Source organism: Phytohabitans sp. LZ39, assembly GCF_059359075.1.
In genome coordinates this window covers 1-115,343 of record NZ_JCADBM010000012.1, presented here as the reverse complement: position 1 = coordinate 115,343, position 115,343 = coordinate 1, and the positions used below count along the sequence as shown (strand labels likewise).

Here is a 115,343-nt window from a genome sequence, read left to right as displayed (position 1 = left end):
GCCGGGCGGGCGGCGAACCAGTCGCGCAGCCTGCTCCCGGCGACCGCCACAAGAAGTAGGAACAGCACGCCCATCACCACGATGTTGCCGAGCGACTGGAGGGTGAACGCCGCCGCGCCGTACAACGGGTTGCCGCTCTCCGCGGCGTCCCGGAACATCTGCCGGAAGAGGCTGAACGGGCGGCCGACGAGAAACCCGCCGATCAGCACGCCCATGAACACCATCGGCGCGTTGGGAAAGCGCCGGGCGACGCGCGCGAACGGGTCGGGCACGACGCCGAGCGCCGCGAGGCCCAGGTAGAACATCGCGAGGCCGATCAGCCCGAATACCACCATCGACTGGACGCTGCGCGGCGACAGGACGCCGGCCGTGCTCTGCGCGGTCGAGAACTGCGGCATCGACGTGCCCACGAGTCCGACGATCGCGCCGTACGTGGCGGAGACCGCGATCATCCCGACGGCGAGCCATCCGAGGGGCTTGAGCGACCGCCCGACGCGGCTCCATCGGCTGCCACCGCCCAGCATCGGCGCCATCGCGCCGAAGGCCGCGATGTTGCAGGCCGTGAACGTACCGGCCAGCCCGGAGACGAACGCGAACGCGATCCCCGCCGCCATGCCCGCGATCGGCGTCTCCTTGGCGTCGTGGCCGAGCAGCGTGTTCGCGACGTTGTCGCCGATCGTCGAGTCGACGAACTCCGCCGACCACACCACCGTCAGCAGGAAGCCGGCGAGGCTGGCCAACAGCACGATCAGCCCGCGACGCCGGGGAAAGTGCCCGTTGACGAACGTGGACGTCGCCCGCGGCCGGAGGCCAGGCAGGTCGTCGCGGGTCGACCGCCCGCCGCGGGCAATGCCGGTCTGCGCCATCGCGATCCCCCAGGAGGTAGCGGACGTGCACCGGCCGGCGCACGCTGCCACCAGCATGCTGGCGGCACGGCGCGCGGGCGTTCTTCGAAAGTGCGCACTGCGGCGCGCGCTCCGCGCCCAGATACCTCCAAAACCGACCGCACGGTCCGCAATTTCGAAGAACAGGCCGGCGGGGATCCGTCACTAGCGTCGGCACGGAAGTGTGTCAGCCACTACAGGATGGAGAACCTCATGGCGGGTCTTCAGACCGCTTCCGCTCCCGGGATCGTCGGTTGGATCAAGAGGCACCATCGCGCGACCCTCAACATTTATCTCTTCGTCGTGATAGCGCACTGGTCAGAGCATCTCGTGCAGGCGTACCAGATCTGGGTGCTCGGACGGCCGCGACCGCAGGCGCGCGGCGTGTTCGGCCAGGTCTTCCCGTGGCTCGTCACGTCGGAGTGGCTGCACTACGGGTACGCGATCGTGATGCTCGCCGGCCTCTTCCTGCTCCGGCCGGGATTCGTGGGACGGGCGAAGGTCTGGTGGACCATCGCGCTGGTCATCCAGTTCTGGCACCACATCGAGCACCTGCTGCTGCTCATCCAGGCCCAGGCGAGCGTGACCTTCTTCGGCGCCGCCCAGCCGACCAGCGTCCTCCAGCTCGTCATCACCCGGGTCGAGCTGCACCTGTTCTACAACTCGATCGTGTTCATCCCGATGATGATCGCGATGTACTACCACCTCCGCCCCAACAGGGCCGAGCTGGACGCGATGTCGTGCAGCTGCGTGGCGAGATCCAAGCCGCAACGGGTCGGCTCGCCGGCGCCGTCCGTGGCGTAGCGCATGCTCCGCCGTGCCTCGGCGCTTCTGGTCCTCACCCTGGGCGTCGCCGTGTTCGGGTTGCCGCCCGCCGGCGCCGCCCAGGGTGGGTTGACCGCGAGCACCCCGGCCGCCCAGGCGGCCCTCGCGGCGGCACCGGCCGCCGTCGAGCTGACGTTCTCCGCCGTCCCGGCCGCCGCCGACTCGCACGTCGCGGTCGTCGACGAGAGCGGCGCCAAGGTCGACACGGGCGAGCTGGCCCTGGTGGCCGCGGGCACGCTCCGGCGGCCGGTGTCGATCGGCGCCGCCGGCGACTACACGGTGGCCTACCACGTGGAGTTCGAGGGCGGTGGCGAAGCGAAGGGCATCTTGCGCTTCAGCGTCGGCACGGGCGCACCGCCGCCCGCTTCGGACCGGGCCGTCGAGGTGGCGACCGCCGCCGTGAGCGACACGCACGGGCACGGGGTCGACCCGATCGGCGCGACGCTGCTGGTCATCGACGGGCTCGTGGTGCTGGTCGTGGTGGGACTGCTGTACCTCCGGCGACCGGTGCGGCTGCCCCCGGCCTGAGCCACAGTCCCGAAATTCACTCACGTTGCACGTGCATTTTCACGAGCCGAGACGGCTTATCAACTATCGCCAATCCGACGCGCGAATCGCGATTAGTGCATGTCGATCTGATGACATGCACTGCGCGTTGCCACGTGGCGCACGCTGAGCTATGGTCATCACCCAGAAGACGGTTTCGCCGCATCTGCTTCATACCGCAGCGGCCGTCCGGTAGCCGCCGCCACCCGACGTTGAGACATGCCGGAAACCTCGCCGCAGCCTGAGATCCGCCTGACACAGGGCTTGTCGAGCCCACATCAAAAATTCGGAATGAATGCGGGATTCGTGGGAGTCTCGCACATAACTCTGTGCCACGGGGGAGGCAGAAGTGGACGAAGTCATCGAGAAGGCGGTGCACCGGGTCATCAAGATTATGCACGAAAATCTCAGCGAGCAAATCACCGTTGAGGACATGGCCCGGACCGCGATGTTCAGCAAGTTCCATTTCACGCGCATTTTCCAACGGGTAACCGGAATTTCGCCGGGCCGATTCCTGTCCGCGCTGCGCATCCAGCGGGCCAAGCAGCTGCTGCTGGCCACCTCGTTGAACGTCGCCGACATCAGCCACGAGGTGGGCTACGCCAGCGTCGGCACCTTCAGCACCCGGTTCAGCGCGAGCGTCGGTGTCTCGCCGATACGGTTTCGCCAGCTCGGCGGCCACTTGCCGGGGCTGCCGGAGGAGCCGCGGCGCGAGCCGGCCGCGCCGACCACCCTGATCCGCGGCGACATCTTCGCGCAGCACACGGACGAGCCGGGCCTGATCTTCGTCGGGCTCTTCCCCGGCCGGATCCCGCAGAGCCTCCCGGTCGCCTGCACCGTCCTGACCGGGCCGGGCGAGTTCGTCCTGGAAAACCCACCGCCGGGCACCTGGTACGTGCTGGCGCACGCGGTGAGCTCCGAAAACGAGTTCACCACACATCCGGCGTTCTCCGGTGAGCAGGACGTCTCCGTCGGCAACCACGGTCCGCTCGTCATCGGTCCCGGGCACGGGGTCCGCTCCGCCGACGTGCGGCTCACCCCGGTACGCCCGACCGATCCGCCGGTCCTGATGGCGATGCTCAAGGGGGCACCGGGTACGCCCGGCTGACGGCGTCAGCCCGCGATGCCCAGTCGGGCGGCGACGTGCGTGCGCACCCTCTCCCGCCACACCTCGTAGTTCGGCTCCGATGACGAGTCCGCTCCGGTGACGGCGACGACGTCGGCGAGCTCGGACGCCGCCGCGATCGACATGCCGGCCATGACGCCCACCGCGACCTCGGTGTGCTCGGGCTCGAACCCGGAGAAGGCCCGCGCCTTGGCCGCGAAGACCGCGCCCTGGGCCAGATGCGGCCGGTGTTCGCCGGCGGCCCGGCACAGCACGCCGAGGCCGCCGGCGTCACTGCCACCGGCGAACGCCGCGGCGAGGCCGACGCCGCTCCACAGGTCCGCCTGCCGGTCGGCGGCGAACGCGCCGACCGCCGCGGCCACATCCGGCGCCTGTCCACCGTGGATGAACCAGAGCGCCCGGCCGATGCCCTGGTCGACCGCGCGCGGGAAGTAGTCGGCGCGGCCGTCCCAGGCGTACGCGGGGAGTCGCTTCTGCCGGGTCACCCAGCGGTCGCGGTCGAAGTAGGCACGGTCGAAGCCGTAGCCGTCCACCGCCAGCCAGCTCATCGTCGGGTAGTACGGCGTGCCGGTCAGGTCGGGCAGGACGTTGCGCCAGAGCGGCCGGGGCAGCCGGGCCATGGCGAAGCCGATCCCGATGTAGGTGAGGAACGTGTGCGGCACGGCGGGGCCGCGGAGCAGGTCGCGGGCCCGGTGGCCGCGCCCGGCCGCCATGGCGTCCCGCACGGTCAGCGCCATCGTCGCCCCTTCGTAGGCGAATCCGCGCATCTCCGCTTCGACGAGTTCCAAGCGGCGTTCCAGCTCCCATTGGCCGCGTACTTCGATGCCCCATTCAAAGCCGCAGACGACTGCCTGGGGAATGGCCTCGAGTCGTACGGTCGCCGCCGTCTGCCGTACCGGAAAACCCAGCCCCGAAAAGCTGACGTGGTCGAACGACGGAGTCAACACCAACCTGCGAAGTGAACCGAGTGCCGATGGCATTTGGGCGCCTCTCCCCTCCATGTCGTCCCTCCCATGGTGGTGGCGCCCGGCCGACGGTTTCTTCTCTCTAAGTGCGCTCCTTGGAAAGATTCCAGTCGAGGCTCCCTTGCGCACGCAGGGAGACGATCGCCCACCGCCACCCTCGGGACGATGGTGCTGCCGCGAATTTGATTTATCCCGATTCTTCGACGAATCGCGCACGTCCTGCGGCACAAGTCACCGGCGAGAAGGAGGCGATGTCGTGCAACCGGGCGACAACGACAGAGTAAGGGCGAAGACGCTCACGATAGAGGCGTTCGCCGACACCATCATTCCGGGAGAGAAACGGTCACCGGAGGACCGGGCGGTGGCGGGCGCGGCGGCGGGCGGCGGCGCCGTGGCGGCGGGTGCGATGGAGCTGCTGGAGCAGCCCGGCGGTGGCCTGGCCCCGACGCTGGAGGCGCTGGCGCTGGGGCTCAACGCCCACGCCGAGCAGTACGCGGACGAGCAGGGCGTGACGCTCGACGGCGACGTGCCGGCGTTCGTGGCGCTGCCGTTCGCGCACCGGACCGCGCTCGTCCAGCGCCTCACCGCACCGGACCATCCGGAGAAGCCGATGTGGGTCGGGCTGGCCTTGTTCAGCAACATGGCCTTCGACAGCGCGGCCCACATGAATACCGTCGAGGCCTTCGCGTCCACTCATCCCGGACTAATCGCGATTGGCTATTTCCGGCCGAACGCCGAGGGCCTTTTCGAATTCGACGAGTTCTCCTACGGCCGGCCCCTGTCCCCCATCCATCCCCACACCACACCGATGGGCGATCCAGCATGACGACAATCGAAAAGACCGACGTTCTCGTGATCGGCAGTGGCTTCGGCGGCGCGATCGCGGCCTACCACCTCGCCGCGGGCGGCGCCCGGGTCGTGGTCCTCGAGCGCGGTCCCTGGCTCACCGCCGACGAGTTCGACCACGACTTCAAGCTCGGCTCGTCGTACACCCGGGTCTTCGACTTCGTCGTGGGCGACGGGATGAGCGTGCTCGGCGGCAACTGCGTCGGCGGCGGCAGCGTCGTCTACTTCGCGACGATGCCCCGGGCGCCGAGGTTCGTCTTCGAGCGGATGGGCAGCATCGGCCGCCGCATGTGGCCGGCGTCGATCGACCGGGACAGCCTCGACCCGTGGTACGACCGGGTCGTCGAGGCCCTGCCGGTCACCCAGCAGACCTGGGAGAAGGTGCCGTACGCCGGCGGCCTCTGGGCGGCGGCCTGCGCGCACGCCGGGCGTACCGCCAACCCGGTGCCGTCGGCCGTCGACGTCGACATGTGCACCAACTGCAACTGGATGATGGCCGGGTGCAGGTTCGACGCCAAGCGCTCGCTCCTGCTCAACTACCTGCCCGCGGCACTCGCGCACGGCGCCGAGATCCGCCCGATGCACGAGGTGCAGCACCTGACCCGCACCGATGACGGCGGCTACCGGGTGCACTACCGGATCGTCGACGACGAGGACTACCGGGTGCTGCACGCCAGCGGTGCGATCGACGCGAAGATCGTGGTGGTCGCCGCCGGCGCCGGCGCGACGCCGGTGATCCTGAAGCGCTCGGAGTCGACGCTCGGCCCGATGCCACCGGCGGTGGGCCGGTACTTCTCCGGCAACGGGGAGCGGCTCAACACCGCGATCCTCGACGAGGACCGGGTGCGCGAGGTGCTCGGCCTGACCCGGGCGGACGGGCTGGCCTACGCCGCCAACCAGATCGGCCGCGGCCCGACCGTGGCCAGCTGGGACAAGCTCGACGGCAGCCTCCCGGAGTACGAGCGCTTCTCGCTCGAGCAGCTGTACTTCCCGCCGGGGCTGGGCACGATCCTCGCCCAGGTGCCGGGCGCGCCCGGCCCGAGCTGGTTCGGCGTGGAGAAGAAGGAGATGCTGCGCCGCTGGCAGTCCTGGCTGACGATCTTCATCATGTCCGAGGACGACAACGAGGGCGTCTTCGGTCCGCTGCCGGAGACCGGCAACGCGCTGCGGCTCTCGCAGCAGATGCTCGGCCATGGCCCGCTGCGCTACCGGCCGACCGAAAACACCCGGCGCGGGTGGGCCCTGGCCGACGCGGAGGTCAAGGACATCCTGGAACGGGACGGGCTGGCTCGCGTGGCGCCGTGGACCAACGACCTCGTCGGCGCGTACACGGTCCATCCCCTCGCGTCCTGCCGGATCGGCGACGACCCGGCCACCTCGGCGCTGGACGACCGGCACGAGCTGCGCGGCCATCCCGGCATCTTCGTCACCGACGGCTCCGCGGTGCCGGGCGGGCTGACGGTCAACCCGGCGCTGACCATCGCGGCCCTGGCGGAACGGGCCATGCCCGCGATCGTGCGGGCGGCACAGGAACGCGGCGTGGCGGTGCGTTACGGCGCGCCCTCCCCCGACGGCGAGACCGCGGGCCGCCGAGCCGTGGTGCCCACGGCGTGACGGGCTGGCGCCGGCGTGGCCAGGAGCGCCGGCGCCACCCGATTCATCCGGGCGTGCCGAGGAACCTGTCTTGATCGGCGATTGCCGCTATGGAGAGTGGGATGCAATACTATCCGGGCGCGCATCTCAATCCGGCCCAATTCCGACACGTCGCCCGCGTGGACCGGCTCGCGCCCACTTCACGATTGCGCTTCGTGGTCGGTTGACTATCCTCCGCATTGCTAACAGGGCGGGACTCCGCTAGCCTCGACGCAGGCAAGACAAGTGCCTGGTCGGGATGCGGAGCGGGGTCGCAGAAAATGCGACTCACGTCATTTATCAAACAGAAGTCAGCACCTTTCACGGTGCCTTCCTGATACTCCAAACTCCGACCTCGCCAGCGGGGGGACGACTTCCGCGGGAATCGAATACGCAAAGCCGTACGGCATTCTCGGTCGATGGAGGTATCGTGGCGGACTCAATCGAGCAAGCCGTTAGGCGCGCCATCGCAACAATGCGGGAAAATCTCGGCGAGCAGCTTACCGTCGACGATATGGCGCGCTCGGCGATGTTTAGCAAGTTTCATTTCACGCGCATCTTCCAGCGCGCCACGGGGATATCCCCCGGTCGTTTTCTGTCCGCCCTGCGACTACAGCGGGCAAAGGACCTTCTGGTGTCGACCTCGTTGAATGTCGCCGACATCAGCATGCGGGTCGGCTACAACAGCGTCGGCACCTTCAGCTCGCGGTTCACCAGGAGCGTCGGCATGTCGCCGACCACCTACCGCAAGCTGTCCGGGTTTGCCCACCAGATCCCCACCGACCCGCGCTTCGGCATGGCGAAGGCCGCCAGCGCCCAGGTGTACGGCAGTATCTCCCTCCCGCCCGGCGAGGCGCCCGGCCTGGTGTTCGCCGGCCTGTTTCCCACCCGGGTGCCGGAGGGCCTGCCGGTGCGGTGCTCCATCCTGCCCAGACCGGGCCTGTACGAGTTCGACGACGTGCCGCCCGGCACCTGGTACCTGCTGGCGCAGTCGGTCGCCGGCGACTTCGACGAGCCGGGCGCCGCCGCCGACAGTGCCGAGCGGCTCGTCTCCGTCGCCAGCCACGGGCCGCTGACCGTACACAAGGACGGCGTCATCCGCGCCGACCTGCGGCTCCAACCCGCGCAGGCACTCGACCCGCCGGTGCTGCTGGCCCTGCTCGACGCCCGCAAGCTGGCCCTGTCGAGGTCGTCCGGCGACGAGACGCATCCGGTGCCGTCGATCGCCGCGGCGCGTTTCACGCACGTCCACGCTGGCCGCACCGCGGCCTAGCGGCCGCAACAATGAAGAGGACGTTGTCCGCTTGTCGCTCGTACCGTGGTTGAGAGGACGCCGCCGCCACGGCGACGCGCTCCCGGTGAGCTATGGCGGGGGGAGTCCATGCGCATCTCCGATCTGAGCAAGCACACCGGCGTGCCCGTGGCCACGATCAAGTTCTACCTCCGCGAGCGCCTCCTCCCGCCGGGCACGCCGACCGGCCGAAACCAGGCGGAGTACGGCGAGGAGCACGTGCGGCGGCTGCGGCTGATCCGGGCTTTCACCGTCATCGGGCAGCTCGACCTCTCCACCGTCCGCGAGCTGCTGACCGCCATCGAAGACGAGGAGCTGCCCCTGCCGGGGCTGTACGACGTCGTCAACCAGGCGGTCTTCCCCTCCGAGCCGGCGGCTCGCGAGACCGGCGCCAGGCGGCGGGCCCGGGCCGACGTCGACCGGTTCATCGGAGAGCTCGGCTGGCGGGTCGGCCCCGGCGCGGCCGGCCGCGACCGGCTCGCCCACGTGCTGGCGACGTTGCAGCAGCTCGGCTGCGAGTTCGGCGCCGACTTCTTCACGGAGTACGCGATCGCGGCCGAGCGGCTGGCGGTCGAGGAGCTCGACCTGCTCCCGCCGGACGGCGAGGAGGCCGACCGGGCGGCAGCGGTAGTGCGGACGATCCTGCTCGACGTCGCGCTGTCCGCGCTGCGCCGGATGGCCCAGGAGCACCACCTCGCGCTGCGCTTCGCGCCGGTCACCCGCCCGTGACCAAAGCTCCTCCCAAGCAGCCGGAGCCGCTTGGGAGGAGCGTTGGGCACGGGCGACCCGGTTACCGGGCGGCGGCCGCGAACTGGCCCGGTGCGCGTCCCGGTCCGGCCGGGCCGCGGTAGGCCTGCGCGATGTCCAGCCACCGCTCGGCGTCCGGCCCGGTGGCGGTGAGCCCGAGGTCGGCGTGGTGCCGGCGCCGGGTCACCAGCATGCAGAAGTCGGCCGCCGGGCCGGTGATCCGCTGCACCGCGTCGGGCGGGCCGAAGGCCCACAGCTTTCCGGAGGGCGCGGTCAGCTCGAACCGGAACTGCACGTCGGGAGCCTTGAGGCCACGAGCCAGGTAGCCGAAGTCCCAGGTGCGCACCGCGAACGCCACGACGTGCCCGATCCGGTCGGTGAACTCCCGCCGCACGCCGAGCGCGTCCGCGACGTCCTGTCCGTGCCCGATGAGCTCCATCATGCCGGCGGCCGCGAGGACGGCGACCGGCAGCGGGCGGACCAGCCAGGGCACCATGTGGTCGAGCGGGAGGGCGCTGAGCGCCTGCCCCGCCCGCGCACGCTCGGCTCGCCAGCTGGCGAGCAGCGCGTCCGGCGGCTGCGCGAGGAAGCCGGCGAGAGCTCCCTCGACGTTCTTGTCGAAGTCTGGGCTCAGCTGGGAGGCCATGGCCGTGAACCGCTCCGGGTCGGCGGCCGCCAGCCCGGCCATGCGAAACGTCGCGGCGAGGTGGGCGATCTGGTGGGCGATCGTCCAACCCGCGGCCGGTGTGGGCAGTGCCCATCCGGCAGCGTCGAGGCCGGCCACCAGGCGGTCGAGATCGTCGCCCTCGGCGGCCAGGTCGGAGATCACGTTAGGCTGCTCTGTCACACGTCTGCCCTCTCACTCGACGGGTGCGTGTCCACGTTGGACTTCGTGATTCCTTCGAGCATGCGCGCGGCACGGAGCGCCGTCATCTCTGTCGTTGCCTTATGCCACAGGCATTTCAGGAGAAGAAACCCGCCCGCCGCGCCGATAGCATCGGTGCCGGCGGGGGATGTCTGTCCAAGGAGGACATGGTGAGCTCCGTGCGCGCCATCCGCGGCGCGATCCAGGTCGACCGCGATGATCCGGCCGCGATCGATGCCGGCACCCGCCTTCTCGTGGCCGAGGTCATCGGCCGCAACGGGCTGGCGGCCGGCGACATCATCAGCGTCCTCTTCACGATGACGCCGGACCTCGTCAGCCGCTTCCCCGCCGCGGCGGCCCGCGGCCTCGGCCTCGCCGACGTGCCGCTGCTGTGCGCCGTGGAGATCGCCGTCCCGGGCGCCATGCGGCGGGTGATCCGGCTCCTGGCACACGTACACACCGATCGTTCACCATCCGATGTGGAGCATGTCTATCTTCGCGGTGCCACCCGGTTGCGTCCGGACCTCCAAGGGCCTCCGGGCGTGGGGCACCGCTCGTAGCGGGCGTTCCGCCCGGTTGAAAGGGGCACACAGTGGTCGTCGTCATGGCATCGGATGCCAAGCCCTCGGACATCCAGGCCGTCGTTGCCCTCGTGGAGTCGGCAGGCGGCGAGGCGTTCGTCAGCCGGGGCATCAGTCGCGTCATCATCGGTCTCGTCGGTGACGTGGAGCAGTTCGCCCGGCTCAACATCCGCGGCATGCGTGGCGTCCGCGACGTCACCCGGATCTCGGCCGGCTACAAGCTGGTCAGCCGCGAACACCATCCGGCCCGCTCCGCCGTGCGGGTGGGCGGCGTGCCGATCGGCCCTGACACGGTCACGCTGATCGCCGGCCCGTGCGCCGTGGAGACGCCCGACCAGACGCTCGCCGCGGCCCGGATGGCCCAGCGCGCCGGCGCCGTCCTGCTGCGCGGCGGTGCCTTCAAGCCGCGCACCTCGCCCTACGCGTTCCAGGGTCTGGGTGAGCGGGGCCTGCGGATCCTGGCCGACGTGCGCGCGGAGACCGGCCTCCCGTTCGTGACCGAGGTGCTCGACGCCGACCAGGTCGACATGGTCGCCCAGTACGCCGACATGCTCCAGGTTGGCGCCCGCAACATGCAAAACTTCGCGCTGCTCCAGGCGCTGGGCGCCGTGGGTAAGCCGGTGCTGCTCAAGCGCGGCCTGTCCGCGACCATCGAGGAGTGGCTGATGGCCGCCGAGTACATCGCGCAGCGCGGCAACCTCGACGTCGTCCTCTGCGAGCGCGGCATCCGGACCTTCGAGACCGCCACCCGCAACACGCTCGACATCTCGGCCGTACCGGTGGCGCAGAGCCTCTCGCACCTGCCGGTCATCGTCGACCCGTCACACTCCGGCGGCCGCCGGGACCTGGTGCTCCCACTCAGCCGCGCGGCGGTCGTCGCCGGTGCGGACGGCCTCGTGGTCGACGTGCACCCCGAGCCGAGCGTGGCGCTGTGCGACGGGCCGCAGGCGCTGATCGCGGACGACCTCGCGGTGCTGGCGCGCGACCTGCGCGACCTGACCGGCTTCATGGGCCGCCAGCTCCCCGAGCCGGCCACCGTCCCGGTCGGCTGAGCCACTGCTGTCGATCAGGGAGCTGGTGGGCGTCCACCAAACTCCCTGATCGACCCGAAGCCACCGTGGCGGCTTCATGCGCGGTCAGGCGTGCAGCTCGCCACCGTTGACGTGCAAGCACTGGCCGGTGATGGCGCTGGCCTGACTCGAGGCCAGGAAGACCACCGCGTTCGCGACCTCGGCCGCCTCCGGGAGGCGGCGCAGGTCCAGCGTGGCGGCGGCCTCGTCGTAGACCTCCTGCTCGGTCACCCCGCGCTCCCCCGCCAGGTAGGCGAAGTAGCCCCGCAGTGGCTCGGACCAGACGTAGTTCGGCATCACCGTGTTGACCCGGACGCCGGACGGACCGAGCTCCGTCGACAGGCTCTGCGCCAGCGACAGCAGGCCGCTCTTCGACAGCTTGTACGCGCCGAACCTCGGCTTCGACTGCCGCACCACCATCGCGTTGGTCACGACGATCGCGCCCTTGCGGGCGATCAGCGTGGGCGCCAACCGCTGGGTGATGCGCAGCGCGCCGAAGACGTCCAGCTCCAGGCTCGCCTTCATCGCCGCGGGATCGATCGCGACCAGCTCCTCGAAGGTCGGGACCGCGAAGGCGTTGAACAGCAACGCGTCCACGCCGCCGAAGTTGTCCTCCGCGGCCTTCGCCAGCGCGTCGACCGCCGAGTCGTCGGTCAGGTCGGTCGGCACCGGCAGCGCGCGCCGGCCCAGGGCCTCGACCTCCTTCGCGACGTCGGCGAGCACCGGCTCGCTGCGCGCGGCCAGCACCACGTCGGCACCGGCGCGGGCGCAGGCCAACGCGATGGCCCGGCCCAGCCCTGGGCCGACGCCGGCGACGACCGCTACCTTGTCCTGCAACATCGTGCCTCCTCAGGTGGTCGTGAGATCGTCGCGCGCCGCGCGCAGGTGTGCGAACGACGCCAGGTCGGGCACGGTCCAGCCGTCGAGGTCGTACTCGCTCATGCATTCCTCGACGAACCGCTTGTACCCGTCGATCTGGCCGGAGGCGAGCTGGGCGAAGAACAGCTCGACCCGGGTGTTCTCGTGGTTGCCGGAGTAGTTGCGCTCATAGAGCTCGTGCCGGCCGCCGAACTCGGTGCCGACCGCGTCCCAGAGCAGTTTCATCAGCTTGACCCGCTCGACGGCGTCGCTGCCGTTCGAGCCGCGCAGGTAGGTGTCCAAGTAGGACCGGATCTCCGGGTTCTTGAAGTCCTCCGCGCTGGAGTTGATGTAGATGAGCCCGCTCGCCACGTCCTGCATGATGATCTCGCGGATGCGGGGGTAGCCGACCTGCATGAACCACCGGTAAGCCTGGCCGTACTGCGGGTTCGGCAGCACCGCGCCGTTGACCCAGGGCACCGGGTTGCGCGCGGCCGCGTCCGAGAGCGCCCAGAAGAGGTTGCGCCAGGCGAGCACCTCGCCGAGCCGGCTCTGCACGCCACGGAAGTCCTTGGTGCCGGTCAGCTCCAGCGCCTTGGCCAGCAGGCCGGCGATGAACTCGAGCTTGACCGCCAGCCGGGTCATGCCGTGAAACGTGAACCGCTCGGTGAAGCCGGAGCGCCCGGCGAACATCTGCACCTTGCCGAGGTCGCCGTAGACGAAGACGTTCTCCCACGGGATCTCGACCTTGTCGAGGATGAGCACGGTGTCGTTCTCGTCGAGCCGGGACGAGAGCGGGTAGTCGAACGGGCTGCCCATCACCGCGGCAGTCGCCGAGTACGACGGCCGGCAGATCAGCTTCATCCCGCGGGCGCCCATGGGCACGGTGGCGATCAGCGCGAACTCCCGCTTCTTCACCGGCATGCCGTGGTGGGCGATGAAGTTGTAGTGGGTCAGCGCCGATCCGGTCGCGACCACCTTGGCGCCGCTCACGACGAGCCCCGCGTCCGTCTCGCGTTCGACGTGCACGTACACGTCGGCGACCTCGTCGGGCGGCCGGTTGCGGTCGACCGGTGGGTGGACGACCGCGTGGTTCCAGAACTGGACCTGCTCCTGTGACCGGCGGTACCAGGCCCGCGCGTTGCCCGCGTACTCGCCGTAGAAGTCGGCGTTGGCGCCCAACGTGCCGAGGAACGACGCCTTGTAGTCCGGGCTGCGCCCCATCCAGCCGTAGCTCATCCGGGCCCACGCCGCGATCGCGCGCTGGTCGGCCACGAGGTCGCTCGCGCTGTACGGCGTGGTGAAGAACCGGTGGGTGAAGCCCTCGCCACCGCTGTCGACCGGCGCGGTCAGCACCTCCTTCTGCGCCGGGTCGTGCAGCGCGTCGTAGAGCCGCGCGGTCATCCGCACCGCGTTGGCGAACGCCGGGTGCGTGGTGACGTCCTTGACCCGGTCGCCGTAGAGGTAGATCTCCCGGTCGTCGCGCAGGCTGTCGATGTACTCCGCGCCGGTGAACGGCCGGGTCATCGCAGCTGACCCACGTGCGGCAGGACGGCGTCGGCGAACTCGCCACGGGCCAGGGCGGCGGTGACCGTCTCCAGGTCGTCTGCCATGTAGCGGTCGCGGTCGAGCGTCGGCACCATCGAGCGCACGTGGTCGTAGGTCGCGCGGGCCGCCGGGCTGAGGTCGCCGTAGCGGCCCGAGATGTCGACGGCCTGCGCGGCGGCCAGGTACTCCAGCGCCAGGATGGTGTCGTTGTTGCGCAGCACCCGGCGCGCGTTGCGGGCGGCGATCAGGCCCATGCTGACCACGTCCTGGTTGTCCCCATTGGACGGTACGCTCTGCGTGCTCGCCGGCCCGATGGTGCGGTTTTCCGCGATCAGCGCGGTCGCGGGGTACTGCGCGCCGGCGAAGCCGCTGTTGAGCCCCGGGTCGCCGGCGACGAGGAACTCGGGCAGGCCGTAGCTCAGGTGGCGGTTGAGCAGCCGGTTGGACTGGCGCTCGGAGAGCACGCCGAGCTGGGTCAGCGCGATCGTGACGAAGTCCATCACGGACGCGACCGGCTGCCCGTGGAAGTTGGCGCCGTGGAAGATCTCCTGGCCTTCGAAGAAGAGCGGGTTGTCGTTGGCCGAGTTGAGCTCGATGTGGATTTTGTTGGTGGCGTGCGCGAGCGTGTCGCGCACCGAGCCGAGGATCTGCGGGATCGCCCGCAGCGAGTACGCCTTCTGGAGGTACACGTTCGTGCGGGTGACGTCCTTGCCCTCCTCCTTGGTGGCCGCCACCTGCTTGCGCAGGTCACTGTGCTCCACAGTGGAGAGACTGCCGCGCATCAGCGCGCGGAGGTTCGCGGCGGTGTCGATCTGGCCCTGGTGCGGCCGCGCGATGTCGTGCCCCTCGGGCAGGAACGGGCTCGTCGAGCCCCGCAGCGCCTCGACCACCAGCGCGGTGACGATCTCCGCCTGGCGTACCTGGATCAGCGCCTGGTCCACCACGAGCGCGCCGACGCCGGTCATCGCCGACGTGCCGTTGATCAGGGCGAGGCCCTCCTTGAAACGCAGCTCCAGCGGCTCGATCCCGTGCCGGCGCAGCACGGTCGCGGTCGGCACCTTGCTGGTGCCGCTCAGCACGTACCCCTCACCGATCACAGTGGACGCCACGTGCGAGAGCGGGGCCAGGTCGCCGCTCGCGCCGAGCGAGCCGATCTCCGGGATCGCCGGCGTGATGCCCAGGTTGAGGTAGAGCGCGAGCCGCTCCAGCACGTCGGGGCGGACCGCGGAGTGGCCCTTGGCGAGCGCGTTGAGGCGGGCAGCCACGATCGCGCGCGACTCGCGGCGGCTGAAGAGCGGCCCGACGCCGGCGCTGTGGCTGCGCACGAGGTTGGTCTGGAGCTCGACCTCCTTGGCGGGGTCGACAAGCATGTAGATCATCTCGCCGTAGCCGGTGGTCACCCCGTACACCGGGATGTCCTGGCGGACGATGTCCTCGAACATCGCGCGGCTCTTGGCGGCCCGCGCGAGCGCCGCGGGTGCCACCTCGCAGGGCCGGTCGTCGTCGGCGATCCGGCGAACACCCGGGATGTCCAGGGTCTCGCCGTCCAGCAGGACGGTGGTCTCGGTCGTGGTCACTTTCCCTCACCTCATCGAAGCCGTGGTGCCTGATGGACCTGTGCGTCGGCGACCGCTGCGGCCAAGGCGCGCAGCGACGGGTTGGCGTAGAAGTCGCGGATCGGCACGTCGACGCCGAACCGTTCGGACACGTGGTGGAGCAGGACCGGGATCTGCGCGGAACGACCGCCGGCCGCGAAGAAGCGGTCGTCGAGGCCCGGCGGCGGGCCGCCGACCACCCGCGCCCACAGGGACGCGAGGGCCTGCGCGGTGCCGGTCAGCGGCGCCGCCGCGCCGGCCGTCGCCACCGGGGCGAGCTCGGGCAGGCGGCGCCGGTCGACCTTGCCGCCGGCGTTGCGCGGGAGCCGGCCGTGCACGGTGCGGAACACGACCGGCACCACCTTGCCCAGACGCTCGCGCAGGTGCGCCCGCCATACCTCGGACGCGCCCTCGCCGCGGCGGACCGGCACGACGTACACGTCCAGCCGGTTGACGAGCCCGTCCGGCCCGCGCACCGGCACCGCGCCGCACTCTCGCACCGACGGGTGGGCCTGGAGCGCCGCCTCGACCTCGCCCAGCTCGAGCCGGACGCCGTACACCTTGATCTGGAAGTCCCGGCGGCCCCGGTACTCGAGCGCGCCGTCCCAGCGCCAGCGGCCGAGGTCGCCGGTCCGGTAGCACCGGACCCCCGGCAGCCCGCGCACCGGGGCGAACGCCGCCGCCGTGCCCTCGACACCGAGGTAGCCGGCCGCCACGAACGGGCTGCGGATCACGATCTCGCCGGTCACGCCGGCCGGGCAGGGACGGTCCTCCTCGTCGAGCACCAGCACCTGGCGGCCCGGGATCGCCCGGCCGATCGGCGTGGTGCCCTCGACGGTCGAGTCGACCGGATGCCACGTCGCCGCGATCGTCTCCGTTGGACCGTAGATATTGGACAGTGCCGCGCCGGGCAGCTCGGCGCGAAGCTGCTCGACAAGCGCGCCGGGCAGCGCCTCACCCATCAGCAGCAGGTGGCGCAGCTCCCGCATCGGCTCGCCGGTGCGGCCGCCGAGCGCGCGCAGCAGCTCCCGCGCGAAGCTGGGCACGGTTTGCAGGTGGGTGACCTCCTCCGCGGCCATCCAGTCGAGAAGCTTCTCCGCGTGGAGCCGGATGGCCGGCGTGGGCAGGCACAGTGTGCCGCCGGCGACGAGGGTGGCGAACACCTCGCAGAGCGCCGGGTCGTGGTCGGCCGCCACCCACTGCGCGACACGGGCGTCCCGGCCCATCTCGAACCGGGTGCCGAGCCAGCTCACGAACTGGCCGAACGCCGAGTGCGGCTGGGCGATGCCCTTGGGCCGGCCGGTGGATCCCGACGTGTACGCGACGTACGCGGTCGCGCCGGGGTCGCCCGGCGGCAGCGGCCCGGCCTCGACGAGCGTGGCGACGTCGTAGGCCGGGGTGTCGAGGTCGGTGCGGGCCCAGCGGGCCACCTCGTCGTCGTCGGGATCGCCGGAGACCAGCAAGCAGGCCGGTTTCAGGTCGGCGAGGATCGCCCGGCCGCGCCCGCCGAGGTCGCCGGTCCCGAGCCAGCAGACGTGTGCGCCCGCGGCCAGCACGCCGAGCAGCGCCGCGGTCTGGTCGGGGCCGGACGGGACGCGGACCACCACCGGTTGGCCGGACGCGCCCCGCGCGACGAGACCCGCCGCGATCTCCTCGGCCCGCCGCCACAGGCCCGCGTAGCTCAGGCCGCCGCCTTCCCAGACCACGGCCGGCCGGTCCGGGGCCCGCCGGGCGATCCGCCGGACCAGCTCGTGCACCGGTACGCCCGCGGGTGGCCCCGCGGCGATCCGGTCGCCGGTACGGAGCGCGGTGGCGGCCCGCGCCGGGTCGTCCAGCGGCAGCTCGGCCAGCGGCGACTCGGGGTCGGCCACGCCGGCGGTGAGCGCCGTCAGCAGCTGGTCGGCGATCCGCTCCACCGACCCCTCGTCGAACAGCTCGGCGCGGTACGCGAGCGTGCCGGTCACCGCCGGTACGGTCCGTACCCGCAGTTCGAGGTCGGCGACCGTCGCGGTCGGGTCGACCTCCTGGCGGGTCGCGGTGGCGTGCGCGACCCGCAGACCGGCCGGATCGTCGTCGAGGTGCGCGACGAGCACGTCGACGAGCGGGACCGTGCGCGGGTCGCGGGGCGCGCCGAGCGTCTCGACAAGGCGGCTGAACGGCAGGTGCCGGTGGTCGCCGAGGGCATCGAGACGCCCGGCCACCTGCGCGACGAGCTCCCGGAACGTAGGGGTGGCGGCGAGGTCGGCGTCGACGAGCGCGAGGTTGTCGAGCGGGCCGACAAGCCCGGTGGGCGTGTCGGCGCCCCGGGTGCTGACCGGCGTCGCCACCGCGATCCGGGACTCGCCGCTGTAGCGGGCCAGCACCGCCAGGACCGCGGCGAGGACCACGGCCAGCGGCCGGGTGCCGGCGGCGTCGGCAAGCCCGCGGATCCGGTCGGCGAGCTCGACGCCCCAGTCGAAGGGAACCACACCGGCCCGCCAGTCGGCGGCGGCGCCACGGTCGCGGTCGGTCGGCAGCTCGACCGGCGCCGGTGCGCTCGCCTTGCGCCACCACCGCTCGGCGCGGCGGGCGGCGGCCTCGACCCCGCGGGCCGGCCGAGCGTGGTCGGACCAGCGCGGTGCGGGCGCGGCGAACACGCGATCGGCGGGCTCGCCGCCCAGCGCCGCGGCGTAGAGCTGGCCCAGTTCGTCGACGAGCGTCCACATCGACCGCTCGTCGGCGACGATCCGGTGCACGACGAGCACCAGGAGGTGCCGCAGCGGGGCCAACCGGGCCAGCGACAGCCGGGCTAGCGGGCCGCTGTCGAGGGCGAACGGAGCCGCCGCCTGGTCGGCGACGAACCGCTCCACCGCCTGCTCACCGTGGCGCCCGACGATCGACACGTCCACGATGGAGAGATCGGGGACGGCCGCGTCGAAGACCGGCGTTCCGACCGCGTCGAAGCGGGTGCGCAAGACCTCGTGCCGGTCGGCGAGCGCGCTCCAGGCGGCCCGCAGCGCGGCGACCTCCAGCGGACCGGAGATCCGGTACGCGCGGGTGTGGTGGAAGGCCGGCGACGCGGGCGTCAGGCGGTCGAGAAACCAGAGGCCGTACTGGACGTCCGTGGACATTCGTACCCCTTAGCCCGCGGCGGAGAGGAGATCCTTGGCCCGGCTGGTGTCCTCCCAGGTGAACGCGGGCAGTTCCCGGCCGAAGTGGCCGTACGCCGCCGTGTCCTGGAAGATCGGGCGCATGAGGTCGAGGTCGCGGATGATCGCCGCCGGCCGCAGGTCGAAGACGTCGGTGACCGCCGCGCCGATGCGCTCCGGCGCCACCGTCTCCGTGCCGAAGGTGTCGATCGACAGGCTGACCGGCTCGGCGACGCCGATCGCGTAGGCGACCTGGACCTCGCAGCGTTCGGCGAGGCCTGCCGCCACGATGTTCTTCGCCACCCAGCGCATCGCGTACGCACCTGAACGGTCCACTTTGGACGGGTCCTTGCCGGAGAAGGCTCCCCCGCCGTGCCGCGCGTACCCGCCGTACGTGTCGACGATGATCTTCCGGCCGGTGAGCCCGGCGTCGCCCATCGGTCCACCGATCTCGAAGCGCCCGGTCGGGTTTACCAGCAACCGGAACGAGGCCGTGTCGAGGTCGAGCGCCGCCAGCTCGGGCAGCACGACCTTCTCCCGCACGTCGGGGGTGAGCAGCGACTCCAGCGAGATGTCCGCGGCGTGCTGGGCGGACACGACGACGGTGTCGACGCGCAGCGGGCGCCGGCCGTCGTACTCCACCGTCACCTGCGTCTTGCCGTCCGGCCGCAGGTACGGGATCGTGCCGTCCTTGCGCACGGCGGTGAGCCGCCGCGCCAGCCGGTGTGCCAGTGCGATGGGCAGCGGCATCAGCTCGGGCGTCTCGGTGCACGCGAAGCCGAACATCATGCCCTGGTCGCCCGCGCCCTGCGCGGCGCCGGCCTGGTCGACACCGCGCGCGATGTCGGGCGACTGCGCCCCGATCGAGATGCTGACGCCGCAGGAGGCTCCGTCGAAGCCCTTGCGCGACGAGTCGTACCCGATGCCGAGCACGGTCTCCCGCACGATCGCCGGGATGTCGGTGTACGCGGCGGTCGTCACCTCGCCGGCGACGTGTACCTGGCCGGTGGTGATGAGCGTCTCGACCGCCACCCGGCTCCGCGGGTCCTGGGCCAGCAGGGCGTCGAGGATCCCGTCGCTGATCTGGTCGGCGATCTTGTCGGGATGACCTTCGGTCACCGACTCGGACGTGAACATGTGGCGTCCCATGAAGTCTCCCAGGTCACTTGATGGCGAGCGGGTTGATCGGCGAGCCGGCGGCCCTGGTGATCTTGAGTGGCGGCGCCGCGAAGAAGAACTCCCACCGCCCGTCGGCCCGGCAGTCCTCGGTGAGCTCCTCGAAGTCGAGGATCTCGCCGAGCGTCATGCCCATGTCGCGGATCAGCACCATGTGCACGGCGAGGAACGCGCCGGGGTCCTCGCCCGGCAGCGCCTCGACCGCCCAGTTGTCGGCGCACACCGCGGCGACGTCCCGGTCGCGCAGCCACTGGCAGCTGGCCAGCCCGAGACCCGGCTCGCCGGCCATGAATCCGGCTTCCTGGCCCTGCTCCAGAAACTTGCGCCGCCACCCGGTGCGGACGAGCAGGATGTCGCCCGCGCCGACGGACACGCCGCCCTGCGCGGCGATTGCCGCGTCGAGGTCGTCCGGCGTGATCACCTCGCCGGCCTCGAGCCACGGGACGCCGCGCACAGCCGGGATGTCGAGCAGCACGCCGCGGCCGGCGATTCCCTTGCCCTGCTTGTCGATCCCGCATCGCGCCGCGCCCTTGACCGTCAGCTCGTCGGCCGGATGTCCGTTGTACAACAGGCCGTCGTAGAAGACGTGCGCCAACGCGTCCCACTGCGACGACGCCTGTATCGGCATGAACAGGTAGCCGTCGGCGTAGCGGAAGCCGCCGGGAAACACCTGCTCGGCACCCGTCTCTGACATCAGGTGCACGGGGTTGATGCGAAACCGGCCGTTCTGCGGCCCCGTGCCGTCGAGGTCGATGCCGAGGTCGAATATCCGTCCCTTGTGGATCAGCCGACCGGCGGCGGCGAGCCGCTCGGGCGTGATGAGGTTGACCGTGCCGCGTTCGTCGTCGTCGCCCCAGCGGCCCCAGTTGCGCAGCCGCTCACCGACCACCCGGAAGTCGGTCACCGTCAGCCCCGCACGATACGGGCGAACTCCCGCACGTCGCCGACGAACAGGTCGGGCTCCTCCAGGGCCGCGAAGTGCCCGCCACGGTCGAACTCCGACCAATGCGCCAGCGTCGGGAAGTCGCGCTCGACGAAGCGGCGGATCGGCAGGAACACGCCCTCGGGAAACACCGCGACGCCGAGCGGCTGGCGGATCGGGGCGTACCGGATGGTGCTCGTCGAGATCGGCAGGTAGTCGACGGTCTCGTAGTAGAACTGCGCGGACGAGCCGGCCGTGCCGGTGAACCAGAAGATCGAGGCGATCGTGAGGATCTTGTCGCGGTCGACCGCGTCCTCGGGCGCCTTCCCGGTGTCGGCCCAGTCCTTGAACTTCTCGACGATCCACGCGAGCTGCCCGACCGGCGAGTCGGTCAGCGCGTACGCCACCGTGTGCGGCCGGGTCGCCTGGAGCTTCATCGAGCCGGCGAGCACGTCGAGGAATCGCTTCGAGCGGGCCAGCCGCCAGCGGTCCTCGTCGTCGAGCGCGTCCGAGCCGTCCGCCGCCGGAGTGGTCACCAGCGTGTTGAGGTGCAGGCCGAGCACGTGGTCGGCGTCGACCTGGGCCAGCGCGTACGAGATGCCGGCACCGAAGTCGCCGCCCTGCGCGATGTACCGTTCGTAGCCGAGCCGCCGCATCAGCTCGGCCCAGGCGCGGGCGACCCGGAGGTTGTTCCATCCGGGCGCCGGCAAAGGTCCGGAGAAGCCGAATCCCGGCATCGACGGGATGACCAGGTGGAACGCGTCGGCGGCGTCGCCGCCGTGCGCGACCGGATCGGTCAGCGGGCCGATCACGTCGAGGAACTCGGTCACCGAGCCCGGCCAGCCGTGCGTGACGATCATCGGCACGGCGTCCGGGTGCGGCGAGCGCACGTGCAGGAAGTGCACCGTCGCGCCGTCGATGGTGGTGACGAACTGCGGCACCGCGTTGATCCGCCGCTCGGCGGCCCGCCAGTCGAACTCGTCGCGCCAGTAGGCGGCGAGCTCGCGCAGATAGTCGGTCGGTACGCCCCGGTCCCACCCCGCGTCGAAGAGCGCCGGCCATCGCGTGCCGCTCAGCCGGCGACGCAGGTCCGCCACGTCCTCCTGAGGGATTTCTACACGGAACCGTTCCATTGGGTGAATTCCCTTCGCCGTCTGGGGACGCGACAGATGCGGAGACAAAAGTCAATATCCCTGCGCCAGCTAGAAGAGCGCACCTTTCAGATTGCGCCGGTCGCCGATATCGCTGCGCGATCGAGAAACGCACGGGGGAAGATGCGCGCCACCACCGGTGGTGCCAGGGTCAGGTGGGCGTCCGCCGTGACTTCCGGCGCACAGTTCGCGCGCTAAAACAGCCCCTTCGAGGAGGACCGATGTCGATCACCGATGCTCCGCCCCGCGCCGATCTCGTGCGCAGGGCCGCGGAGCTGGTGCCCCTGCTGGCCCAACACGCCCAGTGGGGCGAGGAAAACCGCCGCCTGCACGACGACGTCGTGGCGGCCCTGGGCGACTCCGGCATCCTGCGGATGCGGGTGCCCGAGGAGTTCGGCGGCTACGAGGCCGACACGCGCAGCGTCGTCGAGGTCATCGCCGAACTGGCCCGCGGCGACGGCTCGACCGCGTGGACCGTCGCGGTCTGGCACATCAGCAGCTGGATCACCGGCCTCTTTCCTGACGCCGTGCGCCAGGAGGTCTTCGGCGACCCGTCGACGCGGATCAGCGGCATCCTCAGCCCGACCGCGATGGCCGTGCCCGTCGACGGCGGCTACGTGCTCAACGGCAAGTGGGCGTTCAACACCGGCGCTACGCAGAGCCAGTGGAACGCCAACGCGGCGGTGCTCGCGACCCCCGACGGCGGTCACGAGCCGATCCTGACCCTGATCCCGATGTCCGACCTGATGGTCGTCGACGACTGGCACACCTCGGGCCTGCGCGGCTCGGGCAGCGTCTCGACGGTGGCGAAGGACGTGTTCCTGCCCAAGGAGCGGGTCCTGCCGATGGTGCCGATCATCATGGGCCAGCACCCGCTTCAGCAGCACCCGACGGCGACCATGTGGCGCGGCCCGTTCATGCCGGTGGCCTGCGCGACCGTCGGCGCCACGGCGTACGGGCTGGCCAAGGCCGGCAAGGAGGCGTTCTTCGAGCGGCTGCCCGGTCGCAAGATCACCTACACCGACTACGCCGACCAGAGCCAGGCGCCGCTGACCCACCTTCAGGTCGCCAGCGCGCAGATCAAGCTCGACCAGGCCGAGTTCCACGCGCTGCGGGCCGCCGACCGCGTCGACAGCAAGGGCAAGGCGGGCGCGGAGTGGACGCTGGAGGAGCGCGCCAGGGCCCGGCTCGACCTCGGCGCGACCTGCCAGGCGGCCAAGGAGGCCGTCGACGTGCTCAACACCGCCAGCGGCGGCTCCTCCATCTACAAGGACGTGCCGATCCAGCGGATCGAACGCGACGTGCAGACGGTCAACCTGCACGCGATCATGCACCCGAACACCAACCTCGAGCTCTACGGCCGGATCCTCTGCGGCCTCGGGCCCAATACGCAGTACCTGTAGAAAAAGATGGCGGCGGGGCCCGCGTGGGGCCCCGCCGCGCTTTTCCGATGTCGAGGTTAATAGCGCAATAGCGGAGAACGCATTCGGCGAATTCACCGACATCATATGCGTGGGGGTCGCCGCATTCACCGGCCGGCCCGAATCGACACCCATCACATTACATCGGGAGGGACTCCCATGCCGATCGACCAAACCCGCGCGTTGAGCGTCGCCGAGATCGAGAACCAGGTCGCGTCGATCTGGCGGGACGTGCTCGACGTGCCGCCCGGCGAGGACGGCGCCACCTTCTTCGAGCTCAACGGGCAGTCAATCTCAGCGGTCCGGATCGTGGCCCGTGTGCAGGAGGAGATCGGCGTCCAGGTGGACCTCGGCGATCTCTTCGAGGACCCCAACCTGGCCACGTTCACCCGCGACATCGTCGCGAAGGCTCAGACGCTGGGGAGGTAGCCGAGATGGTCGACTTCGTCCGTGTGCAGCCCGACGCCCCGCTCGACGACGTGGTCGAGGTGCTGGAGCGCGACGGCTGCATCATCATCGAGAACTTCGTCGACGACGCCACGTTCGAGGGCCTCTGGGCCGACCTCGGCCCGTTGCTCGACGGCACGCGCTACAGCAAGAGCGGCTACGACGGCCACCAGACCCGGCGGGTCTCGTCGCTGTTTCGCCGCACCACCCACCTGACGCCGGTCTTCCTCCAGCCGCTCTACCTCGGCGCGGCGCGGCGGATCATGGAGAAGCCGGTACACATGTGGGTCGGTCAGGCCCGCATCGAGATGACGCCCAACATCCAGATCAGCGCGACGCAGGCTATCCAGATCGATCCCGGCCAGGGCCGCCAGCCGCTGCACCGGGACGACTCACTGCACCTGCGCCGGCACCCCGGGCCGACCTCGCGGGTGCAGCTCATGCTCGCACTCAGCGAGTTCACCGCCGAAAACGGTGCCACGCTGGTGATCCCGGGCAGCCACCACTGGGACGACGAGCGCGCGCCCCGGTACGCGGAGGCGATCCCCGCCGCGATGCCCGCGAAGTCCGGGCTGCTCTGGCTCGGCGGCGTCTACCACGGCGGCGGCGGCAACGTCTCCGACAAGCCGCGCACGAGCCTCACGGTCTCGTACGACCTGGGCAACCTGCGCCAGGAGGAAAACCAGTTCCTCGCCGTGCCGCGCGACGTCGTGCGCACGCTGCCCGAGGAGGTGCAGCGGCTCCTCGGCTACGACCGGTGCCCGCCCGGCGTGGGCTGGTACGAGATGGAAGACCCCCACATCCTGCTCACCGACCCGCACGCCGAACCGGCGCTGCGGGAGACCCCGGTGCGGGCCTGACCCGCAGAGAAAGGTGTCAGCATGACCATTTCCGACACGAGCGTCCAGCCGGAGCAGATGGCGGCCGTCGCCGAGGTGCCGGGGCGCATCATCGCCGCCTGGGCCGACAACGACGCCACCGCGTTCGCCAAGGTGTTCACCGACGACGCCACGATGATCCTGCCGGGCGGCGTCTTCGTCGAGGGCCGCGACGGCATCGAGGCCTTCATGGCGCGCGGGTACGCCGGCCCCTACAAGGGCACCAAGGTGCACGGCGAGCCGATCTCCGTGAAGTTCCTGGGCGCCGAGGCGTGCGTGCTCATCACCAAGGGCGGCGTGCTGGCGCCCGGCGAGACCGAGGTGTCGCCGGAGCGCGCCATCCGGGCAATGTGGATCCTGGCCAAGAAGGCCGGCGAATGGCGAGTCACCGCTTACCAGAACACCCCGATCGGCACCAACTAGACGATCCCTGGCCGCCCGGCGCATGTGCGGCCGGGCGGCCGGTCGCGCACGGAGGGACCGACCGCATGACCGACATCCTGCCCGACGACCCCCGTTACGCGGCCCTGGTCGAGGGTTACAACCACCGGTTCACCGGCCAACCTGACGCCGTCCGGCAGGTCCGGACGACCGACGAGGTGGTCGCCGCCGTCCAAGAGGCCGTCACCGGCGAGCGACGGGTGGCCGTACGCAGCGGCGGACACTGCTTCGAAGACTTCTTCGCCGCGCCCGACGTCCGGCTGCTGATCGACATGTCCAAAATGGACGCGATCGCCTACGACCCGGCACGGCGGGCGGTGATGGTGGAGGCCGGCACGACACTCGGCGCGCTGTACCCCGCGCTGCACGACCGCTGGGGCGTCACCATCCCCGGCGGCACCTGCTTCGAGGTCGGCGTCGGCGGCCACATCACCGGCGGTGGCTACGGCCACCTCTCCCGCCGCGACGGCCTCGTCGTCGACCACCTGTACGCGGTGGAGATGGTCGTCGTCGACGACGGCGGCCGAGCCCGCGCGGTCGTCGCGACACGGGATCCCGACGACCCGCACCACGACCTCTGGTGGGCCAACACCGGCGGGGGTGGCGGCAGCTTCGGTGTGGTCACCCGGTTCTGGCTGCGCAGCCCCGGCACCGAGGGCGACGACCCCGCCCGGCTCCTGCCCGCCGCGCCCCGCCGGATCCGCCGGCGGGACGTGCTGTGGTCGTGGGATGCGATGGACGAGACCACGCTGCCCCGGCTGCTCGCCAACTACTGCGGCTGGCTGGAGCGCAACAGCGCGGTCGGCGCGCCCGCGACCCAGCTGTGGAGCAACCTCATCGTCATGCACCGCTCGGCCGACATGGTCGCGCTGACCGCGGTGGTCGACGACGCCGTCAGCGGCGCGTCGGGCCTGCTCGCCGACCAGTTCGACGCGATCGTCGACGGCACCGGCCTGACCCCGCACACGGACGCGGAAGACGTCGTCGACTGGATGGCGAGCTGGATGCCTTCCTACAGCTGGCCCAGCGATCCGCGGGGGCGCTACAAGAACAAGGCCGGGTACCTCCGCGCGGGCTACACCGACAAGCAGCTGGCCACGCTCTACCGCTACCTCGCCGACCCCGACTACGCCAACCCGGCGGCGGGCATCGTGCTCACCGCGTTCGGCGGTCAGGTCAACGCGGTGGCGCCCGACGCGACCGCCGCGGCCCAGCGCGACAGCGTGGTGAAGGCTTCGTACAGCGCCGGCGCCTGGCAGTCGCCCGGTGACGACGCGGCGAACATCGCGTGGGTGCGGGCGATGTACCGGGACGTCTACGCCGAGACGGGCGGTGTGCCGGTGGCCGGCGAGGTGAGCGACGGCTCGTACATCAGCTATCCAGACGTCGACCTCGCCGATCCAGAGTGGAACACCTCCGGCGTGCCCTGGCACACCCTCTACTTCAAGGACAACTATCCCCGGCTCCAGCGGGTCAAGCTCCGCTACGACCCGCGCGACGTGTTCCGGCACGCGCTGTCGGTGCGGCTGCCCGACTGAGCCGTCCACAGAGGAGGAACGCGACGTGTCCATTTTGGACGACAAGGGCTACGAGGAAGCCACCCAGGTGTTCAACCTCCACGGCCGCCCACACCCGGCCGCGGCGCGGACGGTCCGCACCGTCGAGGACGTCCGTGCCGCGATCGCGTACGCCCGGTCGCACCACATGACCGTGCGGGTGCACAGCACCGGTCACGGCGCGGCGGCCGCGCGGCCGATGGACGGGGCGTTCCTGTTGCGCACGGAGCTCGCCGGCGGCGTGGAGATCGATCCGGTCGCCCGTACCGCCCGCGTCCCGGCCGGCACCCGGTGGGGCGACGTGGTCGACGCGGCCGCACCGCACGGCCTGGCCGCGCCGCACGGCTCGTCGGCCGACGTGGGCGTGGTGGGTTACCTGCTGCGCGGCGGCGTCAGCGTCTACGGCCGGGAGACCGGGCTCGCGGTCAACAGCGTGACCGCGGTCGAGCTGGTCACCGCCGACGGCGAGCTGCGCCGGGTCGACGCGGCCAACGACCCGGAGCTGTTCTGGGCCGTGCGCGGCGGCGGTGGCGGCTTCGGCGTGGTGGTCGCGGTCGAGCTGCGCCTGTCGCCGGCCCGGCCGGTGGTCACCGGCTCGGCGTACTGGCCGGCGCGGCACGCCGAAGCGCTCCTCGACCGCTGGACCCGCTGGGCCAACGCCGCACCGTGGGCGGTGACCAGCGCGTTCCAGGTGCTCAACCTGCCCGACGTACCGATCGTGCCGCCCGAGCTCAAGAGCGGGACGATGATTGGCGTGGCGGCGACCGAGGTGGGCGAGGCGACGGGCGGGCTCGCCGACCTGCTCACCCAGCTCCGCGCGGTGGCCGAGCCGGTGGTCGACGTGTGGATGCCGTGCACGGCGGCGGAGGTGGTGCGCGCCCAGCTCGGCCCCGACGAGCCGCTGCCCATCGTCGGCGACCACATGCTCCTCGGCGCCCTCGACGCACGCGGGCAGGCCACCTTCCTCGACTTGACCACCTCGGGTTCGCCGCTGGTCACGGCGGAGCTGCGGCAGCTCGGCGGCGCGCTGGCCGTGCCACACCCGGACGGCGGGGCGCTCGACCACTACGCGGCCGACTACTCGTACCTCGGCAACGCGATCCCCGACAGCCCGGAGGCGGCCGCGGTGATCGAGAAACACTGCGCGGTGATCCGTTCGGCACTCGCACCCTGGGACACCGGCCGCACAGCGCCAACCTTCGTGGAGAGCTGGCGCCAACCCCAACGCCACCTAGCTCCGTCCGATGTGGACCGTGCCGACCACGTCCGCGCTCGCGTCGACCCGACCGGCATCTTCCGCGGCGACGCCAGCCCCGGCTCGACAGCCCTCTGAAGAGGGGCTATCTGTCCAGACCGCTGCTCCCGCGGCCTCACCCGTCCGCCGCTGGTCGCGCTCACTTCTGCGCGCCACCGGCTGGTGGTCGACGTTTGTCCACAATGCCCGCTGCGGGATCGGCAATCTGGGAAAGCAACAGGGGTTTCGTTGCCGCGAGTAACCACCGCGGCGGTGTGCGCGAGGCGAGATTCCAGATCTAGGAGAGTTAGGGCGCTATTTCAACCCCAAGTCTCCTAGATCTCGACGTCCCGACCCCACCACGGACCGCGGGCAGGGCCTGCGGCGAGCGTCAGCGAGGATCGTGGAGGACGTGCCCGCCAGCCAATGATCATGGCTTGCCTCGCAGCGGGTTCGCAGCTGCCGCGGACCTACGCCATGTGGGCTTGCGGCGCGGAGCTGGCAGCGGAGGCCGGGGGTCTCGGCGAGCCCTGGCGAGCCGCCGGCCGCAGCGGTCTCCGGCGGGAGCAGCGGTCCGCAGCTGACACGCACCCGGGAAACCTGGTCGAGGGAACCTCAACGGTGGCCGTGGGAAGCCTTCCGGTCCGCCCGCGTCGCGGGCGGACCGGAAAGCGGTGGTCTACGCGGTGCCTGTGGTGGGTACGGCCTCGGCTTGCGGCGTTTCGGCCGGCTGCTGGCCGCGCTTGCCGCGGACCGTCAGGGCGACCAGCACGATCAGGCCGAGGATGAGGAGCGCGTCGGCCCAGGCGACCACGTTCATCGCGGTGGTGAACGCCTCGCCGGCGGTGTCGGCGAGGTTGTCGGCCGCCGCGGGTGGCAGGGAGTCAGCCGCCGCCGTGGCCGAGGCGACGTTTTCCCGGGCGACCTCCGCCACCGGGGGTGGCACGTCGTTGAGGGGTGCGTCGGCCATCTGGTTGCGGTACACGGCGGCGCCGACACTGCCGAGCAGCGCGAGGCCGAGCGTGGAGCCGAACACGTTGCTGGTCTCGGACAGCGACGCGGCCGAGCCGGCCTTCTCCGGCGGGACGGAGCCGACCACCATCCCGGTGCCCGAGGTGAACAACGGACCCGTGCCGAGCGCGACGATCGCGACCAGGACGACGATCGCGACAAGCCAGCCGGAACTGCCCGCCTGGGTGAGGAGCAGCATCGACACGACCGAGATCGTCAGGCCGATCATGATCGCGGTGGCCGGCTTGAGGGCCTTCATCAGCATCGGCGTGATCCCGGTGCCGATCGCGATGCCCAGGCCCGTCGGTGCCTGCCAGAGGCCGGACGCCGCCGGCGACAGGCCCTCGACGCTCTGGATGTACTGCGTGCTCATCAGGCTGATGCCGGCCAGCGCGGCGGACGCGAACATCATCGTGACCAGCACGCCGCTGAACGAGGCGTTGCGGAACATGCTCAGGTCGATCAGCGGATGCTCCAGCCGCGACTGGCGGCGTAGGAAGATCGCGCCGATCACCAGGCCCACCGCGATCGCGCCGGCCGCCAGGGCCGGGTTGTCGGAGTCACCGGCCGCGAATTCCTTCACCCCATACACGATCGGCAGGATCGAGGCCAGCGAAAGCACCACACTGAGCAGGTCGAACCTGCCCGCGTTGGGGTCGCGGTACTCCGGCAGCAGGACGAAGCCGGTGGCCAGCAGCACGATCATGAACGGCACGCCGAGCAGGAAGACCGAACCCCACCAGAAGTGGTCGACCATCACGCCACCGACGATCGGGCCGAGCGCGGTGCCGCCGAAAAGGCAGGCCGCCCAGACCGAGATCGCGATGCCGCGCTGCTTCTCGTTGCGGAACATGTTGGTGATCAACGCGAGCGTCGACGGCGACAGGGTCGCGCCCGCGACGCCGAGCAGCGCCCGCGCGATGATCAGCGTGGTGCCGGAGTTCGCGTACGCGGCGAGGATCGACGCGAGCGTGAACGCGGTGGCGCCGATCATGAGCAGCCGGCGCCGCCCGATGCGGTCGCCCAGCGTGCCCATGGTGAGCAGGAAGCCGGCCAGCAGGAAGCCGTAGATGTCTATGATCCACAGCTGCTCGACGCCGGAGACTCCCAGGTCGGCGCTGAGGTGCGGAAGTGCCAGGAACAGCGCGCCGATGTCCATCGCCACCAGCATCGCGGGCAACGCCAGCACCGCCAGCCCGATCCATTCCTTGCGCCCCGCCAGGTCCGCGGGCGGCGCAGACGCGGAGTTGTCCATGTCGTCAGTCCCTTCTCGGCATTAAGCCCTTCAACTGGGGGTCGGAGCCGGCCGCTGGATTTCGACATCCATCCACGACTTCCTTCGTGCGCAGTTCACCGCGCGTGCCCGGCCGGAGCACGCCGGGAGATGAACCGCCCGCCGGGCGGCGGACACCCTATTGGCGACCCCCGCCGCCCGCCCGGAGGACCGTCACATGAGGCTGGACCACGCGCGCACCGTCATCGATGTCTGGCTACCCAGCTACCCCGCCGTGCCCGACTATCTGGGTGGTATCCGGGCGCTGGCGGCGAGCTTCCACGAGGCGCACCCCGACTACGAGGTCCGGGTCCGGGAGTCCAGCTACAAGACCCTGCCCGCGGATGTCGACGCGGCGGCGCGCCGCGGTGAGGCGCCCGCCCTGGTGCAGTACTTCCACACCTCGACGCAGCTGGCCCGCGACATGCGCGGCCCGGGCGGCGCGCCGCTGATCCGTCCACTTGAGACCGCGCTGGACGGGCGTACCAGGGTGCTGGGCGAACCGGTCGTCACGGGCGACGTGATCGCGCCGGCGCGCGGCTACTACTCGGCCGGCGGCACGCTGCTCGCCGCTCCCCCGCTGGTCTCGACCACGCTGCTCTACGCCAACACCGACCTGCTGGCCGCCGCCGGGGTGACCGAACTGCCGACCACCTGGGCCGAGCTGACCGCCGCCGGCAAGGCGGTCCTGGCACACACCGGCCGGGCGGCGATCACCTGGCCCAACCACGGCTGGATCTTCCAGCAGGCGGTGGCGCAGCAGGGTGGTCTGCTCGCCGACCACGCCAACGGGCGGGAGGGCCGCGCCGAGCGGGTGGACCTCGCGGCGCCCGAGCTCGTGGCGTTCGCCGAGTGGTGGCGCGGCCTGCACCAGGACGGGATCTACCACTACATCGGCGGCCAGGCGTACGGCGACAACACCGGCCGGGCCTGGGAAGAGAACTTCGTCGCGTTCGCCGAGCAGCGGGTCGCGTTCGTGCTCAGCTCGTCGGTCGAGGCCGAGTGGCTGATCCAGGCCGGCCGCGACCGCGGCTTCGGAGTCGCCGTCGGCCGGATGCCGCACAACGGCGAGGTCCGCTACGCCGGCAACATCGTCGGCGGCGACGCCATCTGGCTCACCGACAGCCCGGACCCGGCGGTACAGGACGGGGCGCTCGCGTTCCTCCAGCACCTGCTCGCGCCGCACGCGGCCGCGGAACGGCACAAGGCCACCTGGTTCATCCCGGTGACCACCACCGCGATCGACCTGCTGCACGGCGAGGGCTGGTTCGACGAGCGGCCGCACCAGCGGGTGGCGATCGACCAGTTGCTGGCCACCGACGGCTCGCCGGCCGCGCGGGGTGCGCTGCTCGGCGAGTTTCCGCGCATCCAGGGCGTGATGACCCAGGCGATGGAGGACGTCCTCGTGCGTGGCGTGGAACCGCTGCGCAGCTTCACGAACGCCTCCGCGGACGCCCAACGCCTGCTCGACGAGTACAACGCCGACTGCCTGGGCGAGCGGCCGGGGCCACCCGGCCCGCGCCGGTTCGTCGTGGATTGACACCCGCATCCAACCCATGAGGAGCGCAGCATGACCACCTCGCACGACCTTCCGCTCTCCCTGCAACAGGAGTTCCTGTTGCTGTTCGACACCGGTGACGCCACTGGCCCTTTCGGACCGCACTACCTGATCGGCGAAGGCTGGCGGGTACACGGGCGGGTCGACGTCGACGCGCTCGGCCGGGCGCTGGCGGACGTGGTCGGGCGGCACGAGGCCCTGCGCACCTCGGTGCTGCGTGGCGGTGAGCACGGGCAGCGGGTGCTCGACCCCGCGCCGCCCGCGGTCGAGGTGCGGGATCTGTCCGGTGTGGACCCGGCCGACCGGGACCGCCGGGCCGAGGAGCTGATCAACGAGATCGAGGCCGGCACGCTCGCCGTGCACGACCTGCCGCTGCTGCGCGTCACGCTGGGCCGCTTCGACGAGACGGACTCCGTGCTGATCCTCACCACCCACCACTCGGCCGCCGACGCCTGGTCGATGCAGGTGATCCTCCGCGATCTGGCGCACTGCTACGCCGAGCGGGCGGCCGGCCGGGAGCCCGCACCGTCCACCGCGCCGCAGTACCGCGAGTACATCGCCACCCAGCACGCGGAGGCGGAAAGCCCGCGGCTCGAGGCGGCCCGCGCGTACTGGCGGGACAAGCTCGCCGGCGCCCGGATCATGGTGATCCCGGTAGACCGGACCCCGGACCCGGACACGACGCCGACCACCACGTGGCAGCGCTTCGTGACGGACGCCCAACTGCGTTCGGCGACCACCGCGCTCGCGGCCGACACGCACACCTCGCCGTTCATGGTGCTGCTCGCGGCGTTCTACGTGATGGCGAGCCGCTGGACCGGCAGCGACGACGTGACCGTGCCGACGTTCACGCCGGGCCGGGGACACGGCCGGTTCCAGGAGACGGTCGGCTCGTTCTTCAACTTCGTGCCGCTGCGCACCGACCTGTCCGGCGCCGCCACCTTCCGCGACGTCGTCGCGCGTACCCGGGCCACCTGCCTCGGCGCGTACTCGCACGAGGTACCGCTGCTGCACGTGCTGCAAGAGGCGCCCGAGCTGATGGCGTCGGTCGCGCCCGGCGTCGCGCCGTGTCTCTTCCAGGTCATCCAGCCGCCGTTCGTGATGGAGCGGGAGCGGGTCGGCGACCTCGAGTACACGGCGATCTGGCGCCGGGTCATCTCCCAGCCGGTCGGCTCGGACATGCCCGACGGGATGCTGTGGTCGCTGCACCTCGGGCCGTCCGACGACATCGTCGGCGCGCTCGGGTTCAGCGCCCATCTCTTCGAGCAGAAGACCGTCGACGTGTTCGTCGAGCGCTACCTGACGCTGCTGTCGACGCTGCTGTCCCGGCCGGACGCGCAGCTGTCCACTGTGGATGTGGGGTGGTGACCGTGCCGGCGAAGGTTGGCGACCGCGTGGTCGTCCTCGGTGCGAGCCTCGGGGCGCTGCTCGCCGCGAAGCCGCTGTCCGCCGCGTTCGGCGAGGTGCTCCTGGTCGACCGCGACGAGGTGGTCGACAACCCGACGTACCGCCGGGGCGTGCCGCACGGCCGGCACGCGCACGGCCTCGTCGCCAAGGGGCAGCAGATCTTCGAGCGGCAGTTTCCCGGCCTGATGGACGACCTCGTGCGGGCCGGTGTCAAGCCGGGCGACTTCAACGGCGACATCCAGTGGATCTTCGGCGGGCGGCGGCTCAAGCCGTCGACGTCGGGGCTGCTCTCGGTGCCCGCGACCCGGCCGGTGCTGGAGTACCACCTGCGCAAGCGCGTGCAGGCGATCCCCAACGTGCGGTTCATGCAGAGCCGCGACATCCTGCGCCTGGTCACCACCGGCGAGGGCGCCACGGTGACCGGCGCGCTGGTCCAGGAGCAGACGCCCGGCAGCACCCCCGAGGTGATCGAGGCCGATCTCGTCATCGACGCCACCGGGCGGGGCTCGCGTACCCCGGCGTGGCTGGCGGAGCTGGGCTACGAACGGCCCGCCGAAGACCGCGTGAAGATCGACCTCGCCTACACGACCCGGCACTACCAGGCGCCGTACGACCCGTTCGGCAGCGACCTGGCGATCATCCCGGCGGCCACCCCGTCGCACCCGCGCGGCGCGTTCTTCTACCGCCTGCCGGGCGACGACAACCGGCTGGAGCTGTCGCTCACCGGCATCCTCGGCGACCACCCGCCGACCGATCCGGAGGGCTTCCTGGAGTTCGTACGCTCGATCCCGGTGCCCGAGATCGCCAAGGTGCTCGCCGACTGCGAGCCGCTCGACGACCCGGTGATGTTCCGCTACCCGGCCAGCGTCCGCCGCCGCTACGAGCGCCTGACCCGCTTTCCGGCGCGCTACCTCGTGCTCGGCGACGCGGTGTGCAGCTTCAACCCGATCTACGCGCAGGGCATGACCGTGGCCGCGGCCGAGTCGCTGGTGCTGGGCGACCTGCTGGGGCGCGGCACGATCCCGGACTGGCGGGAGTTCTTCCGGCTCATCGCCGCCGAGATCGACTCGCCGTGGGACTTCTCGGCCAGCGCCGACCTCGGCTACCCCGGCGTGGAGGGCCGGCGTACCGCCAAGGTGCGCACGATCAACGCCTACGTCGCCCGCTACCAGCGGGCGGCGGTGCACGACGCCGAGCTCACCAACGCGTTCATCCGGGTGGCCGGGCTGATCGACGAGCCGACCTCCCTGCTGCGCCCGGACCGGATCGTCCGGGTACTACGGAAGGCCGGCCGCCCCACACCGCCCACCGCGGACTCCCTTGCGGCCGCACCGGCCAGCCCGCCACGACCCGAGAGGTAGGACGATGCGCCCCTTCCAGATCGACATCCCACCGTCCGACATCGACGAGCTGCACCGGCGGATCGCCGCCACCCGGTGGCCGGACGAGATCCCGGACACGGGCTGGAGCCGCGGCGTGCCGGTCGGCTACCTGCGCGATCTGGCCGACTACTGGCGCACCGGCTACGACTGGCCGGCCACCCAGCGGCGGCTCAACCGGATCCCGCAGTTCTTCACCGAGATCGACGGCGTGGGCGTGCACTTCCTGCACGTCCGGTCGCGCGTGGCCGGTGCGACGCCGCTGCTGCTCACGCACGGCTGGCCGAGCACCGGCTTCGAGTTCGTCGACATCCTCGACGCGCTGACCGACCCGGTGGCGCACGGCGGCGAGGAGGCCGACGCGTTCCACGTGGTCGTGCCCACCATCCCGGGCTACGGGTTCTCCGGACCGACCCGGCAGGTGGGTTGGGACACCGAGCGGGTGGCCCGCGCGTGGACGTCGCTGATGGCCTCGCTGGGCTACGACCGCTACGTCGCGCAGGGCGGAGACTGGGGCAGCCCGATCTCGCTGCGCGTCGGCCTCGCCGACCCGGAACACGTCCGTGGCGTACACATCAACATGTGCGTGACGTTTCCGCCGCCCGACTTCACCGCGTTCGGTGAGCTGGACCCGGCCGACCAGGCCAAGCTCGGCTTCGCGATGGAGTTCCAGCAGGACGGCATGGGCTGGCAGAAGATCCAGTCGACCCGGCCGCAGACCCTCTCCTACGGGCTCACCGACTCGCCGGTCGGACAGCTCGCGTGGATCGTCGAAAAGTTCAAGGAGTGGTCGGCCGCCGACAAGACTCCGGAAGACGCCATCGCCCGCGACCACATGCTCACCACGGTCACGATCTTCTGGCTGACCGCCACCGCGGGGTCGAGCGCACAGCTCTACTACGAGTCGACGCACCTCGACGCCGACTTCGCCCGCACCTGGGGCGGGCCGTGGCCGCTGGCGATGCCGGTCGGCGTGGCCGCCTTCCCGGAAGACGCGGTGCGGCCGGTGAAGCGCTTTGCCGAAGGCATCCTGCCCACGCTGGCGCACTGGACCGAGTTCGACCGGGGCGGGCACTTCCCCGCGCTGGAGCAGCCGCAGCTGCTCGTCGGAGACCTGCGGACGTTCGTACGCGGACTTCCCGACTGACCGTGGGGAACCAGACGCGGGCCGGGCCATGGGGCCCGGCCCGCGCCATGTCACATCTCGGTGCCGCCGGTGTCCATGATCGGGCGAACCTCCATCGCGCCACCCTCGCGGGCGTCGGGCCACCGGGCCGCGATCTCGATGGCGCGCTCCACGCTCTCGGTCTCGACGATCAGGTAGCCCGCGAGGTGCTCCTTCGCCTCGACGAACGGCCCGTCGGTGGTAACCGGCACGCCACCCGGAGCGCGGACGACCTTCGACTGCGAGACGTCGGCCAGCGCCTCACCGCCGATCAGCTCGCCAGACTTGGACAGCTCCGAGGTGATCGCGTCGATCTCGGCGTAGACCTTCATGGTCTCTTCCTCGGACCGCCCCATGATCGTCTCGGGGTTGGCGTGGATCAGCAGCATGTACTTCACGGGCAGACTCCTTCGGACGTCGTGTGCCGTATCGGCACCCTTCATAGTGCAGTCGGAGCCGCGCCGCGAATTTTGCCATCCGCGGGCCGTGCTTTCGCCGATCAGGCAAACGTCTCGTCGGCCAGTTCCGCCACCCGTTGCACGACGTTCATCTCGATCGGGTTGAAGCGGTTCTTCGTCACCGCGACGGCCACACCGGTCTCCCGGTCGGCGAACCCGGCACTCCCCCCGATGCCCACCATCCCGAAGATCGTCGGCCGTGCGCCCGCGTCCGACGTGCCCGGCCACCCCACGCAGTAGCCCATGGCCCAGGCCGACGCGCCCGGCGTCATCTCGTCGGCGAAGCCCGCCGTGGCGAACTCCGTGACCTCCTTGAGGCGCTGCGCGGAGAGTAGGCGCGTGCCGTCCACCTCGCCGACCAGCGCCGCGTACATCCGGGCGAGCGCGCGGGCGCTCATCGTGCCCTGGAACGGCAGGTCCGTGGTCAGCACGTCCGTCCGGTTGCCGAAGTCGGCGTCCGGGACGATCGCCGGCGGCACCGCCTTGAAGAGTGGGAACTCCGGCGGCAGCGAGGCGAACGCCGCCTTCCCGGCGGGGTCGTCGTTCAGCCGGGCCACCCGGTCGAGCCGGTCGCTCGGCACCCCGAAGAACAGCTCGTCGCCCATCCCGATCGGCCCCGCGACCCGCTCGGCGAGGACCCTGGAGATCGGCTTGCCGGTGGCGCGGCGCACGATCTCGCCGATCAGGTATCCGAAGGTGGCGGCGTGATAGCCCACCCGCTCACCCGGCGGCCACCACGGCTCGGCGTCGGCGATCGCCCGGCACATCCCGTCCCAGTCGACGAGGTCCGCGACCCTGGTGTCCGCGGGCACCGCCGGCACCCCGCTCGAGTGGGTCAGGACATGCCTGATCCGCACCCCGTCCTTGCCACGCGCGCCGAACTCGGGCCAGATCTCGGCCACCCGCGTGTCGTAGTCGAACACGCCGTCGTCGACCAGCACGTGTGCCACCGTCGACGCGACCGCCTTGCCCGTCGACGCCGAGTAGAACAGCGTGTCCGGCGCGACCGGGCGCCCCTGGTCGGCCTCGCCGGCGACCACGTCGACCACGGGCTCGCCGTGGCGGTAGACGGCCACCTGCACACCGTCTTCGGCCCCGGCGGCGACCATCTCGTCGACCACCGCTCGCACGCGTGTCTGAAGATCCTTCACCGGTAACCCCCTTCGCCATGGCACTCGCGGCGTGCCCCTCTCATTGGCAGTCGGAGCCGCGGCCGACATCTCGACATTAAACGCGATCTGGACAAGTCCGTCTCACCCGGGAGGGGTGACTCGCGCCCCGCCAGCAGGGGATGGCGCGCGGTGGTGCGCGCAGCTCGACAGCCTTCCCGACAGACCAGCCGCAGCCGGCCCGGATCCTTCACGCAAACCAAGGGCCACAAACGGACGGGCGTGGGGCTTGCGGCGCGGGCCTGGCAGCGGAGGCCGGGGGTCTCGGCGAGCCCTGGCGAGCCGCCGGCCGCAGCGGTCTCCGGCGGGAGCAGCGGCCCGCGGCTGACGCGAACCCGGGAAACCTGGCTCTGGATCTACTCTCCGGTGATGCGGCGGCGGCCCGGCGGGGGCGATCGGCGACGAGGGCCGGGGTCGTGGGTCAGGCGGGGGCGACGCCGAGGCGGCGGGCGATGTCTTCGCGTAGCGACTGCTTGTAGATCTTGCCGATCGCCGTACGGGGCAGCGCGTCCACGATCTCGATGCGTTCTGGCCACTTGTAGCGGGCCAGCCCGAACGACTCCAGGTAGTCGCGGAGGTCTTCCAGCGCCGGCGCGGGCATGCCGGGCGTGCACACCAGGTAGGCGCAGGCGCGCTCGCCGAGCCGCTCGTCGGGCATGGCGACCAGCGCGGCGTCGGTGATCGCCGGGTGGTCGAGCAGGATGCGCTCCACCTCCTCGGCGTTGACCTTCTCGCCGCCGCGGTTGATGAGGTCCTTGACCCGGCCCTCGATGGAGTACGCGGTCAGTCCGTCCAGCTGGTGGCCGCGCACGAGGTCGCCGCTGCGGTAGAAGCCGTCGGGCGTGAAAGCCCGCAGGTTGCCCTGGGCCGAGTCGAGATAGCCGGGCACGGTGTAGGGGCCGCGGGCGCACAGCTCGCCCACCTCGCCGGGCGGGGTCGGCCGCAGCGTGCCCGGCTCCAGCACGCAGACTTCGTCCAGGGGGCTGATCGGCACGCCGACGGTGGTGGCGCGGAGCTCGCGCGAGGCGTCGGGTGGGGTGAAGAGAAACAGGCCCTCGGTCATCCCGAACGCCTGGGTGACCCGCACGCCGCGCGCCTCGATCGCGTCGAACAGGTCGCGCGACACCTTGGCCGCGGTCAGCACGCAGGTACGGACGCTGGCGAACGCGCCGTCGAAGCGCGTGTGCCGGAGGTAGTCGTTCATCAGGCCCGGCGGGCTCATGAACCAGGTGGCCCGCTCGTCGTCCATCAGCGCCAGCAGGTCGTCGGCGACCGGCGTGGCGAGCAGCAGCGCGGCGCCCACCGCATGGGCGGCGTGCATGGCGTTGGTGAGGCCGGCGTTGTGCACCAGGGGCAGGCCGAACCCGAGCCGGTCGTCGGCGGTGAGGCGCCACCAGCGGGCGGTGGCGACGGCGTTGTACCAGTACTCCGGGTGCAGTCGCGGTATCACCTTGGGCACACCGGTGGTACCGCCGGAAAGCTGGAACACGGCCGGCGCGTCGAGGTCGGCCGCCGCGTCGATCGCCGCCAGCTGTCCCGTGTCGGCCGGTGTGAGCGGGCGGTCGGCCAGGTCTTCGATCCGCACCGCTTCCGCGGTGGCCTCCTTGGCCCCGATCGTCGCGAGCAGCCGGATGGTCGGCACCAGGCGGCGGATCTCGCCGGCGAACGCGACGAGGTCGAAGCCGCGCAGGTCGGCCTGCACGAGGTGGGCGGAGGCGCGGGTTTGCCGGGCGATCTCCTCGATCTCGTGACGGCGGTGGATCGCGAGTGTGCAGACCGGGATCAGGCCGGCCTTGAGCAGGCCGTACCAGGTGGCGACCGCGAGCGCGCTGTTGGTGATCTGGAGGATCACCGTCTCGCCCGGCCGCAGACCCGCCTCGCACAGGCCGGCCGCGATCGCGTCGGACCGCTGGTCGAGCTCGGCGTACGTGAGACGGGCGCTGGGCGTGACCACGGCGGTGCGGCCGGGGTGGGTGCGCGCCACCTCACGCAGCTCCGCCGGGATCGTGCGCGGCCGCCACAGGCCCTCGGCGCGGTAGCGCTCGGCGGTGGCGCGCGGGTAGGGCACGGTGTTCCAGCGCTGGCGCGTGACGTGCCGTTCGTGCTCTATGGTCATCGCTCCTCCTGGGTCCTACACGGGGACGGCGACTAGCAGGCCGGTGGAGCCGGAGACCGCGTGCGTCCCGGCGAGGCGGAAGCCGGCGCGTTCGAACACCGCGGCGAACTCGCGTTCGGTGCGTTCGCGGCCGGGGTGCAGGGCGAGCATGATGATGTCGCGCAGCTTGCCGTCGTGCGGGCGGTCGTCTTCGGGGATGACGGCGTCGACGACGAACAACCGTCCACTGTGGAGGATCACCCGGCGCACGTTGGCGAGCACGGTGACCGCCTGCTCGTCGGTCCAGTCGTGGAGGATCATCGACAGCAGGTACGCGTCGGCGCCGGCCGGCACGGCCTCGAAGAAGTCGCCGCCGGCGACGGTGGCGCGGTCGGCGACACCGGCGCGCTCCAAGACCGCGGCGGCGTGCTCCACGACCGCCGGCTGATCGAAGACCACGGCCGTCAGCCCCGGGTAGGACCGCAGCAGTGCGGCCACCAGGTCGCCGGTGCCGCCGCCGACGTCGCAGATCCGGTGTACGCCGGAGAAGTCGTAAGCGGCGAGCGCCCGCGCGTGCAGCTCGCGCGAAAGGTCGCCCATCGCGTCGCGGAAGACGGCCGCCTGCTCCGGCCGCTCGTCCAGGTGTGCCCACCAGCCGCGGCCGTGGATCTGCTCGAACGGCGGCCGTTCGTCGCGCACGGAGCGCACCAGCTCGGTGATCGCCGCCTGCCGTTCCGGCAGGCCCCACAGCCGGGCCCACGCGTGCAGCGAGCCCGGCGTGTCGGTGCGGAGGGTGTCGAGCACCGGGGTCGGACCGTAGACGCCGGGCGCCGGCTGGGCGACCACGCCGGCGCCGGCCAGCGCCCGGAGGATGCGGTGCAGGGCGTCCGGCCGGGCGTCGGCCTTGGCGGCCAACGCCTCGACCGGCTGGGGCCCGTCGGCGAGCAGGTCGGCGATGCCGAGCTCGGCGACGGCGACCACCATCTGGGTGACCAGCGGCGCGTGCAGGATCGCCATCATCCGGGCGTGCGGGCTGGGCTCAGGCACGGTGGTCGCTCCCCTGTCTACTTGGTGTCGGCGGTCAGCTCGTCGGCCAGATACTCGGCGACCGCCGCGACGGTCGGCCTGTTCCAGAGCAGCGTCGACGGCACCGGAGTGCGGAACCGCCGCTCCAGCCGCAGCTGGATCGCCACCGTCATCAGCGAGTCGGCGCCCAGCTCGGCCAGCGGCCGGTGCACGTCGAGGTCGCCGGGCGCGATCCGTACCTCGGCGGCGGCCACCTCGCGGACCGTTGCCAGCACGTGCTCGCGCAGCTCCGGGCCGGATAGCCCGGTCCACTCCTGCTCGTCCGCGGGCTGCTCCTCCTCCGGGCCCAGGTCGACGAGGACCTCCTTGCGCACCGCGCCGAAGCGGACACCGGTGAACCGGGCGGCCAGCTCGCCGTCGAGGGTCAGCACGTCGACGTCGACCTCGACGTCGTCGCCGGTGCTGCTGACGAGGCGTACCGCGACCAGCGCCCGCGGCGGCGGGGGCAGGAGCAGCGCCGCCTCGGTGAGCCAGCCGGGCATCCGCAGCAGCGGATCGCCGGGAAAGATGACCGGCGCGACCGACAGCGCGGCGTCGGTGAGCGACGCCCAGGTCTCCGCCGAGCGGCCGCCCTCGGGGTCGGCGACGACCGTGGCGAGCATGCCGGACGCGTGCCGCCGCACCGCCTCGACCTCCCATGGCCAGCCGATCCCGACCACGCCGATCGCGGCCAGCCGGTCCCAGACACACGAGGGGTCGAGCTCCTCGGGATGCTCGGCGCGCAACGCCTCGAGGTCGACCCGTGGCGTGGCCGGTGCCGGGTCGGCGATCTCGGCGTGGGCGTGGGTCAGCCAGGACTGGTCGTCCTGCTGGGTGGTGAGCCGCGAGCTGAGCCGGACCGTGCCTTCCTGGCGGACGACCTGGATCTCGTGCGGCACCAGCACGCCGATCGGCACGCGCAGTGTGACCTCGCGCAGCGGCGCGCTCTCGGCCGCCTGGAACAGCGTGTTGAGCGTCGCCGCCGCCGGGATCACCTCCGTGCCCATCACGGCGTGCCCGCCGGGGTAGGGGCGGTTGGTGTCGTCGAGGAAGGTGCGCCACATCGTGACCGGAGTGGTGCCCTGCACGGCGGTGCGCGCGCCCAGCAGCGTGTGGCTTTCCGCGTCGTGCTCGAGGTTCGCCGACGCCGGCCGCGCCGTGTTGATCCAATATGGACGGTGCTGCCACACTCTTGTCGGCAGGTCGGCCAGGCCGCCGTCGGGTTGCAGCGTCGCCCAGTCGACCGGCACGCCGGCGCAGTGCAGCGCGCCGAGGTTTTCCAGCAGCGTCCGCCGTTGCGGCCGCTCCCGGCGCAGCGTGTGCGCGACCACGCCGTTCTCCGCGCCGACGGCGGCGAGCGTGTCGACGATCGAGTGCTGCACGATCGGGTGCGCCGACACCTCCAGGAAGACCCGGTGGCCGTCTTCGGCGGCGGCACGGATCGCGTGCTGGAAGCGCACCGGGTTGCGCAGGTTGGTGACCCAGTAGCCGGCGTCGCGGGGTGCCGTCGAGCGCGCGTCGGTCAGCGCGGTGTTGTAGACCGGTACGGTGGCCGGCTGGCAGGCCAGGTCGGCGAGGCCGGCCCGCAGGTCGTCGACGAGCTCGTCCATCTGCGGGCTGTGGAACGCGACGTCGGAGTTGACCCGGCGGACGACGAGGCCCTCGGCGCGCCACCGATCGGCGATCTCGGACACCAGCGCGACCGGTCCACTGATCACCGTGGAGGTGGGCGCCGCCGCGACCGCCGCGGCGACCTCGGGCACGTCCGCGAGCCGGGCGACCGCGTCGTCGAACGGCAGGTTGACCATCGCCATCCCACCGCGCCCGGCGACCCGGCGCAGCAGCAAGGACCGGCGGCAGACGAGCATCGCCGCCGCCGGCACGTCGAGCATGCCCGCCGCGACGGCGGCCGCGATCTCACCGATCGAGTGGCCGACGATCGCCGCCGGCCGCAGCCCGTACCCCCGCCAGATCCGGGCAAGCGCGACCTGCACCGCGAACGTCATCGCCTGTACCCGGTCGACCTGGGTGAAGTCGTCTTCGAGCAGCGCCTGCCGCGGGTCGAAGCCAAGCTCGGCGCGGAACACCGGGCCCAGTTCGTCCATGGTCGCGGCCATCGCCGGCTCGCTGTCGAGGAGCTCGCGCCCCATGCCGACCCACTGCGCGCCGTGCCCGGAGAACACCCAGACCGCGGCGGCGGCGGGGGCACCGCGGACGACCGCACCGGTCGCGACGCCCGCGGTGGCGGTGCCGGCGGCGAGCTTGCGCAGGCCGTCGACGAGCTCGTCGCGGTCGGCGGCGACGACCGCCGCCCGGGCGTTGAGCGGCTGCCGGCGGTGGGCGAGGGTGTGGCCGACGTCGGCCAGGCCGGCGCCTGACCGGTCGACCCAGTCGGCGAGCGCGCCGGCGTTGGCGGCGACGCCGTCGAGGGTCGCGCTGGACAGCGGGTACACGCGCTCGGTGCCCACCGTGCCCGGTGTCGCGGCCGGCCGGGCCGGGGGCTCCTCGACGATGACGTGGGCGATCGTGCCGCCGTAGCCGTAGTTGCCGGTGCCGGCGCGGCGCGGCCCGTCGCGGTCGGGCCACGGCGTCATCTCGCGTACCACCGACAGGCCGGTCCGGTCCCACTCGATGTCGGTGTTGGGCTCGGTCGCGGTGAGCGTCTTCGGGATCTGGCCGTGCCGCATGGACAGCATCAGCTTGACGAGCCCGGCGACGCCGGACGCGGCCTCCAGGTGGCCGATGTTGGTCTTGACCGCACCGACCAGGAGCGGCGCGTCCGCCGGGCGGCCGGTGCCGAGCACCGCGGAAAGCGCGTTGATCTCGATGCCGTCGCCGAGCTCGGTGCCGGTGCCGTGCGCCTCGACGTAGTCCAGCGTGGACGGTGCCACGCCGGCTGCCCGGCACGCCCGGCGGACCAGCTCCTCCTGCGCCTCCTGGCTCGGCGCCATGATGCCGTTGGTGCGGCCGTCCTGGCAGACCGCGCTGCCCCGGATCAGCCCGTGCACGTGATCGCCGTCGCGGCGGGCGTCGGAGAGTCGCTTGAGGACGAGCACGCCGCACCCCTCGCCGCGGCCGTATCCGTCGGCGGACGCGTCGAACGCCTTGGACCGCCCGTCGGGAGCGAGCGCGCCGGCGGCTTCCAGCACCAGCAGGTACGCCGGGCTGGCGACGAGCATCACGCCGCCGGCCAGGGCCAGGCCGGTCTCGCCGAGCCGGAGCGCCTGGCACGCCTGGTGTACCGCCACCAGCGAGGCGGAGCAGGCGGTGTCGACGGCGACGCTGGGGCCGCGCAGATCGAGCACATAGGACACCCGGTTGGCCACCCCGCACATCGAGGAGCCGATGCCCATCCACGCCTCCAGGCGCGGCAGGTCTTCCAGCAGCCGGCGGCCGTAGTCGTCGGTGCAGACGCCCATGAACACGCCGGTGTCGCCGCCGGCGAGCGAGTCGGGCCGGATGCCGGCGTGCTCCAGCGCCTCCCACGCGACCTCGAGCGTGATGCGCTGCTGGGGGTCGATCAGCTCGGCCTCGCGCGGTGAGACGCCGAAGAACTCCGCGTCGAAGCCCGCCACGTCGTCCAGGTAGCTGCCGTACTTGATGGCGCGGCGGATGGCGGCGGCGTGTGCCGGGCTGATCGCCGCGTAGCCGTCCCACCGTTCCCACGGCGCCTCGCGGAGTGCGTCGCGCCCGTCGACCATGAAGTCCCAGAATTGCTGCGGTGAGGTGATGCCGCCGGGAAAGCGCAGTCCCATCCCGACGATCGCGATCGGTTCCTCACGATCGATTTCGACAGAAGTCATGCAGCCACTCGCCCCTCTCGGGTCCAGCCGAATCGAGTGGTCCCGGGAAATCGACAGTCAGAATTGATTCCCGGGACCACATCTCATCGTCACAGCCCCTGAAAGCCGTGCCATCTTCGAGAATGCGGGGCCGACTTTCGCACTCCTACCGCAATAGATAGGCGTGGATAATCGTCAGCTCGGTCTTGTTACCCAACGTGTCGGTCGCACTGGCGCGCAACGACACGAATCCGGTGGCCGCTGGATGGCTGACGGTAGCGGTGAAGCCGGTCGCGGTCTTCACCACGGGAGCCGCGTGCCAGGTCACGCCGTCGTCGTACGAGGCGTCGACCGTCACGCCGCCCCATTCGCCCATGACGGCGCCCTGCTGTGGCTGAAGGTAGAGCGGTATTTTGAAACGCTTTCCGGCCGGCGCCCTGTTGAGCTCGTCGAGCGCGGGCGCGAACCGCAGCGCCGCCATCGGCAATGCGACCTCATTGGCCGGGCCGCCCGCCACATGGCCGGAACGGAACGTCCAGGCGCCGCGCACCTCGGTGGAAAATGGCGAGGTGCTCCGGGTGGACCGGGTTTCCAGTCGATAGGTGGCGGTCGCCGGCGGCACCGTGAAGATGCCAAACTCGGAGTCCTGGGAAATGAGCGGCTGCCCGTTGCGGAACATCCGCATCTCCTCGGCGATCGTCCGGGAGAAGCCGAAGTGGTCGGGGTTTTGGTCGGAGAAATGCGGGATCTCGAAGTTCATCTGGTCGCCGAAGCGGCCGCACCACACCACCGGCAGCTGCGGGCTGGTGGCGAACGCCGGCCCGAACGGTCCGAGGTTCCACTTCTCGGTGCGGACGCTGCCGGCGGCACCGGCGGCCCGGGGCAGGTCGGCGATCTGCCAGTTGAGGTTGTTGTCGGCGTCCAGCTCGTACACGTCTTCGAAGAAGGCGGCACCGGGCGAGGTCAGCTCGACGACGGTCGCCGGCGGCTGCACGTAGGCCGAGTAGAGCTTGCGGTCGATCGCGCCGGGCACCTGCGCCGCGATGACGTTGCGCACCTTGGCCAGCTCGCGGTCGCGGAAGACGCGGTGCAGGTCGGCCGGCACCGCGCCGGCGGCACTCCACAGTAGATGGTACTGGTACGGCGAACCGAGGAAGCCGCCGTTACCGTCCGGCCGGCCGAGGTGTGCGGCCACGCTGAACGTGAACTGGCCCTCGGCCGTGGTGCGCGACGGGCGTACCCGGATCTCCTGCTGCGGTCCGTGCACAGTGGACCCTCTGGCGCCCGCACCGGTCGTGCGGCTGGGCGTCACGCCGAGCGTGCCGGTCGCACCCGCCCGGTCGAGCCCGAACGTGAGGGGCTTGGCCTCCCGGCTGTCGAACGTGAGTGCCAGGTCGCCGCTCACCGCGACGTCAGGCTCGGCGAAGAAGTCGAACGGCACCACGTCGGTGACGCTGTCGCCGCTGACCCCGGCCTCCAGGTAGTAATGCCCGGCGGGCACCGTGACCGTGGCGGTGCCGGACTCGTCGTACCCGCTGTACTCCTGGCCGGTGGCGACGTCGAACAGGCTGACGAAATAGTTGGGCGTCGGGTTGCCCCGCCGGTCGAGGAAGCTCAGCGTGACCGAGAAGCCGTCCGCCACCGCCTGCTGCCGGGCGGCGGGTGCGGCGGGCAGCCGGGCCGTACGCGCGTCGGTGACGCCCGCGCGGGACAGCGCGGAGACGGCGAAGAGGCGCCGGTCGACCCGGCCCGACGCGACCGCCCCGGTCTTGTCGGCCGGCACGACGTACAGCTCGCCGCCCGTGCGGTACTGGCGGAACGGCATGCCCGCGCGGCCGGCGGCCGGCGTGATGGCCACGACGCGGTCGCGGTCGAGCGCCACCTTGTCGCCGGTGACAAGCGTTACGGTCCCGGCTCGGACGGCCACCGGTGCGGGCCCGGCGGGTGCGGGTGCCGCGGACGCGGGTGACCCGGACGCGGGGCCGAGCAGGGCGAGGGCGAACGCCACGGCGAGGCCCGATTTCAGTCGCTTCATCGGCCCGCGCTCCGGTGCGGCTCGTTGTGGACCGGTGCGGGACTGACCGGCTCCGGCCGGCCCGCCGGCTCCTTGGCGTAGTCGAGCTCGAGCGCCGACTTCGGCGCGCCGAACAGGCGGCGCAGGCGCAGCGCGGGCCGCTCGACCAGGTACCAGCTGGCCACGGTGAAGAGGGCGGTGCCGGCGAAGACATAGAGGACGAAGGCCCAGAACTCACCGAACGGCAGCGTGGAGCGGACGTCGTTGAGGCCCAGCGGCTCGCTGCCGAAGATGGTGCCGTACTGGAAGTAGTAGTACATGACCGGCACGTTCCAGAGATAGACGCCGTAGGACAGGCGCCCGATGTACCGGATCGGCGGGTTGGTCAGCACCACGTCCATGAACCGCGACCGCACCTCGGGCACGGTCAGCGGCACGACCGCGAAGACCCCGAACGCGAAGAACAGGACGTACTCGATCATGTGTTGGGTCAGCGCGGGCCAGGTGCCGACGACGACCTGCGGCGCGAACGGCTTGGGGATGTACAGCAGCAGCGCGGCGAGCGCACCGAGCCACCACGCCAGCGGGTGCCGGGCGACCGCGCGGTGGAAGGCCGGCACCACGCCGGTCACGTCGCGGTACGCGGAGATGGTCGCGAGCACCATGCCGGCGGCGAAGAAGCCGGCGTAGCCGAGGGGCCAGAAGACCCAGTAGTAGCTGTGCGCGGCCTGCGACGGCAGGTAGCAGAAGAACGTCCACGCGACGCCCACGAGCACCATGACGGAGAACGGCACGATGATGCGCCGGGCGCGGGTGGCCGGATCGGTCGCCTTGCGGGCGTTGCGGTGGATCAGCCAGGCCAGGATCGGCAGGGCGACGTAGTAGGACATCTCGACCGGGACGGTCCAGGTGTGCTCCATGCCCGGCCACCACTGCGCCATGTCTGGCGTGGCCCAGTAGTGCAGCAGCACGAACGGCTTGATGACCTCCCACGCACCGTCCACAGCGGACCGGTTGAGGGTGAACAAGACGACGAGCGTCAGCACGAAGAAGGCCGGCAGCAGGCGCAGCGCGCGGCCGACGACGAACGGCCCGGCCGCTGGCCGCGGCGTGCCCGCGATGATGGCCCGCGCGAACGGCCGGTAGAGCAGCAGGCCGGAGAGCAGGAAGAAGGGTGGGAGGAAGATCCGGAACGCGGGCACGAGGCTGCCGAAGATCGGCACGCCGTCGTGTCCGGGAAGCTCGCTGATTCCGGACTGGTACCCAATGTGGTAGATGACCACAAAAATCGCGCAGATACCGCGAAGGCCGTCGTACCGCGCGTACCGCTTCTTTTGTCGTGTACCAATATCGGCGTCGGAGTGCGTCGCCTCGGTTGCTGTCATCACACGCTCCCCTCACGGGACGGTGGGTGGCAGGCAGTATCTTTCAGGCGATCATCACCGGCTTCATCTTCGAGATTGCTGGATTCCGGTGGCTTGCGTTCCTATGTGGAACCCGTCCGGTCGCGGTAGCGCAACGTCAGAGGTGCCTGGTCCGGTCGCCCGGTGGAAGCCTGTCGGGCAGGCCGCCGTCGCACGTGTGCGCCGGCGCTGCCCCCCGCACACGGTCGAGACGGGACTGGGACGATGACCGAAACCGAGCTACTCAGTGCCTACGCGAGCGCCCCGACGGCACAGCTGCGTGCCGCCTTCCACGACCTCGTCGACGCGCTCTGGGCGGACGGCGCGGCCCGGCCCGGCGCCGCCGCGGCCGTGCCGGCGGTGATCCGTGCCGTCGACGACGCCGGCGGCGACCGGCGCGGATACCTGCTGGTGCTGCTCGGCCTGCTCGCCGAGTCCGAGCACCCCGAGACCGGCGGCCCGCTGGGCACGGCGGTCGCCGCCGGGCTCGACCGCTACCTCACGCTGCTACGCGCCGCCACCGAGCCGGACGCGCCGCTCACCCTCGCCCTGCTCTACCTTGTCGCGCACTTCCCGGCCGACCGGGCCCGGATCCTCGACGCCACCCGCCACCTCGCGCTCGGCGCGCCCGACCGCACCCGGCTGGAACGAGCCCTCGACACCCTCGACGAGGCCGACCCGGACATCGGACGGGCCTGGCCCTCGCCGGCGGAGTGGGACATCAGCGAGGCGGAGCGCGACTTCGACCGCCGGTGGATCAGCACGCTGGCCCCCGCGCAGGTCCGCAAGACCTGGGACGGCGACACCCGCTCGGTGCTGGCGACGATGGGCGCCAAGGCGCTGTGGGCGCAGGACAACGGCCGGCCGGTGGCGGTCGCCGATCCCAGCCCGCACAACTCCACGGTCGAGACCGACCCGCGTGACCTCGATCCGGCCGCGTTCGCCCGCCACGCGAGCACCCTCAAGTGCCCGGTGTGCCGCGGGCCGCTCGCGTTCGAGACGCGGCGCGCGACGTGCCGGGACTGCGCCGCGGCGTACGGCATCACGCACGGCGTCCTCGACTTGTCCCGGCGGATCCGGGCGGGCGCCGGAAAGAGCGACGCCGCGGACGACGCCGCGGACGACGTGCTCCAGAACGCGGCCGTGCTGAGTGGCATCGGCTTCCACTACGAGCAGGGCATGCGCCCCAACTTCCTGCGCATCATGGGCCGCAACTGGTCCGGCGAGGTCAAGCCGACCGACGAGGACGAGTACATCGCCGCCCACCTGCGGCACCGCGGCGGCACCGTGCTCGACCTGGCCGCGGCCGCCGGGCGCTGGACGTCCGTGGTCTGCGAGGCCGTCGGCACCGAGCGCGTGCTCGCCCTCGACCTCAACGAGGCGATGCTCTACGACCTGCGCAGCCGGCTGACCGAGGTGCCGGCGGTCCGCGGCGACGCGCTCGACCTGCCGTTCCCCGACGCCAGCCTCGACGCGGTCAACTTCTGGAACGCGCTCCAGGCCGTGCCCGACGCCGGCAAGGCCCTCGCCGAGATCGGCCGGTGCCTGCGCGCCGGCGGGGTGCTCACGCTGATGACGTTCCGCTGGGACGACTCGCCGGTCTACCGCTACTTCCAGCGGTCCCACCATTTCCCGGCCCGCCCCGACGGCTTCGTGCTCTTCGAGGTCGACGAGATCAAGCGCTGGCTCGACGACGCCGGCTTGGAGATCACCGACGAGTCCTACCCGGGCACCTTCGTCTTCATCACCGCCGAACGCCGGTCGTGAGACCGGCCGCCTGAGCGCCCGGTCCGGAGACCGGCCGCCTGACAACAGAAGGGGAGAGATGGAGAACACCACGGCCGCGCCGGTCGACATCGCGGCGATGTACGACGAGTCGACGCCCATGTCGAACGCGTTCAACGACGGTCAGGTCCACCTCGCTTACTGGTACGACGAGGCCGACGAGGCGTCGATGCGGGAGGCGTCGCAGCGGATCACCCGCCGGGTCGGCGACTCGCTCGGCCTGCGGCCGGGCCAGCGGGTGCTCGACATCGGCTGCGGTCTCGGCACGCCCGCGCTGGAGCTGGCCCGCGACTACGGCGTCACGGTGACCGGCATCAACATCAGCACGGTGCAGGTCGCCGAGGCCACCAAGCGCGCGGCCGACGCGGGCCTCACCGAAGTGGTCACGTTCCGGCACGGCGACTGGAACAAGCTCGACGTCCCCGACGGGTCGTTCGACGCGGTCGTCGCCATGGAGACCCTGCTCTACGCCGACGACCTCGACACCGTGCTGCGCGGGCTGCTCCGCGTGCTGCGGCCCGGCGGGCGGCTGTCGCTGACCGAGACCACCCGCTGGAAGATGACCCCGGAGGACGCGGCGTCGTTCGCCGCCACGTTCAACGCGCGGTTCCTCTTCTCCCCCGCCGAGTGGGTCGACGCGCTGACCGCCGCCGGCTTCGAGTTCCACGAGTACCTGGAATGCGGTCCCCGGGTGTTCGGCAAGGGACCGAAGTACGTGGCCGAGGCGGAAGCCCAGCGGGCCAAGCTGACGGAAATGTTCGGCGACGGCGCGGTCGACGAGCTGAAGAACGCCCTCGGTTACTACTTCGACGCCGGCGCGGGAACTGTCGGCTATGCCGTCATCACCGCCGGCAAGCCGCGCTGATGAGGAGAGACGCATGAGCGACCCGGGGTTTCCTCCGGTCCCCGAGCCGGACCTGCGCCCGGCCGACCTGATCGCCCGCGCCGAGGCGATGGTGCCCCGGCTGCTCGCGCGAGCGTCCGAAGTGGAACGCGAGACGTTCTACGCCGAGGACGTACACGAGATGTTTCGCGCCGCCGGCTTCTACCGCATCACGGTTCCGCGGCGGTATGGCGGGTACGAGTTCGACTTCGAGACGTTCCTGAGCGTCGTGATGATCCTCGCCCGCGGCTGCCCGTCGACCGCCTGGATGTTCTGCCTGGGCGCGGCCCACTCGCTGGTCTCCGCGATGCTCTTCGAGGAGAAGGCACAGGACGAACTGTTCCGCGACGGCGACTTCATCGCCCCCGCCGTGATCGCTCCCGGCGGCACGGCGACCCGCTCCCCCGACGGCGGTTGGATCATCGACGGCACCTGGCGATACTGCTCCGGCATCCCTTACGCGACACACTTCATCGGCCACGCGATGGTCACCGGCGAGGACGGCGCACCACCACACCCGCTGCTCTTCGTGGCCCCGCGCGGCACGTGGACCCGCCTCGACGACTGGGGCCAGCAGCTGGGGCTCAAGGGCAGCGGTTCGCACAGCGTCCGCTTCGACAAGGCCGAGATCCCCGACCACTTCGGACTCGAACACACCCACATGGGCGAGATCTCGGTAACCTCCGGCACGCCAGGCCGCGCGCTGCACGCCCATCCGCAGTACGGCGGCGCCCCGATGAGCTCGATGTGCCTGGAGGGCGCGACGCTCGGGGTGGGCATCGCGCAGGGCGCGCTCGAGGCCTACGGCGACGTCATCACCAGCCGCAAGACCTCGGCGCCGCCGATCACCCTCCGCGTGGACGACACCGACTACCAGCGCTGGTACGGCCAAGCGGCGGCCTTGATCTCCGCGGCCGAGGCCATCACCCGCAGCGCGATCCGCCAGTGGCACGACCTGACCACCCGCGACCCGGCCGCCTTCACCCTGGAGGAGGACCTGCGCATAGCGATGATCTGCCGCGAGGCGGCGGAGCTGGCGTGGCGCGGCGTCGAGGCGGTCATCCAGCCCACGGCCGGCACGAGCTCGGTGGCCGCCAACGAGCGCCTCGAACGCGTCTGGCGCGACCTCTCCACCTGCCACAGCCACTCCGGCTTCGCGGTGCTCCTGACGACCGCCCTCCCCCGCCTCTACACCCAAGTCCACTTCGGACGACTCTAGAACCCCCGGCTCCGCGGAAGCCGGCATCGGACGCGGTGACAGCGGAAACATGGTTTCCGCTGTCACCGCGCATCTGTCGTCGGGCTCCACGCGTCGCTTCGAGGCATATTTGCCCGTGTCCGCGTCAGCGGCGGACCGTATGCGCGGGGTCCCCGGGGAAACGTGGAGCGCGGCGGAGCGTTTTCTTGGGGTGCTTTCCCGCGGGCACCGCTCCCGGCCGGCGGCTCGCAGCGCTCGCCGAAACCCCCGACCGTCCACCGCCAGCTCCGCGAAACAAGCCCCGAAGGCGGTCTTCGCGAGCCCTACCTCCCGCCATCCTGACGCAGCGTAGCCACCCAAAGAGCCAGATTCGCTCACACCGCCGCAGCGGTTACCCGCCGCGACGAAACACCTGTTGCTTTCCCGGATCGCCGATCCGGGACCAGGCATTGTGGACGAACCTGGTGACCGTGACCAGCGGCGGACGGGTGGGGTCAGAGACCTTTCGGGGTCAGGGTCGCCGTTCGTCGTGCGTTGTTTCAAGGCAGATTTGCCCGCGTCCGGGTCAGTGGCGGACCGTATGCTCCCGCGGGCACCGTTCCCGGCCGGCGGCTCGCAGCGCTCGCCGAACCCCCCGGCCGTCCACTGCCAGGTCCGCGAGACAAGCCCCGAAGGCGGTCTTCGCGGCCCCTACCTCCGCCATCCTGACGCAGCGTCACCAGCCAAGGGCGAGACTTCCAGATCTAGGAGACTTAGGGTTGAAATAGCGCCCTAGCTCTCCTAGATCTGGAATCTCGCGCCGCTCGCACCGTCGTGGCGGTTACCCGCGGCGACGACAACCCCGTTGCTTTCTCGGATCGCTGATCCGGGAACGGGCATTGTGGACAAACGTCGACCACCGCCCGGCGCGAGCCCGTCACCACGCCCCCTTTTCCTGCCGGCCGGTTGCGTGCAGGGGTGATCGCGACCAACGGCGGACGGGTGAGGCCGCGGGAGCAGCGGCGGCGACCAGACGCGGACGTGGGCAAACATGCAAGCTCCCCCCAAGCGGCCACCACCGCTTGAGGGGAGCCGCGAGACGGCCTAGCGGGCCACCGCGGGCGAGGGATACGTGACGATCTCGTCGCCCTTGGGGGTGTGGCGGCGCTTGGCGCGGCGCTCGATGTACCAGTGGGCGACCAGGAGATTGACGACCCAGCCGAGCCAGTTGGCGAGCTCGACGATCACGCTGACGGCGAGCGGCATCGTGGGCCAGATCGTGAACAGGCCGACCAGGATGCGGCCCCAGGTGGTGCCCAGCGCCAGCGCGAAGCTGTAGGCCATCCACCGCTGGTGCTCGGCGTAGCGGCCCTTGCGGGCCATGACCAGCCCGGTGATGGTGGTGGCGATCCAGGCGACGCCCATCGTCACGATGCCGATGCTGCCCTGGTGGTCGGCACGGAGCGGGATCAGCACGAAAACGCCGAGCGCGGCCGATGGTAGGGCGCCCGCGAAGATGTAGACGCGGCCGCTGAACCGGTGGACGCGCGGGTGGTTGCGGCGCAGCCAGCCCCACAGCTGCAACAGCACGGTGATCATCGCGATGTTGCCGGTGACCACGTGGGCGACGAGGAGTCCAAAGTGGATCTGGACGTCCTGGTCGAGGATGCTGCGGCTGTTGGTCGAGTCGGTGCTGAAGTAGCGGGGGAAGGCGTACAGGAAGTTGAAGACGACGACACCGGCCAGGACGACGAGCCACAGGTAGGGCTGGCGCCAGATCGATGGCGGCGAGGGGCGTGGCGGTGGGGCCACTGTGGATGCTTCGGTCGCCTCGATCACGGGTGACCGGGCCACCCCAAGGCTGGCTTTCTCCGCGTTTTGCGTCATGGAGGTCCCTCGGTCGTAGGTCGGCAGCGGGGTTGGCGGGATGCCGTGACTGCGCGGGATCTCCGGCGCTCCCCGACCGGACCGGGGAGCGCCGGAGCGCCTGCCACCCGCGAATCGCCTACGACTCTGGCACCTGCGCAAACGGCGGTCATCTCCGAGGATGCGCTGTCGACGACCGCCTTGCGCGGGTGGTCAGCTCGGCGAGATCGTGCCGTTGTTGAGGCGGAAGAGGTTGTTGGGGTCGTACTTGCGCTTGAGCTCCACCAGGCGCGCGTAGGTGGCGTCCGGGTAGGCCTCGTGGATGCGCTCGGGGCCGTCGTCGTAGAGGAAGTTGACGTACGTGCCGCCGTCGGGCTCGTGGAGCACCTTGGCGAACTCGTCGACCCAGGCGCGGTGCTCGTCGGCCTCGTCGGGCTTTTCGAACACGACCGCCGCGGTGAACATGATCTTGCGGTCGCGGTGGGCGAACGCGGTGGCGTCGGCCGGCACCCGGGCCATCGCGCCGCCGAGCGCGCGGAGCTGGGCGACCGGCATCGAGGCCGACGACGTGCGCAGGGTGTCGAGGATCTTGCCGGCGATCTCGATGTCGAAGTGGTCGACGAAATTGGTGCGGCTGAACGTCAGCGGGTGGTAGTCGGGATCCTCGGGCTGGTAGATCCCGCCGTACGGCATCGGCTGGACCATGTCGACCAGCACGCCCAGCTCGCGGATCGGTGCGAGGACGCGCTCGCCCTCTTCCGGGTCGCCCGCGTACACGATGATGGCGAAGACCACCAGCTGGCCGACCGCCTCTTCGGGGACGCCCGGCATCGGCGGCGCGGGCATGACGTTGATGATGCTCGACAGCTCGTCGGGCGCCTCGAGCGAGATGCGCATGTACTCGGTGATCAGCTCGGGCGTGGCCGGCATGATCAGCAGGCCGCCCAGCACCGTCGGCTCGGAGTGCAGCTTGTACTGGAACCGCGTGACCACGCCGAAGTTTCCACCGCCGCCACGGATGCCCCAGAAGAGGTCGGGGTGGTTGTCGGCGTCGACGGTGCGCTGCTGGCCGTCGGCCGTCACGACCTCGGCGGCGAGCAGGTTGTCGATGGTCAGCCCGTACTTGCGGACCAGGTAGCCGATGCCGCCGCCGATGGTCAGGCCGCCGAGACCGACGGACGCGGTGTCACCGAAGCCGGTGACAAGGCCGTGCTCGCCGGCGGCGTTGGTGTAGTCGCCGGCCTCCAGACCGGGCTCGGCCCACGCCGTGCGGCCCTCCACGTCGATTTCCAGCGCGGTCATCTTCGAGAGATCGAGGACGATCGCGTCGTCCCAGACGCCGTAGAGGCTGTGGCCGCCGCTGCGGACCGCCAGCGGCAGGCCCGAGTCGGCGGCGACGGATACCACGTGCGCGACGTCGGCGGCGTTCGCCGCCCTGACGATCACCGCGGGCCGCCGGTCGATGCCGCCCTGGAAAATGGTGCGGGCCTTGTCGTAGCCCTCGTCGGCCGGCGTGATCACCTCGCCGGTCACGCCCGCACGTAGCCGCGCGGTCACGTCGGCCGACGACACGATCTCGTCCTGCATTGGAAGTCCCTCCTGGGTTTGGCGGTACGACCCGAAGGCCGCGTACCCTATCGCTCCGTAGTCGTAGCCGCCGGGCGGTTTTCGACATCGCCAGGCACGAAGCCCCCAAGTTTTCGTCCGCACCCATCCGGATTAGGCTCTCCGTAGTGGAAGCCAACCTCCACGCTCAGGTCGAAGACCTGCTGCGCCAGCTGGCGCCGCAGGTTCTCGGCGCGCTCTACCGCCGGTACGGCCAGTTCGAGGCGTGCGAAGACGCCGTCCAGGAGGCCGTGGTCGACGCCGCGATCCGGTGGCCTGAGCAGGGGCTGCCGGAAAACCCGCGGGGCTGGCTACGCACCGTCGCCAGCCGACGCCTGGCCGACCAGTGGCGCAGCGACCAGGCCCGGCGCACCCGCGAGGTGACCGTCGCGGTGATGGCACGGGCCGACGAGGCGGTGGCGGCACCCGCCGACGACCTGCCCTACCAGCCCGACGACACCTTGATGCTGCTCTTCATGTGCTGCCATCCGGCGCTGTCGCCGCCGTCGCAGGTCGCGCTCACCCTGCGCGCCGTCGGGGGCCTGACCACGGCGCAGATCGCGGCCGCGTTCATGGTGCCGGAGTCGACCATGGTGCAGCGGATCAGCCGGGCCAAGCAGCGGATCCGGGCGACCGGCACGCGGTTTGACATGCCTCCGCCGGACGAGCGCCGGGAGCGGCTCCGGGTGGTGCTGCACGTGCTGTACCTGATCTTCAACGAGGGCTACACCGCCACGTCCGGTCCCGACCTACAGCGCAGCGAGCTGACCCGCGAGGCGATCCGGCTGACCCGCGAGGTGCACCGCCTGCTCCCCGACGACGGTGAGGTCGCCGGCCTGCTCGCGCTCATGCTGCTGACCGACGCCCGGCGCGACGCGCGCTCCCGGCCCGACGGCACGCTGGTGCCGATCGCCGAGCAGGACCGCCGCCTCTGGCACGCGGAGTCGATCCGGGAGGGCATCGATCTCGTCACCCGGAGCCTGCGGGACGGGCCGGTCGAGTCCTACCAGATCCAGGCGGCGATCGCGGCGCTGCACGCCGAGGCGCCCACCGCGGGTGACACCGACTGGCCGCAGATCGTCGCCCTCTACGAGCTGCTGGAAAAGCTCGACCCCAACCCGATGGTCACGCTCAACCGTGCGGTGGCGGCCGCGATGGCCAAGGGCCCCGAGGTGGGCCTGCTCATGCTCGACGGGCTCGACGACCGCATCGCCAACCACCGGCTCGACGCCGTGCGGGCACACCTGCTGGAGATGGCCGGCGACCGGGCCGGGGCGCGCGCCTGCTACCTGCGCGCGGCCCAGCGCACCACCAGCCTCCCTGAGCGCCGCTACCTGGAGGGGCGCGCCGCCCGGCTCAGCGAGGAGGGCTGACCGCCTTCGGGTCCAGCTTCAGGTGTACGACCTCGTCAGAGTGCTCCACGCGGGTCACCGGCAACTCCCGCGGGCCGCCGGAGACGCGGTCGAAGAGGCGTTGGCCGTCGCCCATCAACACCGGCACCACGTGCAGCGTGACCTCGTCGAGCAGGCCCGCGCGCAGGCACTGCCGGAGCACGCTCGCACCGCCCAGCACCGACACGTCCCGGCCGCCGGCGGCGATCAGCGCCTGGGACACCGCGGCCGCCACGCCGCCGGTCACGAACTCGAAGCGCGTGCCGCCCGACCGGCGCAGCACCGGACGCGACTCGTGGGTGACGACGAAGACCGGCAGGTGGAACGGCGGCTCGTCGCCCCACGGCTTCTCCCCGTGGTCGTACATCCGGCGGCCGATCACGTGCGCGCCCACCGTCGCGAAGCCCTCCTCGAGGATCTCCGCGTCGCGGCTCGCCTCACCGCCGTCGAGACCCACCCGGGCCCGCCACGTGGACAGGTTGTAGATCCACCGGTGCAGCCGCTCCCCGTCGTGGCCGAGCGGCACCGCCGGGCTGTCGTCCGGCCCGGTGACGAAGCCGTCGAGCGACACCGAGATGTCGGCGGTCACCCTCGCCATCGCGGGTCCTCCTCCCCCAGGTGAACGGGAAGCCGCGCCGGCCCGTTCATCGCGAACATGCCCTGCGGTGCCAGGTCGCCGGCGGGCACCGCCAGGCGGAGCGTGGGAAAGCGGCGGAACAGGGCGGCCAGCCCGATCTCCACCTCCAGCCAGGCGAGCGCGGAGCCCAGGCAGCGGTAGATCCCGTGGCCGAACGACAGGTGTCGCTTGTCGGTCCGCCCCACGTCGAACCGGTCCGCGCCGGCACCGTGCACCGCCGGGTCGCGCCCCATGCCGGCGAAGTTCATCAGGATCGGCTCGCCCTTCCCGATGCGTACCCCCGCGACCTCGACGTCTTCGGTCGCGAACCGGAACGGGAGGTGGGCGACCGGCGCGTCGACCCGCAGCGTCTCCTCGATAACGCTGGACCAGGTTGCCTGCCCCGTCCGGACCGCGGCCAGTTGGTCGGGTGCGGTCAGCAACGCGCGGGTCGCGTTGACCAGCAGGTGCATCGCCGGCTCGGTCCCGGTGTTGAGAAGCAGCAGCAGCGTGCTGACGATCTCGTCCTCGTCCAGCCGGGTGCCGCCGTCGCGGGCGGCGATCAGGTCGCTGGTCAGGTCGTCGCCGGGCGCCCGCCGCTTGCGGGCGATCAGCTCGCGCATCTGGTCACGAAGCCGGGCGAACGCGGCCGCCGCCTCCTCGGGCGTGATCCTCTTGCTGGCCGTGGCGTACGCGCCGCCACCGCCGCCGAGCACGCCGACCCGCTCCGCCGCGGGGACGCCGATCAACTCGCCGATCACGTTTGCCGCCAGCGGATGGCCGTACTCCGCCTTGAGGTCGACGACGTCGGTGGGCGCGTGCTTGGCCAGGTCGTCGAGCAGATCGGCGACCAGCGCCTCGATCGCCGGCCGCAGCGTCTGCACCCGGCGCGGCGTGAACGCGGTGAGGATGAGCCGGCGCAGGCGGGCGTGCTCCTCGCCGTACGAGCTGGTCAGGTTCTCCATCCGGGCCCACGCGATCAGCGGGAACTCCGGGCCGATCTCGCCGCGCGCGTAGGCGGTCCAGTGCCGGCGCGGGTCCTTGGAGAAGCGCTCGTCGGCGAGGATCTGCCGGCCGGCCTCGTAACCGGTCACCGACCAGGCGAGCACGCCGCCGGGTAGCACGATCCGGGCGACCGGCCCGTGCGCCCGGATCCGGGCCGCCTCGCCGTGGATGTCGGCGCCGCTCAGGTCAAGGGCGACGGGGGGTTCGTGGTCCATGGCAACAACCCCTAGCTCCGGTCAGGCCGCGCGGGCGGCGAAGAGCATGTGCATGTCGGTGTCGGCGAGGCGGCGTTCCTGGGTGTCGGTGACCTCGAAGCCGCGCGCGCGCAGCATGGCGGAGACATCGCCCAGCCGGCCGTCGATGTCGTGCACCTCGACGACGATCTCGCGGATCTTCGCCCAGTCGCCGTCGGCGATGCCGGCGAGCACGTCGGCCTCCGCCTTCTCGACGTCGATCTTCACGAGGTCGGCGCGGTCGGCGCCGGACTCGCGCAGCAGCCGGGAGAACGTGAGCGTCTCGCACTCCACGTAGGACAGCTGATGCCGGGAGGTCGCCAGATAGCGGGCGTCGCGCTCCGGCACGCCACCGTCCACAAGCAACTTGGTCGCGAGCGCCACGTCGTCGTCGGGTACGACGTAGAGGCCGGACTCCGCCGGTGCCTTCGGGTAGTACCCGAAACGGGCCCGCCCGTCCGTGGCGGCGAGCGCCACGTTGCGGGTCAGGCCACCGGGCACGTGCCGCGTGAAGTTTTCCTCCAAGGCGAGGTAGGTGTCCGGACCCGGCTCGGCCGCGACGATGAACGCGTCCGGGTAGCGGGCCTTGAAGAAGAGCGAGGCCAGCCCGATGTTGGCGCCGATGTCGAAGATGACCGCCGGCGCCGGCCGGGCATCGCCGGGGCGCAGGTAGCTCTCCTCGACGAAGATCTCGCGGTAGAGCAACGCCGCCTCGCCGGCGTCGACCTGTGTGACATCCTGCCCGTTCGGCAGCCGGCGCCGGATCAGCCCCATCACGTCTCCTCGCGGTCGTCAGGAATACCCACCCAGGTTCGGCGACCGCCGATCCGGTCGTCACCTTCCCGGTTGCGGTGGGTGGCCCGACTCAGCACGGAGGGAGAGGCGCCAGGCGACCACCGCCCATAGAGTCATGTCCATGGCTGCTGCCGGCACTGCCGTCGTCGTCGGCGCGAGCATGGGCGGGTTGCTCGCGGCCCGCGTGCTCAGCGAGGCGTACAGCAAGGTGTTCGTGGTGGACCGCGACCGGCTGCCGGACGATCCGGTCGCCCGCCGCGGCGTGCCGCAGGGCCGCCAGCTGCACGTCCTGCTGGCCCGCGGGCGGGAAGCCTTCGACGAGCTCTTTCCCGGCCTCTCCGGCGAGCTCGGTGCGCTCGGTGCGCCGCTGGTCGACCTGCACGACGAGGTGCACTGGTACAACGACGGGTTCCGGATGCGGCGCGCACCGTCCGACCTGATCGCGGTCGGCGTGAGCCGGGCGTTGCTGGAGCACCGGGTGCGCGAGCGGGTGGGCGCGCTGCCCGGCGTCGAGCTGTGCGCGCCGGTCGACGTGCTGGGCCTGGAGGCCACCTCCGACCGCCGGCGGGTCACCGGGGTGCGGGTGCGGCCCGCGGGCGGCGACGACCGGGCGATCGCCGCCGACCTCGTGGTCGACGCGAGCGGGCGTGCCTCGCGTACCCCGTACTGGCTCGAACACCTCGGCTACCCGCGGCCCGCCGAGGAGGAGGTGCACATCGGCATCACCTATCTGACCCGCATGTACCGGCGGGAGCCGCATCACAACGAGGGCCTCTACGGCGCGCTCACCAACGCGGTGCCGGGTGCGCCCCGGGCCGGCATCCTCGCGGCGATGGAGGGCGACCAGTTCGCGGTGGCCCTCAGCGGCATCCTCGGCGACGAGCCGCCGGCGGATGACGAGGGCATCGCGCGCTTCGCCGGCACGCTCGCCGCGCCGCAGATCGCCGAGGTGGTGCGCACGGCCGTGCCGACCAGCGATCCCGTCCGCATGCGCTTCCCTGCGAGCCGGCGGCGCCGGTACGAGCGGCTGCGCCGTTTCCCCGACGGCTACCTCGTCATCGCGGACGCCCTGTGCAGCTTCAACCCGATCTACGGGCAGGGCATGACGGTCGCGGCGCTGGAGGCGCTGCTCCTGCGCCGCCTGCTCGACCGTGGCCGGCACGACCTGGCGCGGCGGTTCTTCCGGTCCGCCGCACGCCTGATCGACGCGCCGTGGTCGGTCGCGGTCGGCACCGACCTGCGGTTTCCGGAAGTCGTCGGCACCCGGTCGCCGAAGGTGCGGTTCGTCAACGCGTACATCCACCGGCTGCACGCGGCGGCGATGGCCGACCCGGCACTGGGCGCCGCGTTTCTCCGCGTGGTCAACCTGGTCGACCCGCCGTACAAGCTCCTCGCCCCCGGGATCATGTGGCGCGTCCTCCGGCGGTCGCGATGAGCCGCACGCTGGTCTCCACCCGCCGCCTTACGGTGGGCGGGATCAGCACGCCCCTGCGGGAGGCCGGCCCGGCCGGCGACCGCGAGGCGGTCGTCTTCTTCCACGGCAACCCGGGCTCCGGCGCCGACTGGGACGGCCTGCTGGCCCGGACCGGCCGCTTCGCGCGGGCGATCGCGTGGGACGCGCCGGGCTTCGGCCAGGCCGACAAGCCACGCGACTTCCCGCACACGGTCGACGGCCACACCGACTACGTGGCCGGCGCCCTCGACGCGCTCGGCGTCGAACGCGCCCACCTCGTCATGCACGACTTCGGCGGCGCGTGGGGGCTGGCGTGGGCGGCGGCGCACCCGGAGCGGTTCGCCAGCGCCGTGCTCGTCGACACCGGCGCGCTGATCGGGTACCGCTGGCACCGCCTCGCCCGCGTCTGGCAGGCGCCGGGCCTCGGTGAGCTCTTCATGGCCGGCACCACCAGGCCCGCGTTCCGGGCCATCCTCGGCATCGGCAACCCGTCCGGGCTCCCCCGCGAGTTCCTCGACCGGATGTACGACGACTTCGACCGCGACACGAGGCGGGCGGTACTGCGGCTGTACCGTTCGGCCCGGGACATCGAGGACTTTTCGCGGCGTCTGTCCACATCGCTCAGACCGCTGCGCCGGCCGGCACTTGTCGTGTGGGGCGCGCACGACCCGTACCTGCCGGTCACCCACGCGCGGCGGCAGGACGTGGCCTTCCCGGACGTCGAGGCGCACGTCCTCGACCACAGTGGACACTGGCCGTTCGTCGACTCGCCGGACCGCTGCGCCACCCTTGTCTCCGACTTCCTCCACCGCCATCTGAGGCACTGAAAGATCCTGGCTTTACGCGCCTCACCCGTCCGCTGCCGGTCACGCTCACCCGAGCTGTCGAGCTGCCCCGTCTGTGCGCCCAGGTCGACAGCCAATCCAATCGTGGCACCCGGTCAGTCTCTAGAGATCTTTCGGAGTTTGGGGGTGGCGGCGGTATGAGCGGCGCGGGACAAGCCCTCCTGGCGCCCCGGGCTTGTCTCGCGGACCTGGCAGTGGACGGCCGGGGGTTTCGGCGAGCGCTGCGAGCCGCCGGCCGGGAGCGGTGCCCGCGGGAGCATACGGTCCCCCGCTGACGCGGACGCGGGCAAATCTGCCTCGAAGAAACGCCACGACGAGCGGCCACGCCGGCCCCGAAAGGTCTCTAGTTGTTTGGCATGTGGACGGTGCGGAGGAACGCGGGCAGCAGCCAGGGTCGCGGGCCCCAGACGAAGACCCGGCCGGTCAGGGCGACCCGGGCCCGGCTGAACCGCCCGAACAGCATCAGGTTGAGCGACGGCGGGTGGAAGGAGAGCAGCACGTCGTCGTCGCGCGCCGGTGGCTCGGCGGTCACCCGCCCGCGGTTGCCCGTGCCGTCCCGGGTCCCGTCCAGCACGAGCGTCGTGGGTGACGTGTACTTCGACCGGAACTGGACGGCGATGCGCCGGCGGGCGGCCCGTGGCGTGCTGTCGATCAGGCCGCCGTAGCCGTACCGCACGACGCCGACGAGGAACAGCTCGAAGAACAGGGCCGCGTCCCGCGGCGGGATCTTCCACGGCGCGCGGGCGGCGCGGGCGATGTCCCAGCCGTGGATGTGCAGTTCGTTGCTCAGGTGGGCGACGAGCCCGGCCAGTGGCAGCCGGGATCCGCCCAGCCAGTCGACCGCCTCGGTGGGGACGCGCCCGTCGGTCACGGCGAGCACGGCGGCGACGTCCCGCTGGATCCGCTCGGTCAGCACGCCGAGGTCGCGCTCCTCGACGTACTGCCGCAACAGCAGGTCGTTGAAGTCGCGGACGTTGTCCACATTGGTCTTGTCGAACTGGTTGTTCAGGCGGTCGTCGCGGGACGTCCGCGCGCCGGGATCGGCGATCGTGGTGCAGGCCCAGGTGAGCGACGCCATGTGGGCCGCGGTCTGTGCCACAGTCCAGCTCTTTGTCGCGCGTACGCTCGGATCGGGCACTGTCGAGAGCAACTCGGTAAACCTGTCGGCGGCACGGCGGAGCGCGAGCCGCGCCTCCAGCCACCTCTCGGGGGCGACCTCCACGCCCTTCCCCTCCGCGACATCGACGGCCATGTCTGCCTGAGTATGCCGGCGCGGAACGCTTGTCCGGAAGGGCGCGGCGAGGTTGAGCACGATGGAAGGTTCAGTCCGCCTCGACCGGGACGAGCGCGTCGGGGCCGAGGTCGGCGAGGCCGCCGCGGCCGAGCAGGGTGAGGATGGTCGTGATCTCCTCGCGGAGGAGTTCGAGCACGCGGGTCAGCCCGGCCTCACCACCAGCGGCCAGGCCGTAGACGGCGAGCCGGCCGATGACCACGACGTCGGCGCCGAGCGCGACCGCCTTGACGACGTCCGCGCCGCGGCGGACGCCGCTGTCCAGCGCGATCCCGACGTCGGGGCCTACGGCGGCACGGATCTCGGGCAGCGCGTCGAGTGACGCACGCTGCCCGTCGAGCTGCCGGCCGCCGTGGTTGGAGACCACGAGCGCGCTCGCGCCGGCGCCGACCGCCGCGCGGGCGTCGTCGGTGGTCATGATGCCCTTCGCGATCCAGGGCAGGCTGCTCTGGCCGAGCAGGCCGCCCAGCTTTTCCCAGGACCACACCGGGGCTTCCCGCTCGATGAGCTGGCCCAGCTGCCCGAAGGCCTGTTCGAGGCTCGCGTAGTTGCCGCCGAAGAGGGCGTAGTCGGGCAGGTACCGGTTGCGGAGGTCGCGTTCGCGGCGGCCCATGACGGGTACGTCGCAGGTGACGCAGAGGCCTCGGTAGCCGGCGTCCTCGTAGCGGCGCATCATGTCCAGGAAGCCCTCCTCCGTCCCCAGTGGATGGAACTGCCCGAACACGGCCGCCGCGGGGGCCGCCGCCGCGATCTCTTCGAGCGAGTGTGAGCCCGCCTCGGGCACGATGCTCGCCGTGCCCGAGGCGGCGTTGGCCTTGGCGACCGCGATGTGACCGTCCGGGTGAAACAGTCCGTCCGCGCCGAACGGTGCGGTCAGGATCGGGAGCGCGAGGTCGACGCCGAGAAAGTGGGTCGCGGTCGCCGGGGACGGCAGGCCGCTCATCACGCGCGGGCGGAACGCCCAGCGCTCGAACGCCCGCCGGTTGCGGCGCAGCGTCGTCTCGTCGCCGGCGCCGCCTTCCAGGAAGTCGCACGCGGCGGAGGAAAGCTTGGCGAGAGCGGCGTCGCGGATCTCGTCGAGGGTGGCGAACTCGTCGGCGGCCATGGCGGCAAGGTTGCGCCGAGCGGGCGGGCGCCCGCATCGGGAGATCGCCCATGCCTGGGCCTTAGAAGCGGGCGACGGATACTTAGCTTCGCGCTTGACCGGACCGCCGGACGGCGATTTGCTGGCGGCGTGGGGGTGACACGCCTGGTCGGGCGGGACGAGGAGCTGGAGCGGATCGCTCTCGCCATCCGCGAGGCGCGGCACGTCCTGGTGACGGGCGCGGTGGGCCTCGGCAAGACGCGGCTCGTCGCGCAGGCGGCCAAGGCGGCCCGGGAGGCGGGCGCGGTCGTGGTCGAGGCGTCGTGCCTCCCGCTCGACGTACGCCTGCCCCTGCTGCCCGCCATCGAGATCCTGCGCGGCCTCGACAAGGCCCTGGGCCGGCCGGCGTTCGCCGAGGTCCTTTCCGGACTCCCGCCGTACGCGGTGGACGAGCTGGCCCGGCTGGTACCGGAGCTGGTCGGCCGGGCGGCCGGGCCGGACGCGCTCCCAGCGGGCGAGTGGCAGCGGCAGCGCATGTTCGCCGCCATCGACCAGGTGCTGAGCGGCGCCGGCGGCGGCCGTCCGGTCGTGGTGGTGGTCGACGATCTCCATTGGAGCGACGCGGCGACCGTGGACCTGCTGACCTACCTGCGTGCGCCGGCCAGCGGCTCGATCAGCCTGCTCGTGACCTGCCGCAGTGACGAGGCTCCCCTCGATCCGCCGGCCGCCCGGTGGGTGGAGCAGGCCCGCCGGCCCGAGACGGTGCGGCTGGAGCTGGCCGGACTGTCCCGGCCGGCGCTGGCCGAGCTCGCCGAGGAGATTCTCGGCCAGCCACCGCGTCCGGCCATGATCGAGGGACTGCACCGGCGCTCGGAGGGCAACCCGTACTTCGCGGAGGAGCTCGTCGCGGCCGCCGGCGCCACCGGCGAGGTGCTGCCCCGCGCGCTGGCCGAGCTGCTCGTGGCGCGTTCACACCGGGTCGGCCTCCCGGCCCGCACCGTGCTCTCGGTGCTGGCCGTGGCGGGCCGGCCCGTCCCCGAGACGGTCGTCGCCCGGGTCACCGGGATGGCCGCGGCGGACGTGGCCGCCGCCATGCACGAGCTCCTCGACGCCAAGCTCGCGCTCCCCGACCGCGCCGGCTGCCGGACACAGCACGCGTTGCTGGCCGAGGCGGTGGCCGGCGACCTGCTGGCCGACGAGCGCCGCGACACCCACGCCGGGCTGGCCGCCGCCCTCCAGGCGCTGGGAGACCCGGCGCTGTCGGCCGAGATCGCCGGTCACTGGTCGGCCGCCGGCCGGCCCCACGACGAGCTGGGGGCGCTGCTCGAGGCCGCCGAGCACAGCCACCGGACGCGCGCGTACGCGCAGGCGGCCGACCTCTGGCAGCGCGCGACCGGCATCCTGGAGAGCGTGCCCGGCGCGGCCGGGAGGTCCGGGCTGGAAGCCGGTTGGCTGCGGGTCAGGAGCATCGACGCGCTCCAGGCGTGCGGTCGCGACCTGGACGCGGCGGTCCTCACCGAGCAGACCTACGCGCGGCTCGGCGGCTCGGCCGGCGGCGCGCTGCTGGCGGCGGTGCTGCACCGCACCGCGTGGCATCGCGGCGTCATCGGGCAGCGCGAGGGACCGCCGAGCCCGGCCTACGCCCTTTTCGAAGAGGCGTCGCGCATCCACGAGACCCTGCCGCGGTCGGCCGAGTACGCGCGCTTGCTCGCCGACCACGCGGCCTTCGTGTGGTTGGACAGCTGCGACCGCGACAGCGGATCGATCTATCGAAGGGCGCTCGACGTCGCCGAGCACTGTGGCGCCGCTCTCGAAGCCGCCCACGCGTTGATCGGTCTCGCCGAGGTCGAGTTCGTGCACGGCGACCCGGCCGAGGGCTCCAGGCTGCTGGATCGCGCGCGCGACAACGCCCGATCGGGGCCGCACGGCGAGCTCAGCCTCCGGGTCGACTTCCTGGCCGCCGAGTGCCACAGCAACGCGCTGCTCAAGACGGGCCACCTGGCGCAGGCCGAGCGGGTCGCGCTGGACGGCCTCGATCGGGCCCGCCGGGCCGGTGCGCTGGCCGGTTACCCCGCGGCGGTCCTGCACCACAACGCGGCCGAGGCGTTCCTGGAGCGCGGCCTCGTCGACGACGCGGCCGCGCTCCTGTCCGGGGTGCTCGACAGCGGGCCGAGGCTCGACGACTGGAATCTGCACCTGTGCCAGGCGCAGATCGAGGTCTGTCGCGGTGCCATCGACACCGCCGCCGCCCGCATGCGCGCCGTCGACGCACTCGGCCTGACCGGTCCGAGACTCTGGGTGTACGAGCGGCAGCGGCTCCTCCCCCGGATCGCGCTCTGGGCCGGCGACCCGGCGATGGCGCTCGATCGCATCGAGCACGCGCTGGAGCTGCTGGGCGGCCGCACTCTGGAGCAGTACTGCGGCGAGCTCTTCGCGCTCGGCGCGCGGGCCATAGCCGACCTGGCCGAGACCGCGCGGGCGCGCCGCGACCGTGCCGCGGAGACGGCCGCACTCGCCGCCGCCGACCGGCTTCTGGCGGCGCTGGAGCGGATGCGGGGCCGGCCGTTCGCCGAGCATCAGTTCCTGGCGACGATTCCGGGCGATCGGGCCGACTGGGAGGCCGAGCTGCGGCGGGCCCGCGGCGCCGGCGATCCCGACGCGTGGGTCGAGGCGGCGGGGATCTGGCAGCGGCTGGGCCGCCCCCATCGCCGGGCGTACGCGTTGTCGCGGCAGGCGGAGGCGCTGCTGGCCGGGTCGCGCTACCCGATGGCCGCCGCCGGCACGTTGCGCGCGGCGGCCGAGGCGGCGAGCGGGATGGCGCCCTTGACCGAGGCCATCCACCGGCTTGCGCACAGGTCCCGGATTTCGCTCAGCCCGGCGCCGGCGGTGCCGCCGGGGGTGGACGACCCGTATGGCCTCACGCACCGGGAGCGGCGGGTGCTCCGGCTCCTCGCCAAGGGCTACACCAATACGGAGATCGGCGCGGAGTTGCTGATGAGCCCGAAGACCGCGAGCGTGCACGTGAGCAACATCCTGCGAAAGCTCGACGTGGCCAACCGGGCCGAAGCGGCGGCCGTGGGCGTGCGGGCCGGTCTGACCGACCCCGATCCCTAGGCCAGCTGGGAGATCGCCCGCGCGGCGATCCCCCAGCGTGTCCACATCGGAGCGTTGATGCCCGCTGTTACGGGCAGCGCCGCCAGTTGAAGTGGTAGACCGTCCTGATGTCGCCGTCGGTCGAGTCCATCGTCACGAAGCTGGTGCCCGTCGACGTGCCCTTGTTCACGCGCAGCTCGGTGTTGATGTTGAGGTTGCGCAGCTCACCGCAGGGGCGCCAGACCATCGCGGCGACCTCCACCTCGTCGGTGGCGATCCAGTTGTCGTCCAGTGGCGCGGTGATCGGGTGCGTGACGAAGCTGCCCTGCGTCATGCCCTGGAAGTAGTAGTTGGCCCGCTGCATGGCGCTGGCTCCCCGCTCCAGCAACGCGTACCCGCGGTGGTCCACCTTGGCGATCGCGAAGGTGAATCCCTGTGGCACGTGGACGAGCACGTTGATCTGGCAGTTCTTGCGTCCGTCCGCGACCGGCAGGCCGGGACCGACCTGTGCCAGGTAGTCGCTGTAGATGACGGTGAAGGCGGTGTTGTCCGGCGATACAGCGACGTCCGCCGTTCCGGGACGGCAACCGGAGCCGGCCATCGCGATGAGGTCGATGACGACCTTGTCGTCCGGCGGTGGGACCGGGTCGTCCAGGAAGCCCTCGGCCGACGCCGGCGACATGCCGATCAGCGATGAGGTCAACAGCGCCAGTACAACACCACTACGCACCAATAGCTTACGCATGGGACTCCTTTCGAAGCGGTGCGATGATGCGCGCGCGCCGGCCAATGCTATAAGTCAGATTGAGAGCTATCAATGGCTGATTCTGGGCGCGATTCTTTCAATAAATCAGTTAGGTGTGTTTTCGATTGGGTCTTTTCTTCACAGTAGCTCTGGTCTGCGGCAACAAGCTACACCAAAGGCTTCGATAAGCCCCGCATGCCATCAAATCGCCCGTCATTTTCCCCCGGTACTTCCGTTTTGATCTAGCCCAGACGCGGCGATCACAAGCGAAGCAATATTTCGACAGGCATTTCGATATGACCTTTGTCGATGTCTTGTGTGATCTGTAAACGGGTCGCTACGATCCCACGCGAGACGCCTCACCCCCAGGCGGCCACCGGTAGTCCCCTAGCCCCGCGACCGAAGGTCGGCGCGAGGGCTATATGACGACAAGGTGCGCGGCTATCAGTTTCGTTACCCGAGGAGATCCCATGACGGTAGGACCGATCGGCGTCGGACGCGCGATCACCGTCGCGCTCGCTGTGGCAATGGCCCTGTCCCTCCCCGGCTCCGCGCAGGCCGAGCCCACCGAGGCGGCCGCGACGGAGGCGGCACCGGACGCCGCGATCGCCATCGACGTGGTGGCGGCGGCCGGCTCGGGCTGCCCGCCCGGCACGCTCAGGGTCATCGGCAACGCGGACAACACAGGCTTCCGGATCAGGTACACGACCTTCGTCGCGGAGGCCGGCGGGGGCGCCGACGTGGCCGACCGCCGCAAGAACTGCCAGGCCGCCCTGCTGGTGAGCGTCCCGGCGGGCTGGACCTTCGCCGTCGCCTCGGCGGAGTACCGCGGCCGGCTCCGCCTGGACAGCGGTGCCACCGCGCTGCACCGCACCAACTACTACTGGCAGGGTTCCTCGGAGAACAACCAGGAAGACCACCCCTTCTCCGGGCCGGCCAGCGGTGCCTGGCGCGCCTCCGACAGCGCCTACGCGCTCGTGTACAAGCCCTGCAACGAGCAGCGGATCCTCAACGTCAACACCGAGCTGCGGGTCGACGAGGGTACGTCGAGCCGGAAGAACACCATCTCGATGAGCTCCAGCGAAGCCGACGTGGAGACCCTGTTCAACTTCACCTGGCGGAGGTGCTGACTCCTGCCGTCGCAGTGGTCACGAAGGGCGTCAGCCCTTCGTGACCACGCCGCTGGCGGGCCCGCCAGCACGGTTGACAGCGATCGATCAACGTCATACGGTTCTTTCCACGAATGGTCCGGGCGGCCACTCGGCATTGACTCGTACAAGCCTGAGTTGCCCGAAGGACGTGTGTGATGAAACGACGGCAACTGCTGGCCCTTGGCGGCCTGGCGTCGCTGATGGCAGCCTGTGGAGACGACGACAGCTCCTCCGCGGACAACCTTCAATTGCAGTTCATGTACTGGGGCTCCACCTTCGAACAGAAGGCCGTTGAGAAGATGCTCAAGGCCTTCGAGCAAAGCAACAGCGGTACGAAGGTCAAACCCCTCTTCACCCCGGACGAGTACGACGTCAAACTCAACACGCTCGTCGCCAGCGGCAGCGTGCCCGACGTCGGCTACGTCCCGATGGCGATGTCCTACCGGCTGGCTGAGCAGGGCAAGCTGGTAAACCTCTTCGCCTACCTCGAGAAGTATCCGCAGCTGGCCGGCTACCTCCCGGATGCCTACCTCTGGTACGGCAAAGACCAGCTGCACGGGGTGGCGACCGCCAACGAGATCGAGCTTTTGTGGTACAGCAAGTCGGCGATCAGCGAGGCCGGGATCTCCGCGCCACCCGCCGACGCGGCCAGCGCCTGGACCTGGGATCAGCTCATCCAGAACGCCTACAAACTCACCATCGACCAAAGCGGCAAACACCCCGACGAGTCCGGCTTCAACCCCAAGCAGGTGCGGCAGTTCGGCATTTCGAGCAGCATCACGTATGCGGCGGCATGGTACGGCTTTCTGCGCAGCAACGGCGCCGACTTCGCCGACGAGACGGGCACGAAATGCCTGCTCGACACGCCTGAGGCCATCGAGGTGTTTCAAAACCTACAAGATCTGATCTACAAACACCGGGTTGCTCCCGGTCCGGGGCAGCTCGCCGCGACCGGCGACGACGTGCCGGGTACGAACATCCTGTTGAAAACGAAGCGGGTGGCGATGGTGGTCGACGGCCACTGGAGCCTGCTGGACATGAACGAGAGCAAGACCGACTACGGCATCGGCGTGCTGCCCAGATACGACACGCCGTTCACCACCAGCCAGGTCGCCGGCGCCTCGGCCGTCTTCGCGGGCGGAAAGCACGTCGAGGAGGCGGTCGAGCTGTTCGCCTTCCACATCGACCCGCGCTACGTCGACCTCTACAAGCAGGGCCTGTGGATGCCGCAGGAGCGCAAGTACTACGAGGACCCGGCGGCCATCGACTCCTGGACGAAGAACGACTCCCACCCGCCCGAGTTCCGCACGGCGGTGGTGGACTACGCGCGGGAGCACGGCGTGCCGGACCTGCGCGTGCGGCTGAAGAACCTGTCAGCCATCAGCACCGACGTGCTGACCCCCGCCTTGCAGGAGATCGAGACCGGCAAGCGGCCCGCCGCGGCGGTGCTCAAGGAGGCCGCTCCGAAGATCACCAGCAAGATGCAGGGCTGGCAGCACACGCAAAGGCTCTGACGCGATGGCGGCTCCCCCGGGCCTGCGGCGCCGTCCCGGCGTGCGGCGCCCGGCCACCCCACAGCGCCCGGCCGGCCCGCGGCGCCTCTCCGGCCAGCGGCGCCTGGAACGCCGCTGGGGCCTGCTGATGGCCGTGCCGGCGATCCTCGGCTTTGTCATCTTCACCGCCGGACCGATGCTCGCGTCGCTCGGTTTCAGCCTCACGGACTGGCAGGTCGGTGCCACGCCCTCCTTCGTGGGGACGGAAAACTACACGGCCCTGGCCAACGACGAGCTGTTCTGGAAGTCGTTGAGCGCCACCACCTACTACACGCTCGGGGCGGTCCCGCTCTCCCTGATTGTCGCGTTCGCGGTGGCGATGCTGCTCAACCAGCGGGTGCGCGGGCTGCCCGTCTGGCGGACCATCTTCTACCTGCCGACCCTGGTGCCCGCGATCGCCAACGTGGTCCTCTGGATCTGGATCTTCAACCCCGACTTCGGCCTACTCAACTCGCTGCTGCGTCAGGGTGGGCTACCGGCCGGCATGTGGATCTACGACGAGAGCACGGCCGTTCCGTCGCTGATCGTCATGAGTACATGGGGTTTCGGCAACACCATGGTGATCTTCCTGGCCGGGCTTCAGGGCGTGCCGCAGCACCTCTACGAGGCGGTGTCGGTGGACGGGGGCGGGCCGTGGCACCGGTTTCGCCACGTGACCGTGCCGATGATGACACCCACCATCTTCTACAACCTCGTCGTCGGCGTCATCGGCACCTTCCAGGTCTTCAACCAGGCCTACGTGATGACCGAGGGAGGCCCCAACAACGCCACGCTGTTCTACGTCTACTACCTGTTTCGCAAGGCGTTCCGGGAAAGCGAGATGGGCTACGCGTGCGCCCTGGCATGGGTGCTCTTCATGATCATCATGGTCGTCACCTTCCTGCTGTTTCGCAACGCCCGGCGGTGGGTCTACTACGAGATGGCGGCCGCGCGATGAGAGCACGAATCCCCTTGTACATCGCGCTGGCGGCCGGTGCGGCGGCGACGCTGCTGCCGTTCGTGTGGCTGGTGCGCAGCGCGTTCATGCAGGACGCGCAGATGTTCATCTCGCCTCCACAGTGGATACCCGACCCGTTCCAGTGGTCGAACTTCACCGAAGCGCTTACGGCACAACCCTTCGGCCGCTACTTCCTCAACACCGTGATCATCGCGGTCATCAGCGTGCTCGGCACGGTGCTGACCTGTTCGGTCGCCGCCTTCAGCTTCTCCCGGCTGCGCTGGCGCGGCCGCAACGTGGTCTTCGGCGTGCTGCTCAGCAGCGTGATGCTGCCGTACGCGGTGACGCTGATCCCGACCTTCGTGATGTGGCAGGAGCTCGGCGCGCTCAACACGATCGCGCCGCTGACCGTGCCCAGCTGGTTCGCCGGCGCCGGCGGCGGCGTGCTCAACGTGTTTCTGCTGCGGCAGTTCTTCCTGACCATCCCGTACGAGCTGGACGAGGCCGCCTACATCGACGGCGCCTCACCGTGGCGGGTCTTCTGGATGGTCGTCATGCCGCTGTCCAAACCCGCCATCGTCGTGGTCACCATCTTCACGTTCATCGGCACCTGGAACGACTTTCTCGGCCCGCTGCTGTACCTCAACGACGAGGAAAAGTACACGCTGTCGATCGGCCTGGCGTCGTTTCAGAGCATCTACATCACCCAGTGGGGCTACCTCATGGCCGCGTCCGCCGCCGTCATCGCCCCGATCATCGCGCTGTTCTTCTTCCTACAGCGGTACTTCATCGAAGGGGTAACCCTTACCGGCATCAAGAACTGAGGTCCGACATGAAACGCGCCATCATGCCCGCGGTGCTCGTGTTGCTCGCTTCCCTGCTGGTCGTCGTCGCCGGGCCGGCTTACGCCGTGGGTGCGGCCACGGTGGTCGACAGGTTCGGCCGCACCGTCAACGACTACGGCGTCAAGCTCGTGGACTGGGAGGGCTACCTCGCCAATCCGTACGTCGAGCTGACCGTGCGGCCGCCGGCCAGCGGTCCGTTTCCGGTCACGATCGATCTGAAGGCCGAGGGCACGTCCCGGCTGATGATGGACCTGCCCAGCCAGCTGACCGCGACCGGTGCCACCAAACAGCTCACCTTCGCGAACGCGTCGGAGCAGAAAACCTTCAAGCTGGCCATCCACTCCAAACGCGGCCCCGGCGCCGACGAGCTCTACACGCTGCGGCTCAACATCCGGGCGGCGGACAACAGCACGCTCGCCCAGACCATGCCGATCCGGGTGCAGCAGGACCAGAAGACGGCGCTCGAACCCACCATCCCGATCAACTTCGACTACCGGTACGACAACATCACCGGCTACTTCAACAACGCCGCCTTCCGGACGGCGGCGGAGGAGGCCGTGAAGGACTGGTACCGGTTCTTCAACCTGCAACCCTTCGACACGGTCGCGGCCGGCGCCGAACCCAACCACCTACCCGGCAACGACTGGCAGAACACCATCAACGTCACCAACAATGCCGCCTACAACGGCATGTGGGTGTACTTCCGCGGCATCCAAACCCCGTACTCCACCGGCTACCCGGCCAACAACGGCCGCTACCACACCCGCAACGGGCAACAACTGCCCGGCCCGATCCACCGCTCCACCGCGATGATCTTCGAATACGACGAGGCGGGCAAGCAGCTGTTCACCTCACTGGCGGACGAAGACTGGTACCGGACCGAGATCGCCGGGTCGGTGTTGGACGTGCACGGGCTGGTGATGCACGAGTACGGCCACGCGGTCGCCTACCACAGCGACTGGGCCGGCATGCGCAACTACGTCAACACCCAGGGCGCGAACGACGCGGAGGTCATCGCCTACCAAGGCCGGACGGTGCCGCTGGACAGCAGCTACCACATCCCCGGCACCTCCCCGTACTGGGACCGCCTCAGCGGACAAAGCGGCGGCTGGAACCACCTGTTCCCCACCCGCCGCTGGATGCTCACCAAGCTGGCGCTGCTGGTCGCCGAGAACGCCGGCTGGCCGTTGAACCGCAACCTCACCCCCTTCCTCGCCCCGTCGATCGTCACCACCAGCCTGCCCAATGCCCCCACCGGACAGGCGTACCAGCAAACCCTCACCGCCAAGGGCGGCGTACCGTTCTACGACTGGCGGGTCACGTCCGGCGCGCTGCCGGCCGGGCTGACCCTCGACCGGTTCACCGGCACCATCACCGGCACCCCGACGACCGCCGGCACGTACTCGTTCACCGTCGAGCTGCGCGACTACGACGCACTCAGCACGCCGGTGACGCGCGCGTTCCAGCTCACCGTCGGCGGCGGCGGCAACCCCGGCGGCGGAAACCTCGCGACGCAGGCGACCACGTCGTGTTCGTTCACCTCGTCGTGGGAGAGCTGCGCGGCGATCAACACCGGCGGCGACCCGGCGAGCTCCAACATTGGCGCGCCCAACCAGGGCAACCGCTGGGGCACGTGGCCGGAGCAGGGCCAGCAGTGGGCCGAGCTCACCTGGTCGGCGCCGCAGTCGCTAAGCCAGGCGCAGGTGTACTTCTTCGACGACAACCAGGGCATCGACCTGCCGTCGTCGTGGCGCTTGCAGTACTGGAACGGAAGCTCCTACGTGGACGTTCCCGGCGCCAGCACGTACCCGGTGGCCGGCAACCAGTACAACACGGCCACCTTCTCCGCCGTGAGCACCACACGGCTGCGCGTGCTCCTGCAAAGCGCCCCGAACTTGTCCGTGGGGCTACTGGAGGTGAAGGCGTTCAGCTGAGAGCGACCAGGAGAGCTTCCGGGGGCAGGTTTCTTCGTAGCGGATGTCCCGGGTCCGCGTCAGCGGCGGGCCGTTTGCTCCCGCGGGCACCATCCTGACATAGCGTGACCAGCCCACGGGCGGGACTTCGAGATCTAGGAGGCTTAGGGTTGAAGTAGCGCCCTAGCTCTTCTAGATCTCGAATCCCGCGCCGCTCACACCGCGGCGGCGGTTATCGGCGGCGGCGAAACCCCTGTTGCTTTCCCAGAGCGCCGATCCGGGAGCAGGCATTGTGGACAAACAGCGACCGTCGCGGCGGCCCAACGGGGTGAGCGCGACCAGCGGCGGACGGGCGAGGCCGCGGGAGCGGCGGTCTGGACCACGACGGACATCGCGGTAGCTCAAATCTTTGTCCTAAAAGGAACTTAGCGCCCGGCCACCTCGACTCCGAAAAGTCTCTAGAGGGGTTCGGGTCGCTGTAGCGACCCGAATCCTTCATCACAACACTCGCCAAGCCCTCTAGATGACTAGCTCCCTTGAGATCGCAAGCTGACGCGACGGGCGCGGACATTGGCCAGGTCATTGTCGCTATACAGGAGCACGACGCACCGGCCTTGACCTTGGAAACGGCATCACTTAGATTCAAGCTGTCTAGATAGCTTGACGGGGTCGAGGTGAAGTCCGTGTCAGCCGCGTTCGAGCACGACGTCGAAGAGGTACCGGTCGCCCACGTACGACGTCTCGGTGTACTCCATCGGGGCGCCCTGCTGGTCGAGGATCGTGCGGCGCTCGACCAGCAACCCGCCGCCCACCTTGACCTCCAGCAGCTCGGCGTCCAGCGGCGACGCGGTGACCGCCGTCAGCGAGCCGAGCGCCTTCGTCGGCTCCCTGCCGAGCTCGCGCGACAGCTCGTGCAGGGACGTGGTCGCCAGGTCGGCCTCCAGGATCGGTGCCATGCTGGGCGGCAGCACGGCCCGCTCCAGGGCCAGCGGGACGCCGTCGGCCAGGCGCACCCGGGTGACGGCGACCACGCGGTCGCCCGGCGCGAGGTGCAGCGCGCGCAGCTCGTCCGGCGCGCCCTCACGCAGCCCGGCGCTCAGCACCCGCGAGCTGACCACGCGGCCGCGCGCCCGCATGTCTTCGGTGAAGGACAGCAGCCTGTTCATGCCGCGGTGGATGTGGCGGTCGGCGATGAAGCTGCCGCTGCCCGGCACGCGATAGATCGCGCCCTCGTTGACAAGGCGCATGACGGCCTGCCGGGCAGTCATCCGGCTGACGCTGAACCGCTCGCACAGCTCGCTGTCGCTGGGCAGTGGGTCACCGGGCTGACCGGCGCCGATGAGCTTGCGGAGATGCTCCTCGATCACCATGTAGCGCGGGGTGCCGGCGCGAACCACAGCCGTTGTTCCCTTCTCTCCGAAACCGCCGTCGAGGTCACGCTACCGTATGTCTAGAGGGCTAGATAGCTGGCTCGGCGTCGATGTCGGCGGGACGAACATCAAGTGGGCGGTCCTGGACGGCGAAACGCTGGCCGACTCCGGTGCCACGCCGACCCCTCAGGACGGCGAGCGGGCCGTCGTGGCGCGGGTCGCCGCGCTGATCGCCGAGCGGGCCGGCGACGCGCGGGGCGTCGGCATCACGGTCCCCGGGCACGTAGACGAGGCCACCGGGCGGACCGGCATCGTGCCGAACCTGCCCGGTCAGTGGCGCGACTTTCCCCTGCGCGACGCCCTGGCCCGCGACACCGGACGGCACCTGGCGCTGCTCAACGACGCCCGCGCGTACGCCCTCGCCGAGCTGCACCTCGGCGCCGCGACCGCGCTCACCGACGCGCTCTTCCTCGTGGTCGGCACCGGCGTCGGCGGTGCCGTCGTCCTGCGGCGCGAGCTGCTCGGCGGCGCGGCGGGCCGGGTCGGCGAGGTCGGGCACGTCAGCGTCCAGCCCGGCGGGCCGCCGTGCGGGTGCGGCAACCTCGGCTGCGTCGACGCCATCGCCGGTGGCGCGGGGCTTGTCGCGGCCGCACGAGCCGCCGGGATCGGGCCCACGCCGGCGGACGTCTTCGCCGCGGCCGCGCGCGGCGACATGGCGGCGGCGGAGATCGTCGACCGGGCCCGCACCGCGATCGCGTACGGCGTCACCAACGCGTGCGCCCTGCTCGGGATCTCCGACGTCGTCCTCGGCGGTGGGCTCGCCCGGCAGTACCCGGGCCTGGTGGAGGTCGTGGGGCGGCACCTCGCCCGGGTGGCCCCGCTGATCGGGCCGTCGACGGTCCGGCTCGCGCACTTCACCGACCATTCCGCCGCGATCGGCGCCGCGATCGGCGCGCGCGAAACCCACCAACGCTTGGAGCACCCGTGAGATGGACTGAGCAGGCTCGCCGCGTTCTCGACGAGCTCGACCGGACCCAGCATGACCCGATCGAGCGGGCGAGCCAGATCGCGGCCCGGTCGATCGGCGCCGGCGGGTTGGTACACGCCTTCGGCACGGGGCATTCCCGCATCCCGATCGAGGAGCTGTTTCCCCGCTACGGCTCCTACCCGGGGTTCAGCCCGCTGGCCGAGCTGTCGATGACCTTCCACACCCAGGTCGTCGGCGCGAACGGCCAGCGCCAGGCGATGTTCATCGAGCGGGTCGAAGGCCTCGCGGACGCCATCCTCGCGAACTTCGAGCTGCGCCCGCGGGACAGCATGATCATTTTCAGCGCGACCGGACTGAACGCGGTGCCGATCGAGATGGCCATGGGCGCGCGGAAGGCCGGGCTGCCGGTCATCGCGGTCACCTCGCTGGCCGCGACCGACGCCGGCGCCGCCCGCCACTCCTCCGGCACCAAGCTCCGCGACCACGCCGACGTGGTCATCGACCTGTGCACACCGGTGGGCGACGCGCTCTGCTCGATCCCCGGGCTGGACACCCCGGTCGGCCCGGGAAGCACCCTCGCCGCCGTCGCCATCGTCAACGAAATCAAGGTCCGTACGGCCGAGCTGCTCGTGGCGGCCGGACGCATGCCCTCCGTGCTCACCAGCGGGCAGCTCGTCGGCGCGGAACGGTCGGCCGCGCTCTTCGAGGACGCGTACCTCGACCATGCGGCGCGGGCCGCCGCCGCGCTGCGCAAGAAGGAGCTGCGCTGATGCCGTCGCGCGTCCTCGTCGCCGGCGCCCGGGGCGGCATCGGCGCCGCGGTCATGGCGGCGCTGGAAGCCGGCGGCCACGCCACCCACGGCGTCGACCGGGACACGGTCGACATCACCGAGCCGGGCGGCGCCGAGCTCGCGGTGCGGCAGGCGACCGAGCGCCTCGGCGGCCTCGACGGCATCGTGCACGCCATCGGGATGAGCGGCCGGTCCATTGGGGACGGTCCGGTCACCGGGTGCACCGATCAGGCCTGGGCCGAGGTGCACCGGGTCAACCACGAGTCCGTCTTCCGCCTGCTGCGGGCCGGCATCCCGGCGCTGCCCCGCGGCGGCGCGGTCGTCGTGGTGGGCTCGGCGCTCGCCACGACGCTCGCCGACGACTTCCTCACGGTCGCCTACGCGAGCGCGAAGGGAGCGCTGGTGCCGCTGGTCCGGTCGGCGGCGTACGCCGCGGCGCCCTCGGGCATTCGCGTCAACATCGTCGCGCCGGGGCTTGTCGACACCCCGATGGCCGCCCGCGCGCTGGGCGACCCGGACATCGCCCGCTCGATGGCCGCGCTCCACCCCTTGAGCCGGCGGGCCCTGGAGCCCGCGGAGGTCGCCGCGACGATCCTCTGGCTGCTGTCGGACGCCGCCCGCACCATCACCGGTGCGGTCGTGCCCGCCGACGGCGGCTGGAACCTGCGTTAGGAGTGCCGCCATGCCCTTCGTCCAGACGGTTCGCGGACAGGTCGACGCCGGCCGCCTCGGCGCCGTCGACGCGCACGAGCACGTGTTCCTGTCCAGCCCGTTCCTGGCCGGGGAGCACTTCGACGACCCGGACCGGATGCGCGCCGAGCTGGATCTCGTCGCCCGCGGCGGCATCGACACCGTGGTCGACCTGACCACCGTCGGGCTCGGGCGCCGGCCCGCCGCACTGGCCGAGATATCGGAGCGCTCGGGCGTACACGTCGTGCTCGCCACCGGGTATCACCGCGACGCGCACTACGCCGCCGACCACTGGGTGCACCGCGAGGACGCCGGCGTCCTGCTGGACGTCGTGCTGACCGACCTGCGTACCGGCATCGACGATCGGGACTGGCGCGGGCCGGCACCGCGGCCGACCGCGGTGCGCGCCGGCGTGGTGAAGGTCGGCGCCTCCTATCAGCGGATGACCGCCGGCGAGCGGCTCCGGATCGAGGTGGGCATCGAGGCGGCCCGGCTCACCGGTGTCGGCCTCGCGGCGCACTGCGAGATCGGCACGCTGGCGGCCGAGATACTCGACCTCGCCGAGGCCGGCGGCCTGACCGCCGACCGGGTGGCCCTCGCGCACATGGACCGCAACCCCGATCCGGAACTGCACGGCGAACTCGCCGGACGCGGCGCGTACCTGCTCTACGACACGGTCGGCCGCGTCAAGTACCGGCCCGACTCCGACCTCGTCGCCCTGATCGAACGGGTGCTGGACGGCGGCCACGCCGACCGGCTGCTGCTCGGCACCGACGTCGGCCGCCGCACGATGCTGCGGTCGTACGGCGGCGGGCCGGGCATGGACGTGCTCGGCCGCGACTTCCTGCCCCGGCTCAGGCGGCGCGTCGGCGACGAGCCGGTCGACCGGATCACTCGCACCAACCCCGCCCGGTTTCTCGCCACGAAGGACGCCTCCTGATGCCAGCACCCGCGTTCCCAGTACTCGACGAGATCCGGACACTGCCCACTGTGGACGTTCTGGTCGCCGGCGGCGGATCGGCGGGTTGCGTGGCCGCGATCGCCGCGGCCCGGACCGGCGCCCGCGTGCTGCTCGTCGAGCGCCACGGCACCCTCGGCGGCATCGGCACGAGCGTGCTGGACACGTTCTACGGCTTCTACACGCCGGGGCCCAACCTGCACGTCGTCGGCGGCATCGCCCAGGAGGTCGTGGGCCACCTCACCGCGCGGGACGCGGCGTTCATCCGGCCCAACACGTACGGGGCGGGCGGCGGTGTCACGTACTCGCCGGAGGTCCTCACCATGCTGTGGGACGAGCTCGTCACCGGCAGCGGCGCGGACGTGCTGTTCCACGCCACCGCGCTCGACACGGCGACCGACCCGGAGACCGGCGCCGTCACCGACGTCCTGCTCGCCACCAGAAACGGCCTGCTGCGGGTCGCCGCGCACACCGTCGTGGACACCACCGGCGACGCGGACATCTGCGCGCGCGCCGGGGCCGGGTTCGACTCGGCGCGGCCGGACGCACCGGTACAGGCGCTCACCACCACGTTTCGGGTCGCGGGCGTCGACACCGAACGCGCCCGCTCGTTCCCGAAGGAGGAGCTGTTCGCGCTCATGGCGCGGGCCGCCCGCGGCGGCGACTACGACCTGCCGCGCCAGGAAGGCAGCATCCACCGCACCCCGGTCGAAGGCGTTTCGCTGGCGAACATGACCCGGGTCGAGGGCGTCGACCCGACCGACGTCCACCAGCTCAGCCGCGCCGAGATCGCCGGACGGCGGCAGGTCGGCGAGTACGTCCGCTTCCTGCGCGACCTCGTGCCGGGCTACGAGAAGGCGGCGCTGGTCGGGCTGTCGGCGCACATCGGCGTGCGGGAGGCCCGCCGGATCCACGGCGACTACCGGCTCACCGCCGAGGACGTGCTCGGCGCGCGGCGGTTTCCGGACGCCATCGCCCGGTGCGGCGCCCCGATCGAGGACCACAGCGGCGGCACCGACACCCTCTGGCGGTACATCCCCGACGACGGCACGTACGACATCCCGTTGCGCTGCCTGCTCCCGGTCGGGCTGCCCAACGTCGTCGTCGCCGGACGGTGCCTGTCGGCCAGCCACGAGGCGCATGCCAGCGCGCGCTCCATCGCCCAGTGCATGGCGATGGGCCAGGCCGCGGGGACGCTCGCCGCGCTCGGCGCCGCGGAAGGCAAGGCCGCGCGCGAGGTCGACGTGAAGACCCTCCAGGGCCGCCTCCGCGACGACGGCGCGATCCTGTAGGGCGGGGTTACTGTTCCACTGTGAGGTACGTGTCCCGGGTGCCACGGCCGCCGCTGGACCGGCTGGTCGACGATCTGTACTACCTCGAGGGCGCCCCGCCGTACCCGCGCTTCAAGCTGCCGCCCATGCCGTCCGCGGTGCTGATCCTCAATCTCGGCGACCGCTTCCTGATCGGCGACTCGGGAGTGTTCGCCGACGGATGCCTGCTGACCACGGCTACCCGCTACCTCGACTTCGCGTACCCGGCGTTCACCCGGTCGGTCGGCGTGCACTTCAAGCCGTGGGGTTGGGCGCCGTTCGTCGGGATACCCGGCTCGGAGGCCTGCGACCTGCCGCTGACCGTCGAGCAGGTGTGGGGCCGCTACGGCGACGAGCTGCGCGACCGGCTCGACGCGGCATCCACCCCCGGCGAGATGCTCGCGCTGCTCGAAGACGAGCTGCGGCGGCGGGTCGCGGAGGTGCCCGGCCTGGGGCTGGTACGGCACGCGAGCCGGAGGATCGCCGGCGCGTCCGGTGCGGTGTCGATCGGTGACCTGTGCGAGGACGCCGGTGTGAGCACCACGCACCTCGCCCACCGGTTCAAGCAGATCGTCGGCATCACGCCGAAGCGACTCGCGCGCACCTACCGGTTCGCGAAGGCCGTGCTCAGCGTCGACGCCGCCGCGAGGGTCGACTGGGGCGACCTCGCGTTCCGCGCGGGCTACTTCGACCAGTCGCACTTCGTCAAGGAGTTCCAGGCCTTCACCGGATGCACGCCGACGGCGTACCTGGCGCTGCGGCGGCGCTTCCTCGCCGAGCACCCCGGCAACGCCCTCGACGTCGGGCCGTTGCCCGCCGATTGATTTCTTACAAGCGCCCGCGCCGGCATCCGCACCAGAATCGGCACACCACGACGCGAGGAGATCCAGTGAGCAAGGTCATCATGGGCTGCGCCGCCGTCTCGATCGACGGTTTCATCGCCAACGAAAGCGACGACGTCGGCCCGCTCTTCGACTGGGCGGGAAACGGCGACGTCGAGTGGACCTGGAGCGGCGCGCCGGAGGAGCACCCGATGCGCAGCACGCGCCCCTCCATCGACTTCATCAGGGCCACGTACCCGCGCATCGGCTGTGTCGTGATGGGCCGGCGGACCTTCGACCTCACGGACGGCTGGGGTGGGGTGCCGGCCGCCGGCGAGCATGTCTTCGTCGTGACGCACAAGCCGCCGACGGACTGGAAGCACGCGGGGACCGCCCCGTTTACCTTCGTCACCGACGGGGTCGCGTCGGCGATCGAGCAGGCGCGGGCGCTCGCGGGCGACGACCGGATCGTCGACGTCGCCGCCGGGCAGATCGGGGGTCAGGCGCTGCGCCTCGGGCTCGTCGACCAGATCGTGATGAACGTCGTTCCCGTCGTGTTCGGATCGGGCCGCCCGTTCTTCGGCGCGATGGGCTCCGGCGACGTGATCACCTTGGACAACCCGACCCGGGTGGCCCAAGGCGACCGCGTCACGCACCTGCTGTACGACGTCAGCTGACGACCGCGGGGATGGGTGCGGGGGCTCGGAGCCGCGCTATCCGGTGCTCACGGAGTCGCGCGGTCAGTAGGTAGGCGGCCGCGGCGCCGACACCCATGACGAGACAGGCGATCCAGAGCAACTCCCCGTGGCTGTGCAGCAGGTATCCGGCGAACAGTGGCGCGGCGAACCTGGAGAGCTGGCTCGCCGACGAGAAGACCCCGAAGTACCGGCCCCGCAGGTGGCTTGGTGCGAGGCCGGCGACGCTCGCGTCGAGCACGGAGAAGTAGGCCATCTCGCCGAGCGTCCAGACCGCGACGGTCACCGCGTAGAACCAGGCGACATCGGCCAGTGCGGTCAGCCCGAAGCCGACTCCGACGAGGAACACGCCGAGGGCCAGGACCTTCGAGTGCGCCCGGTCGCGGATCAGCCGGGGCACGAAGAGCTGCCCGACCACGATCAGCAGGGTGTTGACGACGTAGATCCAGCCGTAGGCGGTCGCGTCCAGCCCGTCGCGCTGTACGGCCAACGGCAGTCCGGCGTTGTTCTGCTTGAAGATCAGTTGGAACACGAAGAACAGCACCACGAAGGTGAGGAAGACCCGGTCGCTCAGCACGTTGCGCAGCGAACCCGGAGTGATCGAGGACGTCGGCTCCGATCCGTCCGCGGTCGGCCGCGTCTCCGGTATCAGGGCGAACATGATCATCGCCAGTATCGCGACACCGGCCGCGTCGACCGCGAAGAGCAGGAAGAAGTCCGCCCGCATCGCCACCGGCGCGAGCAGTGCCGCGACCGCCGTGCCGATGTTGATCGACCAGTAGTTGATGCTGAACGCCCTGGTCCGGTCCGCTTCCGCGACCACGTCCGTGACCAGCGCGCTGCTCGCCGTGCCGGCGAACGCGATGCCTATCCCGTTGGCCAGCATCATCGCGATGATCACCGAAAGGTCGTCCGTCATACCCGTGCCGAGCAGCGAGACCATGACGACGAGGTAGCCCGTGATCGCGGTGCGGCGCCGGCTCCACCGGTCGGCCAGCACACCGCCGAGTGTGCTGCCGATGACGCTGCCCACCCCGGTTACCGCCAGCACCACGCCGACCTGCGCGGCCGTGAAGCCTCGCGCGCTTTGCAGGTAGAAGGTCAAGAAGATCAGCACGAACGAGGCGATGTTGCCGATCAGGGTGATGCTCCACAGGTACCAGAAGACCTTCGGCAAGCCGCCCGTGGTCTCCCGGAGCCAGCGCGTGATGACGTCCATGGGACGACCTTGTGGTTCTAGTGGCCCGAAAATAAGCTCCACTTCGATGGAGGAAAATTGGTCCACTTTCCGCGAGCTGCTGCTGCCGACCGCGGTGGGACCGCGCGGGCTCGAGCGCGCCCTGCGGGAGGCGATCCGCTCCGGCCACCTGCCCGCCGGGATCAGGCTTCCCTCCACCCGAGACCTTGCCGTGCAGCTCGGCGTGGCCAGGGGTACCGTGACCGCCGCCTACGACCAGCTCGCCGCCGAGGGCTATCTGGCGGCCCGGCGCGGCTCGGGCACCCGTGTCGCGCTCGCCTCGGTCACCTCCTCGTCCGCCGTGGCGGCACCCGCGCCGCCGGTTCGTTGGCACTACGACCTACGCAGCGGGATGCCCGCGCTCGGCGCCTTTCCGAGGACCGCGTGGATTTCCGCCTGCCGGATCGGGCTGGAGAGCTTGTCCGATCACGAGCTTGGTTACCCGGAAGCGGCAGGGCTCCCGGCGTTGCGCGACGAGCTGGCCGGCTACCTGGCCCGCGTCAGAGCGATGGCCGCCCAGCCGGACGACCTCGTGATCACGCATGGTTCGGCGGAGGCGTTGGTGCTTCTGGTCCGCTCGTTGCGGGACTCGGGCCACACCGAAGTCGCCGTCGAGGATCCGAGCTACCCGGGCCAGCTTGAGCTGATCATCGAGCACGGTCTGCGCCCGGTGCCGGTCCGGGTCGACGACGAGGGCCTGCGGGTGGCAGACCTGGAGCGCACCGACTGCCGCGCGGTCGTCGTGACCTCCGCCCACCAGTACCCGTTGGGTGTGGTGCTCAGCCCGCAACGCCGCCGAGCCCTCGTGCGGTGGGCACAGGCGGTCGACGGCCTGATCGTCGAGGACGACTACGACGCCGAGCACCGCTACGACCGCCCCGCTTTCGGTGCGCTGCAAGCACTTTCCCCCGAACACGTCGCCTACCTCGGCACCGCGAGCAAGACCCTCGCCCCGGCGCTGCGGCTGGGCTGGCTCGCGCTGGCCGGACCGCGCAGAGCCCAGATCGTCGAAAGCAAACGGCTTTACGACCGGGGCAGCGGCGTTCTCGAGCAGGCCGGGTTCGCCGAGCTACTGCGATCCGGCGGCTACGACCGGCATCTGCGCAAGACCCGCCGCCTCTACCGGCAGCGCCGGGACGCCTTGCTGGCGGAGCTCGCGACCCGACTCCCGGACTGGCAACCGGTCGGCATCGCGGCCGGGCTGCACGTCGTGCTGCGCCTGCCGGACGGCGTGAACGACCGCGAGTTGGCCAAGCGGTTGGCGGGCAAGGGGATCCGGCTCGCACCCCTGTCGGCGTACGCCATGACCACCGCGCCCTATCCGGGCCTGGTGATCGGCTACGGCAACGTCGGGGCGGACCGACTGCGAGCCGCTGCCGCCGCGATCGCGGGCGCCCTCAATCCCGTTCCACCCGGCTAGTGCGGTGGCGGCCGGGGGTGGTGCCGACGATCGCGGTGAAGGCGGCGATGAAGCTGCTCGGGTTCGCCCAGCCGCAGGCGTGGGCGACGCGCGTCGTGTCGTGGCCCTCGGCGAGCAGGACGAGCGCGTGGCCGATGCGCAGCTGGGTGCGCCATTCGTAGAACGTCATGCCGAGCTCGTCGTGGAAGAGGCGGCTGAGGGTGCGGGCGCCGGCTCCGACCCGCTGACCGAGCACGGCCAGCGGGCTGTTGTCCGCGGGGTTGTCGTCCAGGATGCGAGCTACGGCCCGCAACCGGTCATCGCGCGGCTCGGGCAGGTGGGTGGGCTGTTCATGCGCCTCGCGGAGCTCGTCGACCAGGACCCGGTGCAGGCGGGCGCGGGCGCCGCGGTCGAGCCGCCGGGTGCCGGTGAGGGTGAGCAGGACCTCGCGGGCGAGGCCGGAGGCGAGGAGCACTGCGGGGTGGGCGGGCGCGAGCCGAGCCAGCGAAGGCGGCAGGAAGACGATCCGCATGTCCGTCTCGCCGTGCGCGCGGTGGTGGTGGACGGACTGTGCCGGGATCCACGCGATCCGGTTGGCCGGAACGATCCAGGTGCCGCGTTCGGTGTGGATGGACAGCACGCCGCCGGCCGCGTACACCAGATGCCCGCGTGGATGGGAGTGTGCCCGGCTGGTCCCGCCCGACGGCCACAGGTGCACGCCACCGGAGGGCCATATCCGGGATTGGCGGGCTACCGGCATAAGTTGGCATTCTAACGGTGGGCCGCCGCGCCGGTGCCTGACGACAGTTCGACGCATGGATACGACGATGCGAGCGGCCGTGTGCGTGCGGCCGGGCGGCCCCGATGTCCTGGAGGTTCGTGAGCTGCCGGTGCCGGGGGTGCGGCAGGGCTGGAGCCTGGTCCGGGTGATGGGCGCCGGCCTCAACCGTTCGGAGCTGCGTACCCGTCAAGGGCATTCGCCGAGCGTGCGGTTCCCGCGTGTGCTCGGGATCGAATGCGTGGGTGTCGTGGCGACCTCGACCGATCCTTCGCTGCCGGAGGGCACGACCGTCGCGGCGGTGATGGGAGAGATGGGCCGGGCGTTCGACGGTGGTTACGCCGAATACGTGCTGCTGCCGAACCCGCTGCTGATGCCGGTGACCACCACGCTGCCCTGGGAGGTGCTGGCCGCGCTGCCGGAGACCTACCTGACCGCGCAGGGCGCCCTCGACGCGCTGGACCTCCGGCCGGGCGGGCGGTTGCTGATCCGTGGCGGTACGTCGTCGGTGGGCATGGCCGCCGCGTCGATCGCGCACGGCCACGGCGTCGAGGTCGCGGCCACGACCCGCCGGCTGGAGAAGGCCGGCGGGCTGACCGCGGCCGGCGTCGACCACGTGCTCCTCGACGAGGGCGGCCCGTTGCACACACCGTGGTCGGAGGGCCCGAGCCACGTCCTGGACCTCGTCGGGGCGAGCACAGCCGTCAGTTCGCTGCGCCTGGTCCGGCGGGGCGGGACCGTCTGCGTGGCCGGTTCCCTCAGCGGATGGCTGATCCGGGACTTCGAGCCGATCGCGATGATTCCCTCCGGTACCCGGCTCACGGCCTTCCACAGCGACGACGTCAAGGGCGGCGCGGGCACGGCCACGCTGGAGCGGGTCGTCCGCAACGTCGAGGCCGGCGTATACCGGCCGAATATCGACCGGGTCTTCGGCCTGGACGGCATCGCCGCCGCACATCGGTACATGGAGGACAACCTGGCCGCGGGCAAGGTGGTCATGCTGCCCGGCGGCGCGTCGTGAGCGCTGACCGCGTGGCGTCCGGCGGGGATTCCCTTAGGGACCTGTCGGCCGGGTCGGCGGGGGTGAACACTGCCCGGCAGCGCCCAGCGTATGCGCGCTCTCCGACCGGGAGCCGGTGCCTGGGCGCCGGACCGGGAGGTAGACACCCATGCCAAGATCCGACCAACAGACGATCGGCCGCCGCCGCCTGCTGCGCGGGCTCGGCGCCACCGTCGCCGGCACCGCCGGAACCCTCGCGCTGACCCGAGCCGAGGCGCTGGCCGGCGTCGACACAAGCCCTGGCCTCGAGCCGCTCGCCGAGACCGTCGAAGGCCCGGCGGTGCTGGCGGCGCCCGACCCCCGCTTCAGCCGGATGTTCCAGCTTCCGGCGTTCGCCAACCCCGGCTCGGCGGCCGTCCGTGAGGCGATGCTGGAGCTGGGCCGGGCCGGCGGCCTGATGGACGCCAAGGACCCGCTGCACGAAGGACCGATCCGGCTGATCACCAACCCCGAGCTCAGCCCCGACAACCGCGACCAGGACCTGCGCGACATGACCGCCGGCACGACGTTCGTCGGCCAGTTCCTCGACCACGACGTCACGTTCGACACGGTCTCGCGGCTGGGGGTGGCGACCGAGCCGACCCAGACGCGCAACACCCGCGACGCGCGGATCGACCTCGACTCCGTGTACGGCGGCGGGCCCACGGCCAGCCCCCAGCTCTACAGCTCGTCCGACGCCGCGAAGTTTCGGGTGGAGAGCGGTGGCCTCTTCGAGGACCTGCCCCGCATGAGTGACCGCACGGCGATCATCGGAGACCCCCGCAACGACGAGAACCTCATCATCAGCGGCCTGCACGCCGCCTTCCTGCTGGCGCACAACCGCACCGTGGACTTCCGGCGCGCCAACAACCTGCCGGGCGACGTGTGGTTCTACGCCCGCCGGACGATGATCCACCATTGGCAGTGGATCGTCGTGCACGAGTTCCTGCCGCAGATCGTCGGCCAGCCGCTGGTCGACGACATCTTCCGCAACGGCCTGCGCTGGTACCGCTTCGGGAATCCCACCATCCCGGTGGAGTTCCAGACCGGCGTGTACCGCTTCGGGCACAGCCTGGTGCGGCCGTCGTACCGCGCCAACCTGGCCGGAGACCGGGACGCCACCGGCGCGCCGGCACCGTTCTTCGGGTTCATCTTCGACCGGGCCGGGGCTGGGCAGCCTGACCCTGTCGACCTGCGCGGCCGGGCGCGGGCCCGCCGGCGGTTCGTCGGCTGGCAGACGTTCTTCGACTTCGGCGGCGACCAGACCCAGCACGTACGGCCGAACAAGCGCATCGACACCAACATCTCCACGCCGCTGTTCGACCTGCCGCTCCAGGCCATCGCCAGCGGCGACCCGCCGACCGCGCTCCCCCAGCGCAACCTGCTGCGCCACCTCACGTGGTCGCTGCCGTCCGGCCAACGCATCGCGGCGGCGACCGGCTCGCCGGTGCTCGCGTCCAGCAACTTCCCGGAACTCCGTGCGTTCGGCCTCGGCCTGGAGTCCAGCACGCCCCTCTGGTACTACGTGCTGCGCGAAGCCGCCGTGGTGCACAACGGGGTGCGGCTGGGACCGGTCGGCGGCCGCATCGTCGCCGAGACCATCCTGGGCCTGCTCGCCCGCGACGAGTTCTCGTACCTCAACACCGGGTTCCGCCCGTCGCTGCCGAGTAGTACGGCGGGCAGGTTCACGATGACCGACCTGCTGCGGTGGGCGCGCGTCGACCCCGCGAGCCGCCGCCAGTAGCGACCCGTCGAGTCCTGGCCGCCGGCGGGCGGCCAGGACACCACCGCATCCCTCCGATTCGACGTCGCACCCGAAGCGGCGGTGAAACAGCTTTGAAGTTGTTCGATCGTACGATCGTTTCCTAGATCGATGCGCCGCATCGCGCTGATCGGAGAGGCGAAATATGACGTATCTGAAAAGGTTGCTGCTGCTTGCCTTGCCAGTAGTCGCCGTCGTGTCGATGGGCACACCGGCGATCGCTTTGCCGGCGTCGATGAGCTACATCTACAACAAGCCCGAAAACCGTATCGGGATCGGAGTAATCTACTCCTGGCCCACCACTGCCAACTACGACGCCATCCTGCCCGCCGGCCAGCGGACCGACGGTCCCGTGCTCGACTGGCAGGGTGCCGGCGGCTTCTACATCGGCGCTGGATACTGCGCCGATCCCTACTACTTCAGCACCAGAGATGGCGGCTGGAGGTGGTACGGGTGGCCAGGACAGGCGGTAACGGTTCGCGGGCCCCAAAAGTACCCGACGAAAACCGTCATCGCCGGCGAGTCCACCGCGCGAAACGAGATCCGAGACCTTCGCCCGTGCTGATTCCGAACCGGATCGATTGATCAATTGCCTCACCCGGCCTGGGGTGAGGCAATTGACGCGTCGGGCACTCGCCCGGCCGCGGCCTACGCCGTATCAGTTCGTTTCCTCGTCGAGCAGCGGGGCGAGCCGCCGGAGGAGCTCCTGCGTACTGATATTGGGCGGCAGATCGATCGTGAGATCGATCCCGTCGCCCTTGACCGTGAGGGTTCGCGACGAGGGGGCTTGTTTCAGCCGCCAGCGGCGGATCGCGGCGGCGAGCTGCGGCGCATACTGCTTCAGCGCGACAAGCGTGACGATGCTCGCGGTGACGTTGACGCCCTCCTCGATGGCCAGGACGACTCCTTGGACGTCACGCAGACCTTCGTACGGGATGCCGGCGTCCCGCACTATCTCCTCGGGCAAAGCCAGTCTGACGCTTCTCATCATCACCTCGGACTCGGGCGGCGATGTCCTCACGGACGTCGTCCCTCAACTGCCGCAGCGTCGGCGCCGCGGGTTCCTGCGTTATGTAGCCCTGCACGTGCCGGATAGGGACGTCGTAAATCTGCCGGAGCGTGACCGGGGACTCGTTGTCGACGCCTTCGACGATGACCACTCGTGAGGCGTTCGCTTCGCCTCGGTCGCGCGAGTGCCGCGCGATCCGCTCGACGAACTGGAGCTCCGTGAGCGCGGTGGGATGGTGCAGGACCGCACGATCGACCTTGATCTGCGTCAGTGGCAGCTCGGCCATCCGGGAGAGCGACGCGTTGTCCGAGCCGAAGTCGTCGACGGCGAAAGAGATCTTCAGGTCGCGGCCGATCCGCACCAACCGTTTGTGGAAGTAGGCGTGTGGCTCGTCCGGCCACTGCTCGTCCGTACGCGGCTTGATCGGATCCTGCTCCGAGATCTCCAGCGTGACGCCCTCCGGGTTTAGCTCGGCCGCCTCGAGCGCGTGCTTGAGGGACTCCACGTACGAGTCGCTGAGCAGGGAGCGGACGGCGACGTTCACCGATACCGGCTTCGGTATGTCCCAGGGACAGTCGCGGTGTGCGTGGGCGTCGGCGTAGGCGGAGAGCGTCTTCGCCACGATGATCTGGTCTCGCTCGACGACCATGCGGTCGCCCCAGGCACGCGCCGTCTGCAACAGAGCGACCGGCGCACTCAGATCGGTCGGCGAGCGACGGGCGAGGGCTTCGTAGCTGTGCACGCCGACATGTCGGGCGATCTTCTCGAGCGTGATGATCGGCTGGAAGACGATGGTCAGAGATTCAAGCGCCTTCCTATGGAGTTGGCGGTATCGCTCGTAGAGGGGTCCGGGCAGGCGACCGAACGCCTTGCGGAGATCGGTCAGCACGTGGATCTCCGCCTCGTCGGGAGATGCCGCCATGTCCGTACGCCAGACGCTCTGGAGGACCTTTGCGAGCGGCTCACCCATTTTCACAAGCTCTGTCGACGGGTTCATCACCGCGAGGAGGAGGATGGTGTCCCCGTTGCGTTTCAGCGGAACCGTCAGCAGGGACCGCCGCTCGTCTTCGGCGTGATGCCCGGTCCAGAGCGGGTCCAGCGCGTTTCCAGCCCGGAGCAGATCCTGGACGTACTCCACGTCGAACCCAAGTGTTGCGTCGATTGCCTTGAATCCTGATGCCGAGTATTCGACAACCGCCACGGAATCGGCGTCCAGCGCTGATTTCAGGTACTCGACGCGCGGACGCGAATCACGGGCGCCGTACGAAAGCCGGTCGATCAGTCGGCGAAAAGCGGGAACGAATCCGTCGAGCGGGTTCGTCAGCGGTGTTGTCGTGATGTAGTCCGCAGGCGGCGGTGCGACATGGCGGCCCGTCTTCGACGGATCCGGTCGGGTCAAGACCGTGCCGCGTCCCCATGTCTGGGTGAAGAAGCCCGTGTCCGGGCTGATTTCCTGGCTCGTGACATAGGTGCCGAGGCTCTGGAACGTGACATGGCCGTTAGCGTCGGCCGCCTCGCCACGCAAGGCCTGAAGCGCGTGATACGTCAGAACACCGTGGCCCAGCGACGGATCCTCGCGGGCGAACTCATCGGCGGCGCTGGCCATCAAAGCGGTGTAGCGTGCCCTCTCCCGGCCACCCACGCTGATCATGTCGACGTCGCGGCCGGGCGCGCTGAACAGCGTCCCGGCGCGGCAGCAATCGAGGATCAGCAGTGCGTTTCCGGGAAAGGCCTCGAGGATGTCGCGCTTCAGAAAGGTCATCCGGAGCCCCGCGTCAGGATCGCGCGCGAGGGCCGACTGATTGAGCTCCGGCGTCACCAGGTAGGTGTCGGTAGCCCGGCTCCACGCGGGCGTCAACGAATGACCAGCGAAGTAGAAGACGAGCACATCGGATGTGCTCGACTCGCTCATGATCTCCATCAGGGCGCGCTTGATCCGCTCCGCGGTCGTGTCCGGTCCGACGAATAGTCGGACATCGCGCGGATCGAAGGTGCCCGTGCGCGGATCGCAGAGGGTTTTGTAGATGGCCTTGGCGTCGTCCTCGGCGTGATGCAGTCTGGGCAGGGCAGCCGACTTGCCGTTATTGTCCGCATCGCCCGCACTACCGGGGCCGTCCACACCGATAATTACCGCGAGGCGCTGATCTGTCACCGAACGTCTCCGAGCTAGTGCCCTCCGGATGCGGAGCGCTTTCCAATGCGGTGTTTGGTGATAGTAGCGAAACGCCGCCACCGGTCACGTTGATCAATGACGATTCGGGTCAACTGTCGTGATCAAGACCCGCGCTCCACGCACCCTCGATGCGAGACTAGGCACAGCGACCCACCAACGACCTCAGTGGAGCGACAATGGTCGAATTGACCGCATTGGCGTCGACCGCGGCGACGACGGTCGTTGCCGCGATGGCCACCACCGCCTGGGAGGCCGCCCGTGCGGGGGTGGCCCGCCTACTCGGACGGGGCAGCCCGCCGAAGACGGAGGCGGTCGAAGCGCAGCTCGATGACGAAGCGGATTTGGTGAGCGGCGCGGGAGCGGGCGAGGTCGCGCAAGTCCGCGCCGAGTTGGTGCCGGTGTGGCGGCGCAAGATCGAGCGGCTGCTGGCCGACGACGCGAACGCGGCTGTGGAGCTCAACGCGCTCGTCGACGAGATCCAGCGGGCGCTTCCAGCCGAGCAGCGGCAATGGGCCGACACCGTTGTCCAAAACAACATCGCGGTCGGGCCCGGATCGATGGCGGCCGGCATCATCGGCAGCGGCAGCATCATCCATCACGGCGCCCACGCTGGCGACCCGCCCGCTCGCCCACCGGCCTGAGTCCGTGGTCGGCGACCCTTCCGGCGGCGAGCGCCAACCGGGGTACATCGAACAAAACGTCTCCGCGGTCGCCGGTAACGCGTACGGCATCGTCGGCGACGCGGATATCCACGTCTTCGGTGACGGCCTGCCGGTGTATCTACTCACCCTCTACCGGTCCGCGCCGGCAACCGACGCGCGGTGGCTTCGCCAGTTGCCCAGCCGGATGCTCAACGCCCGTCACGAGGTCGTCGAGTTCACCGGCCGCTCGGCGGAGCTCGACGACCTCAAGCGGTGGGCGGTGCAAGACCACAGGTTGGCGGCGCGCTGGCTGCACGGCCCGGGAGGCCAGGGCAAGACCCGACTCGCGGCGGCGTTCGCCGAGGATCGCATCGCGGCCGGGTGGAAGGTCGTGGTTGCCACACATGGCCCTGGCACGGTGCTGGCGGGAGTGCCCCCGCAGCAGGATCTCAGGCTCGACGGCCACGCCGGCGTGCTGCTGATCGTCGACTACGCGGACCGCTGGCCGCTGTCGCATCTCACCTGGTTGATGAGCAACAAGCTCCTCCACCACGAGTTGCCGACGAGGATCCTGCTGCTTGCCCGCAGCGACAGCGTCTGGCCAAGAGTGCGCTCCACACTGGCCAACCACCAGGCCGACACCTCGAGCCAGCTACTGCGGTCGCTCGGCGCCGAGGGCGACGACCGCCGATCCATGTTCGCGAGGGCCCGCGACGCCTTCGCCGCCCGCTACGACGTGGCCGACCCCCAAGGCATCGGCCCACCAGGGTCGCTCGACGACCCAGACATGGGCCTCACCCTCGCGTTGCACATAGCCGCGCTCGTCGCGGTCGACGCACACGTCGAGGGCCGCAGACCGCCGGCCGACATGGCCGGGGCGACCGTGTACCTGCTCGACCGCGAGCAGTTGCATTGGGCGCTGTTGGCGGGCGACGGCACGCACGAGCTCGGCGGAGCGGGCGAGCGCCTGGCTACGCCACCTGAGGTGATGAACCAGGCCGTCTTCGTGGCAGCTCTCACCGGCATGCAGACGCAAGACGCTGCGGCGGTCGCCCTAAACCGGCTCAGCCCGGCGATACCGCCCGAAGTCATACTCACCGACCACGCCCTGTGCTACCCACCGGCGGACGCCAACGCCGCGCTGGAGCCTCTCTATCCGGATCGGCTCGCCGAAGACTTCCTCGCACTGACCCTGCCGGGTCACCATGCCGACTACCCGCAACAGCCGTGGGCATCGTCGGCGGTGCCCACGCTGTTGCAGGGCGAAAACAGCTTGATCCCCAACTTGTCAGCCGCCGAGTGTTTTCCCGACGAAACCGATCTCTGGATCCCGCGGGCCATCAACTTCCTCGCCGCCGCCGCCGCGCGCTGGCCGCACGTCGGCACCGACCACCTCTATCCATTGCTGCGCCAGCGCCCGAGGCTGCTGGTCGCGGCCGGCGGAGCGGCGATGCACGCGTTGGCTCGCATAGACGACATCGACATGGACGTCTTCGAGTCCTTCGACAGGCACATGCCCCAAGTCCAGGTCATCGACATGGACGGCGGCGCCGCGGCCATCGCGGACAGGTTGACGGCGCACCGGCTTGCCACCACGTCCGATGGCCGGGCCCGCGCTGACATCTATCGCGGCTACGCCGACCGGTTGGAGCACGCCGGCCGCCGGGCAGAAGCCCTCGCCGCGACGGAGAAGTCGCTGGCCCTGCTCCGGGAGACGGCCACCAACCGCGAGATCGACCCGTACGATCTCGCCGGGGCGTTAACCGTCGCCAGCTACCGGCTTTCCCAGGCCGGGCGGCACGACGAGGCGATTGCCAACGCTCAGGAGGCCGTAGACCTGTGCCGGACTCTCGCCGCCAACGAGCGCCGACCATCGATTTTCACGAGGTACAACGAGCGACGCCGCAGCAAGATCCGCAGGGGAAAGTCATCGTTCACTCCCCAACCCGCCGATCCTCCCCCGCCCCTCGCGTTGGTGCTGAACAACCTCAGCCTGTGCTTACTGGCGGCCGGGCAGGTCGACGCGAGCCTGACCGCTGCCAAAGAAGCCGTCCGTCTCCTCCGCCGCATGAACGTCATGGGTCCGACGTGGGGCTTGCCGGAGCTCGGCTCGGCGTTGGTCACCCTCGGCAACAGCCTGTCTCAAGCCGGACGTGACAAGGATGCCCTCAAGGCGATTGAAGAGGCGGTGTCGATCCGCCGCGGGCTGGTACGCAGTGGACCGGCGATACACTACGCCGACCTCGCCATATCGCTCGGCAACCAGGCCCGAGCCCTCATGCGTCTCGGCCGCGGTGACGAGGGGATCGCGGTGGCGGCGGAAACAGCGGCCATCTATCGGGACCTGGCCGAAATAGACCCCGCCGCCTTCGGCGCCGACCTGGCCGCCGCGCTCTGCTATCTCGGGATCTGCTTCGCCCAAACCCAACGTCACGCCGAAGCCGCCGACACGGCAGAAGAGGCGATCACGGTAGCTCGCCGGCTCGCCCGCCTCGACCCGAGCATCGATCCCACGGCGGCGCAGGCATTGGCCCCGACCGACCTGACCTCCCTTCACACGGCGCATCACCGTCACATCGAGACGATCGCGACAGCCGAAGAAGCCGTCAGCCGGTTTCGGCAGGCTGTCGCCCTGGACACCCAAGCCGACGCCGAGGACTTCATGCTTGCCCTCCACTATCTGTCTGAAGCTCTCCGGCAACTGGGCCGTGTCGACTAGAGATCTTTCGGGATCAGGGTGGCGCCGCGGTGGTGTGCCTCAAGCTTGAGTTTGCCCGGGTCCGTGTCAGCCGCGGACCGCCGCTCCCGCCGGAGTACGCGCGGGTCGGCGGCGAGCTGGCGCTCGCCGAGATCCCCGACCCGCGCTGCCAGGCCCGTGCCGCAAGCCCACCGGGGGCCGGACCTTGCCGGACGGGGTGCCCGCAGGGGTCGGTCCGCCGCTTGGTTACACGGCGTCACCGGCCTGAAAAGGCGCTTCCGGATCTAGAACGGTTAGGGCTGATATAGCGCCCTAAACGTTCTAGATCTCGAAGCTCGCGCCGCGGACGCCGTCTCGATGGCTAATGGCGGCAACGAAAGCCGCTCAACGCTATCGCCGCCGACTAGAGGAAAGGGACGCCGCGGTCTCGAAAGCTCGATGCCGTCGCGGCCCATGCCGCTGCCGCCGCGGACCCACCCTTCCGCCGCCGGTCACGCTCACCGCCAGGGACACACGGCTCCTTTGTCCACAATGTCCATTGCCGAAGCGACCGGCACCAGACCCGACAGAGGCGCCACCACCGCCAGTAACCGCCACAGCGGGCGTGAACCACGTCCGACCCCGACGCCGATGACGCCGCGTCCGGATGTCGTAGGTAGGGGCTTGCCCCGCGCAGCTGGCAGTGGACGGCCGGGGATTTCGGCTCGCCCCGCGAGCCGCCGGCCGGGAGCGGTGCCCGCGGGAGCATACGGTCTACCGCTGACACGGACCTGGGAAAAATTCTGCCTCGGATTTGACCGTGCATTGTGGACAGCTCGCGGACCCCTGAGCCTGAAAGGTCCCTAGTGGGGTGGCCAGCGTCGAAGCAAAGACCTGATCTTGGGCGTTCGGGGGCAGATGGGTCGGGTGGTCGTTTGCGCGACAGCAACTCGGCGGGAGATCTGACAGCATGCAGCCCGTCGACCGGATTTGTCGTGTCCGGTCTCCGCGACATCGCACACCTGAAACGGGGAAGGAGTGCCAATGACTCGTACGGTTTTGCGTGTCATGGCAACAATCACCACAGCTGTCACCGTGACGGCGCTCGCACAGGCGCCGGCGCACGCCGACGATCCGACAGTGATCACAGGCCATGTTTCTTCGAACACCACCGGCGGCACGGTCACCGACGGCTGCGTCACGGTGTTTCAGGCGGACACGCCGGTCGAGGTGGCGACGGACTGCCTCGACGAAAACGGGCAGTTCACGATCCCCGTCACTCCCGGAACGTACAAGGTACGCGTGCGGGCGACCGGCTTTCCGGAGCAGTGGCTCTTCCGGAGCAGCACCTTCGAGCGGGCGACCCGGTTGGAGGTGACCGAAAGCGGATCGTCGAACATCGTCATCCTGTTCGACGGCTTCGCCGACATCGCCGGCCGCATCGTCCGATCCGACGGCGCTCCCGTCGAGAACGCGTCGGTGACGGCGACCAGCGTCGCGAACGGTAGCCAGACGTCCGCCACCACCGATGCCGACGGCGCCTACGCGATCGTCGACCTGGCGCCGGGGCAGTACACGGTCTTCACCATCACGAACAACCTGGGCTCCCAGTGGGCCTTTGCCACGAAGGTGTTCGAAGACGCGACGGTCTTCGATCTCGTCGCCGGCGAGGTGCGGGTGGTCGACGACACCATGCTGCCGTTGAGCACCGTCGAGGTCGTCATGGTCGACGAGAAGAACGGCAAGCGCATCACGCGGGGTTGCGTTCGGGTCAGCGATCGGCCCGGCGGTGAGTCGTGCGAAAACGTCAACGGCGTCTTCACCGTCAGCGGTGTGCCGGCCGGTGACTACGAGGTCAGCGCGCAGCCCGAGGGCACGCACTGGCCAGCCACCGCGGCGCTGACCGTCGAGCCGGGCCGGACCCAGCGCATCACCATCGAGGTCGAGCGGGCGACCGCGTTCGTCACCACCGTCAAGGAGTCCGCGACCGGCAGGCCCGCCGCGGGTGTGTGCGTCCAGTTCGGCGAGCCGAACCTGAGCCCCGCGTTGTTCAGCAAGGGTTGCAGCACCGAAGATGGTCGACTCGTCATCGGTCCGCTCGACGGCACCGTGCGGACGCAACTCTTCGCCCTGCATCCGCAGGACCGGTACGGCGCTCAGTGGGTCGGTGCCCGGGGAGGGACCGGCGACCAGCGCAAGGCCGTTTTCTTCACCGCCGAGAACGACAAGGCCATCACGATTCCCGCGCTGCGCGTCGACCCGCCGGGCTCGATCACCGGCGTGGCCCGGGACAGCGTGACGGGCGCTCCGTTGGGAGGCGTGTGCGCGTTCCCCTTCGCGCTCTCGTCGACGATCGCACTCGACCGGCAGGTGGGGCCGCACTGCTCCAACTCGACGGGCACATACACCGTCAACGGGCTCGGGCCGTACGCGTGGCCGGTGTTGCACATCGCGGTATTCCGGCCACAGTACGCGTGGCTCTGGTCCGGCGGAGCGTCCGACCGCTTCGCCGCCAGGTACATCCCGGTGCGGCCCGGCCAGACCACCACAGCGGACATCCCGATGGTGCCGGGCGGCACGATCACCGGGCGCGCGTTGACGTCGACCGGCGAGACGGCGTTCGCCCACGGCATCATCGCCCGCAACGTGCGAACGGACGACCTCGCCGCATCACCGACGAGCAGCTCCGACTTCCAGACCGGCGGGTACGTCCTGCGCGGCCTGGCCACGCAGGACGTCACGATCGAGTACTTCGTGAGCGAACTGACCTGCTGGTACGACGCAAACCGCGACGAACGAAACGCCAACCCGGTCCACGCCCAATCGGGCGCCGCGACCACCGGCATCGACCTGGTCGACTGTTCCGGATAACCCGCGCACCGACGGCGTTCCTCCCACCGCGCGTCGGGGGAGGAACGCCGCGGTCCGCTTGCCACCGGTCAGCCGGACCCGGACGGCGCCGGGGTCGCGGCCGCTGTCGACGCATGCGATGTCGCTTGGCCGGGTCAGGCGCAGATGGCGACGGCGAACAAACTCCAGGCGTTCGGGGTTCCCGCGGTGCTCTCCCGGACGGTGGCCAGGACGTCGGTGTCGACTCTGAGCTGGGTGGCGCCCAGGTGCGCACCGGTTCGCTCGACTGTGGTCCAGTTGGTGGCGAAGCCCCCGCCGTGCACCGTGGTGCCCTGCGGGCAGGTGGTGCTTATCTGCTTGTCGCCGGTGCTATTTCTGGCCGTCTCGTCGCGGTTCCAGGTAAGACTTGGTACCTGATCGAAGCTGACGCAGATCGCTGTCGCGGTCACCTGGACGAAGCCCTCGAAGCCAGCGCCGACGGCCGTGCCGCTGCCATAGTCGCCGGCCTCTCCCGGCGGACCGAGGGTGTCGATCTTCGTAAGATGGATCTTCGACGTCGGGTCGGTGTCCGTGGCGGTGTCCAGCCCGCGCGCCTCGGCGCCCATGCCGATGGCGCCGGTCCGGCCAGGGCACCGCGCCACCGCGTTGACGATAACGGGCTCGCCGCGGGCAAGCACATCGGCGCGTACGACATCGGTGATGATCTGCAAACCCGGCAGGGACGCGGCCGGCGCACAGATCGCCTTCGCGGTAAACGACCAGTCGCCTGGAACTCCTTCTTCCGGTTCCGTCGCGGCGAATTCGACGCCGGTGTTGAACGGCCTGATGCGGTGGATGCGGACTTGTGTGCTACCGGTTATCGACATGTCCCCGCCCAAGCCACGGGCCCCCGTGGGGCAGTTGATGCGCAGGGTCTTGAGCGTGCTGGAGTCGCTGTTGCTGGACGCGGGGATGAATCGCAGTCCCTCGATCGCTGAAGCCGGCGAGGCGGCCGCGACCACGCCCGCCGCGGCGATCGCGTTGATGGCCACCAGTACCGTTACCAGCTTGCGCCAGCGGGTAGGCCGGCCTGACGAAGTCGGCATGTCCTGCTCCGTTCCTGAAGATCCGAGCCGTCGGTCGGCCCAGTCTTGTTGCCGGCCGTCACCGATCCTGCACAGAACCTGCATTCCCAGAGCTGGTGGATATGCGGCGCAGGTATCCGGGCCGGCCTTCGCGCGCAGCTGTCCGTCGACCAGCACAACCTGTGCCAAGGCGGCGTGGAAGGCCACGGGTCCGCTATCGTCGTTCTTGAATGGCCACACGAGCTGGGACAGGTGATCGATCTTGTCATCTCTCTACTTCGGAAGCTCGATGCGGCTCGTGTCGGCTCTTGCCGCGCTTTCCCTGGCGTCCCTGTCCGTCTCGGCGCCGGCGACGGCCGCTCCGCCGCTCGGCCCGACCGCGTCCGGATACGGCGGCGCGATTTCCACGGTCGACGCGACCGCGACCGCTGTGGGGCTCGAAGTGCTGCGCCGCGGCGGCAACGCGGTCGACGCCGCCATCGCCGCCGCGGCCACCCTCGGCGTTACCGAGCCGTTCTCGGCGGGCGTCGGCGGTGGCGGTTTCTTCGTCTACTACGACGCCAAGCGGCGTACGGTCTCGACCATCGACGGGCGCGAGACCGGCCCGGCGAGCATGACACCGACATACTTCATCGATCCCGCCGACGGCCGGCCGTACGACTTCGCCGAGGCCCGCGTCAGCGGCCTGTCCACGGGTGTGCCCGGCACGCTCGCCACCTGGCAGGCCGCAGCCCAACGGTGGGGCACCCGGCCGCTGGGCAGCCTGCTGCGGCCGGCCGCCGCGGTCGCCGACCAGGGCTTCCTGGTCGACGCGACCTTCCGCCAGCAGGTCGCCGACAACGCCACGGCGTTCGGGCAGTTCGACGCGACCACCGAGCTCTACCTGCCGGGCGGGGAGCCACCCGCGGTCGGCACCGTCCTGCGCAACCCCGACCTGGCAGACACCTACCGCCTGATCGCTCGCGAGGGAGCCGGCGTCTTCTACCGCGGCCCGATCGCCCGCGACATCGTGCGCACCGTGCGGCAACCACCGGTCTCCGCCACCCCGACCGACACCTGGCCGTACCCGATCCGGCCGGGCCGGCTCACCCTCGAGGACCTGGCCGGGTACCGCGTGAACTTCCCCGCACCGACGAGGTCCGGCTTCCGCGACCTGACGGTCTACGGCATGTCCACGCCGTCCAGCGGCGGCACGGCGGTCGGCGAGGCGCTGAACATCATCGAGCGGGCAGGGCTGTCGCGAGAGGACGTCACCCAGGCGCTGCACTGGTACCTCGAAGCCACGGCGCTGGCCTTCGCCGACCGCAACCGGTACGTGGGAGCCGACACGCCGCGGCCCGTGCTCCGCAGGCTGATCTCCGACTCGTGGGCCGCGCAGCGGGCCTGCCAGATCTCCCCGGCGCGGGCGCTGGTCAAGCCGGTGCCGCCGGGCGACATCGACGCGACCGGCTGCACCCCGTCGACGGTCGGCGGCCACAGCGACCAAGGCAAGAGCACCACCAACCTGACGGTGGCCGACCGGTGGGGCAACGTCGTCGAGTACACGCTGACCATCGAGCAGACCGGCGGCAACGCGATGGTCGTCCCCGGCCGCGGCTTCCTGCTCAACAACGAGCTGACCGACTTCAACTTCACCGGAACGCAAGGCGCGGCGCCCGACCCCAACCTTCCCGGCCCAGGCAAGCGGCCACGCAGCTCGATGTCGCCGACGATCGTGCTCAAGCACGGCAAGCCGTTCCTCGCCCTCGGCTCGCCAGGCGGCGCCACGATCATCACCACCGTGCTCCAGGTGCTGCTCAACCGCGTGGTCCTCGGCATGTCGCTGCCCGAGGCGATGTCGGCGCCGCGCGCCTCCCAGCGCAACTCCGCGGGCGTCCAGGCCGAGCCCGCCTTCCGGACCACGTACGGCCCGTCGCTCACACCGCTGGGCCACACGTTCGCCCCCGACGTCGCCGAACTCGGCGCGGCCACCGCGATCGAGTTCACCCCACACGGCCGTCTCATCGCTTCAGCCGAACCCACCCGCCGCGGCGGCGGAGCAGCCGCCGTGGTCCGCCCCCGCTGACCCGCGGTACGGGCTCCGTGTACAGATCTTGTGATGTCTACGCCGCCCGAACCACCAAACTCGTGCCGCACCGGCCACGCGCGTTGCCCTGAACAGGCCGATGGGACCGGATGATCGTCATGGCGGTATGCCCGCACGCGGGTGCCCGGGTCAGCAGTCGCAGCTGCCGTCGGCGCAGCCGCCGCGCGCCGCGGCGGCGGCTCGTGCACCGCGGCGGCGGTGCAGCCACCACATGCCCAGTGCGGCGGTACCCAAGACGGCCGCTACCGCGACCAGCATGTTCCGCGCGAGCGCGGCCCCGGCGCCGGTCAGCACCCCGGCGGCGACGAGCACGGGCAGCGCGCAGCACGCCGCGCAGGCCAGGGCGGCCAAGGCACCTGTGACCTTGCTACGGGTCGGCGGCGCGTTGTCCACCGTCAACGGCGGGGCGTGCCGGCGGACGACGTCGACGGGCTGGGCGGTGGGTCGGCTCACGAGCTGGCTCCCTTGAGGTGGCTGATGTCGACGAACGGGATCGGGCAGTCGGCGCAGGTGCAGTTGGTAAGGCTGTCGCAGCGGGCGGCGACGACCCGGGCCAGCGTGTCGCGCATGGCGGTCAGGTCGGCGATCTTCGCGTCGATCTCGGTAAGCTTCCGCGTCGCGCGCTGCCGCAGATCCGGGGTCGGATGCCGCCGGCGGCTGGTCTCCAGCAGCTCGGCGACCTCGTCAAGGGTGAAGCCGAGACGCTGCGCGGTCTTGATCACCGCCAGCAGTGCCACCGTGTCGTCCGGGTACACGCGGTGGCCGCCGGCGGTCCGGGCCGGTGCGGCCAGCAGGCCTCGGCGTTCGTAGTACCGCAGCGTCTGGATGTTGACGCCGGCCTGCTCGGCGACCTCCCCGGTGCGCAGGCCTGCCATCAGGAGGCCTTCGCCGCGGCGCGCTGGCCCAGCGATTCGAGCACACCGGTGTATCGCGCCGGTACGGCTATGTCCAGCCGCAACGCCTCACCCACATCGGCGGGCTCCGGCGTGACGGTGAACGTGAAGAACGAGCAGCACTGTGCCTCCCGCGCGGTCAGATCCCGCACCGCCTTCACCAGTCCCGCCGGTCCGCTCAGCCACATCCGGACGTGCTCGGCCGTGACCGGCTCGACCCGCCGCACCGCGGTCACGAACAGCTCGTCGAACGCCGCCAGCCGAAGCGGCCGCCCGGCCGCCGGCAGCGTGCACGCATCCGGCACCTGAAATGACATGACCCACCCCTGAACCCGCTGGTCAGCGCCCGGCGCGGCGCCGTCCCATCGACGATAAGCCTGTACCTGGGTACCGGATGCAACCCTCCGATCACCTCGAGACCGATCATCGTGTAGACCGGCTATCATCACGCCGTGGCGATGAATAGTGGAGAGTGCGTGACCGCGAACATCGCGGCGGGGATGACGCCGGCCGTGGCTCTGTTCCGATCGCTGGCGGACGAGACCCGGCTGCGGATCGTGCAACGCCTGTCCCGGGGGGAGGCGCGCGTGGTCGATCTGACCGGTGAGCTGGGCATGGCCCAGTCGACGGTGTCCAAGCACCTGGCGTGCCTTCGCGACTGCGGCCTGGTCGACTACCGGGCCGAGGGCCGACAGTCGTTCTACGCGCTAACCCGCCCCGAGCTGATGGACCTCCTCCAGGCGGCCGAGGCCGTGCTCACCGCCACCGGTTCGGCGGTCGCGCTTTGCCCCACCTACGGCGAGGCGGTGGCCGGATGAGCGCCACCGCCCCCACCACCGTCCTGACCGCTCGGCGGCGCGGCCAGCTCCACCGGCGCAGCTTGCACCTGGCCTACGCCACCGCCGGCTACAACATGCTCGAAGGCATCGTGGCGATCGCGGCCGGCGCCGCCGCCTCCTCGACCGCACTGATCGGATTCGGCCTGGACTCCTTCATCGAGGTCTCCTCCGCGCTCGTGGTGATCTGGCAGTTCCGCTCACGGGTGCCCGAGGCCCGCGAACGCCTCGCCTTGCGGTTGATCGCGGTGTCGTTCTTCGCCCTCGCCGCCTGGATCGGCGTGGACGCGGTCCGATCCCTGCTCGGCCAAGGAGAGGCCGCACCCTCCACAGTGGGCATCGGCATCGCCGCCGTTTCCGTCGTCGTGATGCCGCTGCTCGTCTGGGCCAAACGGCGCACCGGCCGCGAACTCGGCTCGGCCACCGTCGTAGCGGACTCCACCCAGACGCTGCTGTGCACCTACCTGTCCGCGATCCTGCTCATCGGCCTCGGACTCAACGCGCTGCTCGGCTGGGCGTGGGCCGACCCCATCGCCGGCCTGGTCATCGCCGCCGTCGCCGTCCGGGAGGGCATCGAGGCATGGCGGGGCGAACAGTGCGACGACTGCGCCCTCCCCGCCGCGGCCCAGACAGAAGCGCCGGACCGTGGCTGCACGGACGCCTGCTGCACCAGCGACGAGGAAAGCCGCACGTGATTGCTCGACGCGACCTTACAACTGTGGTGGACCTGACTTGTCAGAATAAGAACCGCGTTTGCCCAGTTCAGGGGCCAGATGTAGCGGTCGCGCCGGTGCGACAACGGTCCACGTCCTGACATCCCGGGGTTAGGGATTCCACATTAGACCTCGTTTGTCGCGGTACCGCGGTACGCAACGAAAGAGCCCTGGGCACGAGACGAACGCTGGAAGTGGCGGAAGCATCCGCGTCGCCCTTCGTAGGCGGACGCGACATCGCGGCGGCCTGCCCATCCCCCAAGAACTCCAGCCATGCCACCGCCCTGGATCGGCATGGCTCCCCCAACTCGCGCCAGCGGCGGCCACCCGTGCACCCCGATCTCGGCGAAACCCCGCGCGGATCGCGGCTAAATGAGTACGCCGGGTGAGTACTTTGATCGTCAGCGCCCATTCCGATCTGACACGGCGATCGGGGCCAGATTTCGAGGGTAAGGATCAAGGAAGCGGCACGGCGCAACATTTCTATTGGGTGAGGTGGCGAAGGCCGCGCTTTAGGTACGCCGTGGGTTGGTGTCGACGTATTTGGCCCAAGCGGGGTCGGCTTCGCCGCGTAGCCACGCGTACCGGGCCAGCCCGTACCCGTAGATCGGTTCGGTCAGGTAGCCGAGCCGAGAACGTGTTGTGTAGGTGTCCTCGCCCCGGTTCTCCCGGCCGAACTCGAACGCGGCGTTGGCGGTGAAGATGGCAAGTCCGAAGAAGACGGTCAACAGGTCGGTCAGCGGCTCGTGATCCTCCCGCTCGCGCAATATTCGGCCGTCACCCAGCAGCAGGACGTGGCCCAGTTCGTGCGCGACGGTCGCCACGAGAGCCACGGGCTGCTGGGCTTGGTCGTCGCGGATCCCGATCACTGACCGCCCCTCGCGGAGCCGGTGGTGTCCGGCCGCACCGGCCGACGCGGTGTGGATTTGTATATGCGCGGACAGCCCCGGATCCTCGGCGGCGGCGTCGTGCTCCAGCTCCACCCGGGCCGGATCGATGTCCATGTGCTTGCACAACCGTTCGAGCACGGCCCGCACATCGTCGCGACTGCCCTGTAGGCGCCGGGGAAGTAGTCATCGGTGGGAAGCACGACCTCACCGAGCAGACGCTCCTCGCCGAACTCCGCCACGAGCCAGTCCATCGACTGTTCGATCCAACTCCGCTCAACCGACCGCACGGGGCACGACGTCCGCCACCACACCATGGCGTGATTGTGCGGTACCCCGAGAAGGTGCACAGCCCCCGGCCACGCCATGGAAATCCCTGGCAAAAGGGTCACGGACGGCGATGGTGTCCGCGTTGCCGGCCAGGTGAGCGGCGGCGATCCGCAATGCCAGCGGCAGGAACCCGCACAGCCGGCCCAGCTCCGCCGTGGCCTGCGGCTCGGCCCGCACCAGGTCCCGGCCGACGATCCGGGCCAGCAGCGTGATCGCGTCGGCGGCGGCGAGCACGCCCAGACGGAGGCGGCGGACGGCCTGCATGGCGACCCGCGGTCAAGGCGGTCTCGGCTGGTGACCAGCATCAGGCGGGCGCCGCTACCCGGAACCAGCAGCCGGACCCGCTCCGCCGACGCCGCGTTGTCCAGAACCATCAGCATCCGCCGGCCGGCCGGGACACCCGCCACCGAAAACGGCTCCGCCCGGTTCCCCGGCCCACAGGGCGCCCCGCTATCGCCTAGCCCGAGGGGGCACTCCCGATATTGATAGATGCACATCTATGGTGGTTCTATGAGTACCCGCCGCCGGATTGCCCGGATCCTCGCCGCCGCTCTCGTCCTCACCCTCGCTCCGGCCGCCGCCGCCCGCGCGGACCCGCCCACGACCGGCACCGTGGCCGGCACGCTCGCCGACGGGGCGACCCCCGTGCCCGACGTGACCGTGGAACTCTTGATCATGCCGTACGGTGCCCTCGTCAAGCAGACCCGCACCGACGCGGCCGGCGCCTTCCGCATCCCCGAGGTGCAGCCCCGCGAGTACACCATGCGCTTCAAGTTCCCCGGCGGGCTGAACCAGTTCCATCCCGGGGTGGTCGACCTGGGCGAGGCGCGGACGTTCACCGTCACGGCCGGCGCGGAGACGGTGATCGGCGAGGCGGTGATGCCGCACGGCACCATCGGCGGGCGGATCACCACCGACACCGGCGCGCCCGCGGCCGGCGCCCGCGTCGAGCTGCACCGGATCACCGCCGGCGGGCCGCTCGCCACCGTGCTGGCCGACGCCAACGGAGGCTACCTGTTCCGGTACCCGCCGAGCGGCCAGCACCGGATCGCCGTCGCCCCGGCCGAGCGCGGGGGAACGCTCCAGTGGGCGTACCGCCACCGCAGCTACACGCAGGCCGACCCGTTCACCATCACCCCCGGCCAGCACACCACAGTGGACGACCAGCTCTTCCCCACCGGTACCATCACCGGCCGGTTCACCCGCGACGGCGTGCCGGTCGCCAACGTCGTCGTCTACGCGACATCCCAAGCCACCACCGCCGAGTCGGTCTCCAACTGGACCGACGCCGAGGGCGTGTTCCGGCTGAAGCCGTACCCGGGCTCGTACAAGCTGAAGTTCGTCGTGCGCTCTGGCACCGGCCTGGACCAGTGGCTCGGTGGCGCCGAGTCGGAGGCCGCGACCCAACCGGTGCAGGTCGCCGCCGGCCAGACGGTCACGCTCGAGGAGCGGCAGCTGCCGACCGGCATGGTCCGCGGCCGGCTCACCGACGCAGCCGGCCAGCCACCGGTCGCCAGCGGCGTCGTCGTCTACGACACCGCGCGCGGCCGGACGTTCCAGGCCACCACGGCGGCCGACGGCACGTGGTTCAAGATGGTGTGGCCCGGCACCTACGCGGTGCGGTACTCGTCCGGCGGCCAGGCGCAGTGGGCGACCGGCAGGAGCACCCCGGAGACGGCCGATCCGGTGACCGTCGCCGCCGGCGGCACCACCTTCCTCGACGAGGTGCTGCTCCCGACCGGATCGCTCGCGGTGCGCGCGGTTGACCGCGGCAGCGGCGCGGCGCTCACCACCTTCTGCGCCACGGCATGGGCCCGGTACGTGTACCTGCGCGCGTGCACGCAGGACGGTACGGCGGAGCTCGCGCTGAGCGCCGGCGCGTACGAGGTGACGGTCTCCGACGACGTCCACCCCGCGGCGGTGCACCCGGACGTGCGGGTCGCCACCGGCCAACTGACGGCGCTAACCGCGCGGCTCTAGCCACGACCTCCTTTAGAGATCTTTCAGCATCGAGGTCATGGGTTTCTTAATGCAGATTTTCCCCGATCCGCGGCAGTTGCAGACCGTATGCCGGCGGGCACCGCGGAGATAGGCGGCTCGCTGCGCTCGCCGTGATCCCCGACCTCCGCCGCCAGGCCCGCGAGACAACCCCAAACCCGAACGACGCAACCACCAGATCTCCAGTTGCCGGTCTATCCACAATGGCGGCGGCCAGCGCGGGGGCGCCTCCGGCGGGGCGGCCTGGTCAGGGGGTGCCGCTGACCGCGTACGCGTGCACCATGGGGTGCAGGCCGGTCATGATCGGGCTCGGATCACCGATGCCGTACGCCCGAGCGGCGTACGCCCAAAAGGTGCGGACAGGTATGGGCAGGGGACCTGTAGGGCGCTACGGTCGTCCCCGGTCACGACGTGGTTGCCGTGCGCCACCGGCCGGTCTGGCAGTGTGGCACACAGCGCCCTGGCGGTGAGCCGCCTCCGGTGCGCAGCCTCGTTTGCTGCCGCGGTGGCATCGCGGGTGGTGTTGGTACCCTCCCGTGGGCCGGCCGCGGCGGCCGTGGCCGGCAGACGGTCCAGGAGGTGGAGGCGGTCATGGCGACATCGCGTGACGACGCCTTCCACTCGTTCTTTGAGGCTCATCACGCCGAATTGGCCCGCCTGGCCTACCTGATCACCGGCGAGGCGGAGGTGGCCGATGACCTCGCCGCGGACGCACTGCTGGAGGTGTGGCGACATTGGGAGCGGGTGGCTGCGGCCGAGAGTCCGATCGCGTACGCCCGCGGTGTGCTTGCCAACCTGGCCCGCAACAGGATCCGTAAATTGGGCCGGGAGCGGCGCGGTCTGCTTGGCCTGGGGTTGCTACGGCCGGAGCGGACGTTCGCCCAGGACGTGGACGTGCCTGTGGTCCTCGACGTGCGGGAGGCGCTTCGCCGGCTGCCGTACCGGCGCCGGGCATGCGTGGTGCTGCGGCATGTGTTCGATCTGTCAGAGCAGGAGACGGCGCGTACCCTCGGCGTCTCGGTGGGCACCGTGAAGAGCCAGACGTCGCGTGGGATGGCCCAGTTGACCGCGTTGCTTGGTGACAAGCCAGTACCGGCGACCATCCGGAGACGGTGGCTGGCTCCCGTCTCGCGTGCCCAGGGTCTGCCCGGCCCGTCCGGAGAGGGGACCTGATATGTCGTCGGATCGAGCCCGCTCCGCACTTCGCGCTGCCGCGGCGGCTCACCAGCCGGACCGCGCGGCCATCTTGGCCCGGATCCGACGCGGCCAGGCGACTGGTCCGGGCCTGTCGTACCGCCGCAGCCGTCGAGGTACCGTCGGGCGTGCCGCCGTGATGGCCGCGGCCGTGGCCGCGGTACTCGGGCTCAGCGTAGCTGTCACATGGGCCGCTCTGTCCGACGGTGGGACGCGGAAGCCGGTCCAGGCAGCGTCCGCAACGGCGCGTCCCGGCCCGACCCTCGCCTCAAACGCCGCTCCGGGACTGGCACCGAACCGACAGGATACGATCCGCCCGCCGTCCGCTGCCCATACGTCCCGTTCACCGGCGGCCTCTCCGGAAAAGACCAGTTCGCACCAGGGCTTTCTGTCGTCGAGCGGTGCCGTCGACCCGCATAGCATCGACAACTGGGCGCAGAGCAACGTGACGCTCAGAAACAGCCAGACCGTGACGGCGCTGCAGGTTCGTGTCCGGATCGCCCGCACGCCGGACCTGTCCAGCACCGGAGCCTGGAGCACCGTGCCGGTCCAGGATCTGGTGACCACCGTCGAGCAGCAGCCCGACGCGTTGGTCTACACCTTCACGCTGAAGCCGGGAGCGCGCCTCCCGTCGGCCGAGCACGTCTTCGCGGTGCAGTACGGGCACGCTGTGGGCGGCAGGAACCCGAGCCAGGACAGCTACCAGGCGACCGCGACCGCGGACGGTACTCGGGTAGAGGTGGAGGGCGGCTTCTGAATTTTCTCGGGGCGGTCGAGCAACCTTTCCGGTCTGCCGGACCACTGAAGATCGTTCGGGTCGATTGGAATGGTTGAAGGAGAGCACCGACATGACCCCTGTGCACCCGCGCCGCAGGTCGCGCCTCGCGTTCGCGAGCGCCGTATCCGCGGCCATACTGGCGGCCGGCGCTGGGTGCGGCGAACCATCTCCCGCCGGGCCTATCGCGGCCACAGCCGCCGCCAGCACCCAGGCGACCGTCCCGCCGGGGGTGGGGACCGCCACCGCGGCCTCTGGTGCGAGCAGCGCAACGGCGCGGCCGTCGACCTCTCCGAGCATCAAAGCGTCGCCATCGCCGAAGAAGAGCGGCCCGCGGACGGCGTCCGCCGCGGCACCGTTGGCGGGACGGATCCGGCCTAACGTCACGTACCGCGGAAAAGCTACCTTCTACGACGCTGGGGACGGCGACGGCGCCTGCCTGTTCGGCCCAGCCGGTGACCTCATGATCGGGGCGATGAACCAGACCGACTACGAGGCGTCCAAGGCGTGTGGGGCGTACGTGCTGGTCCGCGCGGCCAACGGCGCCTCGGTCACGGTCCGGATCACCAACCTGTGCCCATTGCCCTGCGCACCCGGGCAGATCGACCTCAGCCCTCAAGCCTTCGCCAAGCTGGCCGACCCCAAGCGCGGCGAGGTACCGATCACGTGGAAACTGCTCAGCCCCAGCATCTCCAACACGATCTCGATCCGATACAAAACCGGGTCCAGCCAATGGTGGTGCGGCATCCAGGCGATCGGCCACCGCAATCCGATAGCGCGACTGGAGGTCCGCACCAGCACCGGCTGGCAACGGCTGCCCCGCACCGACTACAACCACTTCCTCTCCGCCAACGGCAGCGGGTGCGGCGGCGCCATCAGGGTCACCGACATCTACGGAGAACGGCTGACCATCAACGGGATCGCGCTGAAGCCGGACGTCGCGCAGCCGACCCGGGTCCAATTCGCCAAGCACTGACCACGCCGGCGGTACATCGTGGAGACGACTTCACGAAGTTGAGGCTTGGCGCCGGGGCAAGTCCTCCACCAACCCCTTGCCGCGTGCCCCGGCCTTCGAGCCAATGGGACCGCGTGCTGCCACGTCGCCGAGTCCTCTGTAGGTGTGATCCTCGTAGTCCAAGCGACCGCCGAGTCGGGGGTGGTGGAATGATCTTCGTTCGTTGTGTCGACGTACCAGATCTGCGTTCTCGGTTATTCGGTTGGTCCCGGCCGGGTCTCCAAGGCATGGCAAAGGCGGCGGCGGGAGTACACGCATGAAGTGGATCAAGATCGCGGCTGGCGTGCTCGTGCTGGTCGTGGTGGGCGCGGCGGGGACGGCCGCGGCGGCGCTGCACGGAACGCGCGATCCTGTGACCACCGGGCGGTCGTGGGTGCCGCCGGGTGGGGCCGCAACCCCGGTGACCTCGTCGCCGGCCACGGTGCCGGCGCCTTCGGCGTCCGTGTCGCCGTCGAGCAGCCGTACGACTGGTACGGCGGCCGGGAACCCGTACGCCGCGGGCGCGGTGATCGCGGACATCACCGTCGACCCGGGTCGGGACCCGGTCTTCGCTCGCGACGCGGACCTGCGGCGGACCGAGACGTACACCTATCGCTTCTCCACGGTGGGCGACCACCGCCTGGCGCCGGGCACGTTCGCCTTCCAGTACGACGTCACCACCGGAGCCCTCAAGGCGCGGCTGGCCGAGCGGAAGGCCAACCTCGCCGCAGCGACCGGAATCGCGCTCTACCTGACCGGCGGGACGGCGCTTGGCGACGCCGATCTGGGGGCGTTGCAGGGCGTGCACCGCGACCTGGGGCTGACGAACCTGTCCCGTCTCTACGTCTACAACCTCAGGACACTGGCGGGTGGGACCGAGTGCACGCCGTCCTCCGGCCTGGCGTGCGCCGGTCAGACCGCTCGCGGCGGCACCTTCCCGTATCTGTGGTTCAACGGATGGTGGGACACGTGGGTCAAACACCTGGTCCTGGATGACCTGATCGAGGTGCCGGATGGGGCGTTCAGTAACCACACCTTCACGGACATGAGCCTGCGCGCGGCCCGGTCGATCGGTGTCATGGCGTTCGGTCACGGGCCACGCGCACGGTTGAGCGTGCTGTACCTGCCGAGTGTGCGGGCGATCGCGCACGACGCGTTCCGCCGCAACCAGTACCTGACAAAGGTCAATCTGCCCCGGGTCACCACGATCGCCGACTTCGCCTTCGACGACGCGTCGCGCCTGCGGTACCTCAACGCCCCGCAGCTCGAACGGATCGGCCGGAACGCCCTCAACGACAGCCACGCCCTCGTGTCGGTCAACCTGCCGAACCTGCGGTACATGGGCATCAACTGCTTCGACCTCAACCAGGCCCTGACCGGCCTGCGGCTGCCCGCGCTGACCGAGCTGGACAAAAACGCCATCATCCGCTTCGACAACCTCCGATGGCTGTACGCGCCGCGGTTGAGCACCGCCCGGCACGACTCGATCACCAGCAACCCGAAGCTCAGTGCCGTCCACCTACCGAAGATCACCCACCTCGGACCGCGCGCCCTCGCTGGCAATCCGGCCCTCGCCCGGATAAACCTCGGCGACCAACCACCCCGGCAGGACTCGGACGTCTTCGCCGGCACCGACCAAGCGACGATCTACCACACCGGCACCGCCGCCGCCTGGGCCGGCTTCGTCCCGGCCGGCAACCCGTCGCTACCGATCCGGGCACGAAACTAGAACCGTTTGAGGAACTGGGTTAGGGCTGAGGCAGAGTAGGAAGTTGGCGGCGGGCTTGGTAGCGGGCGAGGCGTTTGGTCATGCCGGCCACTGGCAGCCGGTTTGCGTCCATGACAACTCCCGTTGGATGGCAACGGGAGTTGTCCAGGTCGACGGCGGGTTGGCCCGGATCCCGTGCCTCCGGGCTGTCAGGGACAGTGGCCGGCCGCCGGGTGGACTCGGGTACCCCGCGGTACGGGTCAGCGATGTCTCATCGCGCGTTCGACGTCGCCGCCGCCACGGCCAAGTCGAAGTCGCGCCGGCGTAGGACGGTGCGGCCAGTTCGCCGCAGCGGTGGCCGGGAGTGATCAACGCCTACCGCACAGCGAGGTGACCAAGAAGTTCCCGGCTCGGGGCAACCTTTGCGGGGCAGGTAACCACAGAGGAGTGGGACCCGGCCACTGCGGTGCTGGATCCAGCTTTCCTCTGGTGAACGGCATGCATAAGGAGAACACCTCTTCATGAAGAACCCCACGAGCGGCGGACGCCACCGGCGTTACCGCCGTCGCTGGACCGCCATGGGCTTGCTGCTTGGCGTGTCCGCCCTTCTCGTGCCGTACCTGCTGTTCGTTCACGTGGACTCGCAGGCCGCGACGGTCGACGGCGGTGCCTACTATCGGCTCGTTTCCCTGCGCAGCGGTAAGGCGCTGGACGTCAACGCCTTCTCGACCGCCGACGGCGCCCACATCCAGCAGTGGACCGACCAGAACACCGCCAACCAGCAGTGGAAGCTGCGATCCACCGGGAATGGTTACTTCGAGCTGGTGAGCCGCAACAGCGGCAAGGTGCTCGGCATAGCGGGCGATTCGACCGCCCAGGCGGCCGCCGCGGAGCAGCAGACCGACAGCGCCTCCACCTCCCAGGAGTGGCGGATCGACGATGTGCGCGGTTCCGACGCCGTCACCTTCACATCCCGCAGGAGCGGCCAGGTCCTGGACGTGCACGGAAACTCCACGGCCGACGGCGCCGCAGTCATCCAGTGGCCCGGCCACGGCGGCACCAACCAGCAGTGGAAGCTGGTGAAACTGGCCGAGGCCCCGGCGGCCCAGATACCGACGGCCGGGACCCCGACGACCGCCGCCCCGACGGCCGGGACCGGCACGACGGAACCCAAGACCCCAACCGGACCGTATGTGTGGAAGAACGCCCAGGTGGTGGGCGGCGGTTACGTCACCGGGCTGGTGTTCAACCCCAAGGAGAAGGGCCTGCTGTACGCGCGTACTGACATGGGCGGCGCCTACCGTTGGGACGTCGCGGCCGAGCAGTGGATCCCGCTGACCGACTGGGCCGGCGAGAAGGACTGGAACCTGCTGGGCATCGATTCGCTGGCCACCGACCCCGTCGACCCCAACCGGCTCTACCTCGGGGCGGGCACATACACCAACGAGTGGGCGGGCAACGGCGCGATCCTGCGCTCCACCGACCGTGGCCGCACCTTCCAGCGCACCGATCTGCCCTTCAAACTGGGCGCCAACGAGGACGGCCGCGGGGCGGGCGAACGGCTGGCGGTCAACCCCGCAGACCACGACACCCTGCTATTGGGCACCCGCAAGAACGGCCTGTGGCGCAGCACCGACCACGGCGCGACATGGAGCCAGGTCTCCTCGTTCCCCGTCAAGAACGGGGCGAGCAGCGGCGCGGGCATCTCCTTCGTGACGTACGGCCCGGCCGCAGGCGAGACGATCTACGTCGGCGTCGCCGACACATCCACCTCCCTGTACCGCTCCACCGACGGCGGCAGCACCTGGCAGGCCGTCTCCGGGCAGCCCACCGGCCAGATGCCGCAGCACGGCGTGCTCTCCGGCGACGGCACGCTGTACCTGACGTACACCAACAACGTCGGACCCAACGACGTGACGGCGGGCTCGGTGTGGAAGTACACACCGGCCGGCGGGGCGTGGAAGGACATCTCCCCGTCCCAGGGCAGCTACGGATTCTCCGGTCTGGCCGTCGACCCGCAGAAGCCGTCCACGGTCATGGTCACCACCCTCGACCGCTGGTGGCCCGAGGACGAGATCTACCGGACCACCGACGGCGGCACGACCTGGAAGGCACTGGCCGCCAAATCGGTGCGGGACGCCTCCATCGCTCCTTACGTCGGCACCGGCACCGGGCACTGGATGACCGCCCTGGCCATCGATCCCTTCGACTCCGGCCACGTGCTGTACGGCACCGGCAACACCATCTGGCGCAGCAAGGACGCCACCGCCAACGACAGCGGCGGTACCAGCCACTGGGCCGTGGGTGCCCGCGGGCTGGAAGAGACCGCGCTGCTGGACGTGATCGCCCCTCCGGGCGGCGCCGCCGTCATCACCGCCATGGGTGACCAAGGCGGTTTCCGCCACGACTCCCCGTCCGACGTACCCGCCCGACACCTGCAGAACCCGGTGATGGGCAACAGCACCAGCATCGACTTCGCCCAGTCCAACCCCGCGGTGATGGTCCGCGTCGGCCGTGGCGGCGCGCAGGACGGCGCCTACTCCACCGACGGCGGCACCAGCTGGACCGGCTTCAAGTCGGAGCCAGTGGGCAGCGCCGACACCGGCCACGTCGCGCTCGCGGCGGACGGCTCCACCATCGTCTGGACCCAAGCCGGCCAGGCCCCGTACCGCTCGACCGACAAGGGAGCGAGCTGGTCGAAGGTCAGCGGCCTGGGCACCGACGCCGTGGTCGTCGCCGACCGCTCCGCGGCCAACACCTTCTACTCACTGGCCGGCGGCACGCTGTACGCCAGCACCGACGGCGGCGCGAGTTTCACCGCCCGCGCCACCAACCTGCCCGCAGGCCGGCTCACGGCCGTGCCCGGCATCGCCGGAGACCTGTGGATCGCCGGCGGCGCCAAGGGGCTGCTGCACTCCACCGACGGCGGCCGCACCTTCACCACGCTCACAACGGTGCAGTCCGCCTCCGCCCTCGGCTTCGGCAAGGCCGCACCGGGCGCCTCCTACCAGGCCGTGTACCTGATCGGTACCGTCAAGGACGCCACCGGCGTCTTCCGCTCCACCGACAACGGCGCCACCTGGCTCCGCGTCAACGACGACGCCCACCAGTGGGGCAGCATCAGCGGCGCCGGCGTCATCACCGGCGACCCCGACACCTACGGCCGCGTCTACGTCGGCACAAACGGCCGCGGCCTCCAGTACGGCGACCCCTCCTGACCCCAACCCCCGAGCGGGGGCCGCAGGCACAACAGCCTGCGGCCCCCGCCATGACTCAGGGACCTCGCTCGCCTCGTCCTGCACGAGCTCCTGCACGAGCTCCTGGAGGGGCTGTCTGGACGATGCCCGAGGCGACCCCGCACGCTGTCGTGGTGGTTGCTCATTCTGAGGTTTGCCCACCAGTACAACCAGCAACGGTCCTCGAAGGCGACACCAATCCCCGCCGCTCAACATGTTCGGTGTAGGAACGCAGTGTGCTGGAGCCGCCCGTCGGCCAGCGTGAGGTAGCCGATCCTTGTGGCTGCCTCCTCGGACAGCTCCGCCGTCGCTTTGGCCGCTCCCCCTCGCTTTCTACGCTCTACATTGAACGACGACCGAGAGTACTTCGGAGAACGGTTGGCGCAACGCGACCTCTGACGCGCTCGCAATGATCGAGGACACCTTTCCACCGCCCGGACCGAAGCTCGAAGACGAGATCGCCGAAGTCTGATCTTCCCCCGATAGCGTGGAGGCCAGAGCTTGAGGGATAGAGGTTCATGGCTGAGACGAGACGTCGGTTCGACCGGGAGTTCCGTGAGAGTGCGGTGCGGATCGTGCGGGAGACCGGTAAGCCGATCGCGCAGGTCGCTCGGGACCTGGGGATCAACGAGGGCACCTTGGGCAACTGGGTCAACCAGGACCGGCGGGCGGGGGGTGAGGCGGCCGCTGGTGGCGGGCTCGGTGAGGACGAGCGTGCCGAGCTGGCGCGGTTGCGGCGGGAGAACGCCGAGCTGGCGATGGAGCAGGGATGACGCCCCTATGTTTAGAGCGCTGTTAGCTCGTCGGTCGCCGCCGCGGTTCAGCCGGTGGCGGATGGTCTTGCCGGAGGACGCCTCGATCGGGCTGAAGCCGCAGAGCGCGGCGAAAGCGGCACGACACTCCCGGCCGCGCCTACTACCGCCGCCGCGTCGCCGAAGGCAAGACCACGATGGAAGCCCTTCGCGCCCTCAAACGCCACCTGTCCGACGTGGTCTACCAGCGAATGGTCCTCGACGCTCGACGCACCCAGACCAGCGAGGCGGACCCGGGAGGACCCCAGGCAGCGACTCTGCAATCCACCGCGGCCAGCCCAATCCCAACAGCCAACTCTTCGGACAAGTCACAACCCGGACCCGCTGCCCACCAGCCTAAAACATCCCTCGCCGCAACCCCTTGACCTAGAGGGGAGCCAGATCACTGCGCCTGATCTTTGGCCAACAGGGCGCGGATTGCGGCTGAGCGCGCATCGGCTACCCGTTCGCGTACCGGGCAACCGAGGTTACGGCATTCGCAAGGGCTCGACCGGGTCGCTGCTGGAGTTGTACGAGTTCTTGGCGGCGACCACGGCCGCCTGGACGTGCTCGGGGTCGACACCGTGCACGTTGAGCGGCGGGTGCACACGCCGGACAAGTTCGGCCTCGATGGTTGCCGGCTCCGCGTCCTCCGCCCAGGTCAAGCGCAGGTGCGCGTACATCCACGCGGTCAGCCGCGCCTCATCCTCAGCCACCAGGACAACACGATCGGTCCAGGTCGTCCGAAAACCCTCGGACACAAGAAGCCCGGCCAAGGTACGGCGCAGGGTCGAGCTGAACCGCCCCGGGTTCTGTGGAGACTTCAGTGGTTGACTCCAGCCACCGCGCGAGGCTGGTGTTGAGCGTAGTAGG

Annotated in this window: 93 protein-coding genes and 1 pseudogene (1 of these 94 running past the window's edge); 55 read left to right on the top strand and 39 right to left on the bottom strand. The window is 70.6% G+C overall.

Going from position 1 to position 115,343, the window contains the following annotated elements; genetic code table 11:
• Positions 1–866, bottom strand: the 5' portion of a protein-coding gene (locus AC5L36_RS23250; protein ID WP_441219457.1) for a hypothetical protein. Its footprint begins 127 nt before the window's first position; 866 of the gene's 993 nt are visible here — the first part of the coding sequence; the start codon lies at positions 864–866; its stop codon lies off the left edge, out of view.
• A 231-nt stretch (positions 867–1,097) separates the two neighbouring features.
• Here AC5L36_RS23250 and AC5L36_RS23245 point away from each other — a divergent pair, with 231 nt between their 5' ends.
• The 3 genes from AC5L36_RS23245 to AC5L36_RS23235 all read left to right on the top strand — a co-directional run bounded on the left by AC5L36_RS23245 (position 1,098) and on the right by AC5L36_RS23235 (position 3,363).
• On the top strand, positions 1,098–1,688 hold the full coding sequence (locus AC5L36_RS23245; protein ID WP_441219455.1) for a hypothetical protein: 591 nt from the start codon (positions 1,098–1,100) through the stop codon (positions 1,686–1,688).
• A 3-nt stretch (positions 1,689–1,691) separates the two neighbouring features.
• A complete protein-coding gene (locus tag AC5L36_RS23240; RefSeq protein WP_441219453.1) occupies positions 1,692–2,237 on the top strand; it encodes a copper resistance CopC family protein in 546 nt (181 codons plus the stop codon).
• Positions 2,238–2,604: 367 nt separating this feature from the next.
• Positions 2,605–3,363 carry an AraC family transcriptional regulator gene (locus tag AC5L36_RS23235; protein ID WP_441219451.1) on the top strand — a complete coding sequence of 253 codons (759 nt, stop codon included), beginning with the start codon at positions 2,605–2,607 and terminating at the stop codon, positions 3,361–3,363.
• 5 nt (positions 3,364–3,368) lie between these two features.
• Here AC5L36_RS23235 and AC5L36_RS23230 read toward each other — a convergent pair whose 3' ends face one another.
• Positions 3,369–4,361 (bottom strand): DUF1702 family protein, encoded by a 993-nt coding sequence (locus AC5L36_RS23230; RefSeq protein WP_441219449.1) that lies wholly within the window; start codon positions 4,359–4,361, stop codon positions 3,369–3,371.
• 241 nt (positions 4,362–4,602) lie between these two features.
• On the opposite strand from AC5L36_RS23230, the gene AC5L36_RS23225 reads away from it, so the two are divergent.
• From AC5L36_RS23225 to AC5L36_RS23210, 4 genes are all read left to right on the top strand, one after another.
• Positions 4,603–5,172 carry a DUF5987 family protein gene (locus AC5L36_RS23225; RefSeq protein ID WP_441219447.1) on the top strand — a complete coding sequence of 190 codons (570 nt, stop codon included), beginning with the start codon at positions 4,603–4,605 and terminating at the stop codon, positions 5,170–5,172.
• Positions 5,169–6,806 (top strand): FAD-dependent oxidoreductase, encoded by a 1,638-nt coding sequence (locus tag AC5L36_RS23220; protein WP_441219445.1) that lies wholly within the window; start codon positions 5,169–5,171, stop codon positions 6,804–6,806. Before AC5L36_RS23225 ends, AC5L36_RS23220 begins: the two co-directional genes overlap by 4 nt.
• 448 nt (positions 6,807–7,254) lie before the next feature.
• Positions 7,255–8,097 (top strand): helix-turn-helix domain-containing protein, encoded by an 843-nt coding sequence (locus AC5L36_RS23215; protein WP_441219443.1) that lies wholly within the window; start codon positions 7,255–7,257, stop codon positions 8,095–8,097.
• A 108-nt stretch (positions 8,098–8,205) separates the two neighbouring features.
• Positions 8,206–8,844, top strand: coding sequence for a MerR family transcriptional regulator (locus AC5L36_RS23210; RefSeq protein WP_441219441.1), 639 nt, complete (start codon positions 8,206–8,208; stop codon positions 8,842–8,844).
• A 61-nt stretch (positions 8,845–8,905) separates the two neighbouring features.
• On the opposite strand, the gene AC5L36_RS23205 is transcribed toward AC5L36_RS23210, so the two are convergent.
• Positions 8,906–9,709: a TIGR03084 family metal-binding protein gene (locus AC5L36_RS23205; RefSeq protein WP_441219439.1), complete on the bottom strand. Its 804-nt coding sequence runs from the start codon at positions 9,707–9,709 to the stop codon at positions 8,906–8,908.
• A 188-nt stretch (positions 9,710–9,897) separates the two neighbouring features.
• Between AC5L36_RS23205 and aroH the strand changes: the two genes are divergently transcribed.
• Both aroH and aroF read left to right on the top strand, forming a co-directional pair.
• Complete coding sequence (gene aroH, locus AC5L36_RS23200; RefSeq protein ID WP_441219437.1) at positions 9,898–10,287, top strand: chorismate mutase; 390 nt, start codon at positions 9,898–9,900, stop codon at positions 10,285–10,287.
• A gap of 44 nt (positions 10,288–10,331) precedes the next feature.
• Positions 10,332–11,360 carry a 3-deoxy-7-phosphoheptulonate synthase gene (gene aroF, locus AC5L36_RS23195; RefSeq protein WP_441219435.1) on the top strand — a complete coding sequence of 343 codons (1,029 nt, stop codon included), beginning with the start codon at positions 10,332–10,334 and terminating at the stop codon, positions 11,358–11,360.
• Positions 11,361–11,444: 84 nt separating this feature from the next.
• Here the strand turns inward: aroF and AC5L36_RS23190 are convergent, their stop codons facing one another.
• The 7 genes from AC5L36_RS23190 to AC5L36_RS23160 are packed head-to-tail and all read right to left on the bottom strand — an operon-like array spanning position 11,445 to position 21,738.
• The gene (locus tag AC5L36_RS23190) at positions 11,445–12,218 is read right to left on the bottom strand and encodes an SDR family oxidoreductase (RefSeq protein ID WP_441219433.1); all 774 of its coding nucleotides are present in this window, start codon (positions 12,216–12,218) and stop codon (positions 11,445–11,447) included.
• A 9-nt stretch (positions 12,219–12,227) separates the two neighbouring features.
• Complete coding sequence (locus AC5L36_RS23185) at positions 12,228–13,763, bottom strand: 4-hydroxyphenylacetate 3-hydroxylase family protein (protein ID WP_441219431.1); 1,536 nt, start codon at positions 13,761–13,763, stop codon at positions 12,228–12,230.
• The gene (cmdF, locus tag AC5L36_RS23180; protein ID WP_441219429.1) at positions 13,760–15,361 is read right to left on the bottom strand and encodes a tyrosine 2,3-aminomutase; all 1,602 of its coding nucleotides are present in this window, start codon (positions 15,359–15,361) and stop codon (positions 13,760–13,762) included. Before cmdF ends, AC5L36_RS23185 begins: the two co-directional genes overlap by 4 nt.
• An 11-nt stretch (positions 15,362–15,372) precedes the next feature.
• Complete coding sequence (locus AC5L36_RS23175) at positions 15,373–18,489, bottom strand: non-ribosomal peptide synthetase (RefSeq protein WP_441219427.1); 3,117 nt, start codon at positions 18,487–18,489, stop codon at positions 15,373–15,375.
• Positions 18,490–18,498: 9 nt separating this feature from the next.
• Positions 18,499–19,656, bottom strand: coding sequence for a methionine adenosyltransferase (gene metK, locus AC5L36_RS23170; protein WP_441219425.1), 1,158 nt, complete (start codon positions 19,654–19,656; stop codon positions 18,499–18,501).
• A 13-nt stretch (positions 19,657–19,669) separates the two neighbouring features.
• A complete protein-coding gene (locus tag AC5L36_RS23165; RefSeq protein WP_441219423.1) occupies positions 19,670–20,587 on the bottom strand; it encodes a cyclase family protein in 918 nt (305 codons plus the stop codon).
• A gap of 2 nt (positions 20,588–20,589) precedes the next feature.
• Entirely contained in the window at positions 20,590–21,738 is a 1,149-nt protein-coding gene (locus AC5L36_RS23160; RefSeq protein ID WP_441219421.1) for an epoxide hydrolase family protein, read from the bottom strand.
• Between the two features lie 239 nt (positions 21,739–21,977).
• Between AC5L36_RS23160 and AC5L36_RS23155 the strand changes: the two genes are divergently transcribed.
• The 6 genes from AC5L36_RS23155 (at position 21,978) to AC5L36_RS23130 (ending at position 27,832) form a co-directional block, all read left to right on the top strand.
• Entirely contained in the window at positions 21,978–23,159 is a 1,182-nt protein-coding gene (locus tag AC5L36_RS23155) for an acyl-CoA dehydrogenase family protein (RefSeq protein WP_441219419.1), read from the top strand.
• A gap of 177 nt (positions 23,160–23,336) precedes the next feature.
• Positions 23,337–23,606: a phosphopantetheine-binding protein gene (locus tag AC5L36_RS23150; protein ID WP_441219418.1), complete on the top strand. Its 270-nt coding sequence runs from the start codon at positions 23,337–23,339 to the stop codon at positions 23,604–23,606.
• Between the two features lie 5 nt (positions 23,607–23,611).
• A complete protein-coding gene (locus AC5L36_RS23145; protein ID WP_441219416.1) occupies positions 23,612–24,484 on the top strand; it encodes a phytanoyl-CoA dioxygenase family protein in 873 nt (290 codons plus the stop codon).
• A 21-nt stretch (positions 24,485–24,505) separates the two neighbouring features.
• Positions 24,506–24,925, top strand: a complete 420-nt coding sequence (locus AC5L36_RS23140; RefSeq protein ID WP_441219414.1) for an SgcJ/EcaC family oxidoreductase — start codon at positions 24,506–24,508, stop codon at positions 24,923–24,925.
• Between the two features lie 65 nt (positions 24,926–24,990).
• Positions 24,991–26,481 carry an FAD-binding oxidoreductase gene (locus AC5L36_RS23135; protein WP_441219412.1) on the top strand — a complete coding sequence of 497 codons (1,491 nt, stop codon included), beginning with the start codon at positions 24,991–24,993 and terminating at the stop codon, positions 26,479–26,481.
• A 25-nt stretch (positions 26,482–26,506) separates the two neighbouring features.
• The gene (locus tag AC5L36_RS23130; RefSeq protein ID WP_441219411.1) at positions 26,507–27,832 is read left to right on the top strand and encodes an FAD-binding oxidoreductase; all 1,326 of its coding nucleotides are present in this window, start codon (positions 26,507–26,509) and stop codon (positions 27,830–27,832) included.
• 580 nt (positions 27,833–28,412) lie between these two features.
• Here the strand turns inward: AC5L36_RS23130 and AC5L36_RS23125 are convergent.
• Positions 28,413–29,999 carry an MFS transporter gene (locus tag AC5L36_RS23125; protein ID WP_441219409.1) on the bottom strand — a complete coding sequence of 529 codons (1,587 nt, stop codon included), beginning with the start codon at positions 29,997–29,999 and terminating at the stop codon, positions 28,413–28,415.
• Between the two features lie 196 nt (positions 30,000–30,195).
• Between AC5L36_RS23125 and AC5L36_RS23120 the strand changes: the two genes are divergently transcribed.
• From AC5L36_RS23120 to AC5L36_RS23105, 4 genes are read left to right on the top strand one after another with little or no spacing between them, the layout of a single operon-like run.
• The gene (locus tag AC5L36_RS23120; protein ID WP_441219407.1) at positions 30,196–31,557 is read left to right on the top strand and encodes an extracellular solute-binding protein; all 1,362 of its coding nucleotides are present in this window, start codon (positions 30,196–30,198) and stop codon (positions 31,555–31,557) included.
• A 30-nt stretch (positions 31,558–31,587) separates the two neighbouring features.
• Positions 31,588–32,943 (top strand): condensation domain-containing protein, encoded by a 1,356-nt coding sequence (locus AC5L36_RS23115; protein ID WP_441219405.1) that lies wholly within the window; start codon positions 31,588–31,590, stop codon positions 32,941–32,943.
• Between the two features lie 2 nt (positions 32,944–32,945).
• Entirely contained in the window at positions 32,946–34,343 is a 1,398-nt protein-coding gene (locus AC5L36_RS23110) for an NAD(P)/FAD-dependent oxidoreductase (protein WP_441219404.1), read from the top strand.
• Between the two features lie 4 nt (positions 34,344–34,347).
• Complete coding sequence (locus tag AC5L36_RS23105; RefSeq protein ID WP_441219403.1) at positions 34,348–35,508, top strand: epoxide hydrolase family protein; 1,161 nt, start codon at positions 34,348–34,350, stop codon at positions 35,506–35,508.
• Between the two features lie 50 nt (positions 35,509–35,558).
• Here the strand turns inward: AC5L36_RS23105 and AC5L36_RS23100 are convergent, their stop codons facing one another.
• From AC5L36_RS23100 to AC5L36_RS23070, 7 genes are all read right to left on the bottom strand, one after another.
• A complete protein-coding gene (locus AC5L36_RS23100; RefSeq protein WP_441219732.1) occupies positions 35,559–35,915 on the bottom strand; it encodes a YciI family protein in 357 nt (118 codons plus the stop codon).
• A gap of 110 nt (positions 35,916–36,025) precedes the next feature.
• Positions 36,026–37,135, bottom strand: a complete 1,110-nt coding sequence (locus AC5L36_RS23095; protein ID WP_441219401.1) for a serine hydrolase domain-containing protein — start codon at positions 37,133–37,135, stop codon at positions 36,026–36,028.
• Positions 37,136–37,574: 439 nt separating this feature from the next.
• Positions 37,575–39,269 (bottom strand): AMP-binding protein, encoded by a 1,695-nt coding sequence (locus AC5L36_RS23090; protein ID WP_441219399.1) that lies wholly within the window; start codon positions 39,267–39,269, stop codon positions 37,575–37,577.
• A gap of 15 nt (positions 39,270–39,284) precedes the next feature.
• Positions 39,285–40,295, bottom strand: a complete 1,011-nt coding sequence (locus AC5L36_RS23085; protein WP_441219397.1) for a methyltransferase — start codon at positions 40,293–40,295, stop codon at positions 39,285–39,287.
• A gap of 17 nt (positions 40,296–40,312) precedes the next feature.
• Positions 40,313–44,116, bottom strand: coding sequence for a type I polyketide synthase (locus AC5L36_RS23080; protein ID WP_441219396.1), 3,804 nt, complete (start codon positions 44,114–44,116; stop codon positions 40,313–40,315).
• A gap of 145 nt (positions 44,117–44,261) precedes the next feature.
• Positions 44,262–46,130 carry a hypothetical protein gene (locus tag AC5L36_RS23075; protein ID WP_441219394.1) on the bottom strand — a complete coding sequence of 623 codons (1,869 nt, stop codon included), beginning with the start codon at positions 46,128–46,130 and terminating at the stop codon, positions 44,262–44,264.
• Positions 46,127–47,494, bottom strand: a complete 1,368-nt coding sequence (locus tag AC5L36_RS23070; protein ID WP_441219393.1) for an acyltransferase family protein — start codon at positions 47,492–47,494, stop codon at positions 46,127–46,129. Before AC5L36_RS23070 ends, AC5L36_RS23075 begins: the two co-directional genes overlap by 4 nt.
• Positions 47,495–47,737: 243 nt before the next feature.
• Here AC5L36_RS23070 and AC5L36_RS23065 point away from each other — a divergent pair, with 243 nt between their 5' ends.
• From AC5L36_RS23065 to AC5L36_RS23055, 3 genes are read left to right on the top strand one after another with little or no spacing between them, the layout of a single operon-like run.
• Complete coding sequence (locus AC5L36_RS23065) at positions 47,738–49,279, top strand: methyltransferase domain-containing protein (protein ID WP_441219391.1); 1,542 nt, start codon at positions 47,738–47,740, stop codon at positions 49,277–49,279.
• 58 nt (positions 49,280–49,337) lie between these two features.
• On the top strand, positions 49,338–50,162 hold the full coding sequence (locus AC5L36_RS23060) for a methyltransferase domain-containing protein (RefSeq protein WP_441219389.1): 825 nt from the start codon (positions 49,338–49,340) through the stop codon (positions 50,160–50,162).
• A gap of 13 nt (positions 50,163–50,175) precedes the next feature.
• Positions 50,176–51,399 (top strand): acyl-CoA dehydrogenase family protein, encoded by a 1,224-nt coding sequence (locus tag AC5L36_RS23055; protein ID WP_441219387.1) that lies wholly within the window; start codon positions 50,176–50,178, stop codon positions 51,397–51,399.
• Between the two features lie 1,062 nt (positions 51,400–52,461).
• Here AC5L36_RS23055 and AC5L36_RS23050 read toward each other — a convergent pair.
• A complete protein-coding gene (locus AC5L36_RS23050) occupies positions 52,462–53,244 on the bottom strand; it encodes a DUF2306 domain-containing protein (RefSeq protein ID WP_441219385.1) in 783 nt (260 codons plus the stop codon).
• Between the two features lie 192 nt (positions 53,245–53,436).
• On the bottom strand, positions 53,437–54,810 hold the full coding sequence (locus AC5L36_RS23045; protein WP_441219384.1) for an FAD-binding oxidoreductase: 1,374 nt from the start codon (positions 54,808–54,810) through the stop codon (positions 53,437–53,439).
• Positions 54,811–54,956: 146 nt separating this feature from the next.
• Here AC5L36_RS23045 and AC5L36_RS23040 point away from each other — a divergent pair, with 146 nt between their 5' ends.
• Positions 54,957–56,201, top strand: coding sequence for an RNA polymerase sigma factor (locus AC5L36_RS23040; RefSeq protein ID WP_441219382.1), 1,245 nt, complete (start codon positions 54,957–54,959; stop codon positions 56,199–56,201).
• Here the strand turns inward: AC5L36_RS23040 and AC5L36_RS23035 are convergent.
• From AC5L36_RS23035 to AC5L36_RS23025, 3 genes are read right to left on the bottom strand one after another with little or no spacing between them, the layout of a single operon-like run.
• Positions 56,185–56,817, bottom strand: coding sequence for a dihydrofolate reductase family protein (locus AC5L36_RS23035; protein WP_441219380.1), 633 nt, complete (start codon positions 56,815–56,817; stop codon positions 56,185–56,187). The two genes, AC5L36_RS23040 and AC5L36_RS23035, sit on opposite strands and share 17 nt — an antisense overlap.
• Complete coding sequence (locus tag AC5L36_RS23030; RefSeq protein WP_441219378.1) at positions 56,805–58,055, bottom strand: cytochrome P450 family protein; 1,251 nt, start codon at positions 58,053–58,055, stop codon at positions 56,805–56,807. The genes AC5L36_RS23035 and AC5L36_RS23030 overlap by 13 nt, the downstream gene beginning before the upstream one ends.
• A 21-nt stretch (positions 58,056–58,076) precedes the next feature.
• Positions 58,077–58,847, bottom strand: a complete 771-nt coding sequence (locus AC5L36_RS23025; protein WP_441219376.1) for an FkbM family methyltransferase — start codon at positions 58,845–58,847, stop codon at positions 58,077–58,079.
• A 142-nt stretch (positions 58,848–58,989) separates the two neighbouring features.
• On the opposite strand from AC5L36_RS23025, the gene AC5L36_RS23020 reads away from it, so the two are divergent.
• A complete protein-coding gene (locus tag AC5L36_RS23020) occupies positions 58,990–60,303 on the top strand; it encodes an FAD-dependent oxidoreductase (protein ID WP_441219374.1) in 1,314 nt (437 codons plus the stop codon).
• Positions 60,300–61,148 (top strand): alpha/beta fold hydrolase, encoded by an 849-nt coding sequence (locus AC5L36_RS23015; protein ID WP_441219372.1) that lies wholly within the window; start codon positions 60,300–60,302, stop codon positions 61,146–61,148. The genes AC5L36_RS23020 and AC5L36_RS23015 overlap by 4 nt, the downstream gene beginning before the upstream one ends.
• 361 nt (positions 61,149–61,509) lie before the next feature.
• Here the strand turns inward: AC5L36_RS23015 and AC5L36_RS23010 are convergent, their stop codons facing one another.
• Both AC5L36_RS23010 and AC5L36_RS23005 read right to left on the bottom strand, forming a co-directional pair.
• Positions 61,510–62,418 carry a hypothetical protein gene (locus AC5L36_RS23010; RefSeq protein ID WP_441219370.1) on the bottom strand — a complete coding sequence of 303 codons (909 nt, stop codon included), beginning with the start codon at positions 62,416–62,418 and terminating at the stop codon, positions 61,510–61,512.
• Between the two features lie 70 nt (positions 62,419–62,488).
• Positions 62,489–63,562, bottom strand: coding sequence for an alpha-hydroxy acid oxidase (locus AC5L36_RS23005; RefSeq protein ID WP_441219368.1), 1,074 nt, complete (start codon positions 63,560–63,562; stop codon positions 62,489–62,491).
• A 129-nt stretch (positions 63,563–63,691) separates the two neighbouring features.
• Between AC5L36_RS23005 and AC5L36_RS23000 the strand changes: the two genes are divergently transcribed.
• Positions 63,692–66,655, top strand: coding sequence for a helix-turn-helix transcriptional regulator (locus AC5L36_RS23000; RefSeq protein ID WP_441219366.1), 2,964 nt, complete (start codon positions 63,692–63,694; stop codon positions 66,653–66,655).
• A gap of 67 nt (positions 66,656–66,722) precedes the next feature.
• Here the strand turns inward: AC5L36_RS23000 and AC5L36_RS22995 are convergent, their stop codons facing one another.
• Positions 66,723–67,379 (bottom strand): DUF4360 domain-containing protein, encoded by a 657-nt coding sequence (locus tag AC5L36_RS22995; protein WP_441219364.1) that lies wholly within the window; start codon positions 67,377–67,379, stop codon positions 66,723–66,725.
• A 470-nt stretch (positions 67,380–67,849) separates the two neighbouring features.
• Between AC5L36_RS22995 and AC5L36_RS22990 the strand changes: the two genes are divergently transcribed.
• The 5 genes from AC5L36_RS22990 (at position 67,850) to AC5L36_RS22970 (ending at position 73,799) form a co-directional block, all read left to right on the top strand.
• Positions 67,850–68,509, top strand: a complete 660-nt coding sequence (locus AC5L36_RS22990) for a DUF4360 domain-containing protein (protein ID WP_441219362.1) — start codon at positions 67,850–67,852, stop codon at positions 68,507–68,509.
• Between the two features lie 176 nt (positions 68,510–68,685).
• Positions 68,686–70,044 carry an extracellular solute-binding protein gene (locus tag AC5L36_RS22985; RefSeq protein WP_441219360.1) on the top strand — a complete coding sequence of 453 codons (1,359 nt, stop codon included), beginning with the start codon at positions 68,686–68,688 and terminating at the stop codon, positions 70,042–70,044.
• A gap of 4 nt (positions 70,045–70,048) precedes the next feature.
• Positions 70,049–71,020, top strand: a complete 972-nt coding sequence (locus tag AC5L36_RS22980; RefSeq protein WP_441219358.1) for a carbohydrate ABC transporter permease — start codon at positions 70,049–70,051, stop codon at positions 71,018–71,020.
• Positions 71,017–71,844, top strand: a complete 828-nt coding sequence (locus tag AC5L36_RS22975) for a carbohydrate ABC transporter permease (protein WP_441219356.1) — start codon at positions 71,017–71,019, stop codon at positions 71,842–71,844. The genes AC5L36_RS22980 and AC5L36_RS22975 overlap by 4 nt, the downstream gene beginning before the upstream one ends.
• A gap of 8 nt (positions 71,845–71,852) precedes the next feature.
• Positions 71,853–73,799 carry a putative Ig domain-containing protein gene (locus AC5L36_RS22970; protein WP_441219354.1) on the top strand — a complete coding sequence of 649 codons (1,947 nt, stop codon included), beginning with the start codon at positions 71,853–71,855 and terminating at the stop codon, positions 73,797–73,799.
• A gap of 665 nt (positions 73,800–74,464) precedes the next feature.
• Here the strand turns inward: AC5L36_RS22970 and AC5L36_RS22965 are convergent.
• The gene (locus AC5L36_RS22965) at positions 74,465–75,175 is read right to left on the bottom strand and encodes a GntR family transcriptional regulator (protein WP_441219352.1); all 711 of its coding nucleotides are present in this window, start codon (positions 75,173–75,175) and stop codon (positions 74,465–74,467) included.
• A gap of 49 nt (positions 75,176–75,224) precedes the next feature.
• On the opposite strand from AC5L36_RS22965, the gene AC5L36_RS22960 reads away from it, so the two are divergent.
• From AC5L36_RS22960 to AC5L36_RS22930, 7 genes are all read left to right on the top strand, one after another.
• Entirely contained in the window at positions 75,225–76,136 is a 912-nt protein-coding gene (locus AC5L36_RS22960) for an ROK family protein (protein ID WP_441219350.1), read from the top strand.
• The gene (locus AC5L36_RS22955; RefSeq protein ID WP_441219348.1) at positions 76,133–76,906 is read left to right on the top strand and encodes a sugar isomerase domain-containing protein; all 774 of its coding nucleotides are present in this window, start codon (positions 76,133–76,135) and stop codon (positions 76,904–76,906) included. The genes AC5L36_RS22960 and AC5L36_RS22955 overlap by 4 nt, the downstream gene beginning before the upstream one ends.
• Positions 76,906–77,598 (top strand): SDR family oxidoreductase, encoded by a 693-nt coding sequence (locus AC5L36_RS22950; RefSeq protein WP_441219346.1) that lies wholly within the window; start codon positions 76,906–76,908, stop codon positions 77,596–77,598. The genes AC5L36_RS22955 and AC5L36_RS22950 overlap by 1 nt, the downstream gene beginning before the upstream one ends.
• A 10-nt stretch (positions 77,599–77,608) precedes the next feature.
• Positions 77,609–78,556 carry a phosphotriesterase family protein gene (locus tag AC5L36_RS22945; RefSeq protein WP_441219344.1) on the top strand — a complete coding sequence of 316 codons (948 nt, stop codon included), beginning with the start codon at positions 77,609–77,611 and terminating at the stop codon, positions 78,554–78,556.
• A complete protein-coding gene (locus AC5L36_RS22940) occupies positions 78,556–79,866 on the top strand; it encodes an FAD-dependent oxidoreductase (protein WP_441219342.1) in 1,311 nt (436 codons plus the stop codon). The genes AC5L36_RS22945 and AC5L36_RS22940 overlap by 1 nt, the downstream gene beginning before the upstream one ends.
• A gap of 20 nt (positions 79,867–79,886) precedes the next feature.
• Complete coding sequence (locus AC5L36_RS22935; protein ID WP_441219340.1) at positions 79,887–80,708, top strand: helix-turn-helix domain-containing protein; 822 nt, start codon at positions 79,887–79,889, stop codon at positions 80,706–80,708.
• Positions 80,709–80,773: 65 nt separating this feature from the next.
• The gene (locus AC5L36_RS22930) at positions 80,774–81,382 is read left to right on the top strand and encodes a dihydrofolate reductase family protein (protein ID WP_441219338.1); all 609 of its coding nucleotides are present in this window, start codon (positions 80,774–80,776) and stop codon (positions 81,380–81,382) included.
• On the opposite strand, the gene AC5L36_RS22925 is transcribed toward AC5L36_RS22930, so the two are convergent.
• Positions 81,375–82,619, bottom strand: a complete 1,245-nt coding sequence (locus AC5L36_RS22925; RefSeq protein WP_441219336.1) for an MDR family MFS transporter — start codon at positions 82,617–82,619, stop codon at positions 81,375–81,377. The genes AC5L36_RS22930 and AC5L36_RS22925 overlap by 8 nt on opposite strands.
• Before the next feature lie 46 nt (positions 82,620–82,665).
• Between AC5L36_RS22925 and pdxR the strand changes: the two genes are divergently transcribed.
• Positions 82,666–84,057: a MocR-like pyridoxine biosynthesis transcription factor PdxR gene (gene pdxR / locus AC5L36_RS22920; protein ID WP_441219334.1), complete on the top strand. Its 1,392-nt coding sequence runs from the start codon at positions 82,666–82,668 to the stop codon at positions 84,055–84,057.
• Here the strand turns inward: pdxR and AC5L36_RS22915 are convergent.
• The gene (locus AC5L36_RS22915; RefSeq protein WP_441219332.1) at positions 84,035–84,796 is read right to left on the bottom strand and encodes an AraC family transcriptional regulator; all 762 of its coding nucleotides are present in this window, start codon (positions 84,794–84,796) and stop codon (positions 84,035–84,037) included. The two genes, pdxR and AC5L36_RS22915, sit on opposite strands and share 23 nt — an antisense overlap.
• Before the next feature lie 55 nt (positions 84,797–84,851).
• Here AC5L36_RS22915 and AC5L36_RS22910 point away from each other — a divergent pair, with 55 nt between their 5' ends.
• The 3 genes from AC5L36_RS22910 to AC5L36_RS22900 all read left to right on the top strand — a co-directional run bounded on the left by AC5L36_RS22910 (position 84,852) and on the right by AC5L36_RS22900 (position 88,180).
• Positions 84,852–85,835 carry a zinc-binding dehydrogenase gene (locus AC5L36_RS22910; protein WP_441219331.1) on the top strand — a complete coding sequence of 328 codons (984 nt, stop codon included), beginning with the start codon at positions 84,852–84,854 and terminating at the stop codon, positions 85,833–85,835.
• 148 nt (positions 85,836–85,983) lie between these two features.
• Positions 85,984–87,597: a peroxidase family protein gene (locus AC5L36_RS22905; RefSeq protein ID WP_441219329.1), complete on the top strand. Its 1,614-nt coding sequence runs from the start codon at positions 85,984–85,986 to the stop codon at positions 87,595–87,597.
• Between the two features lie 163 nt (positions 87,598–87,760).
• Positions 87,761–88,180: a hypothetical protein gene (locus tag AC5L36_RS22900; RefSeq protein WP_441219327.1), complete on the top strand. Its 420-nt coding sequence runs from the start codon at positions 87,761–87,763 to the stop codon at positions 88,178–88,180.
• A 93-nt stretch (positions 88,181–88,273) separates the two neighbouring features.
• On the opposite strand, the gene AC5L36_RS22895 is transcribed toward AC5L36_RS22900, so the two are convergent.
• A complete protein-coding gene (locus AC5L36_RS22895) occupies positions 88,274–88,567 on the bottom strand; it encodes a hypothetical protein (protein ID WP_441219325.1) in 294 nt (97 codons plus the stop codon).
• Positions 88,530–90,776: an EAL domain-containing protein gene (locus AC5L36_RS22890; RefSeq protein ID WP_441219323.1), complete on the bottom strand. Its 2,247-nt coding sequence runs from the start codon at positions 90,774–90,776 to the stop codon at positions 88,530–88,532. Before AC5L36_RS22890 ends, AC5L36_RS22895 begins: the two co-directional genes overlap by 38 nt.
• Before the next feature lie 197 nt (positions 90,777–90,973).
• Here AC5L36_RS22890 and AC5L36_RS22885 point away from each other — a divergent pair, with 197 nt between their 5' ends.
• From AC5L36_RS22885 to AC5L36_RS22875, 3 genes are all read left to right on the top strand, one after another.
• A complete protein-coding gene (locus AC5L36_RS22885; RefSeq protein WP_441219321.1) occupies positions 90,974–91,438 on the top strand; it encodes a hypothetical protein in 465 nt (154 codons plus the stop codon).
• A gap of 4 nt (positions 91,439–91,442) precedes the next feature.
• Entirely contained in the window at positions 91,443–94,157 is a 2,715-nt protein-coding gene (locus tag AC5L36_RS22880) for a hypothetical protein (protein WP_441219320.1), read from the top strand.
• 1,026 nt (positions 94,158–95,183) lie between these two features.
• Complete coding sequence (locus tag AC5L36_RS22875) at positions 95,184–96,986, top strand: carboxypeptidase regulatory-like domain-containing protein (protein WP_494908850.1); 1,803 nt, start codon at positions 95,184–95,186, stop codon at positions 96,984–96,986.
• 134 nt (positions 96,987–97,120) lie between these two features.
• Here the strand turns inward: AC5L36_RS22875 and AC5L36_RS22870 are convergent, their stop codons facing one another.
• Positions 97,121–98,236, bottom strand: coding sequence for a hypothetical protein (locus AC5L36_RS22870; protein WP_441219316.1), 1,116 nt, complete (start codon positions 98,234–98,236; stop codon positions 97,121–97,123).
• An 82-nt stretch (positions 98,237–98,318) separates the two neighbouring features.
• On the opposite strand from AC5L36_RS22870, the gene AC5L36_RS22865 reads away from it, so the two are divergent.
• Complete coding sequence (locus AC5L36_RS22865; RefSeq protein ID WP_441219314.1) at positions 98,319–100,094, top strand: gamma-glutamyltransferase family protein; 1,776 nt, start codon at positions 98,319–98,321, stop codon at positions 100,092–100,094.
• Positions 100,095–100,244: 150 nt separating this feature from the next.
• Here AC5L36_RS22865 and merT read toward each other — a convergent pair whose 3' ends face one another.
• From merT to AC5L36_RS22850, 3 genes are read right to left on the bottom strand one after another with little or no spacing between them, the layout of a single operon-like run.
• A complete protein-coding gene (merT, locus tag AC5L36_RS22860; RefSeq protein WP_441219312.1) occupies positions 100,245–100,568 on the bottom strand; it encodes a mercuric ion transporter MerT in 324 nt (107 codons plus the stop codon).
• Positions 100,565–100,990: a MerR family transcriptional regulator gene (locus tag AC5L36_RS22855; RefSeq protein WP_441219310.1), complete on the bottom strand. Its 426-nt coding sequence runs from the start codon at positions 100,988–100,990 to the stop codon at positions 100,565–100,567. The genes merT and AC5L36_RS22855 overlap by 4 nt, the downstream gene beginning before the upstream one ends.
• Entirely contained in the window at positions 100,990–101,325 is a 336-nt protein-coding gene (locus AC5L36_RS22850; RefSeq protein ID WP_441219308.1) for a hypothetical protein, read from the bottom strand. The genes AC5L36_RS22855 and AC5L36_RS22850 overlap by 1 nt, the downstream gene beginning before the upstream one ends.
• Before the next feature lie 183 nt (positions 101,326–101,508).
• Here AC5L36_RS22850 and AC5L36_RS22845 point away from each other — a divergent pair, with 183 nt between their 5' ends.
• Together AC5L36_RS22845 and AC5L36_RS22840 are read left to right on the top strand one after the other, a co-directional pair.
• A complete protein-coding gene (locus tag AC5L36_RS22845; RefSeq protein WP_441219731.1) occupies positions 101,509–101,826 on the top strand; it encodes an ArsR/SmtB family transcription factor in 318 nt (105 codons plus the stop codon).
• A complete protein-coding gene (locus AC5L36_RS22840; RefSeq protein WP_441219306.1) occupies positions 101,823–102,539 on the top strand; it encodes a cation diffusion facilitator family transporter in 717 nt (238 codons plus the stop codon). Before AC5L36_RS22845 ends, AC5L36_RS22840 begins: the two co-directional genes overlap by 4 nt.
• Positions 102,540–103,069: 530 nt before the next feature.
• Here AC5L36_RS22840 and AC5L36_RS22835 read toward each other — a convergent pair.
• Entirely contained in the window at positions 103,070–103,585 is a 516-nt protein-coding gene (locus tag AC5L36_RS22835; protein ID WP_441219305.1) for a hypothetical protein, read from the bottom strand.
• Positions 103,586–103,720: 135 nt separating this feature from the next.
• Positions 103,721–104,038, bottom strand: coding sequence for a hypothetical protein (locus AC5L36_RS22830; RefSeq protein WP_494908846.1), 318 nt, complete (start codon positions 104,036–104,038; stop codon positions 103,721–103,723).
• A 246-nt stretch (positions 104,039–104,284) separates the two neighbouring features.
• On the opposite strand from AC5L36_RS22830, the gene AC5L36_RS22825 reads away from it, so the two are divergent.
• From AC5L36_RS22825 to AC5L36_RS22795, 7 genes are all read left to right on the top strand, one after another.
• Positions 104,285–105,754, top strand: coding sequence for a carboxypeptidase regulatory-like domain-containing protein (locus AC5L36_RS22825; protein WP_441219301.1), 1,470 nt, complete (start codon positions 104,285–104,287; stop codon positions 105,752–105,754).
• A 609-nt stretch (positions 105,755–106,363) separates the two neighbouring features.
• Positions 106,364–106,945 carry a SigE family RNA polymerase sigma factor gene (locus AC5L36_RS22820; protein WP_441219730.1) on the top strand — a complete coding sequence of 194 codons (582 nt, stop codon included), beginning with the start codon at positions 106,364–106,366 and terminating at the stop codon, positions 106,943–106,945.
• A gap of 490 nt (positions 106,946–107,435) precedes the next feature.
• Entirely contained in the window at positions 107,436–107,723 is a 288-nt protein-coding gene (locus AC5L36_RS22815) for a hypothetical protein (protein WP_441219299.1), read from the top strand.
• Positions 107,724–107,814: 91 nt separating this feature from the next.
• Complete coding sequence (locus tag AC5L36_RS22810) at positions 107,815–108,717, top strand: expansin EXLX1 family cellulose-binding protein (RefSeq protein ID WP_441219297.1); 903 nt, start codon at positions 107,815–107,817, stop codon at positions 108,715–108,717.
• A gap of 295 nt (positions 108,718–109,012) precedes the next feature.
• On the top strand, positions 109,013–110,464 hold the full coding sequence (locus tag AC5L36_RS22805) for a leucine-rich repeat protein (RefSeq protein ID WP_441219295.1): 1,452 nt from the start codon (positions 109,013–109,015) through the stop codon (positions 110,462–110,464).
• Between the two features lie 500 nt (positions 110,465–110,964).
• The gene (locus AC5L36_RS22800) at positions 110,965–113,661 is read left to right on the top strand and encodes an RICIN domain-containing protein (protein ID WP_441219293.1); all 2,697 of its coding nucleotides are present in this window, start codon (positions 110,965–110,967) and stop codon (positions 113,659–113,661) included.
• Positions 113,662–114,197: 536 nt separating this feature from the next.
• Positions 114,198–114,452, top strand: coding sequence for a transposase (locus AC5L36_RS22795; protein WP_441219291.1), 255 nt, complete (start codon positions 114,198–114,200; stop codon positions 114,450–114,452).
• Positions 114,453–114,458: 6 nt separating this feature from the next.
• On the opposite strand, the pseudogene AC5L36_RS22790 reads toward AC5L36_RS22795, so the two are convergent.
• Together AC5L36_RS22790 and AC5L36_RS22785 are read right to left on the bottom strand one after the other, a co-directional pair.
• Positions 114,459–114,572 (bottom strand): annotated as a pseudogene (locus AC5L36_RS22790) (transposase); the annotation flags it as partial.
• 386 nt (positions 114,573–114,958) lie between these two features.
• Positions 114,959–115,258 carry a GIY-YIG nuclease family protein gene (locus AC5L36_RS22785; RefSeq protein ID WP_441219729.1) on the bottom strand — a complete coding sequence of 100 codons (300 nt, stop codon included), beginning with the start codon at positions 115,256–115,258 and terminating at the stop codon, positions 114,959–114,961.
• Positions 115,259–115,343 lie beyond the last annotated feature (85 nt).

Coding starts and splice junctions, on each gene's coding strand:
- AC5L36_RS23245 (WP_441219455.1), top strand. CDS start 1,098: ATGGCGGGTCTTCAGACCGCTTCCGCTCCCGGGATCGTCGGTTGGATC.
- AC5L36_RS23240 (WP_441219453.1), top strand. CDS start 1,692: ATGCTCCGCCGTGCCTCGGCGCTTCTGGTCCTCACCCTGGGCGTCGCC.
- AC5L36_RS23230 (WP_441219449.1), bottom strand. CDS start 4,361: ATGCCATCGGCACTCGGTTCACTTCGCAGGTTGGTGTTGACTCCGTCG.
- AC5L36_RS23220 (WP_441219445.1), top strand. CDS start 5,169: ATGACGACAATCGAAAAGACCGACGTTCTCGTGATCGGCAGTGGCTTC.
- AC5L36_RS23210 (WP_441219441.1), top strand. CDS start 8,206: ATGCGCATCTCCGATCTGAGCAAGCACACCGGCGTGCCCGTGGCCACG.
- aroF (WP_441219435.1), top strand. CDS start 10,332: ATGGCATCGGATGCCAAGCCCTCGGACATCCAGGCCGTCGTTGCCCTC.
- AC5L36_RS23190 (WP_441219433.1), bottom strand. CDS start 12,218: ATGTTGCAGGACAAGGTAGCGGTCGTCGCCGGCGTCGGCCCAGGGCTG.
- AC5L36_RS23185 (WP_441219431.1), bottom strand. CDS start 13,763: ATGACCCGGCCGTTCACCGGCGCGGAGTACATCGACAGCCTGCGCGAC.
- AC5L36_RS23175 (WP_441219427.1), bottom strand. CDS start 18,489: ATGTCCACGGACGTCCAGTACGGCCTCTGGTTTCTCGACCGCCTGACG.
- metK (WP_441219425.1), bottom strand. CDS start 19,656: ATGGGACGCCACATGTTCACGTCCGAGTCGGTGACCGAAGGTCATCCC.
- AC5L36_RS23160 (WP_441219421.1), bottom strand. CDS start 21,738: ATGGAACGGTTCCGTGTAGAAATCCCTCAGGAGGACGTGGCGGACCTG.
- AC5L36_RS23155 (WP_441219419.1), top strand. CDS start 21,978: ATGTCGATCACCGATGCTCCGCCCCGCGCCGATCTCGTGCGCAGGGCC.
- AC5L36_RS23150 (WP_441219418.1), top strand. CDS start 23,337: ATGCCGATCGACCAAACCCGCGCGTTGAGCGTCGCCGAGATCGAGAAC.
- AC5L36_RS23145 (WP_441219416.1), top strand. CDS start 23,612: ATGGTCGACTTCGTCCGTGTGCAGCCCGACGCCCCGCTCGACGACGTG.
- AC5L36_RS23140 (WP_441219414.1), top strand. CDS start 24,506: ATGACCATTTCCGACACGAGCGTCCAGCCGGAGCAGATGGCGGCCGTC.
- AC5L36_RS23135 (WP_441219412.1), top strand. CDS start 24,991: ATGACCGACATCCTGCCCGACGACCCCCGTTACGCGGCCCTGGTCGAG.
- AC5L36_RS23125 (WP_441219409.1), bottom strand. CDS start 29,999: ATGGACAACTCCGCGTCTGCGCCGCCCGCGGACCTGGCGGGGCGCAAG.
- AC5L36_RS23120 (WP_441219407.1), top strand. CDS start 30,196: ATGAGGCTGGACCACGCGCGCACCGTCATCGATGTCTGGCTACCCAGC.
- AC5L36_RS23115 (WP_441219405.1), top strand. CDS start 31,588: ATGACCACCTCGCACGACCTTCCGCTCTCCCTGCAACAGGAGTTCCTG.
- AC5L36_RS23105 (WP_441219403.1), top strand. CDS start 34,348: ATGCGCCCCTTCCAGATCGACATCCCACCGTCCGACATCGACGAGCTG.
- AC5L36_RS23100 (WP_441219732.1), bottom strand. CDS start 35,915: ATGCTGCTGATCCACGCCAACCCCGAGACGATCATGGGGCGGTCCGAG.
- AC5L36_RS23090 (WP_441219399.1), bottom strand. CDS start 39,269: ATGACCATAGAGCACGAACGGCACGTCACGCGCCAGCGCTGGAACACC.
- AC5L36_RS23080 (WP_441219396.1), bottom strand. CDS start 44,116: ATGACTTCTGTCGAAATCGATCGTGAGGAACCGATCGCGATCGTCGGG.
- AC5L36_RS23075 (WP_441219394.1), bottom strand. CDS start 46,130: ATGAAGCGACTGAAATCGGGCCTCGCCGTGGCGTTCGCCCTCGCCCTG.
- AC5L36_RS23070 (WP_441219393.1), bottom strand. CDS start 47,494: ATGACAGCAACCGAGGCGACGCACTCCGACGCCGATATTGGTACACGA.
- AC5L36_RS23065 (WP_441219391.1), top strand. CDS start 47,738: ATGACCGAAACCGAGCTACTCAGTGCCTACGCGAGCGCCCCGACGGCA.
- AC5L36_RS23060 (WP_441219389.1), top strand. CDS start 49,338: ATGGAGAACACCACGGCCGCGCCGGTCGACATCGCGGCGATGTACGAC.
- AC5L36_RS23055 (WP_441219387.1), top strand. CDS start 50,176: ATGAGCGACCCGGGGTTTCCTCCGGTCCCCGAGCCGGACCTGCGCCCG.
- AC5L36_RS23050 (WP_441219385.1), bottom strand. CDS start 53,244: ATGACGCAAAACGCGGAGAAAGCCAGCCTTGGGGTGGCCCGGTCACCC.
- AC5L36_RS23045 (WP_441219384.1), bottom strand. CDS start 54,810: ATGCAGGACGAGATCGTGTCGTCGGCCGACGTGACCGCGCGGCTACGT.
- AC5L36_RS23035 (WP_441219380.1), bottom strand. CDS start 56,817: ATGGCGAGGGTGACCGCCGACATCTCGGTGTCGCTCGACGGCTTCGTC.
- AC5L36_RS23030 (WP_441219378.1), bottom strand. CDS start 58,055: ATGGACCACGAACCCCCCGTCGCCCTTGACCTGAGCGGCGCCGACATC.
- AC5L36_RS23025 (WP_441219376.1), bottom strand. CDS start 58,847: ATGGGGCTGATCCGGCGCCGGCTGCCGAACGGGCAGGATGTCACACAG.
- AC5L36_RS23020 (WP_441219374.1), top strand. CDS start 58,990: ATGGCTGCTGCCGGCACTGCCGTCGTCGTCGGCGCGAGCATGGGCGGG.
- AC5L36_RS23015 (WP_441219372.1), top strand. CDS start 60,300: ATGAGCCGCACGCTGGTCTCCACCCGCCGCCTTACGGTGGGCGGGATC.
- AC5L36_RS23010 (WP_441219370.1), bottom strand. CDS start 62,418: ATGGCCGTCGATGTCGCGGAGGGGAAGGGCGTGGAGGTCGCCCCCGAG.
- AC5L36_RS23005 (WP_441219368.1), bottom strand. CDS start 63,562: ATGGCCGCCGACGAGTTCGCCACCCTCGACGAGATCCGCGACGCCGCT.
- AC5L36_RS22995 (WP_441219364.1), bottom strand. CDS start 67,379: ATGCGTAAGCTATTGGTGCGTAGTGGTGTTGTACTGGCGCTGTTGACC.
- AC5L36_RS22990 (WP_441219362.1), top strand. CDS start 67,850: ATGACGGTAGGACCGATCGGCGTCGGACGCGCGATCACCGTCGCGCTC.
- AC5L36_RS22985 (WP_441219360.1), top strand. CDS start 68,686: ATGAAACGACGGCAACTGCTGGCCCTTGGCGGCCTGGCGTCGCTGATG.
- AC5L36_RS22980 (WP_441219358.1), top strand. CDS start 70,049: ATGGCGGCTCCCCCGGGCCTGCGGCGCCGTCCCGGCGTGCGGCGCCCG.
- AC5L36_RS22975 (WP_441219356.1), top strand. CDS start 71,017: ATGAGAGCACGAATCCCCTTGTACATCGCGCTGGCGGCCGGTGCGGCG.
- AC5L36_RS22970 (WP_441219354.1), top strand. CDS start 71,853: ATGAAACGCGCCATCATGCCCGCGGTGCTCGTGTTGCTCGCTTCCCTG.
- AC5L36_RS22960 (WP_441219350.1), top strand. CDS start 75,225: ATGTCTAGAGGGCTAGATAGCTGGCTCGGCGTCGATGTCGGCGGGACG.
- AC5L36_RS22950 (WP_441219346.1), top strand. CDS start 76,906: ATGCCGTCGCGCGTCCTCGTCGCCGGCGCCCGGGGCGGCATCGGCGCC.
- AC5L36_RS22945 (WP_441219344.1), top strand. CDS start 77,609: ATGCCCTTCGTCCAGACGGTTCGCGGACAGGTCGACGCCGGCCGCCTC.
- AC5L36_RS22940 (WP_441219342.1), top strand. CDS start 78,556: ATGCCAGCACCCGCGTTCCCAGTACTCGACGAGATCCGGACACTGCCC.
- AC5L36_RS22925 (WP_441219336.1), bottom strand. CDS start 82,619: ATGGACGTCATCACGCGCTGGCTCCGGGAGACCACGGGCGGCTTGCCG.
- pdxR (WP_441219334.1), top strand. CDS start 82,666: ATGGAGGAAAATTGGTCCACTTTCCGCGAGCTGCTGCTGCCGACCGCG.
- AC5L36_RS22915 (WP_441219332.1), bottom strand. CDS start 84,796: ATGCCGGTAGCCCGCCAATCCCGGATATGGCCCTCCGGTGGCGTGCAC.
- AC5L36_RS22910 (WP_441219331.1), top strand. CDS start 84,852: ATGGATACGACGATGCGAGCGGCCGTGTGCGTGCGGCCGGGCGGCCCC.
- AC5L36_RS22905 (WP_441219329.1), top strand. CDS start 85,984: ATGCCAAGATCCGACCAACAGACGATCGGCCGCCGCCGCCTGCTGCGC.
- AC5L36_RS22900 (WP_441219327.1), top strand. CDS start 87,761: ATGACGTATCTGAAAAGGTTGCTGCTGCTTGCCTTGCCAGTAGTCGCC.
- AC5L36_RS22885 (WP_441219321.1), top strand. CDS start 90,974: ATGGTCGAATTGACCGCATTGGCGTCGACCGCGGCGACGACGGTCGTT.
- AC5L36_RS22875 (WP_494908850.1), top strand. CDS start 95,184: ATGGCAACAATCACCACAGCTGTCACCGTGACGGCGCTCGCACAGGCG.
- AC5L36_RS22865 (WP_441219314.1), top strand. CDS start 98,319: ATGCGGCTCGTGTCGGCTCTTGCCGCGCTTTCCCTGGCGTCCCTGTCC.
- AC5L36_RS22855 (WP_441219310.1), bottom strand. CDS start 100,990: ATGGCAGGCCTGCGCACCGGGGAGGTCGCCGAGCAGGCCGGCGTCAAC.
- AC5L36_RS22850 (WP_441219308.1), bottom strand. CDS start 101,325: ATGTCATTTCAGGTGCCGGATGCGTGCACGCTGCCGGCGGCCGGGCGG.
- AC5L36_RS22845 (WP_441219731.1), top strand. CDS start 101,509: ATGACGCCGGCCGTGGCTCTGTTCCGATCGCTGGCGGACGAGACCCGG.
- AC5L36_RS22840 (WP_441219306.1), top strand. CDS start 101,823: ATGAGCGCCACCGCCCCCACCACCGTCCTGACCGCTCGGCGGCGCGGC.
- AC5L36_RS22830 (WP_494908846.1), bottom strand. CDS start 104,038: ATGCAGGCCGTCCGCCGCCTCCGTCTGGGCGTGCTCGCCGCCGCCGAC.
- AC5L36_RS22825 (WP_441219301.1), top strand. CDS start 104,285: ATGAGTACCCGCCGCCGGATTGCCCGGATCCTCGCCGCCGCTCTCGTC.
- AC5L36_RS22820 (WP_441219730.1), top strand. CDS start 106,364: ATGGCGACATCGCGTGACGACGCCTTCCACTCGTTCTTTGAGGCTCAT.
- AC5L36_RS22810 (WP_441219297.1), top strand. CDS start 107,815: ATGACCCCTGTGCACCCGCGCCGCAGGTCGCGCCTCGCGTTCGCGAGC.
- AC5L36_RS22805 (WP_441219295.1), top strand. CDS start 109,013: ATGAAGTGGATCAAGATCGCGGCTGGCGTGCTCGTGCTGGTCGTGGTG.
- AC5L36_RS22800 (WP_441219293.1), top strand. CDS start 110,965: ATGAAGAACCCCACGAGCGGCGGACGCCACCGGCGTTACCGCCGTCGC.
- AC5L36_RS22795 (WP_441219291.1), top strand. CDS start 114,198: ATGGCTGAGACGAGACGTCGGTTCGACCGGGAGTTCCGTGAGAGTGCG.